The 115,343-nt window shown below is 33.8% G+C and carries 141 protein-coding genes and 1 pseudogene (1 of these 142 running past the window's edge); 130 read left to right on the forward strand and 12 right to left on the reverse strand.

All coding sequences use genetic code 11. The features are described 5' to 3' along the window. Positions 1 to 212 precede the first annotated feature (212 nt). Positions 213 to 479: a DUF1292 domain-containing protein gene (locus CHB72_RS00005; RefSeq protein ID WP_089280809.1), complete on the forward strand. Its 267-nt coding sequence runs from the start codon at positions 213 to 215 to the stop codon at positions 477 to 479. A gap of 17 nt (positions 480 to 496) precedes the next feature. On the opposite strand, the gene CHB72_RS00010 is transcribed toward CHB72_RS00005, so the two are convergent. Then, complete coding sequence (locus CHB72_RS00010) at positions 497 to 949, reverse strand: hypothetical protein (RefSeq protein WP_089280810.1); 453 nt, start codon at positions 947 to 949, stop codon at positions 497 to 499. Between the two features lie 117 nt (positions 950 to 1,066). Here CHB72_RS00010 and sfsA point away from each other — a divergent pair, with 117 nt between their 5' ends. From sfsA to CHB72_RS00045, 7 genes are all read left to right on the forward strand, one after another. Then, positions 1,067 to 1,765 carry a DNA/RNA nuclease SfsA gene (gene sfsA, locus CHB72_RS00015; protein ID WP_176431103.1) on the forward strand — a complete coding sequence of 233 codons (699 nt, stop codon included), beginning with the start codon at positions 1,067 to 1,069 and terminating at the stop codon, positions 1,763 to 1,765. Between the two features lie 99 nt (positions 1,766 to 1,864). Next, positions 1,865 to 2,299, forward strand: coding sequence for a Fur family transcriptional regulator (locus CHB72_RS00020; RefSeq protein WP_089280811.1), 435 nt, complete (start codon positions 1,865 to 1,867; stop codon positions 2,297 to 2,299). A gap of 236 nt (positions 2,300 to 2,535) precedes the next feature. Then, entirely contained in the window at positions 2,536 to 4,200 is a 1,665-nt protein-coding gene (locus CHB72_RS00025) for a ribonuclease J (protein ID WP_089280812.1), read from the forward strand. Between the two features lie 346 nt (positions 4,201 to 4,546). After that, a complete protein-coding gene (locus CHB72_RS00030) occupies positions 4,547 to 5,200 on the forward strand; it encodes an O-methyltransferase (protein WP_089280813.1) in 654 nt (217 codons plus the stop codon). Between the two features lie 2 nt (positions 5,201 to 5,202). Beyond that, positions 5,203 to 6,444 carry a peptidase U32 family protein gene (locus tag CHB72_RS00035; RefSeq protein WP_089280814.1) on the forward strand — a complete coding sequence of 414 codons (1,242 nt, stop codon included), beginning with the start codon at positions 5,203 to 5,205 and terminating at the stop codon, positions 6,442 to 6,444. After that, complete coding sequence (gene udk / locus CHB72_RS00040; protein WP_089280815.1) at positions 6,437 to 7,072, forward strand: uridine kinase; 636 nt, start codon at positions 6,437 to 6,439, stop codon at positions 7,070 to 7,072. The genes CHB72_RS00035 and udk overlap by 8 nt, the downstream gene beginning before the upstream one ends. Before the next feature lie 211 nt (positions 7,073 to 7,283). Further along, complete coding sequence (locus CHB72_RS00045) at positions 7,284 to 8,957, forward strand: peptidoglycan D,D-transpeptidase FtsI family protein (protein WP_089280816.1); 1,674 nt, start codon at positions 7,284 to 7,286, stop codon at positions 8,955 to 8,957. A gap of 237 nt (positions 8,958 to 9,194) precedes the next feature. Here CHB72_RS00045 and CHB72_RS00050 read toward each other — a convergent pair whose 3' ends face one another. The 3 genes from CHB72_RS00050 to CHB72_RS00060 all read right to left on the reverse strand — a co-directional run bounded on the left by CHB72_RS00050 (position 9,195) and on the right by CHB72_RS00060 (position 16,073). Continuing rightward, positions 9,195 to 10,283, reverse strand: coding sequence for a glycosyltransferase (locus tag CHB72_RS00050; RefSeq protein ID WP_089280817.1), 1,089 nt, complete (start codon positions 10,281 to 10,283; stop codon positions 9,195 to 9,197). A gap of 103 nt (positions 10,284 to 10,386) precedes the next feature. Further along, the gene (locus CHB72_RS00055; protein WP_207652464.1) at positions 10,387 to 12,657 is read right to left on the reverse strand and encodes an NTTRR-F1 domain; all 2,271 of its coding nucleotides are present in this window, start codon (positions 12,655 to 12,657) and stop codon (positions 10,387 to 10,389) included. 437 nt (positions 12,658 to 13,094) lie between these two features. Then, the gene (locus CHB72_RS00060) at positions 13,095 to 16,073 is read right to left on the reverse strand and encodes a methyltransferase domain-containing protein (protein ID WP_089280818.1); all 2,979 of its coding nucleotides are present in this window, start codon (positions 16,071 to 16,073) and stop codon (positions 13,095 to 13,097) included. Positions 16,074 to 16,335: 262 nt separating this feature from the next. Between CHB72_RS00060 and CHB72_RS00065 the strand changes: the two genes are divergently transcribed. The 5 genes from CHB72_RS00065 (at position 16,336) to CHB72_RS00085 (ending at position 20,976) form a co-directional block, all read left to right on the forward strand. Continuing rightward, on the forward strand, positions 16,336 to 16,917 hold the full coding sequence (locus CHB72_RS00065; protein ID WP_089280819.1) for an acyltransferase: 582 nt from the start codon (positions 16,336 to 16,338) through the stop codon (positions 16,915 to 16,917). Beyond that, a complete protein-coding gene (locus tag CHB72_RS00070; RefSeq protein ID WP_176431104.1) occupies positions 16,917 to 17,933 on the forward strand; it encodes a Gfo/Idh/MocA family protein in 1,017 nt (338 codons plus the stop codon). Before CHB72_RS00065 ends, CHB72_RS00070 begins: the two co-directional genes overlap by 1 nt. A 90-nt stretch (positions 17,934 to 18,023) precedes the next feature. After that, the gene (locus tag CHB72_RS00075; protein ID WP_089280821.1) at positions 18,024 to 19,046 is read left to right on the forward strand and encodes a CgeB family protein; all 1,023 of its coding nucleotides are present in this window, start codon (positions 18,024 to 18,026) and stop codon (positions 19,044 to 19,046) included. Beyond that, a complete protein-coding gene (locus CHB72_RS00080) occupies positions 19,043 to 19,993 on the forward strand; it encodes an NAD-dependent epimerase/dehydratase family protein (protein ID WP_242974988.1) in 951 nt (316 codons plus the stop codon). Before CHB72_RS00075 ends, CHB72_RS00080 begins: the two co-directional genes overlap by 4 nt. Further along, the gene (locus CHB72_RS00085; RefSeq protein ID WP_089280822.1) at positions 19,990 to 20,976 is read left to right on the forward strand and encodes a glycosyltransferase family protein; all 987 of its coding nucleotides are present in this window, start codon (positions 19,990 to 19,992) and stop codon (positions 20,974 to 20,976) included. The genes CHB72_RS00080 and CHB72_RS00085 overlap by 4 nt, the downstream gene beginning before the upstream one ends. Before the next feature lie 62 nt (positions 20,977 to 21,038). Here CHB72_RS00085 and CHB72_RS00090 read toward each other — a convergent pair whose 3' ends face one another. Beyond that, positions 21,039 to 22,034: a DUF4855 domain-containing protein gene (locus CHB72_RS00090; RefSeq protein ID WP_089280823.1), complete on the reverse strand. Its 996-nt coding sequence runs from the start codon at positions 22,032 to 22,034 to the stop codon at positions 21,039 to 21,041. Between the two features lie 98 nt (positions 22,035 to 22,132). On the opposite strand from CHB72_RS00090, the gene CHB72_RS00095 reads away from it, so the two are divergent. From CHB72_RS00095 to CHB72_RS27165, 7 genes and pseudogenes are all read left to right on the forward strand, one after another. Beyond that, positions 22,133 to 23,116: a glycosyltransferase gene (locus CHB72_RS00095; protein WP_089280824.1), complete on the forward strand. Its 984-nt coding sequence runs from the start codon at positions 22,133 to 22,135 to the stop codon at positions 23,114 to 23,116. Positions 23,117 to 23,135: 19 nt separating this feature from the next. After that, complete coding sequence (locus CHB72_RS00100; RefSeq protein WP_089280825.1) at positions 23,136 to 24,164, forward strand: glycosyltransferase; 1,029 nt, start codon at positions 23,136 to 23,138, stop codon at positions 24,162 to 24,164. 72 nt (positions 24,165 to 24,236) lie between these two features. Next, positions 24,237 to 24,653, forward strand: coding sequence for a hypothetical protein (locus CHB72_RS25785; RefSeq protein ID WP_089280826.1), 417 nt, complete (start codon positions 24,237 to 24,239; stop codon positions 24,651 to 24,653). Between the two features lie 361 nt (positions 24,654 to 25,014). After that, positions 25,015 to 26,082 carry a glycosyltransferase family 4 protein gene (locus CHB72_RS00110; protein ID WP_089280827.1) on the forward strand — a complete coding sequence of 356 codons (1,068 nt, stop codon included), beginning with the start codon at positions 25,015 to 25,017 and terminating at the stop codon, positions 26,080 to 26,082. A gap of 121 nt (positions 26,083 to 26,203) precedes the next feature. Next, positions 26,204 to 26,947, forward strand: a complete 744-nt coding sequence (locus CHB72_RS00115) for a YheC/YheD family protein (protein ID WP_089280828.1) — start codon at positions 26,204 to 26,206, stop codon at positions 26,945 to 26,947. Positions 26,948 to 26,998: 51 nt separating this feature from the next. Then, a complete protein-coding gene (locus CHB72_RS00120) occupies positions 26,999 to 28,150 on the forward strand; it encodes a DegT/DnrJ/EryC1/StrS family aminotransferase (protein ID WP_089280829.1) in 1,152 nt (383 codons plus the stop codon). Between the two features lie 238 nt (positions 28,151 to 28,388). Continuing rightward, a pseudogene (locus CHB72_RS27165) lies at positions 28,389 to 28,730 on the forward strand (sigma factor); the annotation flags it as partial. Positions 28,731 to 28,753: 23 nt separating this feature from the next. Here CHB72_RS27165 and CHB72_RS27170 read toward each other — a convergent pair. The 3 genes from CHB72_RS27170 to CHB72_RS00140 all read right to left on the reverse strand — a co-directional run bounded on the left by CHB72_RS27170 (position 28,754) and on the right by CHB72_RS00140 (position 31,265). Then, positions 28,754 to 30,415, reverse strand: a complete 1,662-nt coding sequence (locus CHB72_RS27170; protein ID WP_089280831.1) for a recombinase family protein — start codon at positions 30,413 to 30,415, stop codon at positions 28,754 to 28,756. A gap of 4 nt (positions 30,416 to 30,419) precedes the next feature. Next, entirely contained in the window at positions 30,420 to 30,701 is a 282-nt protein-coding gene (locus CHB72_RS00135; protein ID WP_089280832.1) for a helix-turn-helix domain-containing protein, read from the reverse strand. A gap of 219 nt (positions 30,702 to 30,920) precedes the next feature. Then, complete coding sequence (locus CHB72_RS00140) at positions 30,921 to 31,265, reverse strand: helix-turn-helix domain-containing protein (RefSeq protein ID WP_089280833.1); 345 nt, start codon at positions 31,263 to 31,265, stop codon at positions 30,921 to 30,923. Positions 31,266 to 31,521: 256 nt separating this feature from the next. On the opposite strand from CHB72_RS00140, the gene CHB72_RS00145 reads away from it, so the two are divergent. From CHB72_RS00145 to CHB72_RS00240, 25 genes are all read left to right on the forward strand, one after another. Next, a complete protein-coding gene (locus tag CHB72_RS00145) occupies positions 31,522 to 31,716 on the forward strand; it encodes a helix-turn-helix transcriptional regulator (protein ID WP_089280834.1) in 195 nt (64 codons plus the stop codon). A 48-nt stretch (positions 31,717 to 31,764) separates the two neighbouring features. After that, positions 31,765 to 31,920: a hypothetical protein gene (locus CHB72_RS26125; protein WP_176431106.1), complete on the forward strand. Its 156-nt coding sequence runs from the start codon at positions 31,765 to 31,767 to the stop codon at positions 31,918 to 31,920. A 45-nt stretch (positions 31,921 to 31,965) separates the two neighbouring features. Continuing rightward, positions 31,966 to 32,196 (forward strand): hypothetical protein, encoded by a 231-nt coding sequence (locus CHB72_RS00150; RefSeq protein ID WP_089280835.1) that lies wholly within the window; start codon positions 31,966 to 31,968, stop codon positions 32,194 to 32,196. A gap of 28 nt (positions 32,197 to 32,224) precedes the next feature. Further along, positions 32,225 to 32,371 (forward strand): hypothetical protein, encoded by a 147-nt coding sequence (locus CHB72_RS26130; protein ID WP_176431107.1) that lies wholly within the window; start codon positions 32,225 to 32,227, stop codon positions 32,369 to 32,371. Positions 32,372 to 32,588: 217 nt separating this feature from the next. After that, entirely contained in the window at positions 32,589 to 33,281 is a 693-nt protein-coding gene (locus CHB72_RS00155; RefSeq protein WP_176431108.1) for a Rha family transcriptional regulator, read from the forward strand. A gap of 147 nt (positions 33,282 to 33,428) precedes the next feature. Further along, the gene (locus CHB72_RS00160) at positions 33,429 to 34,166 is read left to right on the forward strand and encodes a BRO family protein (protein WP_176431109.1); all 738 of its coding nucleotides are present in this window, start codon (positions 33,429 to 33,431) and stop codon (positions 34,164 to 34,166) included. Beyond that, complete coding sequence (locus CHB72_RS26135) at positions 34,147 to 34,311, forward strand: hypothetical protein (protein WP_176431110.1); 165 nt, start codon at positions 34,147 to 34,149, stop codon at positions 34,309 to 34,311. Before CHB72_RS00160 ends, CHB72_RS26135 begins: the two co-directional genes overlap by 20 nt. Before the next feature lie 186 nt (positions 34,312 to 34,497). Beyond that, positions 34,498 to 34,701, forward strand: coding sequence for an FHA domain-containing protein (locus CHB72_RS00165; protein ID WP_089280838.1), 204 nt, complete (start codon positions 34,498 to 34,500; stop codon positions 34,699 to 34,701). Between the two features lie 30 nt (positions 34,702 to 34,731). Further along, positions 34,732 to 35,283 (forward strand): 3D domain-containing protein, encoded by a 552-nt coding sequence (locus CHB72_RS00170; protein ID WP_089280839.1) that lies wholly within the window; start codon positions 34,732 to 34,734, stop codon positions 35,281 to 35,283. A 2-nt stretch (positions 35,284 to 35,285) separates the two neighbouring features. Further along, a complete protein-coding gene (locus CHB72_RS00175; RefSeq protein ID WP_089280840.1) occupies positions 35,286 to 35,663 on the forward strand; it encodes a hypothetical protein in 378 nt (125 codons plus the stop codon). An 11-nt stretch (positions 35,664 to 35,674) separates the two neighbouring features. Continuing rightward, positions 35,675 to 37,261 (forward strand): PcfJ domain-containing protein, encoded by a 1,587-nt coding sequence (locus CHB72_RS00180; protein ID WP_089280841.1) that lies wholly within the window; start codon positions 35,675 to 35,677, stop codon positions 37,259 to 37,261. A gap of 16 nt (positions 37,262 to 37,277) precedes the next feature. Beyond that, complete coding sequence (locus CHB72_RS00185) at positions 37,278 to 38,270, forward strand: DUF3102 domain-containing protein (RefSeq protein ID WP_089280842.1); 993 nt, start codon at positions 37,278 to 37,280, stop codon at positions 38,268 to 38,270. Positions 38,271 to 38,315: 45 nt separating this feature from the next. Next, positions 38,316 to 38,504, forward strand: a complete 189-nt coding sequence (locus CHB72_RS00190) for a hypothetical protein (protein ID WP_089280843.1) — start codon at positions 38,316 to 38,318, stop codon at positions 38,502 to 38,504. A gap of 357 nt (positions 38,505 to 38,861) precedes the next feature. Further along, positions 38,862 to 39,617 (forward strand): rolling circle replication-associated protein, encoded by a 756-nt coding sequence (locus tag CHB72_RS00195; protein WP_089280844.1) that lies wholly within the window; start codon positions 38,862 to 38,864, stop codon positions 39,615 to 39,617. A gap of 20 nt (positions 39,618 to 39,637) precedes the next feature. Further along, the gene (locus CHB72_RS26140; RefSeq protein ID WP_176431111.1) at positions 39,638 to 39,799 is read left to right on the forward strand and encodes a hypothetical protein; all 162 of its coding nucleotides are present in this window, start codon (positions 39,638 to 39,640) and stop codon (positions 39,797 to 39,799) included. An 18-nt stretch (positions 39,800 to 39,817) separates the two neighbouring features. After that, positions 39,818 to 40,333, forward strand: a complete 516-nt coding sequence (locus CHB72_RS00200; RefSeq protein WP_242974989.1) for a Holliday junction resolvase RecU — start codon at positions 39,818 to 39,820, stop codon at positions 40,331 to 40,333. A gap of 37 nt (positions 40,334 to 40,370) precedes the next feature. Continuing rightward, the gene (locus CHB72_RS00205) at positions 40,371 to 40,589 is read left to right on the forward strand and encodes a hypothetical protein (RefSeq protein WP_089280846.1); all 219 of its coding nucleotides are present in this window, start codon (positions 40,371 to 40,373) and stop codon (positions 40,587 to 40,589) included. 132 nt (positions 40,590 to 40,721) lie between these two features. Continuing rightward, entirely contained in the window at positions 40,722 to 41,066 is a 345-nt protein-coding gene (locus CHB72_RS00210) for a hypothetical protein (protein ID WP_089280847.1), read from the forward strand. Between the two features lie 72 nt (positions 41,067 to 41,138). Next, positions 41,139 to 41,333, forward strand: a complete 195-nt coding sequence (locus tag CHB72_RS00215) for a hypothetical protein (protein ID WP_089280848.1) — start codon at positions 41,139 to 41,141, stop codon at positions 41,331 to 41,333. 69 nt (positions 41,334 to 41,402) lie between these two features. Continuing rightward, entirely contained in the window at positions 41,403 to 41,789 is a 387-nt protein-coding gene (locus tag CHB72_RS00220) for a hypothetical protein (protein ID WP_089280849.1), read from the forward strand. An 81-nt stretch (positions 41,790 to 41,870) separates the two neighbouring features. After that, positions 41,871 to 42,122, forward strand: a complete 252-nt coding sequence (locus CHB72_RS00225; protein WP_089280850.1) for a DUF551 domain-containing protein — start codon at positions 41,871 to 41,873, stop codon at positions 42,120 to 42,122. Between the two features lie 42 nt (positions 42,123 to 42,164). Then, complete coding sequence (locus tag CHB72_RS00230; protein ID WP_089280851.1) at positions 42,165 to 42,560, forward strand: hypothetical protein; 396 nt, start codon at positions 42,165 to 42,167, stop codon at positions 42,558 to 42,560. Between the two features lie 27 nt (positions 42,561 to 42,587). After that, on the forward strand, positions 42,588 to 42,818 hold the full coding sequence (locus CHB72_RS25790; RefSeq protein ID WP_141131271.1) for a hypothetical protein: 231 nt from the start codon (positions 42,588 to 42,590) through the stop codon (positions 42,816 to 42,818). A gap of 23 nt (positions 42,819 to 42,841) precedes the next feature. Further along, the gene (locus CHB72_RS00235; protein ID WP_176431112.1) at positions 42,842 to 43,279 is read left to right on the forward strand and encodes a hypothetical protein; all 438 of its coding nucleotides are present in this window, start codon (positions 42,842 to 42,844) and stop codon (positions 43,277 to 43,279) included. A 160-nt stretch (positions 43,280 to 43,439) separates the two neighbouring features. Next, positions 43,440 to 43,781 (forward strand): hypothetical protein, encoded by a 342-nt coding sequence (locus CHB72_RS00240; RefSeq protein ID WP_089280853.1) that lies wholly within the window; start codon positions 43,440 to 43,442, stop codon positions 43,779 to 43,781. On the opposite strand, the gene CHB72_RS28175 is transcribed toward CHB72_RS00240, so the two are convergent. Then, on the reverse strand, positions 43,747 to 43,941 hold the full coding sequence (locus CHB72_RS28175; protein ID WP_089280854.1) for a zinc ribbon-containing protein: 195 nt from the start codon (positions 43,939 to 43,941) through the stop codon (positions 43,747 to 43,749). The genes CHB72_RS00240 and CHB72_RS28175 overlap by 35 nt on opposite strands. Next, the gene (locus CHB72_RS00250; RefSeq protein ID WP_089280855.1) at positions 43,913 to 44,101 is read right to left on the reverse strand and encodes a helix-turn-helix transcriptional regulator; all 189 of its coding nucleotides are present in this window, start codon (positions 44,099 to 44,101) and stop codon (positions 43,913 to 43,915) included. The genes CHB72_RS28175 and CHB72_RS00250 overlap by 29 nt, the downstream gene beginning before the upstream one ends. A 442-nt stretch (positions 44,102 to 44,543) precedes the next feature. Between CHB72_RS00250 and CHB72_RS00255 the strand changes: the two genes are divergently transcribed. From CHB72_RS00255 to CHB72_RS26145, 28 genes are all read left to right on the forward strand, one after another. Beyond that, the gene (locus CHB72_RS00255; protein ID WP_089280856.1) at positions 44,544 to 44,924 is read left to right on the forward strand and encodes an HNH endonuclease; all 381 of its coding nucleotides are present in this window, start codon (positions 44,544 to 44,546) and stop codon (positions 44,922 to 44,924) included. Between the two features lie 119 nt (positions 44,925 to 45,043). Next, positions 45,044 to 45,613 (forward strand): hypothetical protein, encoded by a 570-nt coding sequence (locus CHB72_RS00260; protein ID WP_089280857.1) that lies wholly within the window; start codon positions 45,044 to 45,046, stop codon positions 45,611 to 45,613. A gap of 49 nt (positions 45,614 to 45,662) precedes the next feature. Then, a complete protein-coding gene (locus CHB72_RS00265; RefSeq protein ID WP_330396941.1) occupies positions 45,663 to 47,327 on the forward strand; it encodes a terminase TerL endonuclease subunit in 1,665 nt (554 codons plus the stop codon). A gap of 15 nt (positions 47,328 to 47,342) precedes the next feature. Further along, positions 47,343 to 48,572: a phage portal protein gene (locus CHB72_RS00270; RefSeq protein ID WP_089280859.1), complete on the forward strand. Its 1,230-nt coding sequence runs from the start codon at positions 47,343 to 47,345 to the stop codon at positions 48,570 to 48,572. Next, the gene (locus tag CHB72_RS00275; RefSeq protein ID WP_089280860.1) at positions 48,550 to 49,137 is read left to right on the forward strand and encodes an HK97 family phage prohead protease; all 588 of its coding nucleotides are present in this window, start codon (positions 48,550 to 48,552) and stop codon (positions 49,135 to 49,137) included. The genes CHB72_RS00270 and CHB72_RS00275 overlap by 23 nt, the downstream gene beginning before the upstream one ends. Positions 49,138 to 49,140: 3 nt before the next feature. After that, a complete protein-coding gene (locus tag CHB72_RS00280; RefSeq protein WP_089280861.1) occupies positions 49,141 to 50,280 on the forward strand; it encodes a phage major capsid protein in 1,140 nt (379 codons plus the stop codon). A 13-nt stretch (positions 50,281 to 50,293) separates the two neighbouring features. Next, positions 50,294 to 50,476, forward strand: coding sequence for a hypothetical protein (locus CHB72_RS00285; protein ID WP_089280862.1), 183 nt, complete (start codon positions 50,294 to 50,296; stop codon positions 50,474 to 50,476). Next, entirely contained in the window at positions 50,451 to 50,747 is a 297-nt protein-coding gene (locus CHB72_RS00290) for a head-tail connector protein (protein WP_089280863.1), read from the forward strand. The genes CHB72_RS00285 and CHB72_RS00290 overlap by 26 nt, the downstream gene beginning before the upstream one ends. An 8-nt stretch (positions 50,748 to 50,755) precedes the next feature. Beyond that, positions 50,756 to 51,079, forward strand: a complete 324-nt coding sequence (locus CHB72_RS00295; protein WP_089280864.1) for a phage head closure protein — start codon at positions 50,756 to 50,758, stop codon at positions 51,077 to 51,079. Between the two features lie 4 nt (positions 51,080 to 51,083). After that, the gene (locus CHB72_RS00300) at positions 51,084 to 51,518 is read left to right on the forward strand and encodes a phage tail terminator family protein (protein ID WP_089280865.1); all 435 of its coding nucleotides are present in this window, start codon (positions 51,084 to 51,086) and stop codon (positions 51,516 to 51,518) included. A gap of 4 nt (positions 51,519 to 51,522) precedes the next feature. Continuing rightward, complete coding sequence (locus CHB72_RS00305) at positions 51,523 to 51,942, forward strand: HK97 gp10 family phage protein (RefSeq protein WP_089280866.1); 420 nt, start codon at positions 51,523 to 51,525, stop codon at positions 51,940 to 51,942. 15 nt (positions 51,943 to 51,957) lie between these two features. Then, positions 51,958 to 53,016: a phage tail sheath C-terminal domain-containing protein gene (locus CHB72_RS00310; RefSeq protein ID WP_089280867.1), complete on the forward strand. Its 1,059-nt coding sequence runs from the start codon at positions 51,958 to 51,960 to the stop codon at positions 53,014 to 53,016. 17 nt (positions 53,017 to 53,033) lie between these two features. Then, on the forward strand, positions 53,034 to 53,453 hold the full coding sequence (locus CHB72_RS00315; protein ID WP_089280868.1) for a phage tail tube protein: 420 nt from the start codon (positions 53,034 to 53,036) through the stop codon (positions 53,451 to 53,453). A gap of 15 nt (positions 53,454 to 53,468) precedes the next feature. Beyond that, on the forward strand, positions 53,469 to 53,852 hold the full coding sequence (locus CHB72_RS00320; RefSeq protein WP_089280869.1) for a phage tail assembly chaperone: 384 nt from the start codon (positions 53,469 to 53,471) through the stop codon (positions 53,850 to 53,852). 157 nt (positions 53,853 to 54,009) lie between these two features. Beyond that, on the forward strand, positions 54,010 to 55,653 hold the full coding sequence (locus CHB72_RS00325; RefSeq protein ID WP_089280870.1) for a phage tail tape measure protein: 1,644 nt from the start codon (positions 54,010 to 54,012) through the stop codon (positions 55,651 to 55,653). Further along, positions 55,646 to 56,059 carry a hypothetical protein gene (locus CHB72_RS00330; protein ID WP_089280871.1) on the forward strand — a complete coding sequence of 138 codons (414 nt, stop codon included), beginning with the start codon at positions 55,646 to 55,648 and terminating at the stop codon, positions 56,057 to 56,059. Before CHB72_RS00325 ends, CHB72_RS00330 begins: the two co-directional genes overlap by 8 nt. A gap of 2 nt (positions 56,060 to 56,061) precedes the next feature. After that, positions 56,062 to 57,057, forward strand: coding sequence for an XkdQ/YqbQ family protein (locus tag CHB72_RS00335; protein ID WP_089280872.1), 996 nt, complete (start codon positions 56,062 to 56,064; stop codon positions 57,055 to 57,057). Next, positions 57,057 to 57,464, forward strand: a complete 408-nt coding sequence (locus CHB72_RS00340) for a DUF2577 domain-containing protein (RefSeq protein ID WP_089280873.1) — start codon at positions 57,057 to 57,059, stop codon at positions 57,462 to 57,464. The genes CHB72_RS00335 and CHB72_RS00340 overlap by 1 nt, the downstream gene beginning before the upstream one ends. Beyond that, complete coding sequence (locus tag CHB72_RS00345) at positions 57,445 to 57,867, forward strand: DUF2634 domain-containing protein (RefSeq protein WP_207652465.1); 423 nt, start codon at positions 57,445 to 57,447, stop codon at positions 57,865 to 57,867. Before CHB72_RS00340 ends, CHB72_RS00345 begins: the two co-directional genes overlap by 20 nt. Further along, positions 57,857 to 58,159 (forward strand): hypothetical protein, encoded by a 303-nt coding sequence (locus CHB72_RS00350; protein ID WP_089280875.1) that lies wholly within the window; start codon positions 57,857 to 57,859, stop codon positions 58,157 to 58,159. The genes CHB72_RS00345 and CHB72_RS00350 overlap by 11 nt, the downstream gene beginning before the upstream one ends. 1 nt (position 58,160) lies before the next feature. Beyond that, on the forward strand, positions 58,161 to 59,207 hold the full coding sequence (locus CHB72_RS00355; RefSeq protein ID WP_207652466.1) for a baseplate J/gp47 family protein: 1,047 nt from the start codon (positions 58,161 to 58,163) through the stop codon (positions 59,205 to 59,207). Then, positions 59,200 to 59,742 (forward strand): putative phage tail protein, encoded by a 543-nt coding sequence (locus tag CHB72_RS00360; protein ID WP_089280877.1) that lies wholly within the window; start codon positions 59,200 to 59,202, stop codon positions 59,740 to 59,742. Before CHB72_RS00355 ends, CHB72_RS00360 begins: the two co-directional genes overlap by 8 nt. A 14-nt stretch (positions 59,743 to 59,756) precedes the next feature. After that, entirely contained in the window at positions 59,757 to 60,002 is a 246-nt protein-coding gene (locus tag CHB72_RS00365) for a hypothetical protein (protein ID WP_089280878.1), read from the forward strand. An 11-nt stretch (positions 60,003 to 60,013) separates the two neighbouring features. After that, the gene (locus CHB72_RS00370; RefSeq protein ID WP_089280879.1) at positions 60,014 to 60,772 is read left to right on the forward strand and encodes a hypothetical protein; all 759 of its coding nucleotides are present in this window, start codon (positions 60,014 to 60,016) and stop codon (positions 60,770 to 60,772) included. Between the two features lie 112 nt (positions 60,773 to 60,884). After that, positions 60,885 to 61,292 (forward strand): phage holin family protein, encoded by a 408-nt coding sequence (locus CHB72_RS00375; RefSeq protein ID WP_089280880.1) that lies wholly within the window; start codon positions 60,885 to 60,887, stop codon positions 61,290 to 61,292. Then, complete coding sequence (locus CHB72_RS00380; protein WP_089280881.1) at positions 61,289 to 61,990, forward strand: NlpC/P60 family protein; 702 nt, start codon at positions 61,289 to 61,291, stop codon at positions 61,988 to 61,990. Before CHB72_RS00375 ends, CHB72_RS00380 begins: the two co-directional genes overlap by 4 nt. A gap of 56 nt (positions 61,991 to 62,046) precedes the next feature. Further along, positions 62,047 to 62,685 (forward strand): hypothetical protein, encoded by a 639-nt coding sequence (locus CHB72_RS00385; protein WP_089280882.1) that lies wholly within the window; start codon positions 62,047 to 62,049, stop codon positions 62,683 to 62,685. Positions 62,686 to 62,764: 79 nt separating this feature from the next. Next, complete coding sequence (locus CHB72_RS26145) at positions 62,765 to 62,914, forward strand: hypothetical protein (protein ID WP_176431113.1); 150 nt, start codon at positions 62,765 to 62,767, stop codon at positions 62,912 to 62,914. Between the two features lie 10 nt (positions 62,915 to 62,924). On the opposite strand, the gene CHB72_RS00390 is transcribed toward CHB72_RS26145, so the two are convergent. Then, positions 62,925 to 63,332, reverse strand: a complete 408-nt coding sequence (locus CHB72_RS00390; protein WP_141131273.1) for a helix-turn-helix domain-containing protein — start codon at positions 63,330 to 63,332, stop codon at positions 62,925 to 62,927. A 12-nt stretch (positions 63,333 to 63,344) separates the two neighbouring features. Here CHB72_RS00390 and CHB72_RS00395 point away from each other — a divergent pair, with 12 nt between their 5' ends. From CHB72_RS00395 to spo0A, 45 genes are all read left to right on the forward strand, one after another. Further along, positions 63,345 to 63,749 (forward strand): sigma-70 family RNA polymerase sigma factor, encoded by a 405-nt coding sequence (locus CHB72_RS00395; protein ID WP_278277793.1) that lies wholly within the window; start codon positions 63,345 to 63,347, stop codon positions 63,747 to 63,749. A gap of 313 nt (positions 63,750 to 64,062) precedes the next feature. Continuing rightward, on the forward strand, positions 64,063 to 64,497 hold the full coding sequence (locus CHB72_RS00400) for a hypothetical protein (RefSeq protein ID WP_089280885.1): 435 nt from the start codon (positions 64,063 to 64,065) through the stop codon (positions 64,495 to 64,497). A 106-nt stretch (positions 64,498 to 64,603) separates the two neighbouring features. Further along, positions 64,604 to 65,110 carry a YqeG family HAD IIIA-type phosphatase gene (locus tag CHB72_RS00405; RefSeq protein ID WP_089280886.1) on the forward strand — a complete coding sequence of 169 codons (507 nt, stop codon included), beginning with the start codon at positions 64,604 to 64,606 and terminating at the stop codon, positions 65,108 to 65,110. Between the two features lie 495 nt (positions 65,111 to 65,605). Continuing rightward, positions 65,606 to 67,309: a GspE/PulE family protein gene (locus CHB72_RS00410; protein WP_089280887.1), complete on the forward strand. Its 1,704-nt coding sequence runs from the start codon at positions 65,606 to 65,608 to the stop codon at positions 67,307 to 67,309. Between the two features lie 15 nt (positions 67,310 to 67,324). After that, the gene (locus CHB72_RS00415; RefSeq protein WP_089280888.1) at positions 67,325 to 68,380 is read left to right on the forward strand and encodes a type IV pilus twitching motility protein PilT; all 1,056 of its coding nucleotides are present in this window, start codon (positions 67,325 to 67,327) and stop codon (positions 68,378 to 68,380) included. Positions 68,381 to 68,416: 36 nt separating this feature from the next. Further along, a complete protein-coding gene (locus CHB72_RS00420; protein ID WP_089280889.1) occupies positions 68,417 to 69,631 on the forward strand; it encodes a type II secretion system F family protein in 1,215 nt (404 codons plus the stop codon). Positions 69,632 to 69,657: 26 nt separating this feature from the next. After that, the gene (locus tag CHB72_RS27660) at positions 69,658 to 70,023 is read left to right on the forward strand and encodes a type IV pilin protein (protein WP_089280890.1); all 366 of its coding nucleotides are present in this window, start codon (positions 69,658 to 69,660) and stop codon (positions 70,021 to 70,023) included. Between the two features lie 436 nt (positions 70,024 to 70,459). Next, complete coding sequence (locus tag CHB72_RS00430) at positions 70,460 to 70,912, forward strand: hypothetical protein (RefSeq protein ID WP_089280891.1); 453 nt, start codon at positions 70,460 to 70,462, stop codon at positions 70,910 to 70,912. Between the two features lie 13 nt (positions 70,913 to 70,925). Further along, a complete protein-coding gene (locus CHB72_RS00435) occupies positions 70,926 to 71,342 on the forward strand; it encodes a PilW family protein (protein ID WP_089280892.1) in 417 nt (138 codons plus the stop codon). Between the two features lie 9 nt (positions 71,343 to 71,351). After that, positions 71,352 to 72,839: a DUF7305 domain-containing protein gene (locus CHB72_RS00440; RefSeq protein WP_089280893.1), complete on the forward strand. Its 1,488-nt coding sequence runs from the start codon at positions 71,352 to 71,354 to the stop codon at positions 72,837 to 72,839. 59 nt (positions 72,840 to 72,898) lie between these two features. Further along, complete coding sequence (locus CHB72_RS00445; protein WP_089280894.1) at positions 72,899 to 73,663, forward strand: prepilin peptidase; 765 nt, start codon at positions 72,899 to 72,901, stop codon at positions 73,661 to 73,663. Between the two features lie 38 nt (positions 73,664 to 73,701). After that, positions 73,702 to 74,820, forward strand: coding sequence for a type IV pilus assembly protein PilM (gene pilM / locus CHB72_RS00450; protein ID WP_089280895.1), 1,119 nt, complete (start codon positions 73,702 to 73,704; stop codon positions 74,818 to 74,820). 18 nt (positions 74,821 to 74,838) lie between these two features. Further along, positions 74,839 to 75,402, forward strand: coding sequence for a PilN domain-containing protein (locus CHB72_RS00455; RefSeq protein WP_089280896.1), 564 nt, complete (start codon positions 74,839 to 74,841; stop codon positions 75,400 to 75,402). Continuing rightward, on the forward strand, positions 75,389 to 76,642 hold the full coding sequence (locus tag CHB72_RS00460) for a hypothetical protein (protein WP_089280897.1): 1,254 nt from the start codon (positions 75,389 to 75,391) through the stop codon (positions 76,640 to 76,642). Before CHB72_RS00455 ends, CHB72_RS00460 begins: the two co-directional genes overlap by 14 nt. A gap of 89 nt (positions 76,643 to 76,731) precedes the next feature. Beyond that, positions 76,732 to 78,537, forward strand: coding sequence for an S-layer homology domain-containing protein (locus CHB72_RS00465; RefSeq protein ID WP_089280898.1), 1,806 nt, complete (start codon positions 76,732 to 76,734; stop codon positions 78,535 to 78,537). Between the two features lie 115 nt (positions 78,538 to 78,652). After that, entirely contained in the window at positions 78,653 to 79,090 is a 438-nt protein-coding gene (locus CHB72_RS00470; protein WP_089280899.1) for a prepilin-type N-terminal cleavage/methylation domain-containing protein, read from the forward strand. Between the two features lie 43 nt (positions 79,091 to 79,133). Then, complete coding sequence (locus CHB72_RS00475; protein WP_089280900.1) at positions 79,134 to 79,559, forward strand: type IV pilus modification PilV family protein; 426 nt, start codon at positions 79,134 to 79,136, stop codon at positions 79,557 to 79,559. Between the two features lie 36 nt (positions 79,560 to 79,595). After that, positions 79,596 to 80,102, forward strand: a complete 507-nt coding sequence (locus tag CHB72_RS00480) for a prepilin-type N-terminal cleavage/methylation domain-containing protein (protein ID WP_176431115.1) — start codon at positions 79,596 to 79,598, stop codon at positions 80,100 to 80,102. A gap of 7 nt (positions 80,103 to 80,109) precedes the next feature. Then, positions 80,110 to 80,727: a hypothetical protein gene (locus CHB72_RS00485; RefSeq protein WP_089280902.1), complete on the forward strand. Its 618-nt coding sequence runs from the start codon at positions 80,110 to 80,112 to the stop codon at positions 80,725 to 80,727. A gap of 174 nt (positions 80,728 to 80,901) precedes the next feature. Further along, positions 80,902 to 81,165 (forward strand): late competence development ComFB family protein, encoded by a 264-nt coding sequence (locus CHB72_RS00490; RefSeq protein ID WP_089280903.1) that lies wholly within the window; start codon positions 80,902 to 80,904, stop codon positions 81,163 to 81,165. 226 nt (positions 81,166 to 81,391) lie between these two features. Continuing rightward, entirely contained in the window at positions 81,392 to 82,453 is a 1,062-nt protein-coding gene (locus tag CHB72_RS00495; RefSeq protein ID WP_089280904.1) for a M24 family metallopeptidase, read from the forward strand. A gap of 32 nt (positions 82,454 to 82,485) precedes the next feature. Next, positions 82,486 to 83,043: an elongation factor P gene (gene efp / locus CHB72_RS00500; protein WP_089280905.1), complete on the forward strand. Its 558-nt coding sequence runs from the start codon at positions 82,486 to 82,488 to the stop codon at positions 83,041 to 83,043. Between the two features lie 59 nt (positions 83,044 to 83,102). Beyond that, complete coding sequence (locus CHB72_RS00505; protein ID WP_089280906.1) at positions 83,103 to 83,534, forward strand: CD1247 N-terminal domain-containing protein; 432 nt, start codon at positions 83,103 to 83,105, stop codon at positions 83,532 to 83,534. Positions 83,535 to 83,651: 117 nt separating this feature from the next. After that, entirely contained in the window at positions 83,652 to 84,677 is a 1,026-nt protein-coding gene (spoIIIAA, locus tag CHB72_RS00510; protein WP_242974991.1) for a stage III sporulation protein AA, read from the forward strand. A gap of 1 nt (position 84,678) precedes the next feature. Continuing rightward, a complete protein-coding gene (spoIIIAB, locus tag CHB72_RS00515) occupies positions 84,679 to 85,200 on the forward strand; it encodes a stage III sporulation protein SpoIIIAB (protein ID WP_089280907.1) in 522 nt (173 codons plus the stop codon). 22 nt (positions 85,201 to 85,222) lie between these two features. Beyond that, on the forward strand, positions 85,223 to 85,426 hold the full coding sequence (gene spoIIIAC / locus CHB72_RS00520; RefSeq protein WP_330396942.1) for a stage III sporulation protein AC: 204 nt from the start codon (positions 85,223 to 85,225) through the stop codon (positions 85,424 to 85,426). A gap of 14 nt (positions 85,427 to 85,440) precedes the next feature. Further along, positions 85,441 to 85,827 (forward strand): stage III sporulation protein AD, encoded by a 387-nt coding sequence (spoIIIAD, locus tag CHB72_RS00525; RefSeq protein ID WP_089280908.1) that lies wholly within the window; start codon positions 85,441 to 85,443, stop codon positions 85,825 to 85,827. Positions 85,828 to 85,839: 12 nt separating this feature from the next. Next, positions 85,840 to 87,012, forward strand: coding sequence for a stage III sporulation protein AE (gene spoIIIAE, locus CHB72_RS00530; RefSeq protein ID WP_089280909.1), 1,173 nt, complete (start codon positions 85,840 to 85,842; stop codon positions 87,010 to 87,012). 8 nt (positions 87,013 to 87,020) lie between these two features. After that, on the forward strand, positions 87,021 to 87,641 hold the full coding sequence (spoIIIAF, locus tag CHB72_RS00535; RefSeq protein WP_089280910.1) for a stage III sporulation protein AF: 621 nt from the start codon (positions 87,021 to 87,023) through the stop codon (positions 87,639 to 87,641). A gap of 12 nt (positions 87,642 to 87,653) precedes the next feature. Then, positions 87,654 to 88,244, forward strand: coding sequence for a stage III sporulation protein AG (gene spoIIIAG / locus CHB72_RS00540; protein WP_089280911.1), 591 nt, complete (start codon positions 87,654 to 87,656; stop codon positions 88,242 to 88,244). A gap of 15 nt (positions 88,245 to 88,259) precedes the next feature. After that, complete coding sequence (locus CHB72_RS00545) at positions 88,260 to 89,015, forward strand: SpoIIIAH-like family protein (protein WP_089280912.1); 756 nt, start codon at positions 88,260 to 88,262, stop codon at positions 89,013 to 89,015. Between the two features lie 128 nt (positions 89,016 to 89,143). Then, positions 89,144 to 89,545, forward strand: a complete 402-nt coding sequence (locus CHB72_RS00550; protein ID WP_089280913.1) for an Asp23/Gls24 family envelope stress response protein — start codon at positions 89,144 to 89,146, stop codon at positions 89,543 to 89,545. Positions 89,546 to 89,727: 182 nt separating this feature from the next. Continuing rightward, positions 89,728 to 90,144, forward strand: a complete 417-nt coding sequence (gene nusB, locus CHB72_RS00555) for a transcription antitermination factor NusB (RefSeq protein WP_089281189.1) — start codon at positions 89,728 to 89,730, stop codon at positions 90,142 to 90,144. Then, the gene (locus CHB72_RS00560) at positions 90,137 to 91,114 is read left to right on the forward strand and encodes a Kae1-like domain-containing protein (RefSeq protein ID WP_089280914.1); all 978 of its coding nucleotides are present in this window, start codon (positions 90,137 to 90,139) and stop codon (positions 91,112 to 91,114) included. The genes nusB and CHB72_RS00560 overlap by 8 nt, the downstream gene beginning before the upstream one ends. Before the next feature lie 6 nt (positions 91,115 to 91,120). Continuing rightward, a complete protein-coding gene (gene xseA, locus CHB72_RS00565) occupies positions 91,121 to 92,353 on the forward strand; it encodes an exodeoxyribonuclease VII large subunit (RefSeq protein WP_089280915.1) in 1,233 nt (410 codons plus the stop codon). Beyond that, entirely contained in the window at positions 92,343 to 92,561 is a 219-nt protein-coding gene (locus tag CHB72_RS00570) for an exodeoxyribonuclease VII small subunit (protein ID WP_242975002.1), read from the forward strand. The genes xseA and CHB72_RS00570 overlap by 11 nt, the downstream gene beginning before the upstream one ends. 2 nt (positions 92,562 to 92,563) lie before the next feature. Next, the gene (locus tag CHB72_RS00575) at positions 92,564 to 93,448 is read left to right on the forward strand and encodes a polyprenyl synthetase family protein (protein WP_089280917.1); all 885 of its coding nucleotides are present in this window, start codon (positions 92,564 to 92,566) and stop codon (positions 93,446 to 93,448) included. A gap of 16 nt (positions 93,449 to 93,464) precedes the next feature. Beyond that, complete coding sequence (locus tag CHB72_RS00580) at positions 93,465 to 93,914, forward strand: divergent PAP2 family protein (protein WP_089280918.1); 450 nt, start codon at positions 93,465 to 93,467, stop codon at positions 93,912 to 93,914. Positions 93,915 to 94,689: 775 nt separating this feature from the next. After that, positions 94,690 to 95,319, forward strand: a complete 630-nt coding sequence (locus tag CHB72_RS00590) for a hypothetical protein (RefSeq protein WP_242974992.1) — start codon at positions 94,690 to 94,692, stop codon at positions 95,317 to 95,319. Between the two features lie 5 nt (positions 95,320 to 95,324). Continuing rightward, positions 95,325 to 97,229, forward strand: a complete 1,905-nt coding sequence (dxs, locus tag CHB72_RS00595) for a 1-deoxy-D-xylulose-5-phosphate synthase (RefSeq protein WP_089281191.1) — start codon at positions 95,325 to 95,327, stop codon at positions 97,227 to 97,229. 17 nt (positions 97,230 to 97,246) lie between these two features. Further along, positions 97,247 to 98,053, forward strand: a complete 807-nt coding sequence (locus tag CHB72_RS00600) for a TlyA family RNA methyltransferase (RefSeq protein ID WP_089280920.1) — start codon at positions 97,247 to 97,249, stop codon at positions 98,051 to 98,053. A 250-nt stretch (positions 98,054 to 98,303) separates the two neighbouring features. Next, positions 98,304 to 98,753, forward strand: a complete 450-nt coding sequence (locus CHB72_RS00605) for an arginine repressor (RefSeq protein ID WP_089280921.1) — start codon at positions 98,304 to 98,306, stop codon at positions 98,751 to 98,753. A 14-nt stretch (positions 98,754 to 98,767) separates the two neighbouring features. Next, positions 98,768 to 100,483: a DNA repair protein RecN gene (recN, locus tag CHB72_RS00610; RefSeq protein ID WP_089280922.1), complete on the forward strand. Its 1,716-nt coding sequence runs from the start codon at positions 98,768 to 98,770 to the stop codon at positions 100,481 to 100,483. Positions 100,484 to 100,641: 158 nt separating this feature from the next. Then, a complete protein-coding gene (gene spoIVB / locus CHB72_RS00615) occupies positions 100,642 to 101,961 on the forward strand; it encodes a SpoIVB peptidase (protein ID WP_242974993.1) in 1,320 nt (439 codons plus the stop codon). 125 nt (positions 101,962 to 102,086) lie between these two features. Further along, on the forward strand, positions 102,087 to 102,911 hold the full coding sequence (gene spo0A, locus CHB72_RS00620) for a sporulation transcription factor Spo0A (protein ID WP_089280924.1): 825 nt from the start codon (positions 102,087 to 102,089) through the stop codon (positions 102,909 to 102,911). A gap of 314 nt (positions 102,912 to 103,225) precedes the next feature. On the opposite strand, the gene CHB72_RS00625 is transcribed toward spo0A, so the two are convergent. Next, a complete protein-coding gene (locus CHB72_RS00625) occupies positions 103,226 to 103,894 on the reverse strand; it encodes a regulatory protein RecX (protein WP_089280925.1) in 669 nt (222 codons plus the stop codon). 203 nt (positions 103,895 to 104,097) lie between these two features. Between CHB72_RS00625 and steA the strand changes: the two genes are divergently transcribed. The 12 genes from steA to CHB72_RS00685 all read left to right on the forward strand — a co-directional run. Next, positions 104,098 to 105,219: a putative cytokinetic ring protein SteA gene (gene steA / locus CHB72_RS00630; RefSeq protein WP_089280926.1), complete on the forward strand. Its 1,122-nt coding sequence runs from the start codon at positions 104,098 to 104,100 to the stop codon at positions 105,217 to 105,219. 12 nt (positions 105,220 to 105,231) lie between these two features. Further along, complete coding sequence (locus CHB72_RS00635; protein WP_089280927.1) at positions 105,232 to 106,110, forward strand: copper transporter; 879 nt, start codon at positions 105,232 to 105,234, stop codon at positions 106,108 to 106,110. Positions 106,111 to 106,126: 16 nt separating this feature from the next. After that, positions 106,127 to 106,807 carry a glycosyltransferase family 2 protein gene (locus CHB72_RS00640; RefSeq protein ID WP_089280928.1) on the forward strand — a complete coding sequence of 227 codons (681 nt, stop codon included), beginning with the start codon at positions 106,127 to 106,129 and terminating at the stop codon, positions 106,805 to 106,807. Continuing rightward, positions 106,716 to 107,648 carry an MraY family glycosyltransferase gene (locus tag CHB72_RS00645; RefSeq protein WP_089280929.1) on the forward strand — a complete coding sequence of 311 codons (933 nt, stop codon included), beginning with the start codon at positions 106,716 to 106,718 and terminating at the stop codon, positions 107,646 to 107,648. The genes CHB72_RS00640 and CHB72_RS00645 overlap by 92 nt, the downstream gene beginning before the upstream one ends. Before the next feature lie 21 nt (positions 107,649 to 107,669). Continuing rightward, positions 107,670 to 108,761: a DUF3866 family protein gene (locus CHB72_RS00650; RefSeq protein WP_330396944.1), complete on the forward strand. Its 1,092-nt coding sequence runs from the start codon at positions 107,670 to 107,672 to the stop codon at positions 108,759 to 108,761. Positions 108,762 to 108,809: 48 nt separating this feature from the next. Beyond that, positions 108,810 to 109,343, forward strand: coding sequence for an NUDIX hydrolase (locus CHB72_RS00655; RefSeq protein ID WP_089280930.1), 534 nt, complete (start codon positions 108,810 to 108,812; stop codon positions 109,341 to 109,343). A 78-nt stretch (positions 109,344 to 109,421) separates the two neighbouring features. Next, on the forward strand, positions 109,422 to 110,057 hold the full coding sequence (gene spoIIM, locus CHB72_RS00660; RefSeq protein WP_089280931.1) for a stage II sporulation protein M: 636 nt from the start codon (positions 109,422 to 109,424) through the stop codon (positions 110,055 to 110,057). A gap of 406 nt (positions 110,058 to 110,463) precedes the next feature. Continuing rightward, positions 110,464 to 111,348, forward strand: a complete 885-nt coding sequence (gene xerD, locus CHB72_RS00665; protein ID WP_089280932.1) for a site-specific tyrosine recombinase XerD — start codon at positions 110,464 to 110,466, stop codon at positions 111,346 to 111,348. A gap of 91 nt (positions 111,349 to 111,439) precedes the next feature. Beyond that, the gene (locus CHB72_RS00670; RefSeq protein ID WP_089280933.1) at positions 111,440 to 112,609 is read left to right on the forward strand and encodes a phosphopentomutase; all 1,170 of its coding nucleotides are present in this window, start codon (positions 111,440 to 111,442) and stop codon (positions 112,607 to 112,609) included. 24 nt (positions 112,610 to 112,633) lie between these two features. After that, positions 112,634 to 113,443, forward strand: a complete 810-nt coding sequence (locus tag CHB72_RS00675) for a purine-nucleoside phosphorylase (RefSeq protein ID WP_089280934.1) — start codon at positions 112,634 to 112,636, stop codon at positions 113,441 to 113,443. A gap of 15 nt (positions 113,444 to 113,458) precedes the next feature. Then, a complete protein-coding gene (locus CHB72_RS00680; RefSeq protein ID WP_089280935.1) occupies positions 113,459 to 114,286 on the forward strand; it encodes a purine-nucleoside phosphorylase in 828 nt (275 codons plus the stop codon). After that, positions 114,286 to 115,343, forward strand: the 5' portion of a protein-coding gene (locus CHB72_RS00685) for a pyrimidine-nucleoside phosphorylase (protein WP_089280936.1). The gene runs 268 nt beyond the window's last position; the window shows 1,058 of its 1,326 coding nt (coding positions 1–1,058); its start codon is at positions 114,286 to 114,288; its stop codon lies off the right edge, out of view. Before CHB72_RS00680 ends, CHB72_RS00685 begins: the two co-directional genes overlap by 1 nt.

The raw sequence follows: 115,343 nt of genomic DNA on the forward strand, positions 1-115,343 counted from the left end.
ACAAAGTGCGCTATATAAAAATGAAAAAACATAAAAAAAATAAGCCTTTTCAAGCTTTTGAATGGGTTTTGAAATTTACAACTGTCAAACTCCCGCGATACATATTTTACAGGGCTATCTTGATCGCACAAATAAATAAAAGGTGTTTTTTTCCAAACTTTAGTATATAATACAAATGTGCAATTTAAATTTTTAAAAGGAGGTATGTTACTATGCAAGAAAATGAAAATATTGTAACATTAGTAGATGAAGAGGGACAAGAACAAGATTTTGAAATTATAATGACTCTAGATGTAGAAGGTAAAGAATATGCTATCCTATTACCGGTTGATGCTGGTGAAGAAGAGGATGCATATATTTTCAAAGTAATTCATGATGAAAATGATGAATATACCTTAGTAGCAATTGAAGATGATGAAGAGTATGAAAATGTAGTAGCAGCATACGAAGCAATTTTAGATGAAGAAGGAATGGAATAGAAAAATAGATGGGCTTCTTAAAAAGTCCATCTATTATTTTTATTAATAGTAAAACTAGAAATTAAAGCACCAACAAAACTCATTGAAGCAAGAGAGGTAAGTAAATAACTACTTAGACGGGTATCTATTCCTCTTAGGCCGATACCTGTTTTAAAAACTATAGGTGGTAATGCCAACAATCGATCAAAGCCTAATAAGAAATATAGTAATGTAATGGCTACTATAGGAAGCAAAAGGGTTCCCAAGGTTGAGAAAATGAAAAACAATAACCTGCTATAATTATTAATGCCTTTGATATAACCAATAGTAGCACCTATAACTGAAAGAATAGGATAAATATAGGATGGATGAATATAATTTTGAATTTCTGGCAAGAATTCAAGGGTTAGTAAAGAAATTGTGACACCAAGAACTAAGCCTAAAAATAATCCATGTACTAAGTTTAAAAAAAGATTGTAATTTGTTTTCATAATCATTACCCCTCAAATATAGTATTCACATAAAGTGAGTATAGAGTTACATAATATAAAATTAAATTAAATCAATAATATTACATAGATTTAGTATAACTAAAGAAGGTGAAAATTATGAAAATATATATTGAAGGAGATAAAATCATAGGTATTTTCCAGCGTCGCATCAATCGATTTATTGCAGAAGTATTAGTAAATGATAGAATAAAAATTGTACATGTGGCCAATACTGGAAGAATGAAGGAACTATTAATCGCAGGAGCAAAAGTGGTTGTTAGAAAAGTAAATAAAGCTCATAGAAAAACTGAATATGATCTATTGATGGTGTACAAAGATGATATATTAATTTCAATTGATTCTAAGCTTCCTAATTATTTGCTGCAAGAAGCTTTCAATAATCAAGCTATACCTTATTTTAAAAAATACAATAAGATAAGACGAGAAGTAACTTTTGGAAAAAGTAAATTTGATTTTTATGTTGGAAACGAAAGAAACTCTGGATTAATAGAAGCTAAGTGTGTTACTTTAGTAAAAGAAAATAATCTTGCTTCCTTTCCTGATGCTCCTACTGAAAGAGGCAGAAAGCATGTCCTTGAACTAATAGAAGCAAAAAAACAGGGGTTTAGAGCAGCAGTTTTTTTTATTATTCAAAGAATTGATGCAACAAAATTCACACCCAATAGAGAAATGGACGAAGCCTTTGCAGATGCAGTAGTATTAGCGAAAAAGTCTGGAGTAGAATTTTATGCTTATAACTGCAATGTTACTACAGATTACATAGAAATAAATGAGGAAATTAAAGTGAGTATTTGATATTTCTCTTAATATAGTTAGAAAAGATTGACAAAAAAAGTTAGATATACTATACTATTATTTGAAAAGCGTTATTATTTGAGAAGTGAAGGTGACGATATGGAAAACTTGATGGAGACATTAAAAGATAGACTTAAGGAAAAGGGATATAAACTAACCCCTCAAAGAAGAGCTACACTTGATACTATAATGGACAATCAAGGAAAACACTTAAATACAGAAGAAATATACGGACTAGTAAAAGAAAAATGCCCAGAGATTGGCTTAGCCACTGTTTATAGGACATTACAATTACTAGAGGAAATGCAAGTAATTTCTAGAATCAACTTAGATGACGGTTGCAGTAGATATGAATTTAACACCCATGAGGATGACCATCAACATCATCATTTAATTTGCCAAAGCTGTGGCAGTATTACTGAGGTAGAAATTGACTTACTAGAACATTTAGAGGAAGAAATCGAAAAAAACCATGATTTTCATATAAATGATCACAAAGTGAAATTTTTCGGCATATGTTCTAAATGTAGGTAGTCTTGCAGATTAATGCAAGACTTTATCTATGTGTAATATTTTAAATAAAACTTTTAAAAGTGATTGCTTTAGGACAAAATACATATATCTATTATTTATTGTTCCATATCAATAGTATAGAATGTGTATTCACATATATAATTGTTGTGCTACTATATATGAGTGTGTTGCGTGTACGGGTAATGATTACAAAAAAAACACAGAAAATTATTGGAACAGAAAGAAGGAGTGATATTTTGGGAAGAAAACCAAGTAAAATTAGAATAGTTCCCTTAGGCGGACTAAAAGAAATTGGAAAAAACATGACAGTCATTGAATATAAAGATGAAATGCTCATCATTGATTGTGGTTTGAGTTTTCCAGAGGATGAAATGTTAGGAATAGATATTGTTATTCCTGATATCACCTATCTTATAAAAAACAAAGATAAAATTAAGGGTATTGTATTGACCCATGGACATGAAGATCACATTGGCGCATTACCCTATGTATTGAAAAAAATTGACGTACCTGTATATGGAACACGACTAACCTTAGGATTAGTAGAAACAAAATTAAAGGAGCATAAACTTACAGAGGTCCACCTACAAAGAGTAGATGCCGGCACAACAATTCAAATTGGATCCTATGAAGTAGAGTTTATTAAAAGTAGTCACAGTATACCAGATGCATGTGCTTTAGCAATCAGTACATCATTGGGAGTCATCCTTCACACAGGAGATTTTAAAATAGATTATACTCCGATTGATGGACAGATGATAGATTTGCAAAGAATAGCAGAGCTAGGCAAAAAAGGAATTTTATTGATGATGGCAGATAGTACAAACGTTGAACGACCTGGGAGTACTATGTCGGAAAGTAAGGTAGGCGCTACATTTGAAAGCATTTTCAATAACACCAAAAGTAGGATTATCGTAGCTACATTTGCATCAAATGTGCATCGTGTACAACAAGTAATGAACGCTGCCGCTAAATATAATAGAAAAGTAGTTGTATCCGGAAGAAGTATGGTAAATGTTGTATCAGTAGCACAGGAACTAGGGACACTAGTTATGCCTGAAGGTTTGCTTATAGATGTAAATAACATTGATCAGTATGATGACCATGAAATTGTAATTATAACTACTGGAAGCCAAGGGGAAGCGATGGCAGGGTTATCAAGAATGGCGACATCAGAGCATCGCAAGCTGGATATTCGTGCTGGTGATACAGTTATTATCTCAGCAACACCTATTCCAGGAAATGAAAAACTAGTAAGCCGTGTAATCAATCAACTATTTGAAAAGGGTGCAGATGTAATCTATGAAAGCTTAGCGGACATCCACGTATCAGGTCATGCTTGTCAAGAAGAATTGAAGCTAATGCACCGTTTAGCAAATCCAAAGTACTTTATACCAGTTCACGGTGAATTTAGACATTTAAAACAACATGCTAAATTAGCAGAAAGCTTAGGCATGGATAGCCAAAATATTTTCACAATACAAAACGGCAATGTAGTAGAGATTACTAAGGATTATGCAAAGCTTGCCGGAAACGTACCATCAGGACCTGTATTAGTAGATGGGTTAGGTGTTGGAGATGTTGGTAATATTGTATTAAGAGATCGTAAGCATTTAGCTGAAGATGGACTGATGGTAGTTGTTGTCACCATTTCAAAAGAAAGTAGCAAAATTATTGCTGGACCAGATATTATTTCAAGAGGATTTGTTTATGTAAGAGAATCAGAAGATTTGATAGATGAAGCAAAACAAATCGTTAAAAATGCATTGGAAATATGTGAACAACAAAACACAAAAGAATGGTCTGTACTTAAAAGCACTATAAGAGATGTTTTGAAGGATTACTTATACCAAAAAACAAAACGTAGACCTATGATTTTACCAGTAATTATGGAAGTTTAGTAGGATTTCTCCCCATTTTCTTATAGGATATGGGGAGATTCTTTTTGAAAAAATTTTATAAAGAAGGAAATTATATTTATATGGAATATAGGATATATTTTATAAGTAGATATGAATGATTTTGAAAGCCAAGATAACACTTTTCATAAGGCAACTATTAGAGTTATCTTGTAAATTTTTATTCTTCATAATATAATTATTTAAAAGAAATGGTAAATAACTGCAAAAAATTTATTATAGTAGCTTTAGACATATAAATAGATTAATTCGTTTAAAATAATATTACACCTATTTATTAATACGTGGAAGCACCACGTATTAATTTGTGAAGAAGGAGTTGTAATCAGTGAGTAATATTACAGAAGTATATGTAGAAGAATATATAAGAGATTTATTACCAGAAGAACAGGGTATACTGAAGGAGATAGAAGAGGATGCAATTAAAAATCATATCCCTATAGTACATAAAGAAGTTGCTGCATTACTAAAAGTCATTGCGAAGGCTAGTAATGCAAAAAAAATATTAGAAGTTGGGACAGCTATAGGCTACTCTACTATTCTCCTCTGCCAAGCAGCAGGAAAAGGTGGACATGTTACCACAATTGAGCGAGACAATGAGAGAGTACAGGAGGCAATTAAAAATATTGATAGAGTCAATCTAAGTAAAAACATTCAAATTATTGAAGGTGATGCTCAAGAAGTACTAAGGTTTTTAGATCAACAATATGATTTAATATTTTTGGATGGAGCAAAGGGGCATTATAAGGATATGCTAATGAATTGTATTAACCTATTAAAAAACGGAGGAGTATTGATATCAGATAATATTCTTTTTAAAGGTATGGTTGCCAATGATGAACTAGTGATTAGAAGGAAAAAAACTATTGTCAATAGAATGCGAGATTACTTATCCTATATCTGTAATCATTCACAACTAGATACTTCTATCATTCCAATAGGTGATGGTGTGGCAATTAGCTTTAGAAGGTTGGAGGAATAAAAATGAAAAAAGTAGAACTACTAGCTCCTGCAGGAGACTTAGAACGTCTTAAGATTGCTGTAATTTACGGTGCCGATGCTGTTTACGTAGGAGGCCAAATCTTTGGGTTAAGGGCAGCGGCTAAAAACTTCTCATTAGAGGATCTGAAAGAGGGGATTGACTTTGCCCATAAGCATGGTGTGAAGATTTTTGTAACCGCCAATATTATACCTCATAATGATGACTTAGAGGACTTGCCTCAATATCTAAGGGAAATAGAAAAAATTGGTGTTGATGCAGTGATTGTATCAGACCCAGGAACTTTTTCCATTGTACAGGAAACCATACCGAATATGGAAATTCATATAAGCACCCAAGCTAACAATACAAATTATAGTACTGTAAACTTTTGGCACAAGCTAGGTGCTAAGCGGGTTGTTCTAGCTAGAGAACTATCCTTTGGTGAAATAAAAGAAATTAAAAGAAACATTCCTGATACAGTAGAATTAGAGGCATTTGTTCATGGCGCTATGTGTATTTCTTATTCTGGTAGATGTTTGCTAAGTAACTACATGGCAGGAAGAGATGCTAACCGAGGAGAATGTGCCCATCCCTGCAGATGGAACTATTATTTAGTAGAAGAAAAAAGGCCGGGAGAATATATGCCTATCTTCGAAGATGAAAAGGGCACCTACATTATGAACTCAAAGGATCTATGCATGATAGAATACATACCTGAGCTTATAGGGTCAGGTATCAACAGTTTAAAAATCGAAGGCAGAATGAAAACAACTTATTATGTAGCAACCATTATAAGAGCCTATCGTATTGCCCTAGACCACTATTACAACAATCCAACCAATTGGAGCTTTCAGCCGGAGTGGTTAGAAGAGATAAAAAAGGCCAGTCATCGAGACTTTACTACAGGCTTTTATCTTGATAAACCAGATCATAAGGAGCATATCTATGGAGATCAATCCTATGTAAGAGGCTATAGCTTTATTGGTATTGTAAAGGAATATGATGAAGAAACAAAGATAGCAACCATAGAACAAAGAAATCGCTTTTTCTCAGGAGAGGATATTGAAATTATCGGTCCTAACGAAAAAGTAATTAGAATGTTTATTGAAAAAATGTGGGACGAAGAGGATAATGAAATAAGTGTAGCACCCCATCCAAAACAAACTGTAAAATTTGTTATTGACGAAAAGATAGAGCCTTATTATATTCTTAGAAAAGAAAGGAAGGATGAGGAAATTGGATAGACCGATTCTTATAGGTATTAGTGGGGGGACGGGATCGGGTAAGAGTACTGTTGCCAGCGCTATTTTTAAAAGCCAGTCAGAAAAAAATATTGCAATTATACAGCAAGATTCCTATTATAAAGATCAAACTCATCTGTCCTTTGAAGAAAGAATTAAAACAAATTATGATCATCCTTTGGCATTTGATACAGATCTGTTAATAGAACATCTAAATATGCTACTACAAAACAGACGTATTTTCAAACCAATTTATGATTTTGAAAGACATACAAGAAAAAAAGAAACAGAACCTGTTGAGCCAAAGGATATCATCATCCTAGAAGGCATTATGCTTTTTGATGATTTTGCATTGAGAAACATGTTAGACATTAAGATATTCGTAGACACAGATGCCGATGTTAGAATCATACGAAGAATTGTTAGGGATATCAATGAAAGAGGTAGAACCTTAGATTCAGTAATCGAACAATATCTAACAACTGTTAGACCTGCTCATTTGCAATTTGTTGAACCCAATAAAAAATATGCTGATATTATTATTCCTGAAGGTGGATTTAATCAAGTTGCAATAGATATTATGGTAGCAAAAATCCAATCAATTATAGATGGAAAAAGCAAAAGTAAATAGTCAGTTTAATCTTCTGTATATTTGGTGATAATAAGAAAGTATTCCTTATAAAAGATTTAAAAGGTAACTTTCTTGAAACCAATAACGACAATTATAACTTAATTAGTAATTACATAAAGTTTATAATTTCCTATTGGTTATAAGAAAGTATTCCTTATAAAAGATTCAAAAGGTAACTTTCTAAACCAATCATGTACAGGAGAGTTTTTTCATGAGAAAAAATATTAAGGACAAGAAAACGAATGTTAACATAAAAAGATTATTGTTTATCGGTGTATCCTCCACAGTCATTATTTTTCTATTAATTTTTAGATTGTTCTATATACAAGTTATTCAACATGATCTCTATACAAGGGAAGTAAATAAACAAAGACAAATAAATATACCTATCAATAGCGGCAGGGGCATAGTTCTAGATCGAAACAACATACCTTTGACGGATCGAAAAGAAGTAAACATAGCCATCATTTTTCCGCAATTATTTATTATAGATGAAGAAAATCTAAACTATTTAATGGAGATTACCCATAAAGATCAAGAAGAGCTGATCCAGAGGATTAGTAGCTCAAATTATCCTATTGAAATACCTATAGGAGAAGAAATGAATTGGGAGGATAGAAGAGTCTTAACAACTAGAGGGTTATTTATTATCGGTAAAAGACAACGATACGAAGATTATCCTCTTTTAAGCCATGTAGTAGGTTATATTAATCAAGTCGATAAAAAAGGGATGGCAGGGATTGAAAAAGCATTAGATCACATTCTAATGGGAAATCCTACAGAAATTCTAGCAGCAACATTAGATGGTAGAAAACGACTTTTACCAGGGGAAGGATATTCTGTAGTGAACTCCCCAATAAATCAAAAAGACGTAAGATTAACGATAGATTATTACTTACAGAAAACTGCAGAAGAAGTGATGGATAGACAAAAGAGAGATGGAGCTATAGTAATATCGGATGTGGAAACAGGAGATATTTTAGCCCTAGTAAGCAGACCCAATTATAATCCCAATACAATTGCTCAGCATATCAAAAGCAGTGGAGATGAGTTATATAATAAAGCAATACAAATGACTTTCCCACCAGGTTCAATTTTTAAAATCATAGTAGCTGCTGAAGCTATTGAAAGAGGAATTGTTGATTTTGATGACACTTTCTATTGCAATGGTTCAGAAATTATCGGTAATGTTGAGATAGGATGCAACTCCCATAAAAATGGAGGTAATGGAGACATCACTTTTAAAGAGGCTTTTGCAGAGTCCTGTAATTCTACATTTATTCAAATAGGCCAAAAACTTGGAGCTAACAGCATTATAGAAATGGCAGAAAAACTTGGATTAAATGACAAAGTAGGAATAGGTCTGCAGGAGGAAGAGACGGGAAACCTCCCAAGCGGAGAAGATTTATTGGGACCAGCCATTGGAAATATATCTATAGGTCAAGGAAATATAGAAGTGACACCTCTGCAAATCAATCAATTAACGCAAATTATTGCGAATAAAGGCATAAAGAATCAATTGCATTTGCTTAAGGATGTTCTAGATAATTATAATATAGTTGAAACCTTTGATGTAGAAGAACAATCAAGAGTTTTATCACAAAAGACGGCTATAAAGCTACAACAATTGATGGAATCAGTTATGACGGAAGGTACCGGAAGAAATACAGGAGACCTTACTGCTGTTACTGCGGGTAAGACCGGCTCCGCCCAATCCTCTAAAAGAGGAGAAACTGTGGTACATGCATGGTTTACAGGATATTATCCTAACAAAGAGCCTAAGTATTCAATAACTATATTCATACAAGAAGGTGGTTCTGGTGGAGGGGTGGCAGTGCCTATCTTCAAAGAAATATTAGAAAACATCATAGATTTAGGATACTAAAGGAGTCTTTTAAAGACTCTTTTTGTGTGACAGGTAGTTCGTAGTTAAAGCAGTTGGCGAACTATTTCAACGAGCCTTAAGACTCTAGCGAGTAACATGCCCTTCTATGCCAATAATATAAAGATAATCGATATTGCCATCCAATACTCACCAGTTTTTTGTATTGTTTTTAGAGCAGAATAAATAGACCATTGCAACGATTTAAGGTTGCAATGGTCTATTTATTCTGCAATAGTTTTATTGTACTTTTTTTGTAAAATTTAATTTCTCTTCCAGTAAATTTTTATTGCTTAGTATACGATTGTCTTCTGGTCGGTATTTTCTGGCTTGTTCATTATGTTCATAAGATTTCTGATAATCACCTAAATTATAGTAACAAACACACAATTGTAAATGGGGGTACCAGGTATAATAAGCAGGATAAATAAAGCTCCATTGTTCTGGATTAGGAACCTGCTGTGTTGCTAATTCATACCAAAAGGCAGCGGTTTTGTAGTTCTTCTGGCGTTGGAAGTTATAGCCGATACGACTGCACGCTTCTGCTCTAGGAGGGAAAAATTGAAAGGATTGAAATAATGAAGATAATTCATTATCCAAGTCACCGAGATATCGATAGCAGTCAGCTTTAAAGATGCATGCATATATCTTATCTTCTATCCAACCTTCCTTAATAGAAATATTCTTATTATAGCTTTCGATGGCCTCTTCATAGCGACTATTTTCTCTTAGTTCATTACCATAATAAAAGTAATCTCTTGGAGTGAAGATATCTCCTCGTGCAATTTTTTTTTCATAAATTGATACTGTGCGGCCAACAGCATGACGAATTTTCCTGTGGGTAATAGCAATATCTGAATTAATGATTTTTCCTTGAACTTCTAGATATTGATGACAATCACCTTTCCATCTATAATTCTTTGCTCTTTTTACTAGCCGATTACGACGATATCTTAATGTAACATTATCATATGCATCAGTACCAGCATCATAATACATGGATACCGAATCTACTGTGGTGTCAAGGGTTGCTTTCAATTCTTTCAGTTTCACACGGCTTTCTTCTAATATAACATCGTCTGCATCTAAGTATAAAATGTAATCTTTCGTAGCATATTTAAAAGATTCATTTCTAGCAGCCGCAAAATTATCAATCCACTCAAAATAAAAGATACGATCTGTGTATTGTTCAGCAATTTCTACAGTCCGATCCGTTGAGCCTGTATCTACAATATTAATTTCATCAACGATATCTTTAACTGTGTCTAGACAACGGGCAAGTGTCTCTTCTTCGTTCTTTACAATCATGCACAAGCTAATAGTAGGCATCTCATCATTCCTTTCTATATTTTGGAAAAAACAGATGATAATATGTGGGATGCCTACCTTACGGAAGGCATCCCAAGTTAGTATAGATTTAATTTAAAACTACTTATGGTCCAGTAGGTCCTGTTGCTCCAGTAGCACCTGTTGCACCTGTTGCACCTGTTGCACCTGTTGCACCTGTTGCTCCAGTGGCTCCAGTTGCACCAGTCGCTCCAGTTGCTCCTGTGGCTCCAGTAGCTCCAGTAGCTCCTGTTGCACCAGTAGCACCAGTAGCACCTGTGGCTCCAGTGGCGCCTGTTGCTCCGGTGGCTCCAGTGGCTCCAGTAGCTCCAGTTGCTCCAGTAGCTCCAGTAGCGCCTGTTGCTCCAGTAGCACCTGTGGCTCCAGTAGCTCCAGTAGCGCCAGTAGCGCCAGTAGGTCCTGTTGCACCTGTGGCTCCAGTAGCTCCAGTAGCGCCAGTAGGTCCTGTTGCTCCAGTGGCTCCAGTAGCGCCTGTTGCGCCTGTTGCTCCAGTAGCACCTGTTGCACCTGTTGCACCTGTTGCACCTGTTGCACCTGTTGCTCCAGTGGCTCCAGTAGCTCCAGTAGCTCCAGTAGCTCCGGTTGCTCCAGTGGCTCCGGTTGCACCAGTAGCTCCTGTGGCTCCAGTAGCTCCAGTAGCGCCTGTTGCACCAGTGGCTCCAGTAGCTCCAGTAGCGCCTGTTGCACCAGTAGCTCCAGTGGCTCCAGTAGCACCTGTTGCGCCTGTTGCGCCAGTAGGTCCTGTTGCGCCAGTAGCTCCGGTTGCTCCAGTAGCGCCTGTGGCTCCAGTAGCACCTGTTGCTCCAGTAGCACCTGTTGCTCCAGTAGCACCTGTTGCACCTGTTGCTCCAGTAGCGCCTGTTGCACCAGTAGCGCCTGTTGCACCAGTGGCTCCAGTAGCTCCAGTAGCGCCTGTTGCACCTGTTGCTCCTGTTGCTCCAGTGGCTCCAGTTGCTCCAGTAGCTCCAGTAGCTCCAGTGGCTCCGGTTGCTCCAGTGGCTCCAGTAGCACCTGTGGCTCCAGTAGCACCTGTTGCACCAGTAGCGCCAGTAGCTCCAGTGGCTCCAGTAGCACCAGTAGCTCCAGTAGCGCCTGTTGCACCTGTTGCACCTGTGGCTCCTGTTGCTCCAGTAGCACCTGTTGCTCCGGTGGCTCCAGTGGCTCCAGTAGCTCCAGTGGCTCCAGTAGCGCCTGTTGCACCTGTTGCACCTGTTGCTCCAGTGGCTCCAGTAGCGCCTGTTGCTCCAGTTGCTCCAGTGGCTCCAGTAGCTCCAGTAGCACCTGTTGCACCTGTTGCACCTGTTGCTCCAGTAGCTCCAGTGGCTCCAGTAGCACCTGTTGCACCTGTGGCTCCAGTAGCTCCAGTAGCTCCAGTAGCGCCTGTTGCGCCTGTTGCTCCAGTAGCACCTGTTGCACCTGTTGCACCTGTTGCACCTGTTGCTCCAGTGGCTCCAGTTGCTCCAGTGGCTCCAGTAGCGCCTGTTGCTCCAGTAGCACCTGTTGCACCTGTTGCACCTGTTGCTCCAGTAGCACCTGTTGCTCCAGTAGCTCCAGTGGCTCCAGTAGCACCTGTTGCGCCTGTTGCGCCAGTAGGTCCTGTTGCGCCAGTAGCTCCGGTTGCTCCAGTAGCGCCTGTGGCTCCAGTAGCGCCTGTTGCTCCAGTGGCTCCAGTAGCTCCAGTGGCTCCAGTAGCTCCAGTAGCGCCTGTTGCGCCTGTGGCTCCAGTAGCGCCTGTTGCTCCAGTAGCGCCTGTTGCACCAGTAGCACCTGTGGCTCCAGTAGCTCCAGTAGCGCCTGTTGCACCTGTTGCTCCAGTAGCACCTGTTGCTCCGGTGGCTCCAGTTGCTCCAGTAGGTCCTGTGGCTCCAGTAGGTCCTATTCCATCAGCTTCTATTGTTAATAATGATACATCATCTACAACTATATCAGCACTGCCTGCTCCAGGTAGTTTATTAATTAATACAAGTGCTTGAGTTGCTCCAGGAGGTACTGGTTCAGTAGTTTGATATATTTCTATCCAGTTATTTTCATTAACATTTGGAAGACGGTCTGATGGAATGCTTACAATAAGTCCGTTTTCAAGAAAGTTAAAATCAGCGTCAAAATATCCGATAGAGATTGATACTAACGGACTGGGGGCTATTCCAATTTTAGCTAGAGACGCAAGAAACTCGAATCTTTCCCCAGGATTTACAGGAACGAATTGAAAAATAAATGCATTAACGGTTCCACCTGCAAATTGTGCAGCAAAAAAACCGGAATGGCTAAATTCTCCTGTTAACATTACATTGAATGCAGTCCATGGTTCAAGACCGAACTCAAAACCGCCATTAACGATTAGCTCGTTAAAAGACATTTTTTTCACCCCTTTATTCTCGTAGTCTTTTTCATTCTCGTGTAAGATAGGAAAGTTACTTTTTCCTACAAACACTATATGTCTGAATTGATGATTTGTTACCTCCTTGGTATGAGGCAGAGAAAGTATTATTTGCATCTCTATGAATAAATCTAAATTTAGTAAAAAGAAACTGATAAGATAAGAAAGAAAAGGAGAATTTTGATATTAAAATAAATGAGAGTTTATTTAACATATTAATAAGGGCAGATTGTAATTGTTTTGGATAACATTGGGAAATGGGAAAACTTAATTTAAATTTACTCCTGGTATTATTGTTTGACGGAGATGGAGTTATTGACCCAATAGGAGCTTCTAGAGCTACGGGGCTAACCTGAGAACAATTAGCAGTAATAAAATGTAAATTATGAGAGATGCTTCTCATGGAGAAGGCATCCCTATTTTTCACACACAGCAATCATAGTATACGCTGTTTCTTTCATTCCTTCTTCTACTTGAAAATTACTCACAGAGTAATATTTAACATTATTAAAATATTTTTTGATGATCTCATTAAATTCATTAAATTCATATTCTTTTACATGAAATGGATTATTAATATGTTTCCTTGTCTCTTTATTAGGTGTAGATATTATAAATTTACCAGACTTTTTAATAACTCTATATCCTTCCTCAATATGTTTTATTACTAGATCAATTGGTAGATGTTCAAAAACTTCATAAGAGACATATATATCAAATTCATTATCACTATAGGGTAGTGTTGTAACATTTCCATTTACCCAGTTGATATTTTCATGTCTGTAAGCTTCTTTAGCAAACGCAATATTGTCTTCTGCAATATCTAAAGCATCTACGTGTTTGCATATTTTCGAAAAGTAAGCTGCACCATAACCAAACCCGCAAGGTGCTTCAAGTACTTTGTGACTTTTATTCATAAAACCTGCCGCAAAAGTATATCTTTCAACTATTCTTAAATATCCTAATAATGGCATATACTGGGATGCAGGTATACCTCTCTCCCAAACATAAGCTAGAGAATTTTTTCTTACATCTTCAATAATATCTTGATCGAAAATAAATCCTGCTATATTATTTGTAAATTTTGGATCATAACTTAATATTTTTTTTGCAAAATCTATAATTTGTTCTGAATTTTTACTTCTTCGCATTTGATCAGGTAAAATAAATCTATTATTCAATAGATCGTACCAAATATTAGTGCATATCAACTTTGAGTTTTGATTTTTTAAAATGAATTCAATCACTTCATAATTGCTATCCACTATTTTTTCTCTTTTACCTATAATCACTTGAGCTGTATTAAAGTTATAATTATCAAAATCACAATGATTATATGGGATAAACTCATTCATTTTTTTTTGAATATAATCTAAAGATAAATTGCCATCTTTTTCTAAAAGATATAGATGTTCATTAATTTTATTAAACAGATTATGGCGTGCTATATTACTTTGATTTAGATTTTCATTAATTACTCTAATAGTATCTTTTATATTATCTATATCTAATATTTCTTTTAAGTTAAAACTGGTATTTTGTTCTTTTTCTTTTTTCTGTATGATCAATAATTTTTCAGATAAGCCAAAATTGCTTTGATATAGTAATTGTTTTTCTTTATATAATAGATACTCACCAATTAATTGTTTTTCATCATTGCTAAATATATTATTTGAAAACACATAGCGAATTAAATTAAATGCTTCAAGAGCATAGCTTCCCTTGCTACCAATAACTCCTCTATCAAATGGATAATTCATAAAATATGCAACTGGAAGCATCTCTATCAATTCTAAATTATTATCTTCTAGAACCTTTTTTACATATTCTTTATCTCGTATTATAACATGTGGCGCTTCACTTTTAGTATTAATGACACTTATGGGTTCAAGCAAGATACAAATTCCATTATCTTTTAAATGTTTTGATATATTTATTATTGTTTTTTTATAATTATCTTCGTTAGTAATATGAAGTAATACAGCTGCGGCAAAAATTAAATCATATTTTTCTTCATAATTATGACCGTCAGAAATATCACCTTGCTTAAAATGATAGTTTTTATATTTATTGCTTAATTCACATACAGCTTTTTCAACTATATCTATGGCATAATATTCCTTGACACTTTTATTATGAAAGTAGTCAGTAAAAATCCCTATTCCTGGACCTAACTCTAAAACCTTTTTATTGCTTATGTTATCAAATGCTTTGTTTATCACGCCATCTAACATATCTATTCTATTTTGGTAGAGAATTTTATTGTAGATTTCTCCTAATCCTAGATAGCCTACTCCTTCAATATTAAATCTTGAATGAAGCCTTTGATTCCAATATTCTTGATAATTAAATTCCTTAATCATTTTATCCTTAGTTATCAATTCATTTATCATAGTTTTTATTGCTTTTAGTTGCTTTATTAATGAATAATTATCTTCTATATATTTCCTATATTCCCTAGCATCGTAACTTTTTTCAGTTATCATTTTCACAGCCTCGTCTATTGTATTCCATAAATATTTTTTTGGATAAATTCCTTTTGCTCCAGCAAAATTATGAAGGATTGGTTTTATTCCTTTTGCTATGGCTTGCATTACGCTCATATTTTGTGATTCCAATACACTAGTACACACGATATAATTTTTGTCTTCAAGCCACTTATCTAGATCTTGTTGCCATCCTTCAAAGAAAAAATTATTCTCAAGTCCAAATTCTTTAGTCATCTGTTGAAAATACAAAGAATCTCTAAGATCTTGAAACTGACCTGCAATATAAAATTTATATCTATTATCTCTATCGTATATAGCTTTAAATGTGTGCAATAGAAGCATTGGTCCCTTTTTATAGTTGATATATCCAACGTAAGCTACTTTAAATCCATGATTTCTTTCTTTAAAGACCCATTTGTTAATATTTACTCCATTAGGTATGATAATTGTTTTTTCTTTATTAATTTTATATTTTTCTATAACAAATTTTTGGATGTGTTCTGCTACGAAGATTAGCTTATCTACGCTATTCCAATTAACTTGAGATGGATAGTTTGAAAAAGCTTCGTAACTATGCAATCTACATATGATTTTCCTTTCTTTTGCTAGTGCCAACTTACTTCCATAAATAATAAGCCCCTCACACCATTCAAACCAACAAATATCTGCCCAATCCATCCACTTATCGATAAGTCCCAAATCTTCATTTGTCTTAATTATTATTTTATTAGTTTCATATTCTTTTGCTAAGTCATTAATAATATCATCTAAAAAAGCTTCTCCACCTCGTCTAACGAAAAATGCTATTCTATTTCTTTTTTCTTCAGGCTTGGCATTTTCTATTAACTTGTCGCCTTTTATGTTAAGTGTGCTTTGAAGTGCTTTAGCTGTTTGATTTTCTTGCATATTATTCACATCCATTCTATAAAAAGTATGTTTTTTGCATATTTTCAACTCAATCTAATCTATCTACATACTATATATATGTTTGTAGAATTAATTTAGAGAAAGGACTATGAAAAATTCTATTTTTAATCTTAAAAAAGTTTCCTTAATAATTTAAGGTCAACCCTAAACTTTGTAAAGCAAAAATTCACCCTTAACATATACCTTTCATAATATATGGATAGAAAGAATGAAATTCAATAGAAAAGAAGGAGAGGACACAATGTTTAATTACTTTGTTCATGAATCATCATTTATAGATCAGCCTTGCAAAATTGGCGAAAACACAAAGATTTGGCATTTTTCTCATATAATGAGCAATGTAAAAATTGGTAAGAACTGTATTATTGCTCAGAATGTATTTATTGCTCCAGGTGTTATTCTAGGAGATTCTGTTAAAGTTCAAAATAATGTATCAATATATGCTGGTGTAATTTGTGAAGATGAGGTATTTCTTGGACCTTCAATGGTATTTACCAATGTAATTAATCCAAGGAGTTTTATCGAAAGAAAGGATGAATATAGAGAAACTTTAGTTAAAAGAGGTGCATCTATTGGAGCAAATGCCACCATCGTCTGTGGAAACACCATCGGTAGATATGCATTTATTGGGGCTGGCTCAGTAGTGACTAAGGATATACCAGATTTTAGTTTTGTATATGGAGTGCCAGCAAAACAAATGGGATGGGTTTGCAGATGTTCAGAAAAATTAGTATTTAAAAATAGATTTGCAAAATGTGCTTCTTGCGGATATGAATATGAAATGACGGAGGACAATATCGTTAAGGAAATAGGGAGGTGCTAATGGTGCGTATTGGTCTTGTTGGTTGTGGTAGAATTTCTAAAAATCATTTCACGGCTATCAGAAAGCTACAGGATGTTAAGATAGTTGGATGCTGTGATATCATTGGGGAACGAGCAAAAGAGGCTGCAAAAACCTACAACATCCCCTATTGGACCACCAATTATGAAGACTTATTAAAACGAGAAGACATTGATTTAATCAGTATTTGTACTCCTTCGGGATTACACCCAGAACATGGAATAATGGCAGCCAATCATGGAAAGCATGTTTTAACCGAAAAGCCTATGGCAGTCAGATTAGCCGATGCAGATAAACTAATAAAGGCATGTGATCAGAACAATGTTCTCCTCTTTGTTGTATTACAGAATCGTTTGAATCCTTCAATTCAGATGGTAAAGAAGGCTATTGACAGTGGACGTTTTGGGAAGCTTTTTATGATCGTAGCTAATGTTTTTTGGTCACGCCCTCAAGAATATTATGATTTAGCAGAATGGAGGGGAACTTGGGATTTGGATGGAGGTGCATTTTGTAATCAAGCTTCCCATTATGTAGATCTTGTTCAATGGTTTGGTGGACCAGTGGCATCTGTAATGGCACAGACAGACACATTAGCAAGAAAAATAGAAGCTGAGGATACCGGCTCGGCTATTATCAAATTTCATTCTGGTTGCATTGCTACAATTAATGTTTCAATGTTAACGTATCCTAGGAATCTTGAAGGTTCCATCACAATTATTGGAGAAAAAGGGACAGCTCGTGTTGGGGGAATTGCAGCTAATGAAATTTTACATTGGGAATTTAGTGATACTGTCGATGCTGATGCAATAGTCAATGAATTTTCTACTCATCCTGATTCTGTTTATGGTTTTGGACATGATGCGTATTATCAAAGCGTTATTCATTCTGTTATTAAAGAAGAAAAACCTTTAATTGATGGTGATGCTGGCAGAAAATCTCTAGAATTGATTGAGTCCATCTATGTATCCAGTAGAAAACAGAAAGTAGTTATCTTATAACACTTTATCATGGTAAAAATCATAAAATACAATATAGTATAGGTTTGTTTTTTTATCGGGAGCTACCTTTTTAAAGAGGAGAGAAAATATATGAAGGCTTACAAAATTCTATTCCTAGATCACCGTACCTATTGTATAAATAGTCTAGGAGATTCATTAGCCCAAATGGGTCATAAAATAATGTACCAGCCATCATGGGTACCTAAAGAAGTAGAGAGTGGGATTGCCTATTTTAAACCTGATATTCTAATTACTGTAGGCTATAACCGCAGGCTTTTTTCTCTGTTTGCTGATAGAATAGCTGGGTTATGTAAGAAATACGGACTTTTCCATCTATACTGGGCTACAGAAGATCTAATTAACCATAAAGATTGGTCACTTCCATATGTTCAACGTACTAGGCCAGATCTAGTGTGGAGCATTCACCCAGGTTGTATTAAGAAATACGAGAAACTAGGTATTCCCGCTAGTTATTTGAACTTTGGGTTTAATCCACGAATGTTTCCTAAAAAGAAAAGGGGCGCAAAAGAAATATATGATATTTCTTTTGTCGGCTCCGCACATCTTTTTAAAAAAACTTATCGTTATGATAGTCTTCAGCACCTACTATTTCCCTTGATAGAAATAGGGCAAAAGGTTCATATTTGGGGTTCGGATTGGCAAAAAAATGAAGCACTCATAGCAAAAGAGTTTGGAAAAACTGTCCCTCGTGATTGGTTGCAAGGATATCTTTTGTATGGAAAGTCTGGTTCTGTTTATTGCTCATCAAAAATTGTTTTAGGTGTGCAAAATGCTGTAGATCAGGTGTCACAGCGTACTTTTGAAATATTAGGATCAGGGGCATTTATGATTACCAGTAGAACCCAGGAAATTACAGAAATGTTTGAAGATAAAAAAGAGCTTGTTCTTACCAGTTCACCTGAAGAAACCATTGAACTGGTGCGATATTATCTCAATCGACCGGAATTAAGATATAAAATAGGGGCTAATGCTCATAGGAAAGTAATAGAAAATTACACTTATCGTCAACATATTACTAAAATTTGGCCAAAGGCAGAGTTCTTAATAAAATTAAAATGGAGAAAGGGTTTACAAAGGAGGGGAGTATTATGATTTTGGGAAGGGTATTGGTTACTGGTGGTGCAGGTTTTATAGGCTCCCAACTTATCAGGAAAATTTTGCCCATAAGTCAACATATTTATGTGATTGATAATTTATCAACTGGACGGAGAGAGGCGATACCCAACTCTCCAAAAATCACCTTTATTGAAGAAGATATAACCAATAAAAAAGTATTACAAAGTATTATGCCAAAGGTGGAATATGTTTTTCATTTAGCCTGTTCTAATATTATAAAGTCTGTTAATGACCTAGATTTAGATTTTCATACAAATTTATTTGGTGGATTTTTGATGCTCCAAAGTGCATATAGCCATTGCTCCAATTTAAAACGGTTTGTGTATACTTCTACGGCTTCTGTCTATGGTGATGCAGCTATTCTTCCCACATCAGAAAGCTATTATAATATTGAATTGCCTTATGCAGCAAGTAAGTTTTCTACTGAGCATTATTGTAGTGTCTATTATCATATGTATCAACTACCTGTTTCAGTGCTACGTTTATCAAATGTTTTTGGGTCAGGTCAAACTACCTCGAATCCATACTGTGGAGTAGTTGCTAAGTTTTTTGAAGCTGTTAGGAAAAATCAGCCTCTTATCATTTATGGGGATGGAGAGCAAACACGGGACTTCACTTTTATAGAAGATGTATTAGAAGCATTTTTGCTTGTAGCTATGGAGGAAAGAGCCATCGGTCAGGTATATAATATAGGAACAAGAGTAGAAACATCCATTTTAAAGTTGGCAAAGGAAGTTAAGAAAATCACTGAATCTCCAAAAAGCTTAATAGAATTTAAACAGAAACGACCAGTTGATATAGTAAGAAGACGAAATATAGATTCTTCAAAACTTCAAAGAGAACTACAGTGGAAGATTAAATATTCCCTTTCTGAAGGACTAGAAAAGACTTTTCAATGGTTGAAGGAGGAAGAAGGACTATGAAAATTTTTCACGGCATTGTTGAGATAGCTGGACAAATGGGGATTCTATGTGGTGGTTTAAAGAGAAAAGGAAACATAGCTGGTGCATATAATACCTTTCATTCCTATTTAGGATATCAGGATCACCTTATTAACACAAATGTCAATGAGTTACGAAAGACATTTAAGCATATTCTCAATTTTTATGATTTATTCCATTATCATTATAACACCAGTATAGAAGACCAATTTAGAGATTTACAAAAAATTAAAAAGAAAGGTAAAAAAGCAATCATGCATCACTGGGGAAATGATGTTCGCTTTCATGATATGGCCAGGGTAAATAATCCCTATGTGTATACAGGAGATTCACCACCTAATAAAGTGATTCATCGGAAGCTTTCAATCATCTCCAAATATGTCTCTGAAGCCATTGTCCAAGATTATGAGGTACTGCCCTATGTAGAGAAATATTATCAAAAGGTGCATATTTTACCATTAGCAATTGACCTGCGTAAATTTTCACCGTCGTACCCGGATATAACAAAAAAACGGCCTCTTATTTTACACGCACCTACGAATCCAGATTTTAAGGGGACTGTTTTTATAGAAAAGGCAATCGAAGAATTAAGAGCTACACACAGCTTTGACTATAGACGGATAGAAAAAATGAGCAATGCGGAAGTAGTTAAGCTCTATAAAGAAGCAGATATCATTGTGGATCAAGTCCGATGCGGCTCCTATGGTCTTTTAAGTGTAGAGTGTATGGCTCTGGGAAAACCAGTAATCACTTTTATACGTCCCGACGTGGCAAAGAGGTTTTCTCCTGAATTACCTATCGTGAATGGAAACCCGGACAATGTGAAGGAAAAAATAAAAATGTTATTAGAAAATCCTGGTGCAAGAGAGAATTTAGGGATTAGAGGGAGAAAGTATGTCGAGAAGGTTCACGAAAGAAGTGTCGTGGTAGATAAATTATTATCCATCTATTCTAAGCTAGACTAAAAAGGAGGTACTCAAAACAACTCCAGTACTAAGATAGGAGTTGTTTTGAGTAAGAGACTGATTTAATAAGGCATTTGTGGATAAGAAACCTTTGCATATATTCCTTTGATGAAGCTGTAGAGTCTAATATAATCCACCACTTTTTTTTCGCATACTTCTTTCAAATTCTGATTAGGGAAGTGATATACCAATAAACAGTCTCTCATGTAGTTATTGTACTGAGGTAGCCCTAAATTCAAATAGTCAATTAGATGTTTGTCATTAAAAATATTTCCTTTTCCATAGTAGATTTGCATGCCAGTATGATAAAATTTGGCAAAAGATGCAGTATGATTAATCCATTGGTAATCATAACTTGTGTTTCCATAGTAATTAGAGTTGAGACATGTTGCATTGAAGCCTAAATTTTTCCACTCTGTAACGTTATTGGTTCCATGATTAGGCAGCCACATGGTCAATAGGTTCTGCTGGTGGATATATTTATTAATATTTTTTACTAAGGAAGTATCTTGGTGGTTGATGGCATCCCTTTGCCACATAAAACCTCTAAAGATAAGTGTAGCGTGTAAATGAATTTCTTTTTTCCAACGCTCAAGAAAACTTTCAATCCACCATTTTAATGACCGGAATCTATCATTTTCTTGTTCAAAATTTAAACTATGGTTATTGATTATGCCAAAGTTATTCTGCAAGGGAAGGGGGTAGGGTAATGCTACCCAAATATCAAGCTGCCACTTACTTAGTGCAGCTGCATGAAAGTTAACATTTTTTTCGAAAAGATTATCAATAGCTAATTGCCAATCTACTTTATCAGCTAAGTCTCCAAAAGTGGCATATAGTGGATAGATATAGCGGTTTTCTCTTGTACTAATAGGGTTAAAAATGAACCCTCCAAACATGGTGTCAATGCTTTTTCCTTGTAAAATATAAGAAATATATGGTTCCAATTCTAGGGCAGTCCAATTCATGATTTTTTTGTCTGTCAAATCTCCACAAGGAAGCACAGCTAGATGATTTTTAATATTAAGTTGTTTAGCAGATAAATAATTAAGGTTCATAAAAATTCCTCCTCACAAGTTTTCTCTATACAGAATATGTAATAATAGAAAAAATGTTATGAGTAAGTATTCGAAGGAAGTTTAAGGAGGCGATAATCATGCAGATTGTTCATGCACCAACAGAAATTGCAGGTCAGATGGGCATTCTCTGTGAAGGGTTGCGGGCAAAGGGGCATTATTCAAGCGGCTATAATTGGTTTCATAGTTATCTAAAATACAGAGGCAGAATTATGAATACAGATGCTTATGAACTATCTAAACTTATTAATACTTTAGATAAATATAGTGATATAATACATTTTCACAATGGGAATACATTTTTCCGTCAATATCTAGATCTTTCTTATCTTCATGAGGCAGGAAAAAAAATAGTGATGCATCATTGGGGGAACGATGTTCGAAGCATGGCTAAGGTAAGGCAGCTTAACCCTTATGCTTTACCCAGTAGTTACTTGAGTGATGAAGAAATACACAATAACCTATCCATGTTATCAAAATATATCGATACGGCTATTGTTCAGGACTATGAAGTATATCCTTATGTAAAAGACTATTATAAAACTGTTCATGTGCTGCCTTTAGCATGTAAGATAAACGATTTACCAGTAAGCTATCCTGATATTAGCAAGAAAATATATAAAGTAATTCATGCTCCCACAAACCGAAGTTTTAAAGGTTCAGTTTATGTGGAGGCAGCGATCCACAAATTAAAACAAAACACTGAATTCATCTATCAAGCTATAGAAAATATGAGTCATGAAGAAGCCCTCCAGGCGTACAGGGAAGCAGATATTGTCATAGATCAGCTGATGTGTGGAAGCTATGGCATGCTTAGTGTAGAAGCCATGGCAATGGGTAAGGTGGTTATTGCTTTTATAAGAGAAGATGTAAGAAAAAATTTTCCTGTAGATTTACCTATAGTCAATTCAAAACCTGAAACAGTTTACGAAGTATTATCTGGACTTATCAATAATCCCAGTAGTTTAGCCCAAATAGGTCGTGCAAGTCGTGAGTATGTATTGAAGTATCATGAAATGGGTGTTGTGACAGATCAATTATGCAAGATATATCAACAACTTTAAAAGTTAGGAGGGATAGCCAATGTCATTTACTAACCCTAAAGTAGTGCATGTACCTTTGGAAATTGCTGGTCAAGTGGGGCTAATCTGTGAGTTTTTGAGAGAAGCAGGTTATAAGGCCTTTGGATTTAATTATTTCGATAACTATTTGAAATATGAAAGCATTTTTCAAACAGAAGCATATGAATTAATTAAAGTTCTCGAAAAATTTATTGACCATTATGATATATTTCACTTTCATAACGGTTATTCAGTAATGGAAGATTATAGAGATATTTGTATGATTAAAAAAGCTGGTAAAAAAATGATTATGCATCATCGTGGTAATGATGTTCGTTTTGAAACCCTTGCAAGGAAAGGTAAAAATTATATAAATCCCTATGTAAATACTGCAAACTATTTAAGCGATGAAGTAATTTCTCGGAATTTAAAATTTTTTGCTGAAACCATGGATGCTGCTATTGTTCAAGATTACGAATTGTATCAATATGTAATTGATTATTATCAAGAAAGGGGAAAACCAGTTTACGTATTACCTCGTCTGATTAACAATAAAATAATTCAACCATTTTATCCGAAAACAGATGCTAAATCCCCCATTATTGTTCATGCTCCAACACACAGAGGATTTAAAGGGTCAGATATTATTGAAGCAACAATCAATCGATTAAAACAAGAAAAATCATTGGTATATATTAATATAGAAGGGAAAAGTCATAAAGAAGCGCTAAAATGTTATCAGCAAGCAGATATAGTTATTGATCAAATATTATGTGGTGCCTATGGGAATGTAAGTGTAGAAGCTATGGCTCTGGGTAAAGCTGTTATTTGTTATATACGCCCAGACCTGATGAAAATGTATCCTGATGATTTGCCAATTGTTTCTGCAAACCCAGATAATTTATACGATCAACTAAAAAAGCTGGTTGAAGATTCTGAGAAACGTCATGAAATTGGGAAAGAAGGAAGAAGGTATGTAGAAAAGTACCATGAGGGCTCTAAGGTAATTAAACAATTAATTTCAATTTATGAAAACTTATTAAGAGGTTAAGTCATTGTATTCACTAATTTATTGGTAAGTAGATTATTATTTATTTTTCTATAATGAGGATGGTGATTTGATTTGGTTTCTCTTGAGAAAAAAATGTTCCTCCTACCCAAAAGACTTTTTGTTGTAAAGAATAAATTATTTGTTTCTTTTAACATGGGCAACATTCCTCGTGACATGAGGGTAACTTCTACGATTCTTCATCTGCCACTTCTCAAATCTGTGACACCCATCAATGCGTATATGAAGGAGATTATAACAGCATGGAATGAGAAAGGGATAAAAGTAGGAAATTTTCCCACCTGTTCTACTGTAAAACAGATATTGAAATGCGCTCCAATGCAGAGAGAATTGGTAGTTGATATCACTCCTTTTGGGAAAAAGTGGATTTTAAGCCGTAAATATAATCATGGTATCTATATTGAATTAGAAAAAAAGAATATTAAGTACCTTGAAAATAATCCTCCTTTTCTAATCGTAGACACTGTTTAATTAAATCTTTATTTGGTCACATGTGTCTAAGTATAAATCTTAGTGGTAGCTTTAAATATATTTTTACTGAAACCAGCAGGAAAATAATATTCCTGCTCTCTTTTATTTTTGTTGCCAGTTTTAGTTTTGAGCTTTTATAACCCTAGACAGCAGAGCATAATATATTCTTCTAAATCCTATTTACATAGGAGAAATTTAGCTTAACATCTATAAAGCAATATGCACTACCGACGCACTTATGCATATACTAATGATAGGCAGATGCTCATATTAAAGTATTTGCACATTTGTGACCACTGACAATCAAAAGTAAAGTAGTATAAAATCCCATTTAAAATGAGTTAGAAAGTAGGTGCTAATATTGCGGATATTATTTCTTTCTATTATCGCAAAGTGCGGTGTGTTTACCCATGTACAAGAGCTAGCCTTATATATGCAAAAACGCGGCATACAACCTGTTATAGGCCTAATTCATAACACAAATACCATACGCATGTTTAGATTAACTAGAAAAGATATGGAGACTATGGAAGAATCCTTAAATGGTATAAATCATTTTTTTTATGAATCTGGTGAAGACTTATTGCAAAAAATTAAAAATATGGAAGTAGATTTGATACATGCTCATTCACCTATCGTCTTATCAGCTGCTATAAAAGCTTCTAAGAAACTAGATATTCCCTATGTGATGACCCTCCATGGCATATCAAACTGGAGTAAGCTTCATGGCCCTGCAATGGAGCAGGCAAAAGGTATTATTGCTATTGGACCAGAGGTGGCAAAGTCAGCAGGTATTGATTATCAGAAGAAAATTCGGATTATATTTAATGGAATTGATACAGAACGCTATAGACCCGGAAAAACTAAAACAACGAATCAACCTTTACGAATTATTTGGATGGGTAGAACCAATGGCCCAACTGCAAGTGGGGTTACCTACCTGGCGAGAGCAATCCGTATTCTCAAGAAAAAAGGTATTCCTGTTGAAGGAAAAGTTGTTGGGTATGCTTTAGGCGCCAATATCGGTGATATGGAAAGGTGTGGCTGGGTACATGACCCTTTGCCATATTTACAATGGAGTCATATCGTATTTGCTCGAGGCCGTGCATTGAGAGAGGCAATGGCCTGTGGGAATGTGGGATTTCTGATAGGTCAAGGCTATGGGGGTATGGTTAGAAGAAAATGGTTTGAAAACGGGAAAAACCCTGTGCTTAGCGGCTCTCTCAAACATGGATATGCTAAATTAGATGCTTTGGAGATTGTAAAGGATGTACTTAATTTTCATCATCGTCGCGTTCAACTGGAAGGAGCAAGAAAAATGGCAAGAAAAATTGCAGAGGATAACTTTGATATAAAAAGAATGGTGGAGGAGACCTGTTTAGTTTATGAAGAAGCTCTTCAGCTCTATACTTCCCCAAAAAATGTGTAAAAAATAAAATAGTAGAAAGTCTATCACCTGCTTACAGCTTCAATATTATCTATAAAGTAAAGATAATTATTGAAATTAAGAAAATTGATTAAGAATTTTAAAGCATGGGAGGTAAAGTAGATTGAGAAATAAAATAAGGCAATATGATATTTTAACCAAGGACCCCATAGTAGCACAACATTTACCTGAAACCAATTGGTACCATTACAAGACTCTTAGGAGTATGTTAAATAAATATTCAATGATATACTTAAAGCCAAACGATAGGAGTGGGGGAAATGGTGTTATACGTGTAAAACTTATAAATAATAACAGATATGCAATTTCCTTTGAAAAAACTACAAAAAAGGTAGATAAAATAAACCTAGTACCGTCTTTAAAACAAATAATGATTAATCCCCCAAAATATATCATTCAACAAGGAATAGATTTAGCAACTTATCATAATAATCCATTTGACATGAGGATTGTATTGCAAAAAGTATGGGGAGCCTGGCGTGTTACTTTAACTTCGGCTAAGGTAGCTAGTTGTCAAGATGCTATAGTAACTAATGTAGCAAAAGGAGCTAAAGACTATTTGCTACACAAGGTTTTGCAAGAATATGATCAAAAACAAGATTTCATGGTCACTTTCCGAGAAATAATTGATTTATCGCATCAAATAGCTAGTGTTTTAGGAAATAAATTACCTATAACAATTGTTGGGCTAGATATGGCTATAGATAAATATGGAAAGATATGGTTTATAGAATCAAATGAAAAACCTGAATGTGGAAGATGTAAGCTTGTGAATGATATTTTATCTGTGGAAAAATACGAACAAGCCAGAAACATAATAAAACGTAGTCAAAAAATGGTGAAATAAGTAATCTATATATATTATTCATACATTAGTATAGAGGATAATTAGAAAGGAATGAGTAATTTGCTACTACAGAACAATCAAATAAATATCCCCAGCTTTACTCTTGTTCGCCAAAACAGCATGCTAGAGAAAGAGCTTCTTGAGTGTTTTTTACAAGTTGTTAATCAAGGGATATTCATACTCAATGAAAACGTAAAAGTCTTAGAAGACAAGGTATCGAATTTTTGTCAAGCTAATTATGGGATTGGTGTGGCCAGTGGGAGTGATGCTCTAGATTTATCTTTAATAGCCTGTGGAATAGGCCATGGAGACGAAGTTATTACAACTCCATTCACTTTTTTTGCTACCGCTGCCGCCATCAGCAGAGTGGGTGCTAAGCCAGTTTTTGTTGACATAGACCCTAAAACTTGGAATATTGATGTGAACTTGATAGAAGAAAAAATAACTTCAAAAACTAAGGCAATTATTCCTGTTCATTTGTTCGGTTGCCCAGTTGAAATGGATGCAATTATGCAAATTGCTAAGAAAAATAATCTTAGAGTTATAGAAGATGCAGCTCAAGCTATAGGAGCTCAGTATTGTGGAGAAAAAGTAGGTTCTTTCGGAGATACTGGTTGCTTTAGTTTTTTCCCAACTAAAAATCTAGGTGCTTTTGGTGATGGAGGAATGATTGTTACAAAAGATTCTAAAATTGCTGAAAAAATAAAGCTATTGAGGATTCATGGAGCGAAAAACAAATACTGTCACGATGTGTTAGGATTTAATAGTAGACTAGATGAATTACAAGCATCTATCCTAAATCTTAAGTTTAAATATATTGAACTTTGGACTCAGAGGCGTCGGGAACTTGCTATACTATATAATAATCTATTTCAAGAACATATAAGGACTGACAGATTCTCCATAAAACTTCCTCAAGAACCAGACTACGCTTACCATGTATATCATCAATACACAATCCAAACCAAGCAACGTGACGAACTACAAAATCATTTGAAAAGCTACGGGATTGCCTCTACAGTCTACTATCCAATTCCGTTACATTTGCAAAAAGTATATTCTTCTCTAGGCCACCACCAGGGTGATTTTCCAGTGAGTGAAGATGCTTGTAATGAGGTATTATCTTTGCCGATGTTTCCGGAGTTGACTAATGAAGAAGTAGAAATTATTGTAGATGCTATCACAAGCTTTTTTACAAGATAATTAGATTTTCTTTTTAATCAGGATAATTTAATTCCAACTAATCTAGTATATAGTTATACCCTGCTAACAGTTTAGTTAACGGGGTATTCTATTGTTCTAAAGCTTTTGAATAAGCGACAAATATATAAAGGACATAGATTGACATCCCTAAATTACTTCAGTACATGCACATATATATATCATGAAACATATTATTTAAAGTGACCTATTATATAGGTTTTTAAGGGGGATGATATATATGTGGGTTTTCTTAGCAGAATTACTCTCTGGGATAGTAAAACCTTTTATATTTGGTGTATCCTATGTATCTAGTAATATTTCTTTTCCCCAACCTCTAACACCAGAAGAAGAGGAGCTGTATCTGGAACGTTTTGAAGAGGGGGATGAAGAAGCAAGAAATATCTTGGTGGAAAGAAACCTAAGATTAGTAGCACATATTGTCAAGAAGTACGGCAATATTGGTTCTGACGTAGATGACTTAATTTCTATTGGAACCATTGGATTAATTAAGGGAATTACTACCTTTGATAGGAGCAAAGGAACAAGGCTGGCTACCTACGCCGCAAGATGTATAGAAAATGCTATCCCTCGCCAACGGAAACATTATTCCATTTCCGTTGGCGGCATTTGCTTTTTTTCTGAATTTGCACCAAACATAACCATTTCTGCATTCTTCCCATCCCACACTATTTTCTCAACAATGCTCTTGATAAATGTTCTCTTGGCTTCAACGTCTATCATATCTATAGTATCATCAAAAGATGAAAGCATATCCTTCATCACATCAAGGCTACTATTTTGAGATTGGTTCTTTTCGAGAGATTCTCTTGATTTCAATAAACCTTCTTTCATTTTTGAGGTTTGCTGATCCAATTCTTCAATCTGCTTAATAATATATTTAGCTGCAGAGGATGTTTGTCCCTGTGATAATGAGGAGACTAGGTTATTTATAGCCTGTTCATTATCTTTGATGTTCGCTTCTAGCATAGATATTTCATTTAAGATGGCATTCTCAGAAGTAATAAGTTTTAATTTATCAGCTTGAATATTTCCGTTTATGTCAGAATCGGACATGGTCATTTTTTTAATTTCATCAATTACCATTACATCGAGATCGTTCCCCTTGACATTACTAATATCACACCTAGTTCTTTTGCTCTTTTCCTTCATTTCACACATATAATAAAAAAGCTGCACTCCTTCTTTATTTTCTTTTCCCATTTTAGGTCGCATATAACTTCCACAATTACCACAGCGAATGACCCCGGATAATAGGCATGTATTGTTTTTGACTTTCCTAAAAGTCTTAGATTTATTTCTAACCAATAACCTTTGAGCCTTAATCCACTTTTCGCTAGGAATAATACCTTGGTGAGCTCCAATGGCCACAATCCACTCCGAAACATCTCTAAATCTACTAGATGAACCCTTTTTATCCTGATGTGTTTTATTGTAAGCCATTATTCCAAATTCTCCGGTGAATTCACTTTGATTTGCATAAACCTCATATCCGTTCTCTTTCATGAATTCATAAAGGGTTTTATCTGCAACTGCATAAACAGGATTAGAAAGTATGCTACGGATAGAATATCTAGCTAAATCAACGTTATTCTTACTTCTGATATTATTCATTATGCAAAATTGCTCTACTTTAGTAAGAGACTTTAATTCTATATATTTTTCAAAAATCAATTGAACTATCTCTAATTCCTCTAGAACGGGAGTAAGTTTAAACATTTTTCGCTCTTTTCCAGATGTATCTGAATACACTATCTGGTCACTGCAGTAACCAGTAGGGGTTACACCACCAAGCCAGCGACCTGTTTTAGCAAGTTGCAGCATATTGTCTCGAATTCTTTCTGCAGCAGTCTCTCTTTCAAGTTGAGCAAATACACTCGCTATATACATCATGGCTCGCCCCATAGGAGTAGAAGTATCGAACTGCTCTCTAATCGATACAAAGCTTATATTATTCTTTTGAAGATCTTCCATGGTAGAAGAAAAATCTCCAACACTTCTACTTAAACGGTCTAACCTATAACAAATTAAAACATCGAATTTTTTCTGTTTGGCATCTTTTAATAATAACTGAAATTGAGGTCGTTCTATATTTCCACCAGAGAAACCTTCATCCTCATAAATTAGAAAATTTTCTATAGCATTTAAATGTTTCTCAGCATATTCTTTACATAAAGCTATTTGATTTTCTGTAGATTCACCTTTGCCAGTGAATCTAGATTTACGAGAATATATAGCTATTTTCATCTCTTCACCTTCTTTTATATTTTTTGTATTGCTCTAATAATAGTTCTAATAACTGAAAGGGGCTTACTTTTAAGATTTTAGCTAATTTAAGGAAGTTTCTCATAGTTAAACCTTCAATATCTCCGTTCTCAATTCTGCTTATATATACTTGTGTAACTCCCATCATTTTTGCTAGATGCTTCTGTGTTACGCCCATTTCTATTCTTATTTTTTTCAAATTGGCATCACTTCCGATTGTATAATTAATAATTCTAATTATCACGAAAATTGTCGGAAATTGCCACATGTAAAAGCTTCCAAATGTCAGAAAGTGTCAGAAAGTGTCTAAAATATAACTGCTAGTTATATTTTAGATGATATAATTAACTTAAAGAAACATAAGGGAGGGAGATAGATGAATATAGAGTTATTAAAACGAGAAATAGGGGAAATTAAAGAAGAAAACAAAAAGTTAAAGGAATTAATAACTAAAATAATTAAATTTCTTGAGGGGTAGGGGTAATCCCTATTCCTCTAAATAGGCATTTATCATCTTAAACAATTTGTCTTTTTCTTCTTGCGGCAATTGTCTTATTTTGGGCTTAAGTCTTTCTATTTCTATTTCTAACTCATCCACAGTGTAATTAGAAGGATTTTCTTTTATTATAAAAGATTCGGATTCCCCCAGTAATTCACTTACTTCTACATTCAAAGCACTTGCTATTTTCCTTAAATTATCTAATCTAGGGTTCCTTCTTTCGTTTTCGATATCTGAAATAAAAGAAATAGATAAATCAGTTTTCTTTGATAGTTCCTTTAATGTTAATTTGTTTTCTTTTCTTAATTCTCTGATTTTATGTCCAATATTCATTATACGAACTCCTTTCTGGTTATTAGCTACATTATAATATTTTACGCTACAAGTGTAAAGATGTATTTTTTGCGTAAAACGCTGAAAAGTCTTGAAATTATTAGAAAAAGTAAGTAACACTTATTTATTCGCTCTATTTCGATATATATTGAATAATAAAGGGATATCCTAGATTTGTAATTACTCTTCTCGCGTAATATAATTATACGCAAGAAGAGTAATTTTTATACATGATTTTCAGAAAAGAGGTGTGGGTATGAACGAAAATTTCAGAGAAATAATGCGAGAAAAAAGAGAGAAAAGAAACATGACACAAACCAAATTAGCTAAATCAATTGGCAAAAGCCCTCAATTAATTTGTGATATAGAAGCAGGAAGAAAAAGTCCAGGACGTGATACATTAATTGCTATTTTTAAAGTGTTGAACATGTCTTTGGACGATATTTTTTAAACTCAAATTACGCTTGTGGAGTATAAATTAGAAAGGAGACTTGTTTTTATGGATAAATACTTTAACGACTTTAAAAAAATTAGTAGGTTAGAAAAAGAAATTACAATTTTAAAAGAAGAAAATTTAGAACTTAAAAAAATACTCAAAGAAGTTATGGTAACGGTATATAAAGTTACACCCGAACATTTTGGAAATAGCGAATAATACAACCTATCAATTTAATATGTTTTATTAGCGGGGGTGGATGATATGGGAAAAGCGATAGGTATCAAAGTCAAGAATTTTGATACAAAAGCTGATAGAAAGTATTTTACTCAAAAATGCAGTCAGTTTTGGCTAGAAGTTATTTCAGAGCAAATTAATGCATTGCCAGTAAATCATGATAAAAAAATAGAATTTGCTAAAGAAGTAGTAGAAGAAGTACATAGGAAGATGGAAAAGAAAAAGAATGCAGCAACTGTTACAATTTCATGCAACTAAACAATCCAAAAACAAAGGAGGACAAAGGATGAAAGATATATCATTAGTAGAAGAAAAAAAGGATGAGGCTCTGTGTGAGCTACTTAAAAGATTAAAAAAAGAGGCAACCAGAGAGCCAATTAATACGTTAGCAGTTGAGAGTTTATCGGTTGCCATTAAAAATTTAAGGTCTTAATTTTTACAAGCATTTTCTAAAAACAATACTAAAAGGCATTTTCCGTTTTGAAGCAACTTGCAATCAGGATGACATTGCTTATAGCTATCAGAACATGCAGATAAAGGACAAACAATCTGTCATGACAAAACAATCACCCCCTTTCAAGCAAATTTTACCATTAAGGGATAAGGTGGGACAAGCAGTAACCAAATAAACGATGATAGGAGGAAAAAAGATGAAAGATTTGATTGTAAGCAAAGTCAGTTTAGATAGTAGAGAAGTAGCTGATATGGTAGGAAAGGAGCATAGTGAATTACTTAAAGATATAAGGAGATATATCGATTATCTAGCCGCAGGGAATTTTCCCTTGGGCGAATTTTTCACAGAGAGCACATACAAAGATAGGAATAACCAAGAAAGGCCTAACTATCAAATCACTAAAAAAGGCTGTGAATTCATTGCCCATAAGCTTACTGGACAGAAGGGTGCTGTTTTTACTGCTAAATACATTAATAAATTTCATGATATGGAGCAACTATTACAACAACCTAAAAAGTTGTCAGCATTAGAACAATTAAGATTGCAATATGAAGTAGTGGAAGAACATGAGCAAAGGCTATCTAAGCTTGAGGGAAACATGACTATTGATTATGGACAGCAAAGAGAATTACAGGTACTAGCACAATCAGTAGCTTTAAAAATTATCGGAGGGAAAGGTAGTCCAGCTTATATAGATAAAGGAATAAGAACTACTGCTTTTTCGCAGATATGGAAGGATTTTAAAGATTATTTTCAAGTAAGTAGTTACAGAAACACACCTAGAATTGAGAATGAAAAAGCTAAGGAATATCTTAAAACGTGGAATCCGAGCGGTAAGCTCTTAAGAGAGATAGAAATAGCAAATCGTCAGGATAGAATAGATATTTAGACTATTTTAAGGAGGTTGGATAGAAGTTATCAAATCTCATCCAATAGAACTTACAGAAGAACAATTCTTAGACTGGGTAGAACCAGCAATACCTTATTTAGCAAATATCTTAATTGAGGCAATGAAAAAGAAAAGGAGTGAAAAATCTTGAAACACGGAAGAAGATTGACTAAAAAGCAAATAGGTAGAGCTTTAGACTATTCAGACGCTCAAAAAGCTATAGACAACTTACATAAACGACACAAAGAAAGGCTGGATAAATTTTCAGTTACCCTCAAATTGAGGGGTACTGATGGGAAAGAATACAACACAACAGTTTATTCACCCAAAGGGTTATATGAAATATGTCGTTGGAGTAGACAACCTAAAGCAGATGCATTTATGGATTGGGTATGGGATATAATTGAATCTCTCCGTAAACCTATCAAATTAGCACCTCCTAATCCTGCTTGGTATATAAAGTGGTACAAAGGACTCCCAATAGTAACGTTACATGATTTCAAAGTATTGACTGGACTTGATTTACATGGCATGGAACCATTTTTTAGATTAAAACACTTTACTCCTGCTGTAGATTATAATGGATTAGGTCAAGGACCATTAAGACAGGAGTTTGAACGAGTAAACAATGTGCATTACGAAGAAGAAACATTTATCTACATGTACGCTTCTGGTGTAAAAAAGGCACTAAGAATCCTTGCAAACGACAGAAAGTTGAATATGAGCCTAGCAGCAGTATCAAAATCCATTACTGATAGTTTGTGCCAAGCAGAAAGAACCGTAAAAGGCAAGGAGACAGGTGGGACAAGAGGAGGAATCAACAAAATAACAGTATTAAGAGAGAAGGTAGAGGGGAGGTGTAGCAGTGAAAGCATTGACAACTAAAATCAAGAAGTTAATCGAGGCTATAGGAGTTGATGAAGCAATGGAAAACATTGAGCAGATGGTACATCATCAGCAGATTGAAACCTTTGGAGAATTAGAGGATGCCATAGAGGAAGAATTGATTTTGCTGGAGGTGGAAATTTGAGAATAACAGCTTTTAGTGGAAGTATGAAAGACTTTAAACTTTATCTACTAGCTAGAAGGACATATCTAAAAATAGAAAAAGCTCTTGCCGCCACCAAGCAAACAAGAGCTTAAAACATATCACTACTTAGAGTATATCACAAAGTTTGAAATAAATTCAATATGGAAATTAAAGGGGGAAACCTTCATGGAAAATCCTTGGACAACAGTTTGTGTACACATATCAGAGTGTGAAAAAATTGCAATCAAGGTAGAGGAAATAACAGAAGAAGATGGCAACATTTATTACATTATAAATTTTGGTTCTACTGCAACCTTATTCCTGAATCATGAACAGCTTAAAACTATAAACCTGCAAAGTGGCCAACTACTGAATAAGGATAAGCAGTAGTTGAAGTGAAAGAGTTAAGGGGGAGATACTTTGAAAATCAAATCAAATGGGGCTATCAACCTAATATATATACTTGTTTTGCTTATGGTGGTAGTTGGATTTCGAACTATCATCAGTGAAAGACAAAAGCAGATTTCCATGATGTATGAAAGAAATAACCAGCTACTTGAGGAACTTAAAGCATTGCAGCATAAAAAGGAGATACTAGAGGGGATTTTGCTTAAAGATAAAAAGCGAATCAATGGATTAGAGGAAGAGGTAGAAAGACTACGAGTTATAAGAGCTAGAGTAACAGCATACTCTCCAATGGACAACGTATCAGGAATATGTGCTGATGAGGACCCAAGCATCACTGCGACAGGGACTACACCTACAATAGGGGTGGCTGCAGCAGATCCGGACAAGCTTGAATACGGAACCAAACTATATATACCTGGCTATGGCAATGCAGTTATAGAGGACACCGGAGCAGCCCTAAGGAGAGGAAAAGATTTAAGGTTAGACATAGTAATGAATTCCCATAAAGAGGCTGTTGAGTGGGGAGTAAAAGAATTAGATGTAATTTTACAAAGGAGGAATTAGCGATGCTTGAAAAAGCAATTGAAAAGATAAGAAGTGAAGTGAATCAGAACAGCAATAACTCATATAACCAGGTGATCGGAGAGCTTCTTTTAAAGCATCTAAACAAAAACCCAGAGGCAGCAGAGAAAATTCTAGCAGAGGGCAAAACCATAGCCAAAAGCTTAGATGCAATGAAAAAGGTTGCAGGAAAAAAGAAAACAGGAAACTTTGCAATGCTAACCCTAGAGGAAGGATTTAAAGCAGTTCTGGACTATTACGGTATAAAAGCGGAAGTAAAAATAGAGGTTCCAGAACCACCAGAGTTAGTTAGTGTTGATAGTAAGCCAGCTGTAGAAAAGAAGAAGATAGACTTTGATATTAAGCTTGAAGAGTTATTGTAGGAGGTGTGGATATGCCAGAATTAGCAAAACAGGAAGCAAAGAATTATTTAGCTCACTTTCCTAAAAAGATTAGTAAAGAGCTAGTTGATTATGTTACCAACGAAGTACTTTTAAGCAGTCGGTACATATTTACCCATAGGGTAAAGAAACAGCAATATGGCTATTGTACACACTGTAGAAAAGAATTTAAGACTAAGAGTTTAAAGCACAATGAGAAGACTACATGTCCAGAATGTAACAGCTGGTGCATTATAAAGGCCAGTGGACGTGGCAGAAAGCAAATGGTAGATGAAGGATACTTTACATGGTATGAAAAATCCGTAAAAAATCCCAAGGCAATAGTAGCTAGAGGAATAAATGTGATCAGAGATTATAGAGGGGATTACAAAAATGTTGAAACTAAATTTCACAACGAAGTATGGTACATTTTTGACTTTGATATGGAAGACGGACCGATTATGTTCAGGGAATGCACATGGTGGGGGAAATGGGTTCACGGAAAAAGAGGATATGAACGGATTCAAAATGTACATTGCTATTTTTATCAATTCAATCGATCCTATATAGATTATGTAGGATATTCCGTAGAAAGTATCAAAGCAGCTGTAAAAGATACACCTTACAGCTGGAGTGGATGGGAGCAATATGATCATAAGGACATGGTGGAGTTTTTTGCTCTATACACAAAATATCCTTGCATAGAGTATCTAACAAAGCTAGGATTCAGCAATCTAGTTAGAGGCAAATTGCAGGGAGACAGGACATACAGTGCTATAAATTGGAGAGGGAAAAACTTATTTAGTGTTCTAAAAATTGATAAAAAAGATTTAACTGAGATTAATGAACTCAAAAGAAAAGGAATCAAAATCAATATAACATTTGTTTTTCTCAGAATACTTCAAATGGCGAAAAAGAACAAGTGGAATCTGTCTGTAGAAGAAGCACTTGAGCTAAAAGAAGACTATGAATACTGTTTCGATGAATTAAAAGTGGTGGCTCAATACACAACTGGCAGGAAAATTATGAACTATATCGATAAGCAGAGGAAAAAAGATATAAAACACTTAAATTCAAAGCCTCAAATACTCACTACATGGAGAGACTACATCGAAGATTGCATTAAACTTCAAAAAGACCTCACAAAAGAAAATGTGTTATTTCCTAAAAATATTTATACAGCTCATCAAAATACTATCAAACAAGTAAAAATCAAAGAAAATGAAGAATTCAACAAAAAAATCCAAGAGAGATCTAGGAAACTAAAAAATCTAAAATTTGAATACAAAAACCTGATGGTTAGGCCAGCAGAAAGCTCACTGGAATTAATAGAAGAAGGAAAAGCCCTTAACCATTGTGTCGGAAATTATGCTGAAAGGTATGCAAAGGGAGAAACAGCGATATTATTTATCAGAAAAATTAATGAACCTAATAAATCATATTTCACTGTAGAGGTGCGAGAAAACAGGGTGGCTCAAGTGAGAGGCAAGAACAATTGCAACCCCAATGATGAAGCAAAAGAATTTATAGAAGTCTTTACGGAAGAGAAATTAAACAAGAAAAGCAAGAAAAATAAAGAAAAGATAGCTATTCCAGCATAGACAAGGAGGAGAGAGGATGAACCAAGTTACCATAAACAGGACCCCCGACCTTATAGCAGCTGAAATAAACAATATAAAAAACCAAACTAGAAAAATAGTACTATATAACAGTATTGAGATAGGCCGGAGGCTTACAGAGGCTAAAACCTTGATTTCACATGGGGAATGGGGCAAGTGGTTAGAGGAATCAGTTGATTATTCTCAAAGTACGGCAAATAATTTAATGCGGATTTTTCAGGAATATGGAGCAGATCAAATAAGCCTTTTAGGAGAGGCAAAATCCCAAGCGTTTGGGAATTTAAGCTATTCACAGGCAGTTGCACTCTTAGGTGTACCCAAAGAAGAAAGGGAACAATTCATAGAAGAGAATGAAGTAGAGAATATGTCTACTAGAGAACTTCAAAGAGCTATCAAGGAAAAAGAGCAGGCTATTAAGGAAAAGCAAGAATTAGAACTAAAGTTAGAAACTACCAAAAAAGAAGTGGAAACAAAGCATCAATTATATGAAACAGTCTCAAAAAGCTATAACAGACTAGAGGAAACAAATAAAGAACATTATCAAAGAGCAGAAAACCTTCATATAGAACTTGAATTAACAAAGAAGAAACTTCAAGAAGCTGAAGCATCCGGTGATAGTGAAGAGGTTGAAGAGTTAGAGGCATCATTGAAAAAAACTCAGGAAGAATTGAATGATTATAAAAGGAAAATAGAGGAGTTGGAAAAGCAGCTGCAGGAAAAACCTGTAGAAGTGAATGCAGAAACCATTGTTGAAAAAATTCCTGAGGAAATAGAAAAAGAGTTAAATGAGCTGAGAAAAAAAGCAAGCCAAAGCAATGAAAGCAGTAAAACTAAAGTAGAATTTTCGGTGCATTTTAAAGTGTTAGTCAAAGACTTTAATGACCTGTTAGATTCCTTAGAGGAAATAAGAGCATCAGAAGGTCAAGAGGATTTTGAAAAACATAAGAATGCTGTCATTAAGTTAATGGATAAGATGAAAGAAAACTTATGAATACCAGGACTAAAGGTGGCACAGATCATCGGAGGTGAAGATGACATGGAGAAGCCATTGCCTAAAAAAATAAAAATTGTTAGGGTCATAAGAGCAACATTCTGGTACTCAAAATCAATAGGAATCGTCCTTGGGGTAGTAGGTACCTGGAGAGAAAACTATTTAACGGATTATATGAATAAGAGAGGACTATACATGGTTGATTTTGAGGATTGTGAAATAGTTGAAGAATAAGATTTTCAAAAATAAGGCACAGAAAAAACACATTACGCTACCGGCAAAGTAAGAGTAATGTGTTTTCTATCAGAGGTTAAGAAAAACCTTTAATTCAATTGTAAAATAATTACACTGAAAAGTCAATATTTTACAGCAATATCAAGCTTTTTTCGGGCTTGTAATAGGTATTAACGAATCGACGAAACAGTGTAAATAGAAAAAATATCAACTGACAAGAAAAATCAAATAGAAAATTAATAGATAATAGATATTTGTTTCTATTTCTCCCAAATTTCAAAAAAAGAAATTAGGGGGACAAGAGGGGGAAGAGAAACAGATCTTCTCCCTTTATTTTTAAAACCGGGGGAAAAAGAAATGCCATATAGAGAGAAAAGAATATTCAGTGGACCAATATTAGAGGTGGAGATATTTCCTATATCATTAAGACAAAAAAAGCAACCTAGGGCAAAAAAGAAAAAGTTAACAGTTCCAAAACAGAAAAGGTTGAATGATAAAAATTCAAAAAAGCATTTAATAAGATTAATCAATACAAATTTTACGGATGAAGATCTTGCTATCCATCTTTCATACAGAGATGAGGATTTGCCAGAAAATGAAGAAGAAGCTAGAAAAGATATAAAAAATTTTTTCAGGAGAGCAAAATATCACATAAAGAGAAATGGATTACCTGCATTAAAATACATAGCAGTAATTGAGTATAGAGAAGAAAAAGAGGGAGGGGAGACAGCAAGACTCCATCATCATATTGTCATGAGTGGAGGAATAGATAGGGACAAAGTAGAGGAGCTATGGGGAAAGGGCTGGGCAAATACAAAAAGGCTACAAGCAGATGAATATGGTTATGAGGCTCTAGCAAGATATATATCCAAGGACCCTAGAGGGAGCAAAAGATGGACTCAATCAAAAAACCTAAAACAACCTAAAGTAGAGGTGAGTGACAGCAGGTATAAAAGCAAGAAAAAAATTGAAGAGATAGCAAAGGCACCAGAGGATAGAGAATTTTTCTCTAAGAAATATCCAGGATACATATTAAATTCATGCAAGGTAGAGGTAAATGAGATTACAGCTGGTACTCATATCTATATAAAAATGAGGAAGCTGCAGATATAAAAAAAGGAAGGAGAGAAGTCATGAGTGATAGTAATTGTTGTGGAAAGTGCAACTTTTTTAAAGAGGGTGAGTTAGTATCAACTATAGGGAAATGTTTTATTACCAGTGAAATCAAGAAAGCAGATGAATATTGTACAAAAACAAACTATTTTAGAAAAAAAGACCAAAAGGAAAATCATTAGCTAAGGGGGCACAAAATTTTGAAAAATAATTACATGGCCAACAAGGGAATGTTTTTTGAGAAAGAAGTCATGATGGCCAACAATCAATATAAAGAAAGAGGAATTGCTCTAATTCAAAAAATCAGTACTCCATGGAAAGTGATTAGAGAAGGAAAAAGAATTACATCAGCATTTCCAGAAGGGAAAAGCACACTAGATTTTAGAGGTACTGTATCAGAAGGAATTTCAATTTCATTTGATTGCAAGGAGACCATTGAAGAAAAAGGCCTTCCTTTACAAAACATAGAGGCTCATCAAATCGAGTATATGAAAAATGCCACGGAGGTGGGCGAGATAACATTCCTATTATGTTTCATCTTACCACTGAATAAGCGATTTTATATACCTGGTGAAGTTGCTATCTACTACTGGGACAGATGGCAGAAAAATAAAAGGAAACATGGGTACAATTATATACCAGTAAAAAGCATGATAGAGGTTAAATCTAGGCATGGAATTGTACTAGATTACTTAGCTGCTTTAGAGGTGATATAGTTTTTAGAATATGTGAAACAAAAAGGAGGTTGTAGTTTTGGAAAGACAAGAAGAATATAACAAGATACTAGACGAAGATAACACAATGCTAGTAGAAGATAATGAGATATTAAGAAATAAAATTACTGCTATCGAAAATTTTATAGATAGAACAAGCATCGAAGTGACTGAGGCATTAAAAAGTCATACCCAAATAGATACTGATTATTTTATAGGGCAAAGAAGTATTTTAACCAGTATTAAGAAATTAATATAAGTTATATTTTAGGATCTATCCGAAAGGGGGGAATGAACTTGCACCGCAATAATAAATGGTTACGCTATCTGCTGTACATATTGCTGATAGTCTTACTCTTTATATCATACGAAGTTAAGGAGGTTTGATTTCATGAGAAATTTAAGCGATATTATTGAAGATTGTAAGTTAAATGGTAGACCAACTTATGAAGAATTAAGGTATTCAGTTTTAGTAATGACAGGAATTTTAAATATGGTAAATCATGAGTTAATCAAATTGTATGTTGAAGGTAAGATGCCTAATGAATTCATTAGGAAAATGAAGCTTGAAGGTGGCACATGCACCATGTATAGCAATGCATTAAATAAACCTCCCAAAGAATATCTTGGTTGGAACAATGACCCCGAGAATCCTGAATATCAGAGGTTTCATGCAATAGGAAGTAAACTCATTGATAAAGCTTTAAAAGGCGAATTACCAAACCAAAAGAAATAAAGTTAATGTCACACTACAATATAAAGAACTGCCAGATCTTTAAAAAATGCGACATTGAAAGGAGGAAATAAATTGACTTGGTACGAAAAATTTATTGGGAGCAAAGAGAAATTAGCAACAATACTAGCAAAAGGACATAATATTTGTTCGGACTGTCAATCTGACAGAAAAATTTGTAATGCTGAAAAAAATCAAAATTGCGCAATGCAATGGCTCGAAAGCGACCCAAAACAAGATTTATATGTGAGCTATCAAAAGCCAAAATAAGTCACATTTCAATTACAGTATGCAGTTGCATCTATTTTAGAAAATACGAAACATGAAAGGGTGAAAATAATGAAAGAAAATTTAATGACACCAGAAGAAGTTAATATGTTTAATGAATTATGTGAAAAAGTCACCAAAAGAGTAGGAGATATTGTTCAAGTTATACATCCTAGTTGGAATTATGATGGATGTTTAATGGAGGATTATGGAGGTTTGGTAGCTGTTTTAAGAAAGCCATCTGGTTGTAGTTGTTGTAGCGATGAAGAAATATCATTTGATATAACTGATACTATGCTATATGACGAAGATTTTATTGCTAATTATAAACAAGTAGAAAAAGAAAAAGCTGATAAATTAAAAAAGAAAAAAGAAGAAGCAGCAGAGCAAAAAAGATTAGAACAAGAAGAAACCAACAAAAAACTTTATGAGAAATTAAAAGAAAGGTATGAAAAATAACTGTCTCAATACGCACTTCAATCACCGGATGCAGCTGCCGAAGCTATCTATACTTAGGAGTTAATGAGGGGAGGCATTTAAATGAGTGAAAATAACTGGATTTCAGTAAGTGATAAACTTCCAGAAGTAAATCAACATGTTCTTTTGTTTTTAGAGAACAATGAAGGCGAAAAAGCACAAGTGGTAGGATATATATTTTTCTCAAAAGACAAGAAATTTGAAAAGTGTAATAATGAATTTTCTGTTTATAATGGCGAATCATTACCTGATTTTTTAAGAAAAGAATGTGTTTTAGCATGGCAACTACTACCCAAGCCGTACAAACTAAAGTGACACATTTCAATTATTTGATGTAATGAAGAGGAGGTTTTGATAATGTGTGATATAGGTTATTGCAAGCATTGTAATGAAATGATTATGATAGAGTGTCCAGATGAGGCTACAAAAGAAGAAAAAAATCAAATAGCAACAAAGTATTGTAAATGTGAGAAAGCAGAATATGAGGCGAAGAAAGAACTTGAGATAGAAAAGGCAAAGCAAAGGATTCAACAACTTTTTGGTGAAGAGGCGGAAAAAATGGGATTTGATTTAATTGCTGAAGAGGATATACATAATCTTATGAACTTCGTCGTTTTCTTAATAGCAAATAAAAAAATCAAGGGAACAACTATCGAAATCAATGGAATGACCAAGGCTAAAATATCTATTTCATCAAAAGGTAAAATCAACATTGAAAGAGCACAAGCTATAAAATATAAACTCGAAGCCTAAATACTTTGATATAAGAGGGTGAGCTGGATGAGTATATTAAAGTGTTACTGCTGCGGAAAATCATCTAGAAATGCTATAAATTTAATCGTCATTGGGAACAAATCCTACTGCAGTAAGTGCATAAAGAAAATGAAAGTGAGAAAAACAGGAGCAAAAGTTAATTACTACACAAATCTAGGAACTAGATGTTTTGTAGAAGTAAGGGAAAGAGGATACGTTATAAGAGAGTATCATATAAAAGACCTGCAAATCGGATAGAACGTCATAAAGGGGGAATGATCTTGAGAAAAGAAATAAAAACTTATATAGAAGCAGAGCTAAGATTTTATCATCAAACAAAAAAAGATCTAGAAGAGGCCAAAGATGATATCAGAGATGCTGGAGTATCGGAAGATAACATGGGCATTAGAGGAAGTAGCATTAGCAACGTAGTAGAATCAAAATCGCTTAGATTAATAACCAATAAAAGAATTAAAAAGCTTGAAGAAACTATAAGATCTATAGATATAGTTATAGGTGAACTTGATGAGCATAAATATAAGCTAGTAGAACTTAAATACTGGACAAGACCTAAGCTCCTAAGTGATATGGGAATAGCAAAGGAATTAAATATAGATCGGGCAACTCTGTATAGATGGATAGATGGAATACTGATAGCTATAGCCATTGAATTAGGATTAGTAGAGGAGCCAAGTCTGCGACAATCATGCGACATTTAAGGGGGCAAAATGTGTTATTATGGCATTGAGTAGAATTATCAAAACCCCCACTTATTACTAAGAAACCCTGTTCAGTTGAATGGGGTTTTCTCTTTTGGAGTGATGTAATGTATGAAGTTAACTATATAAATGCAAAATAGCAAATAAAAGGAATGATAACATGAACGATTATTTAAAAGGGCAAGTAGATAATTATTGTTATATGATTAAAACTGGAAAACCAACAGCTGTAGTAGCAATACAAGAGAGATACTTAAAAGAGGCTAGGGAAATAGTAAAAGAGTATCAATTAAAAGCATATGTGGAAGATCTATCGGATGATTGGAAAACATTGTGGATATATAAGGATGATTATTTGATAGAAATTATAAAAAAAATGCCTGAACAACCAAAAGACGTCTATGATCACTGGGTATTAGGTAAAATCTTTGGCTATTCAGACGATGCAATAAAAAATTTTATCGATACTAAGCTTTACGATACTCTGTGTGATAACATTTAGGACATGGTGGCAAAGTATCGGTGTGGTCATCTAACACAACTCTTTGGCCACACTTTTTACAAATGTAGGTTCCTTTTGAGTAGAAGGAGCCAATAGGCTCTTTTCTTTCTATACAAGAAAAAAGCAGGAGATTAATCCTGCTTTTCTGAGCATAGTTCATCAAGCGTTACACCTAGAGCTTTGGCAAGCTTCAGGGCAGTTGATACAAGGCAGTCACCACGCTTTTCAATGTCTTGAATTGTGCGGCGTGGTACGCCAGATAATTCAACGAGTTTTGGAACGCTTAAATTTTGAGATTCTCTAATTTCACGTAATCGCATAAAATCACTTCCTTGAGGTTATAATTGTTAGTATAGAGTTTGTCACAAATAAGATCATTATTACAATGTCTATCCATGTTGGGTTAGATAGGTCAACAATTTTCAAAATGACAAATAAGATTAGAAAGATTGAAAAGATATTGTTAGTTGTTTTCATAATTTCCAGTGTATGATATAATTATTTTAGAAGGTGAGGGGCTTTCGCCCCTCTGGCTCTTACTCTTTTTTGGTTAGTTCTTTGAGCTTGGACGCTATCTGGAGAACCAACCATACTGCTGTAAGAGCTTTTATTATGTCATCCACTGTCTCACCTCCTTTCTATAATATAATTATAGCACGTCGTATCGTGCTAGTCAATACTTTTTTTATAAATTTTGGTAATTATTTTTGAAAAATTATTAGAGTCGAATAGACTCTTTTTCTTTTGGAGTTGATTGATAGTATGCTTAAGAGCTGCAAATATTGTATGAGAATACACGACAGTAAATACGACTGTGGTAAAAAGCCACAGAGAAAGAAAAAAGGAAATGAGAAAGATAGGTTCAGATGGACACAAGCATGGCAAAAGAAAAGAGAAGAGATCAAGCAAAGAGATAAGTATCTCTGTCAGATATGCATCAGAAATTTATATGATACATTCAAGCAATACAACTACATTGATCTAGAGGTACATCATGCAGAATCATTAGAAGATGCTTTCGATAAAAGACTAGATAATGACAATCTCATTACTATATGCGAAAGGCATCATGAATTGGCAGAGAAGGGGGATATACCTTTAAAAGTAATATTAGACATAATAAAAGAGCAAGAGGCTCAATAGGGTACCCCCCGAGGTGTAGCAGGTAAATTTATCAAGACCGCCAACACCACATACCCCCATCAGAAGATAAAATATTCCCACATCAGGTTTTAAAATTATTTTGAAAGGAGTTGATCTTAATGCCGACACCCCCAAAGCCTTTTTCCGTATTGACCAATGAAAAAAAATCCCACAGGACTAAAGCAGAATTGGAGCAACGCCGTAAGGGTGAAGAAGCTCTTTCAACGGGCACGGCATTGAAAGAACGTCCTGAGGTGAAAGACAACCCAACAGCACACAAGGAATTCTTAAGGATCAATAAGTTACTGAAACAGATTAAAAAAAATGATGCAATATATGAGCCGGTGATAAACCGATACTGTATGCTACAAGCTGAGTGTAAAGATTTCGAAGAAAAGAGAGAATCGTTTTACAGAGATTTGCAAGAGCTCACAAAGGATAAGGAAAGCCGAATTGAATCTGAGGAGATGTCACTGAGTGCGTACTACAGAATGAAAAACAATCTCCAGAATACAATAATCGCCCTAGATCGTCAAGTGCAGAGCAAACGGAAGATGTTACTTGATATTGAAAAGGAGAACATAATGACTATTGCGGCGGCACTGAGGAGCATACCGAAGAAGGTCGATGAATCAAAGAATCCACTTTTGGAAGCTCTGAAAGGTAAACGGGGAAATGGTACAGGATAGCAGGGCATATAAATACGCTCAATGGTGTGTAATCCCCGAAAACAGAAAAGTGCCGAAATACGTCAAGAAACAAGCACAAGCATGGTTGGATATAGCAGACGGTAAAGATGATGAAGCGTACGTTGATGAAGAGGCATTAGAACAGGTTTGTACGTTGTTAAGTTTAATGGTGCATCCGGATTTACAGTGTCCGCTTGATGAGGGGCTAGAGGATTATGCCTGGCTATTGATCGTAGCTGTACTTTGCACAAAGCTTCGAAATGATCAGGGTAAAGATATTAGATATTATATAACTGCTGTTTTGGAGATATCTCGAAAAAATTTCAAGACCTTCAATGCTGCGGTTATTTTTATTCTGCTAATGTTAACAGATCCGCAGTTCAGCAGGTTCTTCTCCGTGGCACCCGATTTAAAACTCTCTAAAGAGTTACAGCTGGCACTTAGAAAGATTATTAAAGTCAGTCCAATGCTAGTAGAAAACAATGCATTTAAAATTCTCAGAAGTGAAATTCGATGTCTTCTGACTGAGAGCGAATACACTCCACTAGCCTATAGCGAAGATCGAATGGACGGGAAATTAGCCAATGCATTCCTTGCCGATGAGGCAGGGGCCATGGACAGCTATCCGATTGAAGCTATGAGATCATCACAAATCACACTCTTTAATAAATTAGGTATCATAATCAGTACTCAGTATCCCAATGATAACAACGGGATGATCGATGAAATCGACATCTCAAAGAAAACCTTAGATGGGTTGCGCAGGAGTAAACGACGGTTTTCACTGCTCTATGAGCCAGATGACCAATTTTTATCAGATGACCAATGGAAAACTGAAGATTTGATTATCTATCAAGCAAACCCCGTAGCCGTTACTAATGAACATGTTTTTGAGGCTATCAAGGAGATGCGGGAAGATGCTGCTGATTATGAAAACAAGCGAGAAAATTACCTGTGTAAGCACAATAACATCAAATATAAGAGTCTGGGAGTCGAAGGGTTTGTTGAAATTACCAAGGTTAGAGAGTGTAAGATTAAATATGACCCTGAGTTTTGGAAAGGTAAACGAGTATTTATAGGGATTGACCTTTCTCAATCCGATGACAATACAGCAGTGGTGATGGTGACATGGCACGACGGGAAACTATATTGTATGGCATGGGGATACATACCAGCAGGAAGAAAGGCTATAAAAACAAAAAAAGAAGACGTGGATTACAATAGATTAATTAAAGATGGGGTTTGTTTTGAGTGTGGAGATGAGATTATTGATTATGGATTTATAGAGGCATTCATAATGGGTAGTGACAAGAGATCCGAAGAATTTCTACGTTTAAGTATCGAAGAAAAATTTGGAGTTGAAGTGGTTCAGATAGGATATGACAGATACAACGCAATTAGTTCTATTCAGAAATTTGAAGAGGCCGAATATGAATGCGTAGAAGTAAAACAACATTCAAGCGTACTTCACATGCCGACAAAGCTGCTGTATGAATGTATTCTAAATAAGGTTTTTCAGTACTGCGAAAACCTGCTGCTGGAAATAAACTTTCAAAATGCACGTTGCACAAAAGATACAAATCTAAATAAATACGTCAATAAGAAAAAATCTTCCGGCAAAGTAGATATGGTTGTTGGGTTGATTATTGCTACTTATTTGTTGCAACAAGATATGTTATTTGGGGGAGATGATTTTGCAGTACAAGTTGTATAGAAAGGCGGTGAGAAATTGAGATGGCCATGGCAGAAAGAACAAAGAACCGAGGAAATAACTCCTGAGGTTGATACTGCACTCCTCCAGGCTTTACTAGGTAGCACTACAATTAATAAAACAGAAGCATTGAATATACCTTCTGTAAAGAGCTGCATAAAGTTTATCGCAGATACAGTTTCCATGTTACCTATAAAGCTATATAAAGACGTTGGAGGGAAAGCTGAGGAGGTGAAAAATGATGCAAGAACAGATTTGCTAAATGATGATACTAGAGATACTCTTGATGCAGTACAGTTCTGGAAAGCACTTATAACAGATTACTTTCTTGGAAAAGGTGGTTATGCCTATATAAATAGACATTTAAACAATGTTGTAAGCTTGCATTATGTTGATGAAACCCATATATCAACGATTAAAAATACTGATCCAATTTTTAAGTCTTATAGAATTCTTGTAAATGGAAGAGATTACTGGCCCCATGAGTTTATAAAAGTTTTGAGAAATACAAAAGATGGAACTCAAGGTCAAAGTATTATTGAAGAGCATAACTTAATCTTAAGCGTAGCATATAATTCCTTATTATTTGAAGAAACGCTTGTAAAAAAAGGCGGTAATAAAAAAGGGTTTGTAAAATCACCTAAAAAATTAACGCAGGAATCAATGGACAAACTTAAAGAAGCCTGGAAAAGGTTATACAGCAATAACAGTGAAAATGTTGTAATACTCAATGAAGGATTAGAATTTCAAGAGGCTTCAAATACATCTGTAGAAATGCAATTAAATGAAAACAAAGAGACTAACTCAGCTGAAATCTGTAAATTATTTAATATACCTGAAAACATTATTAGAGGCACTGCAACATCCAAGGAATATACAAATGCTTTTAAAATGGGTGTTATGCCTGTACTAAAAACAATAGAATGCGCTTTAAATAGAGAACTTCTACTCGAAAATGAGAAGAGTTCTTTTTATTTTGCCTTTGACACCAAAGAAATGCTTAAAGGCGATATAAAAGAAAGGTTTGATGCTTATAAGACAGCAATAGATGCAAATTTTATGCAAATTGATGAAGTTAGATATATGGAAGACTTACCTGCATTAGACCTAAATTGGATTAAACTAGGGCTTGATTCAGTCTTGTATGATCCAAAAACTAAAACAATCTATACTCCAAATACGGATCAAACGAAGCAAATTGATAACTTGAAAGGTGGTGAGGACGATGAAAGCGGAAATCAGAGCTGATGGATTACATATAGTTGGTTATGTGAATGTACCTGGTAGAGAAAGCAGGCCAGTAATTACTCCACGTGGCAAAGTTATTGAGGTAATTGAACAAAGAGCCTTTCAGAGAGCTATTGGGAAAGTAGATAATATTGATTTAAAAGTAGACCATGAAAGAAAGATAGCATCCACAAAAGAAGGTAGTTTAAAAGTATATGAGGATGAAGTTGGATTAAGAGCAGAGGCGGCTATTTTAGATGAAGAAGTAATCCAGGGAGCAAAGGAAGGAAAGCTAAAAGGTTGGAGCTTTAATATGATGAAGGTTGTAGATGAGATAGAAGAGAGAACTGGTAAACTGCCTTTAAGAAGAGTTAAGGACTTTGTTATGACTGAAATAACCTTAGCATTAAGAAAAATGCCAGTGTATTCATCCACATCTATTGAGTTAAGAGCAGAAGAAGAGGAAGAAGTTGAAATAAGAACTTCTGAATGCGATACTGCAGTAATTGATTTAACAGAAGCAAAGAAGGACACAATTAATTATTCAGAATGTGAAAATAGAATATTACAATTAAAGGAGAGATAATCTATGAAATTAAAAGCACTGTTAGAAAAAAGAAACAATAAGGTAGTTGAAATGAAAGCATTACTTGATAGGGCAAAGACAGAGGAAAGAGCAATGACAGAGGAAGAAATGACACAATTCAACAATCTAGAGAAAGAAATTAAAGATCTAGACACAACAATCGAAGCAGAAAAGAGAGCAAGCAGCCTAGAAGTCATTGATGATACAAAGAAAAATGTAGGGGTAGAAGAAAGAGCAGAAGCAGAAGAGAGAGCTTTTGCAAGCTATATTCGTGGAGTAATTGAAGAAAGAGCAGACATTAATTTAACTGTTGGCGATAACGGAGCAGTTGTACCTTCATCTATTGCAAACAAAATTATAAAGAAGGTATACGACATTTGTCCTATCTATCAATTAGCTACCAGATACAATATAGGTGGAACTTTAAATATTCCATATTATGATGAGGCTACACAGAAAATAGAGATGGCTTACGCTACAGAGTTCCAAGAGCTAGAATCTACATCAGGAAAATTCTTAAGCATTGAACTTAAAGGTTTCTTAGCTGGAGTATTAAGTAAAGTATCAAAGTCCTTAATAAACAACTCTCAATTTGATATAGTTAGCTTTGTAGTTAGTGCTATGGCCGATGCTATCTCTAAATGGATTGAAAATGAATTATTAAATGGTACCGACAATAAGATAGAAGGATTATCTACAGTAACTCAAAAAGTAGATGCTGCTAGCTCAACAGCAATTACTGCTGACGAGTTAATAGATCTGCAAGAGGCAGTGCCAGACATATATCAAGGTAGTGCCATTTGGATCATGAATAGAGCAACTAGAAAAGCTATAAGAAAGCTAAAAGATGGCGACGGAACTTACCTATTACAAAAAGATTTCAATGCCAAGTGGGGTTATACTTTATTAGGTAAAGATGTATACACATCAGATAACATGCCTACGATGGCAGCTGGAAAGACCGCTATCTTTTATGGGGATATGAATGGACTAGCTGTTAAGCTATCAGAAAATATGAATATAGAAGTACTTAGAGAAAAATTTGCTACACAACATGCTATAGGAGTAGTTGGTTGGATTGAGATTGATTCTAAGGTAGAAAATTCACAAAAAATTGCTAAGTTAGTAATGAAAACAACATAATTGGAGGTAGATTATGAAAGTTAAGGCACTAGTGAGTTTTTCGGGTACTTTTTCAATGTATAAGGGAGAGATCAAGGAGTGTAGCGATAAGGCTATACTCCTTGATCTTCTACAGGCTGGATACATTGAAGAAATCAAATCAGAGAGACCTAAAAAGGATGTGAAATCCAGTGAAAGTAAGCGAAATAACAAATAAAGAGGTAGCTGAGTATTTACGGCTCGAACATGAAGAATTAACTGAGGATGAATTGAATCAATTAAATAGCTTATTAAACATAGCTAAAAAATTTATTAAATCATATACAGGATTAACCACAGAGAAAATAGATACACATGAAGATTTTCATATTGTAGTAATGATTTTGTGTCAGGATATGTATGACAATAGACAAATATATATTGAGAAAGGTAATTTAAATAAAGTAGTTGAAACGATTCTTGGTATGCATTCAGTCAATCTACTGTAGGTGATAATATGAATCCAGGCAGGTTAAATAAAAGAATTGAAGTATGGTATAAAGTAAAAGAATTAAACGATCTAAAACAGACCGTACAAAAGGATAAATTTAAGACAAAACTATGGGCTGCTATAATTCCGCAGACAGGAAAATCTTTTTCGGCTCCCGCTGATACTAAGCAGGCTGAAATAACCCACAAAATTGAAGTTAGATATAGGAATGATTTAAAAAGTAACATGCATATAAAGTACCGAGGTCGAAGATTTGACATTAAGTATATTTTAGATCCCTATGAGAAACATGAAAAACTTGAAATATATGTATCGGAGGTGGTTGAGTAGGAACATGTTAACTCTAGAACAAATTTTAACAACTATTGATGAAAAATTAATAGAAAAGTATACGGATATAGAAATAAATAGTAATGACGTAGAGGAAGGTTTTGATAGACCTTCTTTTTATGTGAAGTTTGATAATGTTTCTAGAACAGATTATCTTTATAATTGCAAAAGAAGTTTAACTGTTAGAATATACTATTTCCCCTCCGATAGATACGTATACCAACTCGAAGTATTAGAGAAACAACAAGAGATAGAGGATTTATTCAGAGAAGGGTTTGAGATAAATAACAGATATTTAAAAATAGTTGAGGGGATAGAGAGTTATATCACTGATGGGGTACTTCAAATGTCCTTCGATGTAGAGTATTATGATAAACACAAAGAAGACGATGGAGAAGGAAAAGAAAAGATGCAAGAATTGTATCTGAAAGGCAGTTGATAACATGTTTAAAATTGAGGATAAAGGCATGGATGAGTTTAGAGACACACTTAGCTACTTTGAAAAAAACTTTCCAAAAGAAGCTAAAATAGTACTCAGAAAAGCTAAAAATAGGGCAAAAACAATAGTACTTAGAAGGGCTAAACAAGATGTAGGAAAGAAATCTGGTAATTATTACAAAGCTATAAAAGGTGGTAAAGTATTTAAACAAGATGGGGATTTGACAGCGAGGGTATATATATCAAGTAAAATTGCACCACATGGACACTTGATTGAGCGTGGACATAGGCAAGTAACTAAAGATGGCAGAGAGGTTGGTTTCGTAGAAGGGAAATTTGTATTTGATAGAACCAAAAATGAAGTAGGATCACAGTACGATAAGATAATAGAGCAAGAGTTTGATAAGATTTTGGATAAATTATAAAAGGGAGTTGGTAGAATGGGTTTACCTGAGATAGATATTAGGTTTTCCACATTGGCAGTATCGGCTATACAGAGAAGCCAGCGGGGGATTGTGGCATTGATCCTAAGAGACGATACACAAGCAAAGACAGTGTATGAGTACAAGACTATAGCAGACGTGGAAAATGAGGATTGGACGGCAACTAATCTTCAGTATATCAAGGATACTTTTATGGGGATACCTTCAAAAGTAATTGTTGTCAGAGGCAGCACAGAAGATACAAATTACAATGAGCAATTGAATACATTGCAAAATAGGAAATGGAATTGGTTAGCGGTGCCGGGCATAGAGACAGGGGATACAACAGATATATCTAGCTGGATACAAAGCCAAAGAGAAAATAACAAAAAGACATTTAAAGCTGTACTTCCTAATCGTGCCGCTGACCATGAGGCAATTGTAAATTTTACAACTACAGGAATCAAGGTAGGAGAAAATATTTACGAAGCTACGCATTACACTGCTAGAATTGCGGGTGTTTTAGCGGGTTTAAGTCTTGATAGATCATCAACGTATTTTGAATTAACTGAGATAGATGATATCACAGAACATGAAAATCCAGATGATGATATAGACAATGGTCAATTAATCCTTATCAAACAAAATGACAAAATCAAGATTGGACGTGGGGTAAACAGCTTAACTACAAGTACTGTAACGAAGGCAGCTCAATTTAAGAAGATTAAGTTAGTAGAGGGTATGGACCTTATCCAAGAAGATATTTCCACAACCTTCAACGATGAGTATGTAGGAAAGGTAATTAATAGTTATGATAACCAGGTACTTTTTATAACCGCTGTAAATGCTTACCTTAAGGGTTTAACGGGAAATGTTCTTGAAGGTGCATTTGATAACAGAGTAGATGTAGATATAGAAAAACAAAGGCTTGCATGGGAAGGTATAGGGACAAATACAGAGGATTGGGATGACCAAAAAGTCAAAGAAATGACGTTCCAGTCAAATGTATATCTTAGCGGGACATTTAAGTTTCTAGATGCCATGGAAGACCTTGTAATGAACATTACTTTAATTTAAGGAGGAGACTAGCATAAATGGATGTTAAAAATGTAATCAATGGTTCTTATGGTTCTGTGTGGGTGGATAATGAACTATGGGGAGAAGTAGACAGTTTTTCTGCTACAGTGAATATTGACTATGAAGATGTGAATATCGCTGGTTCCCTTGCTACCCACAAAAAACAGACAGGATGGAACGGAACTGGAAGTATGACTGTAAAGAAAGTTAACAGTAGAGTAGCTAAGAAAGCAGCAAATGCTGTAAAAAATGGCATAGTACCCCGCATGAAAGTTGTTGGAAAATTAGCAGATCCAGATGCTTTGGGAGTTGAAAGAGTAGCTTTGTATGATGTAACTTTCGATTCTTTCATTTTAATGAATTTTGAGCAGAAAACAACAATAACAAATGAAATACCTTTTGCTTTTAGTGATTACGATTTGGTAGATACGATATAGGAGGAATAAAATAAAATGGCTAAAAAACTTACTATTAAAGAACTTATTAAACAAAAAAATGACTTAAAAAATAAGAAAGAGAAACCAGCAACACTATATGTAGAATCTTTAGATAGTGAAATTGTTGTGAAGGCTCCTTCTACAGATATAATATTAGAAGCACAATCTCAAGGGGAAAATGATGCTACTAGAGCAGATAAATATATTATTCTAGAATGCACAAAAGAGCCTAATTTAAAGGATAAAGAACTACAAGAAGCTTATGGATGCGTAGAACCCCTGGATATTGTAGAGCATATCTTTGCCCCTGGAGAAATTAGTGGTATTGCAGTAGAAATTATGTCCCTAGCAGGATATGGCAATTCTGTTAAAAGGGTTGTAAATGATATAAAAAACTAATTAGTAGTGATGTAGAATTCTATTTTCTGCATCACTACATTCAAAAGGGTCATAAGCTAAAAGACTTACTGGAGCTTGATTTTAGTGAAAAATTACTTTATATGTCTAGCATGGAGAAATATTACGAAGAAGAAGTAAAGAGGTGGGGTGATAAGTAATGTCTAAAGCAATAGAAAGACGGATGACCCTAAAAGACCAGGTAACCCCTACCATGTCAAAAATAAACAAGTCCACTCTAAAATATGCTAAAAACAAAAGGGATTTACACAAGCAAGCGCAAAAGACCTGGTTCGGTATAAAAAGAGGTATGCTAGGAGTAGTAGCCACGAGTGCCGCTCTCTTAGGGTCCATTATGGCCATGAAAAAACTCGAAGAAGCATATAAAGCGCAATCCTTAGCAGAGACTAAACTACAGGCGGTATTTGCGGCTACAGGTAGGGCTACAGATGAACAGATACAAGGGCTTATAGAGTATGCTAACACTATACAGGATGTCGGGGTTGTAGGTAACGAGACTGCTATCGCGGGTATGCAACAATTAGCTACCTTTAATGTAACTTCCGATACAATAGAAACTCTTACTGAAGGAATGTTGGACCTTGTAGCGCAGACCAAAGGTCTGGAAGCCACTCAACAGGACATGGTCGATGTAGGTAATAAGGTGGGTAAAGTAATGAGCGGTCAGGTTGGGGCACTTTCTAAAGCGGGTATCTCTTTTACGAAAGCGCAAGAGAAAGTGTTAAAATTCGGCACAGAAGAAGAAAGGGCCGCAACGTTGGCGAAAGTACTGGCTCAGAACGTAGGTGGGGTAAACAAAGCATTAGCCGCCACACCCGAGGGTAGATGGAAGCAGATGAACAACTCAATAGGAGACATGCAAAAAAAGGTTGGTAAGGTAATAGTACAGATTAAAGGGCAGTTGGCCGCCGCGTTTATGGAACATTTACCCCAAATAGAAGCAGGGATTGACAAAATAACAGTCAGTATAATGCAGTGGGTGGATAGCGGTGGTGTCGAAAGGTTTATAGATACCCTTGAGATTACAATAGATACTACTAAACAACTAGCCCCTGTAATAGTAGGTTTAACCGGTGCATTTGTAACTTATAAGTTAGCTACTATAGCTGCTACAATAAGTACTAAAGCTTTTACTGCCGCCATAATGGCCAACCCTATTGGATTTGCAATAGGTCTTATGGTTAGTTTGATTACAGTTATAGTATTGGTGAGAAAAAACAAAGACTTATTAAGACTTAAATTCATGGAAACTTGGAATGCAATAGCGGCATACACAGAAAGCGGGATAAACACTATGATAGGTGGGGCTAATTCCTTACTAAGCACATTCGAGTATACAGTAATAAGCATAAAATTTTTTTTCCATGACATGTGGAATGATGTAATAACAATGGCAGAAAATGGTGTAAATAAGATGGCCGCTCCTTTAAATGCTGTACTTGGCGCATTAGGCAAGGAAGAAATTGGTGTTAGTTTTTCTGGCAAAAAATCTTCTATGGAAAAGCCAGCGTGGGAGAAGAAAGAATTTTTCGGTGAAGTAGAGTTCAAAAGGTTTTCGGATGATAGCATAGCATCCATTAAAGATTCTAGAGCCAAGAAACAAGAAAAAGAAATAGAGCAACAGACAAAGGCTCTGGGAGCATTAGCTGAAGCAGTAGAAGAAAACACTAGTGCTACAAATAAAAACACCAGTGCAATGAGTAAAGGTTCTAGCTCAGATATGACTGCAGAAACAATAGCAGATACTTTATTACCTAGATTGGAGAGGGTAGTATATGGTTAAAGTGTACCTATCAATCAATAATAACGAAGAAATTTTGCTTCTACCTGTTACCCCTCCAGAGTTGGAGATAAAAGAGAGTTGGACTAATACAGAAGTTGAGGGTATGTACCAAAATCTCAATCTAATTCTGAATAAAAACCTATCTTCTATAGAGTTAAATTCTTTCTTTCCTGTCAGAGACTACCCTTTCCTCCATAATAGGGATTTATGGGGGATGGAGTATGTTGAAAAAATTAAAACTTGGCAGGAAAGAAGATTCTCTATTAGACTTGTAGTAACACAGGAGGGTAAAACGATAATCAATATGCCCGCCACAATAGATTCTTTTTCATACAGCATTGGCAAAGATAAAGATGTATACTACAGTTTATCACTGAAACAATTTACATTTATAAAGGTGGAATAAATATGTTTGAAATAAGATTAATTAAAAATGATGCATCAAAAGCATATAATATTACACCTTTGATTTCTAGTGTATCATGGGATTCTAATTTATCCTTACGATCTGTCATTGAATTCTCAATCATATGGAATGATACAGTACATTTCCCAGCTAACCCAATAGAATTGGGGGACCTTGTAGTCATTCTAAAAGAGGGAGTAGAAGTCAACAGAGGAATTGTGGTGAATGAAAACCTAAGCGGACGGGGGAATATAAGCTATACAGCATACGATTATGCCTGGTACCTTGGAAAATCGAAGAGTGTATATCAATTCAATTTAAGTGCTAAACAGGCAGTAGAAAGGGTGCTGAATGATTTCGGAATGCCCATAGGCAATATATTAACTATGTCAACCAAAATTAATAAAGTTTATATCCAGCAATCACCTGCTGAAATAATTAAAGATATTATAAAGCAATTCGAAAGGGAGACGGGCAATAAAGTATTGACAGAGTTACGAGAAGGAAAAATATATATAGAAAATATGATGGATATGATTGTTATAGGTACATTCAAAATTTCCGAGAATGTGCAACAATATAATATACTTTCCAATCCATTGGGAGCAGAGAGAACAAGAAATATAGAGGATATGAGAAATAGAATTAAGATAATTTTGACCGAACAGGATAACTTTGAGACTATAGCATTAGAACAGGATACAGTGAATGCTTCAAGGTATGGTCTTTTAGAAGAAACATTTAAAATCGATGCGGAGGACTCAGCAAAAGCTAGGCAAGTAGCAAAAATACTACTTAAGAGGCTAAATAAGATACATGAAACTAATTCAATAACATTGATGGGTGATGTAAAATTCAAGGCAGGTAGACTATTTGATGTAGTAGAACCGCTTACAGGAATGCAAGGTCGATATATGATTACAGAGTGTAAACATGAAGTGAACCAAGGACAACACATTATGAATTTAACATTAACATTACCAGAGGATGTGATATAATGACAAATTTAGAGAAGATGGCTAAGCTATTTACAGATAGAAACAATCCAACGCACATTAATATTACTATTGGAAAAGTGATTGGAGTTAATCCATTTAGGATACAATGGGGCGAAAAAATTATTGTTGAAGAAGAGAATCTTATAATAGCTAGAGGTGTATTGAGTCATGCTAGAGAGTTTTCTAGTAGTAGTGCAGGTACTATTACTACTCATACAGATGATCCACCTCAGGAGGAAGAATATAGTCAATATACTATTTTAAAAAATTTAAATCATTCTGGTAATTTTACCTTTACAGACACGTTAAACGTGGGGGATGAGGTTATCATGGTACCAGACGATAATTTCAAGAATTGGTACATCATAGACAAGGCGGTGAGGTTTGATGTTACCTCAGATAAGTAAATTAGAGTTTCGAGTTACAGAACTAAAAGAATCTCCTGTCGTGCATAAGTCTTTTTTGTGGGACTTCAAAATGGGGGATTTTGTTTTAAGGGATGGAAAATTAGTAGAAGTAGAAGGGTTAGATTACATTAAAATATGGATAGAAAAAGCCATTAGAACCGAAGCAAATACATCCTTTTATACAAACTATGGTTCTGAACATCATTCAATGATAGGTACTGTATTTGACAGGGATTATGTACAATCAGAATTAGAGAGAATGGTAAAAGAAACACTGCTAAAAAATGAAGCAATAACAGGTGTTAGTAATTTTGACTTTGAATTAGACGGTGAATTATTAACAATGAATTTTGACGTTTCAACAATCTATGGAAATGCAGGGGTGACGATAAATGCAACATAAAGAAGCGTTTAAAGAAATTTTACAATCAAAGTTAACACAAGAGGACGTAATGAGGATATTTACAGCAGTTATTGATCCGTTGGCAGAAGAAACAGCCAATCAAGTGGTTTCAAATATATTTGCAACAGCAGCAAGAGGACAAAATGTATATGCACAACACTATGGGGATTTATTCCCGGAACCTATACACAACGGAGAGATAAAGAAATTAGTAATGGAGAAGATTGCAGAGTATTTCAACCAGATGGAGCAAAGACCATATAACCTAGTCCTAGAGGAAAGGGTTGATTAGCATGGAAGAGATTTTGAAAGCGATGCTTGAAGCTGTTTCGAATAAATATGACACTAGAGAAGGGAGTTTTATATGGGACTCTTTAGCAGCAGTTGCAGAACAGCTGTCAAAATTAGATGATAGCATCACGATAGCAAAAGAAATGTTTATCACATCTAACTTAACAGGGGATGAGCTAACCACAAGAGTACGAGATATCACAGGATTAGATAGAAGGACAGCAATCAAGGCTACTGGTTCTGTTACCGTTACAGGAACAGGTACAATCAACATAGGAGACTTATTCGAGACACCAGGAGGGATACAATTCAGAGCTACAGAAACAAAAAGTATCGTAACAAGCGGCACTGTAAAAATAGAAGCTCTAATTGCTGGTTCCGCTGGAAATGTACCTGCTGAAACAATTACTTTGTTTCCTATTACCATAGCTGGATTTACAACAGTAATAAATCCTGATGTTGGATCAGGAGGTTTTGATGAAGAATCAGATACAGATTTAGTCCAAAGATATTATGAAAAACTTAGAGAACCCGCAACTAGCGGAAATATAGCGCATTACAAACAATGGGCTAAAGAGGTTGAAGGTGTGGGGGGTGTCAAAGTGTTCCCCCTGTGGAACGGTGTAAATACTGTAAAAGTTGTGATAATAGATAGCGACAGACAACCAGCTACTCAAACAGTAGTAGATGCTGTACAAAACTATATTGATCCTGATTCTGCTGGTTTAGGGGAAGGTGAAGCTCCTATAGGAGCCTACTGCACTGCAATTAGTGCTAGTGCACTCAATATCGACATTTCTGTAGGAATCACCTTGAAAACAGGTTATGTACTGAGTACAGTGACAGAAAATATAGAAAATAACATAGTAGAGTTTCTAAAGAGCATAGCTTTCAAAGAGGATTTTGTGAGTTATGCTCTTATTGGTAATGCTATCCTTAACAGTGAAGGAGTAGCAGATTATGCAAATTTAACACTTAACGGAGGAACCTCAAACGTAACAATAGATGATGAAGAAGTTGCTATATTGGGGGTGCTAGACGTTGTCTAATGAACTAGAAATGATAAAGACCTTACAACCCTTCATGAAAAAAAGCAAAATCTATGAAGAAATATTCAAAGCACAGTCAGAGCAGATACACAATAGAGAAGAGGCTATAGCTGACCTCAAAAAACAGTTAGCTATCGATACAGCAACATGGGGACTTGAGGTATATGAAAGAGCCCTTGGTATCCCTGTTGATAAGCAAAAACCTTCAACTGAAAGAGCAGAGAGGATTAAAGCTAAACTAAGAGGTCAGGGCAGAGTAGGTATTGATCTGATAAAATCCACTGTTGGTAGTTGGGCGGGAGGAACTGTAGATGTAATATTCGAAAACAGCACCATCACAATTACTTTCGTGGATTTGGTCGGTACCCCTAAAAATATAGAAGATGTCAAGATAGCTGTAGAAGAAATCAAACCCGCCCACCTGGCAGTACTATATGTATTCTTATATAATATCTGGGCTACTGTCAATACAGTAACTTGGGGTTATTTAACCGATTATACATGGAGAGAAGTATTAGAAGAAAATATTTTTTAAGGAAGTGATACAGGATGGCGACTTATACAACTAACTACAATTTGCAGAAACCAGACCTAACGGATAATGCAAATATAAATGTAATAAACAGTAATATGGATATCATAGATTCAGCAATGAAAAACTTAGATTTTGCCGAAAATTTTCAAAACCATATTATTGATCCTATGCCGCATAGAATGACCGATGGAGTTACAACGTACAAATATGGTTTCAAGGTAGTGGACGGTGGATTAGTTTTTGAATATGAACCAATTTAGGAGGTATAAGAATGGCAGAAATAAGTATCGCAAAAGAAACAACTTCACAGGCAATAAAAACTAAAGTAGATACTAATCTTGATACAACAGTTTCAAGTAGGCAAGCAAATGTATTGTCGCAGACACAAGCAAACAGACTAGACGACACAATTTCGAGCAGAATGCCAGGTACAACTACCCACAGAGATAGAATCGACACAACTATATCGTCAAGACAAGCGGCTTGGGGAGCAACAACTACTCATAGAGATAGAATCGATACAACAATATCCAGCAGAGCGGCACAAACGACAGCGAATACAATCAATACAAATGTAGGTTCAAACTCAGATGCAAGTAGCGCAACTGGGAGTACACACGCGAAGCTAAAGGATATAAGAGCGGCTTTAAACACATTAACAGCAAATTTGATACAACCAACTAAGCCAAGAAGTGTAGATTTTAAGCAGTCAGACGCTGTTAGCGGCACATGGTATACCGTGTTAAACATAACTGGAAAAGGGATATTAAACAGACTGTCTGCTTTTATCACGATTTATAACGAATATCTACAGTACGAGATCACGGTAGACGGTGTCGCAGTGACTGAAACAACGCGGGATACATCACGTACAAGGGGGTTAGCACCCTTTGGAGGTAGCTATGATCGTGACAGGATAGCGGACTACTTATTTAACACTTACTTTAAAAGCTCGTTAAAGATAAGAGTTCGACACACTCACGGTTCTACGTACGATTTACACGCGTCAGTAGATTACGCGCTAGTATAGAGGAGGGAGGGATTAACATGAAACCAGTTTTAACCATAGACCCAGTTAGTGGGGGTATAGCGATGAGTCTGTCTAAGGCTCTTTTTTATTTTAAGAAAGTAGGTGTAAAAATATGAACAATGTCGGAAACATTATTAAAACCGCCTTAGCAGCCACAGGGGGAGCAATATCATATATTTTAGGAGGGTGGTCTCATTTGCTATTTGTACTTTTAGTTTTCGTGATAATAGACTATTTTTCAGGGATTATTGCAGCGGCGATTGAGGGAAGGTTATCAAGTTCCATAGGAATGAAAGGGATAGCAAAGAAAGTATTTATTTTTGCCCTGGTAGCTGTTGCAAACTTGGTTGACATGAGTTTAGGAGACACTCATGTTATTAGAGATGCAACTATGTTTTTCTACTTAGCGAATGAACTACTTTCTATTATAGAGAATGCAGGAAGAGTAGGACTAGACATACCTGGTCCGCTCGAAAAGGCAGTAGGAATCTTGAGAGATAAGGGGGAAGGCAATAGATGAACAACTATGAATTGATTCAAAAGCTTCATGATGTGGTCAAGAACCATAAAACAGTCTACATGTGGGGTGTATTCGGTTCACCAGTTACAGAATCGATCATTGCTACTAAAACAAAACAATATCCTTCATGGTATACTACACAAAGACAAGCTAATTTTAGGAAGCTGATCGGCAAGGGATATTTTGGATTTGATTGTGTGAACCTGATCAAAGGTATTCTTTGGGGTTGGAATGGAGATCATTCAAAATTAAATGGTGGTGCAGCTTACAACATCAATGGGGTTCCTGATGTTTCAGCAAATGGAATGTTAACTAGGTTAGTTGATGTCAGTTCTGATTTCTTTAAAATAGAAGTTGGTTCAGCAGTTTGGATGGATGGCCATATTGGTGTCTACATAGGAGATGGAAAAGTCATTGAAGCAACACCAAGCTGGGGAAATAATGTTCAGGTTACCGCTTGTCTTAATTTTGGAAGCATCAGTGGACTGAATGGAAGAAGATGGACAAAACATGGGAAGCTTCCTTATATCACCTATGTTCTAAAAGAAGAAGGGGAAAAACAAGAATCTCCACAATGGGCTATTGATGCTAGAAATTGGGCTATGGACAATGGTATCAGTGATGGATCAAGACCAAAAGATACCGCTACTAGGGAGGAAATCTGGAGGATGTTGCAGAAGATGGATAGGGTAGATTAATTTCTACCCTTTTTTTATTTTGTGTGGTAAAATAATACAAAAAGGAGGGATAAACTGTGTTAAAGAAAATCGGAAAAGTAATAGGTATTATTGTAGGGGTGTTATTAATTCTAGCGGGACTTATGCTTATAAGTGATTCGTTTGGATCAGCTATCCTATTAGCAGGAATAGGAGGAGCAGTAATATTTGTGGCATTAAAAATCGGCGAACCGTTAAAGCATAGTGAGTCTAAGAAGCCTAGTGTGTTAGAAACCAGGTTAAAGGAAAAAGGTTTTGAGATAAATAAAAGTTTAAATCTACCTAAATATACTTTTTTTGTTGACAATACGAATAAAAAATTTGCCTATGGCAACAAGAAAGAACTAAAAATTTACAATTATGCTGATTTGTTAAATTTTGAACTAAAAGAAGACGGCAACACGGTCACAGGGGGTAAAGGAGTAGCAACTGCGGTAGGAGCCGCTACTTTTGGTGTAGTAGGAGCCGCTGTAGGAATGTCTGGAAAGCGAAAAAACAAATCAACGTGCACATCATTAGCAGTGCATATATCAGTTAATGATTTAGATAATCCTCATATACCTTTCAATTTCATAGACGGTACAGAACATAAAAAAGATGGTTTTCTTTATAAAGATTTTTTCGGAAAAGCTCAAGAATTAGTTTCTATACTAGCCTATATCGAAAATAATAAATAACAAAGGTAGCTTTTTCTTTTGTGATACACCTTATTATCAGCTTACGCAGTATAAAGACAAATTTTACAGAGAAGATCATTTGAAGCTATTAGATATGTCACAAGCACAGTTTTTTGAAAAATTTTTGCCTACATTATTTATAGCTATCGATAAAAAGAAATACTTTGAATTAGTTGAAAAAGTATATGGTATTGAAGAATTGAATAGATTAACAAAGATTATGTATTAAAGGCTCTTGTCTATTTATTAGAGCCTTTAATATATTCCTTAAAAATTAAATAGTTTTCTCTAGTAGGGTAAATTTTTTCCTTTTCCCATCGCGAAATTGTTTTTTTATGCACCCCTAAAGCTTGTCCTAGATCTATTTGAGTAAGATTATTTTTATTACGAAATCTCCTTATCTTTAAACCATAATCAGAAGCTATAAAAGCCAAATATTCATCATATAAAAGAAATGGATCTATTTCTAAAGCTTCAGCAATTTTATTGCAAATCTCTAAAGAATGTATAACTTGATCGTTTTCATATCTTATTATAGTGGTACGATTAAGTCCAGATTTAAAACATAAATCTTCCTGTAATAAGCCGTTTAATAATCTGTAATATTTAATTTTACCACCAACAGTTGAAGAGTCTAAATTATTCAATAGATTCACAGTTTGACTATAATAAAATGTTTCCGTAATGAGTGTATAGAAAATGAGATATTAATGACGATACGGGCAGGCAAAAAAATCAAAACAGAGGTATCCCTACAGGATCCCATCGGAGTGGATAGAGAAGGAAACGAAATCTCATTAATTGACATTCTAGGCACAGAACCTGATGAGGTACTGAACGAAGTAGAATTGAAAATGCAAATTAAGAAGTTATATCAAAAAATGTCTAGTGTATTAAAAAAGAGAGAGCTTATGGTTTTAGAACTAAGATATGGTATATGTAACGGTGGTAGTAAAACCCAAAGAGAAATAGCAAAGATGTTAGGAATATCTAGATCTTATGTTTCAAGAATAGAAAAAAGAGCTATTAAAAAACTTTATAAAGCCTTCGACTATAAAGAATAGATCAAGCTATGAATATCTAGACTCCTCAGCTGTCTAGATATTTTTTTGCTTTTTTACGCTATAGCACTGTCGAATCTAGAGAAAACTATAATAAAATAATAATAATTTCATAAAAGGTTGTAGAAAAAGGTAGTCAAATGTTGAAATTTACTTATTTCCATGGAAATGATATCGCTAAAAAATTTACTAGATATATGGTAGGATATTTAATAAACAGTAATGTTTAACAATTATTTTATGATATAATAATCCTAAGTTTCAAAATCAAACAGTTATATTTTACTCAAAATCATTTTAAAAGGCAGGGAATCCAATGATGAAAAGTCAAACACCGAAAGCTATTAGAACCTGTAGAAGATGCAAAGCATTCATTCATGAGAATTCTCTCCATGAATATTGTTTAGATTGTATAAAGAAAATAGATGAAGTATTTGATAAAATAAGAGAATATTTGAGAGAATATCCTGGCGCAACTGCTTATGAAATGGAGCAAAGATTAGGAATATCGGCACATGTTATCAATAACTTCGTCAGAGATGGTAGACTTATAGAAATACCCAACGAATATTTAAATATCGAATGTTTAAGATGCGGCTGCCTGCTGTTGTCCGCTCATCACAAATACTGTCCAATTTGTGAAATTGCAATACAAAAAGAAATAGAACTAGCAAAACAATCCTTAGCGATATTCGAAAAAAATGATGATGTAATAGGAAAAATGCGTTTTAAGGACTATAAAAAGAAATAATAGCTTTTATAGTGGGCAGAGAAGTTTAAGGTTTAAATGGAGCTGCTTTTTCAAATAATACTAGTATAACTTTTTATAAAATAGCTGAGGAAAAAGAGGTGAGGATATGAAACTGTTAACGCCTGACTTGTATGTGGAGTCAGTATTACATTTAGATTTACAGAAGTTAAAGACTAAGCAGATTAAAGGATTAATTATTGACATTGATAATACTCTAGTAGCATGGGATATTAAATATGCAAGTGACAAAACCCAAAATTGGTTGCTAAACTTAAAAAAAGAAGGGTTTGAAGTCTGCCTTGTATCTAATAATACAGAGAATAGGGTGGTAACCTTTAATGAAGAATTAAAACTACCGGCTATTCATCGCGCTACAAAGCCTAGAAGAGGTTCTTTTAAAAGGGCTATGGAGCTTATGAAGACAAATGTTAAAAATACAGCTGTAATAGGTGACCAAATATTTACTGATGTATTAGGTGGTAATAGAATGGGGTTAGTTACTGTTTTAGTTGTCCCTATAGAAAGTAAAGAGTTTTGGTGGACAACTTTTGTAAGAAAGATTGAAAGGCATGTGCTAAGAGTAGTATTAAAAGATCATAGGGGAGATAGGTAATATCAACTAATCATATGCATTTTTTATGCCTCTTTTGAGAGGTGTTTTTTATGTCATAAATTAGAACAGAAGGAAAAAGTTAGTACAAAAAATAAAAATATAAACAATACTTGGAGGAATTTACAATTGTTTGTAGAATACTAATTTATTGCTAAAAAAATAATGTCAATGATCATTTAGTCCTAAAAATTAATGACGTTATTTTAGATGTATGGTGCCGATATCATTATTTAGAAGCTTTTTGGTGTAATTTACATTTTAGAAAATTGTAAGAGGATTTTAGATTAAGCTATGGAGGATTTATTTTAAAATACTTTAAAAGATTATTAATTGAATAATTTAGAACAGATGAACTTCAGCTATATTTGGACGCTTTATGCTGTAGGGATGTAGTGGCGTAACCGGCTAACAGTAATACAATATTGTTAGCCGTTATTTTTTTGTTAAAAGCAAAGTGATTCTATAGTAACGAATTAATAGCAGAGGGGACTAATCATGGTTAGTAAAAATATGCGTCTAGGAGATATTCTTGTTCGTTCTGGACTAATCACCGAAGAACAATTAAAAATTGCCCTCAATCTTCAGAAGAAAAAAGGGGGAAAATTAGGAGAACTCTTGATTGAACAAGGGTTTATTACTGAAAGTCAGATAATTGAAGTTCTTGAATTTCAATTAGGTGTACCTCATATGAATCTAAATCGGTATTATATTAACCCAAGTGTACCCAAAAAAATCAGTGAAAACCTGGCAAGAAAGCATCTATTAATACCCATCAATATCATCGGAGACAAACTTATTGTTGCAATGGCTGACCCATTAAATTTGTTGGCTATAGATGATGTTCAGTTAGCAACTGGATTAGATGTTGATGTAGTCATAGCAACTAAAAATGATATCATTACAGCCATGAACAAATATTTCGATAATAAAGAAGTAGCTGAACGGGCCATTGAAGAATTTACTATACAACAACACCCTGACGAAATAGATGAAAAAGACAATCAGCTTCAAGATGATATTAATAATGCGCCAGTTGTAAAATTAGTAAATAGCATTATCAATCAAGCGGTAAAGATGAAGGCTAGTGACATTCATATAGAGCCTTTTGAAAAAAATGTGAGGATACGTTTTCGTGTAGATGGGGATTTAAAAGAAATAATGACACCAGCAAAGACGACGCATTCAGCTATTGTGACACGAATCAAAATCATTAGCAAGCTTGATATTTCTGAAAAAAGAATTCCTCAAGATGGTAGAGTTGAAATCATGATAGAAAATAGAACCGTTGATATGCGAATATCTGTTTTGCCTACAGTTTATGGAGAAAAGATAGTCATCCGTTTATTAGATAGGAGCAATATTGTTCTAAAAAAAGAACAGCTTGGATTTACAAAGCAGAATTTAAAGCTTTTTAACAACATTATTAAAAATCCTGAAGGGGTTATTCTCGTTACCGGACCAACTGGAAGTGGAAAAACTACGACTTTATATACTTTATTAAAAGAGTTGAATCAAATTGATAAAAATATTATTACAGTGGAAGATCCTGTTGAATATAGATTACATGGAATAAATCAGGTGCAGGTTAACAATAAGGCAGGTTTAACCTTTGCAGGAGGACTTCGATCCATCCTCCGACAGGATCCAGATATCGTCATGGTTGGTGAGATACGGGATGCTGAAACAGCTCAAATAGCAGTTCGGGCTGCGATTACAGGACATCTAGTTTTGAGTACATTACATACCAATGATACAACCAGTTCTATTGCAAGATTGATTGACATGGGAATAGTCTCTTATTTGCTATCTTCTGCAGTGGTGGGAATCATAGCTCAACGACTTGTAAAAAAAATTTGTGTGCATTGTAAAACGGAATACAAGGCCACTGAGAATGAGATGCTGTTGTTGAAGTTAAAAGATGAAGAGATGCTGCATAGAAGGGTATTGCATAAAGGAAAGGGATGTAATGCATGCAATAATACTGGCTATTTAGGAAGAACTGCCATTCATGAAATTATGGCAGTGAATAGAGAAATCCGAAATTTAATAAATAAGCATGCTGAGAATGATTTAATTAAAGATAAAGCAATCGAAAATGGAATGTTAACTCTTTTTGAATCTTGTAGGTTATTAGTGTTAAATGGCACCACTACAATTGATGAACTATTAAGGGTAACCTATAGTGTTGATATCTATTAAGTGAGGTGAAGTGGATTGGATATAATTGAACTATTAACAAAAGCAGTTGAAGAAAAGGCATCAGATCTGCATCTGACAGTTGCATCACCTCCTATCATCAGAGTAAATGGAAAACTAATTAAGATGAACGAAATAAAACTTATGCCCGAAGATACGAAAAATATGGTCCAACAAATGATGACTTCAGATCAAATGTTGCAGCTTAAAGAAAAGGGTGAGTTGGACTTTTCCTACTCAAATCCTGGCTTAGGCAGATTTAGGGTAAATGCATACAAACAAAGAGGAAGCTATAGTATGGCTCTTCGGGTGGTAACTTTTAGAGTTCCCACGATTGAAGAATTGCATTTGCCACAAATTATTACGGAGTTGTCAAAAAAGCAACGGGGATTAATTTTAGTGACAGGCCCTACTGGTAGTGGTAAATCAACGACACTGGCAGCTATGATAAACTATATGAACGAAAACAGAACAGAGCATGTTTTAACCCTTGAAGATCCTATTGAATATTTGCATAAACATAACAAAAGCGTTGTAAACCAAAGAGAAATAGGGAACGATTCCTATAGCTTCGCCAATGGATTACGAGCTGCATTGAGACAGGATCCTGATGTCATCCTTGTAGGAGAGATGCGGGATTTAGAAACCATAAGCATTGCCATTACAGCTGCTGAAACAGGTCACCTGGTATTATCTACTCTACATACAATCGGCGCTGCTAAAACAATAGATAGGATTATCGATGTATTTCCATCTCATCAACAGCAGCAAATAAAGATACAGCTTTCATCTGTACTGGAGGGTGTCATCTCCCAACAGCTTTTACCTAAAGCCGATGGCTCTGGCAGAGTTGCTGCCTTTGAAATCATGGTTACCAATCCTGCTATTAGGAACCTGATTCGTGAAGGTAAAACCCATCAGATGCAAACAGTAATTCAAACAGGAGGAAAATTAGGTATGCAGACAATGGATGCTTCACTGATGAGTTTGTGCCAAAACAGAATAATTAGTAGAGAAACACTTGAAAAATATGCTGTGGATGTGGACATGGTCAATCGTCAAATGAATATATAACATCTACTATCCAACCATAAGAAAGGTGGTGATTGGTTGGCAAGTACTTATAAATACAAAGCAGTTACTAGTATAGGACAAACTGTCGAAGGAACTTACAGTGCAGATTCAAAGGATGAAGTTCTTCGTATACTCCGTGAAAAGCAGCAGCTTCCTATAAAAATAGAAGAAGAAAGAAGTAGATCAAAAAAGATGACAGAGTTAACTTACTTTAAACCTAGGGTTAAAGTAAAGGATCTTACTGTTTTTTGTAAGCAATTCTATACTATGCTCCATGCAGGAATGTCCCTAAGCAATTGCTTAGAAGTTCTAATGGATCAGACGGAGAACAAAACTCTTAAAAATGTAATAGGAGATGTTTTTACTCAGGTACAAAAAGGTACTGTACTATCGGAAGCCATGAAAAAACACGGAAAGATATTTCCACCTATACTGATTAGCATGGTGGAGGCAGGGGAACTGACAGGAACATTAGATAATGTTTTAGCTAAAATGGCAGAGCACTTTGAGAAGGAGAATAAAATCAACTCGAAAATTAAAGGTGCAATGATGTATCCCATTATTTTAAGTATTGTGGCAATTACTGTTGTGATCTTTCTTTTGATTTTTATTATGCCAACCTTTATTGGAATGTTTACGTCCTCTGGTGTAGCATTACCATTACCTACAAGAATGCTTCTTTCTTTCAGCAATGTACTAACTAGTTTTTGGTATATATTCCTATTGTTAATTATCGGTATGATTTTTCTTTTCAACAGAATGATCAATACTGATGATGGGAAAAGAGCCTATGACAGATTGAAGTTCAAAATTCCTATTATAAAAGGCTCCATAACCAAAATAGTTACTTCAAGGTTTACAAGGACTTTATCATCTTTATTGTCCAGTGGTATACCTATCATCCCCGCACTAGAGGCATCTGCCAATGTAACCAACAACAAAGTAGTGACAGATGGTATAGAGATGGTGGTAGAGGACATAAGAAAGGGGATTAGCTTAGCGACGCTGTTTAAAAAAATGAAGGTTTTTCCACCCATGATGATCTCTATGGTCAGCATTGGTGAGGAGTCTGGTTCCTTAGACAGCATGCTTTCAAAAACTGCTGACTTTTACGATCAGGAACTGGAGGCTGCCATACAGCAAATGGTTTCCCTTCTGGAACCAGTAATGATTGTTGTTATGGCGTTGATCATTGGATTTATTGTAATTGCTATGATGCTACCGATGTTTGATATGATGCAGACGATTTAAAAAACAAAAATAAAGGAGGAAATGAAATGATTCAATTTTTATGTAAGAAAGTGAGAAATAAGAAGGGTTTTACTTTGATTGAATTGATTGTTGTTATTGCGATTTTGGGGATTTTAGCGGGGATTGCGGTGCCTAGATTTCAGAATGTAACAGCAAATGCTAATTCAAAGGCAAATTTAGCTGAACACAAAATCGCTGTATCAGCAGTTCAACTCTTCAGAGCTGAAAGTACTACAAATGCATTACCTACAAAATCAGATGATTTAGACCCTTATATAGAAGGTGGTTGGGCTGGCTTAACAAGTGGTACTCATACTTTTGCTTATGATGCAACTACAGGGGTTACAATAACCTCATCTCCATCAGGAGAAGAGACTAACATTAAACCTTAACCATAGAACCAAAGGGACGGTTCCCGTGGTTTGCAAATGTCCTCAGGGGCATAGAATTGATTCTTTAGTTATTAACTTATTTTGTGAATTAACAAACTTAAAAACTTATGAACAACAAATAGAACATGGAGGAAGTATATTTTCCTCCATGTTTTTAAAATCAGATTGAGAGGTTTGGATTTGTTTTGTATATACAACAATGTTCTACTAACTGGCATACTCATTGGTTCATTTTTGAAGGTATGTACTTATAAAATGGCTGCAAACAAATCAATACTATTCCAAGTTTTCAATTTGTTATCCTGTGATGGAGCTTTTAATAGGAATTATTTATTACTATTATTTTTAAAATAGATGTATTAAAAGGTATATGTATCTAAGTATTAATAGCAGATAATAATCATAGAAATTTGAATTTAAAGGGGCCTATATTATAATGTTAAACAAAAAAATATATGAATTATTATCCTCTAAAAAAGGTGTAACATTAATTGAAATCCTTATTTCACTAATTATATTTATAATAATTATAGTGCCATTTTTAGGAATGTTTGTACAATCAACTAAATCAAATAGTTTATCACAAAATATAATTGATGCCACTTACATAGCTCAAAGCTGTATGGAAGACGTTTATTCTATTAGTATAACAAATAACTTTATGGATGGTCTTACTGAATTAAAAGATAATGGCTTTACTGAAACTGTTGTTGTCGCAGATGAAGATTATGACTATACTAAAAATATAGATGGATACTATGCACTAATTGAAATTAGGAAGTCTGCTTATTCTGGAAATCTGGTTAAAGTGGTTGCTAAAATTTATAATAATAGTGCCCTTGAAAAATTAGAAGCACAAATGGAAACCATTTTATTATGGAATAGTTAGAAGGTGTAAATTTATGATACAAAATAGAAAAGGTATAACGCTAATTGAATTACTTATGGTTTTATCTGTCATGTCAATAATCGTTGTTTTAAGTTTTTCTGTTTATATTTTTGGAATGAAAAGTTTTACATTACAATCTACTAATGTCGAAAATCAATCTAATGTAAGGTATGCTACAAGTTATATCACGAAAGAAATTAGAAAAGCAGAGTCAGTAGAGGTATTAGGTAATATTTTAACTATTAATGGTACCGATGAATATAAACTTGTTGATAATATTATCTGGAGGAATAGTAATGAACTGGTGACTGGTATAGAGCATTTTAATATGAGTAAATCAGGAAATAAGATTAGTCTTGAGATAATCAGCTTATCTAATTCAGATGGATGTTTTTCTTCATTATCTTCGAAAATTTATATAAGAGAGTAGGGGGGTAGCATGAAATTTACGTATTCTCTAAAAAAATATTTGTACAATGATAGTGGACTAACACTAATCTTTGTTATTATGATTTTAGTAATATTATCTTTGATCGGCTTGACTCTTTTAAGTGTTACTACTAGTAATGTAAAAATGAGTTCCATAGAAAGAGATTATCAAGGGGTTTTTTATATAGCGGAAGCAGGAATAAATTATAAACTTAATGAAATAAATTCAGAGATTATAGCATCCTATATAAGTACATCCACAGTGGATGACTTCTTTAATACTATTGAGTCTTATTTTAGTGTACCGTCAACATTGGATACTTTCGAAAGTACTTTTGGAAATAATCCTGTAGTAAATATTACAATTATAGGATCAAGAGTTACACCTTCTAATACTGCTACTTATACAATTATATCACAAGGAATTATAGGTAGTCATACAAGAACTGTTGAAACAGAAATCGAAGTTACATGGATTCCAAAAACTGGTATGAGTATATCCAATGATATGGCTGTTTTTTCAAATTCTACTATTAATTTAACGGGAAGTGCTACTATTAATGGTCCTGCAGGTATTAATGCTACTACTAATAACTCTATTACTTTAGATGGGGGATCAGCAATTAATGGTGATATCTATGTGGGACCTGGAGCTGGTAGTGAGGTTTTGAATGTACCTCATTGGATCTCTGTAAGCGATCCAATTCAGCTAGCTGAAGTAAGAAGTTTTGAAATGCCTGACTTTCCTACAATTCCTACGTACTTACAACATCCAAATACTCAGGCTGGATCATACAATGTTATCTTAAATGGTAGTGTACGTATTGATAATTCGCAGGCAAATAACTATGTTTTGCAATTAAATAATAATATATATGCACCAGAAATAAAAATTGCTTCTAATTATACTTTAGATATTAACGTTGGCGATACAGATAAAAGCATTGTTGTGGATCATCTGAATATTATAAATGGACATATAAATATCCAAGGTACAGGAAAGCTTACTATTTACGTTACTGATAAAATAACAATGGGTAGTGGAAGTACAATCAATAATGTAACAAATCCAGCTGAAGCTAGTGTTACTGTAGAAAAGCTGAATATTTATTTAAAAGCTTCTGCACCTGCTAAAACAGTAACTCTTGCAGGTAGTCAAAAAATTTATGGTTCCTTATATGCGGAAAATGCTAATATTCTTTTTACGGCAGGAGGAGGTTTTCAAGGTCATATCGTTACAGGTGGAACAGATGTTACTATAAATGGCGGGGCGGCTGCTCTTGTTAAGATGATTTATGCACCAAATGCACATGTTAAATTGGAGAATGGAGGGAATGTAATAGGGTCAATAATTGCCAATTCCTTTACTGCCAGTGGAGGTACTAATGTTAGCTACGTATCTACTGAAGATGAAAATTTACCATTCTTTCCAATTGGTGGTGGAAGCACACCTGCCCTTGAAGATTTAATTCAAATAAATACTATTAAAGAAAAATAGTTTAATAAATACATAGTTTTTATTTATTAATTTTAAAACTTGAAAGGTTTTGATTTATTTTGTATATATATAGCCTTGCTGTAATAAGTGGTATACTAATTGGATCTTTTTTAAATGTGTGTATCTATAGGATGCCTAAAAATGAATCTATCATTTATCCTGCTTCTCATTGCTCAAAATGCAATGAATCACTTAAACCCTTTGATTTAATTCCTATCTTTAGTTACGTATCTTTGAGAGGTAAATGCAGGTATTGTAGTGCTGAATTTTCTATTAGGTATCCTATGATAGAGTTTTTAACAGGAATTATTTTTTTATTAGTATTTTATAAATATGATTTAAGTATTGCGTATTTTTTTCATATTGCTTTAGTATGTATTTTAATCTGTATTACTTTCATTGACTATGATCATCAAATCATACCTGATGGACTTGTTATATTAGGGTTTGGATTAGGATTAACATATAAATTTCTTTTATACTTCTTTATAAATCAGCCTATAGAAGTTTTAAATAGTTTACTAGGATTTTTATTAGGCGGTGGGTTCTTTCTGCTAATTGCTGTTATTTCCAATGGTGGTATGGGTGGAGGAGATATTAAACTGATAGCTATGCTGGGTTTTTGGTTCGGTTGGAGAGATATTATTCTTATTTCTTTTTTATCCTTTATAATAGGCAGTGTTATTTCAATAGCATTACTAGCTACTAAAGTAAAATCTCGAAAAGACGTCATTCCATTTGGACCCTTTATTGGAGTATCTACCCTACTTGTTATTCTTTATAAGAACTATATTTTAATGAGTTATATGAATCTATTTATGTAATTGTTTTATTCAATTAGTTATTAAAGGGGTGAGGGCTATTGAAAAGTTTCAAGTCGTTTTGCAAGAATAAAGAAATATTAGTACTTGACATAGGCAGTCATAGTGTAAAAGCTGTTGTAGGTAAATATGACAAGAACAAAGTATCCGTCCATAATGCTTTCTGTGTATCGATTCCACAAGACTGCTATGCAGATGGTAAAATTATTAATCTGTTGGAAGTAAAAGAAGCCTTGAAAAAGGCTCTGGAAATTAACAAAGTGAAAGCTAAATCCACTATTAGTTCTATTGAAAGCACCTGTATCATTACTAGAGAAATACTTCTTCCAGCAGTTAAAGAAGAGGATTTAAAAGGAATGATCTATTACGAAGTTGGCCAATATCTACCCATTGAGCTCGATAAATATGTAATTCAGCATAAAATTATTGAAGAATTCATGGAGGAAAATGTAAAAAAATATAGCATACTAGTTGCTGCTTTACCTAGGGAAATTGCATTCAGTCATTTTGAATTGCTTGAATTTCTAGATTTATCTCCAGTCGCTTTAGAGCTTCATTCAAATGCAATCACTAAGCTTTTAGATGTTAATGCTGTTATCAATGATATTGAAGCTATTCGTGATAAAAGCATTGCTGTGATTGATCTAGGACATAAGCACATTAATGTGATCATTATAGAAAATGGTGTTTATCGGTTTAGTAGAATAATTAATTTAGGTGCAGGCGATATGGATATGATTATTGCAAATTATTTAAATATTGATTTAAAAGAGGTTGAAATACAAAAATATGCCATGAAAAATTTGACTTCCTCATTAGAAGAAGTTGTTGTTTCAAATGAAGGCATATCGCTAAATAAGTCTGAATTATCATTTGATATCTTTCATGATGTCATTAAATCCAACCTAGATAATTGGATCGATGAAATCAATCGAATTTTTAAATACTATACAAGCAGAAGTTCACGCAATAAAATAGATAGTATCTTTATATATGGTGGCAGTACTGCTTTAAATGCTATAGATCAATATATGACCGATGCTTTTAACATCCCTACTTTTAGAATTGATCGAATAAATCATGTGGAATTTTTAGAGAATTCTACAATGGATGATTTATCAATTTATCTTAATGCAATTAGTTCGTTAATTAGGAAATAAAAGGGGGAAAGCAAAGGCATGAGAGACTTTAACTTTTTTGAACCATATTTAAAAAAAACAGAAAAGACAAGTTTTTATCGTTTAATCATTTTATCTCTTATTACTGTCGTAAGTTTTATCTTTGTTTTCTATCCTGTACTTAAATATTTTGAAGTAAGAACGTTGAAAAAAGAAATTCTTGTCCTTGATGAAATATTAGAATCATCTGAAAATATAAAAAGACTTCAAGTAATTGAAAGTAATAATATTCAATTAATAGAATTAAAATCTGAACAAGTATTCTTTAGTAATTTACATGATGAGATGAAAGAACAGAAAGTTATTAGTGACTTGTTAATTCAGTCTATCTTAAAAAATGTTCCTAATGGAATTTTCTTTGATTCATTAAGCATAGCCAATAATGAAATAGAGATACATAGTAAGGCTACTCATAAATTTGCAGTTGCTCAGATGGAACACAATTTACGTTATTCTCCATATTTTGATGAGGTATTTATTCCTTCTATTTCAGAAAATGATGGTTATTATTTATTTACAATTACATTTACAGCAAAGGAAGTGACTACTAATGCTGTTGAGTAAACGAGAAAAGATTTTAGTAGTTTTGCTAGCAGGGATGATTCTTTTAGCAGGTTACTACAAGTTTATAATGATACCACTTAACAAAAATTTGAGTCAATTAGAGCTAGATTATAAAGAAAAGCAATTGAAATATATACAAATGAAGCAAGAACTTCAATCAGAAGTACAGTTGAATAACCAGATTGATGCATTAAATAATGAAATTCTTGGTCTTGCAAAAGATTTTTTTGGAAAGATTCATCAAGAGGATATTATTTTATTATTAAATGATTTGATACTCAATAGTAATATTAGGATTTCTTCACTGGACTTTACCCCGCCTAGAATGGAATCATTGGTAAATGGTGAAGAAAATTTACAAGAGAATGACTCTGAGGAATTTATTGCTGAAATCCTTTCAACTCAATTTCATTTCGAAGGCGATTATGGAGCATTGATTGATTTCTTGAGAAATATAAGAGAATATGAGAAAGAAATAGTGATAAACAATATAAGTATTAGCAATAGTAAAGATGGATTATTATCTGGAAATCTCCTGCTTGATTTTTACAGTATTCCAGAAGTAAATAAATATTTTCCTGAAGAAACCAGTATTTTACATTATGGAGAGTCTATTGAATCTGACGAAGATGGAATAATAAATCCATTTATACTTTATGGTGATTTTATTGAAATTGAGGAAAATAATTGGTCAATGGATTATGATTTTAATGATAACTTTAGAAAAATGACCACACTTTATGGCTTTGAAGATGAAAAGGTATTTTTTGTTGGAAATCCAAGAGATGTATATGGCACTTTAAGTAGAGACGCAAACGCTGTAGAAGGAAGATATGCGATTAGAATGGAGTATGATTTTATAAGGGGTGGAGATAGAAGTGTTGCTAACTTGGTTTTCGAAGGGGATAGGATATTAATTCCTCGACAGCCCGAAGTTTTTGGTTTGTGGATATATGGCTTTGAAAGAAGCGATCATAAAATTGGTGCAATAGTGGTAGATGCAAGAGGGAGAGAATATAAATTGTCTCTTGCTGATAGGATTGATTGGTTAGGTTGGTCTTTATTGGAAACTTCTCTTCCTGTCAATATAACCTATCCTGCCATGGTACAGAGAATTTATGTTGAAAGTGAATCTTACTCAGATAAAACGAAAGGACATTTTCTATTTGATAAAATGGAAGTTGCATATCCTACAATTTTACCATACTCTAATGAAATAAATTCAATAATGGAAGAGTAACTGACACTTTAGAATGGCAAATATTACAGCATATCGTCAATTTCTAATTAATAGTATCAATAGATGAATTGGAGGAGAGGTGTATTCCTGTGAAAAAAATTTCAGTTATATTGATAGCAATATGCATTTTTAACTTCATGTTAGGATCTGTAAATTCTGCTTATGCGAACACAAAGGATGAAGAAGATAGAATAGAGGGTTATGAGGATGGTATGAAATGGGGGGAGCTTGCAGGTTATATTGCTGGAGAAAAGGATCGCGTCAATTCTCGGAGAAGTAACTGGGAACAAGCATACAAAGAAGAGGCAAAAGATATCGTAAAAGAGTACAATTTAGATAAGCAATCCTATGCTTATAGAAGTAAATTCAGAGAAAGATTTGAGGAAGGTTTTAAAATTGGTTATTTAGATGCTTATAGAGGTTATGCTTCAGATAATAAAGCAAGTGCAACTATAATAGGTGAAGAAATGGGTAGGTATTTTGGTGAATTATTAGGGGCTAATCATGGAAGAAATGATTATTATAATAATTTAAAGAGCGATTGGAAAAGAAATTTACCTACTGAAACCAATATTATTGATGAGTATAAATTAAGAAATGATACGAAGGAATATTCAGATGCTTTTTTAAAGGCATTCAAAATAGGCTATGAAGAAGAATATCTTTATTCTTATAGAATTACTAATTATGAAATACAAAGTGCTCCTAATCAGGCTGCATTAAACCTTGGCAAAGAAGAAGGACAAGTTGCTGGAGAAGCCTATGCAATGATGGATTATATACAAGGAAAATCTAATAATTGGCTGCGATCATTTAATGAATTAGAGTTGCAAAACAGCTTACTAAATAGGTATGAACTATTTAGAGAAGAACTACAATATAAAGTAGGATTTATCAATGGATTTAAAGATGGTTTTCAATCAGCTTATACTGCATATTATCAAGGCTTTAATGCAGAAGTAGGCGAAAGAAATATTAATTATAAAATAATGTCTATGCATGAGGACATGATAGAATTTGAAGATAGAATGGTACATTTTATACATGGCGAAGAAAATGTAGAAAAAAATATAACTGCACAGCTATATGTACCTGCTGGTACTTTTTATACGGAAACCTATGTAGCTTTACAAAAAGAAGAAATGTCTTCAGCCATAAATAATGAAACACTTATTCCAGTTACAAAAATATATGATATGAAAGTTATTAACAACGTTAACTCTCTCCAGCTAAGAAAACCATTAACCTTAACTTTCAAATACTATGGTTCTTATAGAGGTGGTATTTATCAATTAATAGACAGCAAATGGCGTTATGTATATAGTGAAATTGAAGATGGTGTAATAAAAACAGAAATACCAAGTGGCTTTTACAATGGTGGGCGATATGCTGTATTTATTGATGAAGATTATGTAGAATTAATGGACATCCATACTCATTGGGCAAATAGGGAATTGTATACTTTCCTAAGGAGGGGATATATACAAGGGGATAAGGATAAAAAATATAATCCTGACCAATCTATGACACGAGGTGAATTATTATTATTATTATCTAAAATCCAAGGATGGAATACATCAAATGACACAAGAAATGCGGACAAATTTGAAGATTTTAATAACTTTGGTATCTATACAAAAACTATAGATTATGCAGTTTCAAAAGGATATATAGACGGCTATGATGACAAATCATTTAAGCCCAACAATCCTATTACCTACATAGAACTAGAGGAGATTATGAAAAAGATTTTAGATAATGACAATTTTGCTTGGGAGACAATTGCTGAAAAAATGCTGTATGAAAGATATGCACGATCAAACAGTAGATTAGGAAAAGATAAATTTGCGACTAAAGGTGAAGTTGTTTATATGCTTCATGAATTAATAAAATAACATATTTTTACATATTTTTTACAAAATTAGAAGGAAATTCCATAATAATGGCGAATATTTACAAGATTAGAAGAAATAGTTGTTTATTTTCATATTCACACAGAGAGGATATAGAATGTTGTCAAATAATAAAGGATTTACTTTAATAGAAATTTTGCTAGTAGTAACTATAATAACCCTTTTTGGTTTCATGATATTTCCAATGAATAGAGGATTATACGACAGGTTTTTATTGGAGGCCACTGCTAAAGAAATAAAAAGCGCTCTCCATATAGCACAGCAACTAAGTATAGATGAATCAAGAAATTATTGTGTAGAAGTTTTCGAAAAATCTTTTCGTGTAAGGGAGCATAAAATTGGGGGAAAAGTTGCTTATTCGCAAAAGATAGACGATAGGATAAAAGTAATGCCAGGGTACGATCATAGGATAAACTATAATAGAGAAGGTACTACCTCTTACGGTATATTTGTTTTATCTAATAAGCAAGAAGATAAGATTAAACTAGAAGTATTGCTAGGAACAGGTAGGGTTAGAATATCTTCATTATACTAAAGGGAGATAGAGAGATGGGATAAATACTAAAAATGGATTTTTGATGATAGAGGTATTGATCGCTTTTTCAATCGTTTGTATCTTTATAACAGCTTCATATGCTCTTATTGGACAAGCTAGTACATTAAGTCATAGAAGCAGAGATTATTATCAGATTAGCAAAACTGCCCAAAGTATTATTGAAGAGTTAAAATGCTATCGTGTTATATCACATGAAGGAAAATTAGAAGTTCTAGATGAGGATCTGGAGGAGGGATTTCATTTTAGTAGAAATAAGTATTCTATTGAAGTGATAGGAGAAAGGCTATTAGATGATACATCATTATACTTAATAAAGATAAGTATAACAGAGGAAGAATCTGAAACTAGCTATTTATTATATAGTCTTATAAATAGTAAAAAACAAGATAGCTATTATCCAGATATTTATTATGAATTAGAAATACAGGATTGGGAGATATGTGAGTAAAATATATCCTTTTTATTTTGATAGGGGGGTATTAATTTGAAAGGGAGCCATCTTAATAGTAAAGGATTTACACTAATAGAGGTTATATTAGCCATGCTATTGTTTTCTATCATTGCAATAACCTTTATTCCCATTAGTGTCTCTCATTTATCTTTTTATAATAAACTAGATGATACATTATTTATTCAACAAAATACAAAATTTGTTCTAAACTATATTGAAAAACGTATTAGAGAGTGCGATCGACAATCAACATTATATATTTCTCAGGATAAAACGATAGAAAGTAAAGATTTTTCAGGAGAAGAGGTTTGGGTTGATTTAAGTGGAAAGAAAAGAAATAATAAAAATACTCTATTGTATTTTTATAGAAGTACTGGAGAGTTAAGAGTAAATAAAAATGGTGAACACAATGTATTATATACCCAAATTAAAGATATCGAAGTTACAGAAGTGGTTGAAGGAGAACTTTTGCAGATTAAGGTTATTGCTGATAAAATTGATTATTCTGTTACTACAACAATAAAGTTAAATTATAGGTAGATAATATATGAAAAACCATATTGAAAATTCAAAAGGTTCTATAATAATCAGCTGTTTTGTTATTGGGATGCTTGTTATCATGCTTGGTATGTCTAGCATTACTTTATCTATGAATGATTTTCGTAAAACCTTATCAAATAGTGATGCTGTCAAAGCAAATTATCTAGCAGAAATGGGTATGGAGATAGCAGTTAATAATGTAATAAAAACAATAGATGCTGTTATATTAACATATCTTAATGATTTGAAAGATAGTAAAATAGAATATATAAAATCAATAAATGAGGAGAATTTAATAGAAGCCCAATATAATCCTATATCATTTGATAGCTATATAAAGCAATTTTTAATTGATGAGCTGCAAGTCCTCAATGTTATCCAAAACAACCCCCTCGAAGGTTATATGCATGACCATTCTTATATGGTTGCAGTTGAGTATGATGATGTAGAAGAAATAATTATAATAAAATCTATAGGGACTTATGATCATGCTAGAAAACAAGTAATAATAGAAGGGAAAAATCCTTACGCAGTCTATGATGGGCATGATATGTATGGACTACCTAAAATAAAAATTTATCCGTTAGAAATACGTTCTTATTACCAAGCCATTATTACAAATTAGCATACCGAATGAAGATCACTTTTGAAACTTAGAAAGAGAAATTTTGCTCTTTTAGGAGATTTTTTCACATGTTTATTGAATTTTTCCCTGTTTCAGCAGGAGAAGGGAGATTAGAAAAGAATAATATATTTATTTGAAAAATATAACATCATAAATAAGAGGGGGAGTAGGGGTATGGAGGTTAAAAACTATATGGAAATTGTAGTAAGTCATTTGTTACCAAGCATTTTGAAGATGAACCCTGATGTCTGTAATTGTAAAAAGTGTGAGGCGGATATTAAGGCAATTGCTTTAAACCATTTACCACCAAAATACATTGCTACAGAGTCAGGAGAAGTGTACTCAAAAATCAACGCTTTGTCTATACAATTTGAAGCGGATGTAGTAAATGCTTTAACTAAGGCTATCGAAAAGGTAAAAAGCTTTCCTAGGCATTAAAGAGGAACTTTTAACTGATCTATAGATAATTGACGAAAATACAGGAAAAATCTATTCAAATATTTTAAAATATGGTATGATAGTATAGGATTTTATGAAAAGGAATGATTTTACAATGATTTCGTAAGATTTGTTTAAGGAAGCTGCAATAAACAATATAAATTTGGATATAATTGAAAGTAATAACACAGATAATGTTAGAATCCTATAAAATAGGAGGTTAAAAATGGGTAATCGGATAGAGAAGGCAAGAGACGTATTACATGAAAAGGGATTAGATGCCATTCTTATTTACAAACCAGAAAACAGAAGATATTTTTCTGGTTTCACTGGCACCACTGGTTATGTAATCATCACCAAAACAGAAGCCAAGTTTATTACTGATTTTCGATATATACAGCAGGCTCAAAACCAATGTCCAGATTTTCAGATAGTTGAGATCAGTAAATCTGAACTTCTTACCAATATTATTGAAAAAATACATATTAACACATTAGGTGTAGAAGAGGAATTTTTTACCTATGGTAACGCTATAGATTTACAATCAAAGTTAAACAATGTATCTCTTATGGGATTAGGAGGTGCTTTAACAAAGATTCGATCTATTAAAGAAGAAAAGGAATTAAAGTTTATTGAAAAAGCTGCCGATCTTGGAGATAAAGGCTTTGCACATGTGTTAGATTTAATCAAGCCAGGGGTGAAGGAACTCGATATAGCTCTTGAGCTAGAGTTTTTTATGCGCAAGCATGGGGCCAGTAGCTCAAGCTTTAACTTCATCGTAGCTTCTGGTACAAGATCTTCGTTACCCCATGGAGTAGCCTCCGATAAGCTGATAGAAGAGGGCGATTTTGTAACATTAGATTTTGGATGTATCTATGAGGGTTATTGTTCAGATATGACTAGAACCCTTGTAGTTGGAGAAGCTAATGATAAGCAGAAAAAGATTTATTCGATTGTACTAAAAGCTCAAAAAACAGCATTAGAATCTGTTAAAACTGGTATCACTGGTAAGGAATTAGATACTATAGCAAGAGAAATCATTGAAAAAGAAGGCTATGGACAGTATTTTGGGCATGGATTAGGTCATGGAGTAGGCATGGAAATCCATGAACTTCCTCATGTCAACACGATGGGGGATGTAGCCATGGAGCCCGGTATGGTGATTACTATTGAACCAGGTGTTTATCTACCTGATTTTGGTGGAGTAAGAATAGAGGATCTAGTGGTTGTAACAGAAAGTGGTTATAAGGTGTTATCAAAAACTCCTAAGGAGTTAATTGAAATATAAATTTTATTTTTAAATAAAGATGGAGGGATTTTATGATTTCAGCAAGTGAGTTTAGAAAAGGAGTAACTTTCGAATTAAATGGAGAACCTTATGTAGTAATAGATTTTCAACATGTTAAGCCAGGTAAAGGGGCTGCTTTTGTAAGAACAAAATACAAAAACTTAAAAACTGGCTCTATAAGAGAAGAAGCTTTCAATCCTTCTGATAAGTTTCCAAAGGCTCATATTGAAACAAAGGACATGCAATACCTTTACAATGATGGAGAGCTTTACTTTTTTATGGACAATGAAAGCTATGAGCAAATACCATTAACATTAGATGAAGTAGAAGATGCAATTAAATATTTAAAAGAAAATGAAAATGCTACGATTAAATTCTATCATGGAAAAGCCTTTCAGGTGGATCCACCAAACTTCGTTGAGTTATTAGTAGTGGAGGCAGATCCTGGTGTTAAAGGAGATACAGCTTCTAATGTTACAAAGTCAGCAACCTTAGAAACAGGAGCGGTAGTTCAAGTTCCATTATTTGTGAATGAAGGAGATAAAGTTAGGGTAGATACTAGAATAGGAGAATATATGTCAAGAGTATAAACAAGCATAATATGGTAAATACTATCTAGTGGCACACTAAAATCAAAGGAGGAATTGTTGTGAACCATTTATTTGAAAAAGTAGCCTATTTAAAGGGATTAGCTGATGGTCTAGATATCGAACAGTCTTCAAAAGAAGGCAAATTATTATTACATATCATTGACGCTTTAGATGACTTTGCTGAAGCAATTGTTATTATGAATGAAGATCAAGAGGATTTAACAGAATATGTGGAAGCTTTAGATGAAGATTTATCTGATGTAGAAGATGAACTATTTGAAGATGATGATTATGATGAGGATGAAGATGAGGACGACGATATAGACTTTATGGAAATAGAATGTCCTAATTGTGACGAAGAAATATTTGTAGATGAAGATTTGTTCTACGATGAGGGTGCTGAAGTAACCTGTCCTCGTTGTAACAAAAGTATAAAGTTGGATGAAGAGTTTGATTGTAGTTGTGGTCATGATCACAGCCATCATGAATAAGAAATAGAAATAATATTGAGAAACCAACGGTTTTGCCGTTGGTTTTTCTTTTTTTTTTGAAATAAGAATAATTAATAGATCTGGTAAATATCTATTATATATAAGGAGGGACATGTTGTGATCATAAATGTTCAAAATAATAATTCATTCAGTAAAAATATAGTTTCAAATTTAGAAATAATGTTGTGTCCTGAGATAAGAGAAAAAATCAGAATGGTGCCAAAGGACATAAAGGATTCTATGGAGGAAATTCGTCTTAGGATCAATCAACCCCTTATGCTCTTCGTAAACAATCAGGATTATTTTATCAGCAAAACTGGCGGATTATCCTATGATACTAAGGATAGCTATATTGTAGGGAAAAAAAACATAGAAAATACCCTGCAGTTCATTACTAATTATTCTATTTATTCGGTGGAAGAAGAGTTAAGGCATGGCTATATCACAGTACAAGGGGGACACAGGGTTGGAATTGTAGGCAAGGTATTGTATGACAGCACTGGTATCAAGACGATGAAGGAGTTTACGGGGCTGAATATTAGAATAGCTAGAGAAAAAAAAGGTGTAGCAACTAATATCTTGAGATATCTCATTAATAATCAAGGGGAGTTTATGAACACATTGATTATATCACCTCCTCAATGTGGGAAAACAACACTTTTAAGGGATATTATAAGGAATATTAGTCATGGTATTCCCTATTTAAATCTAAAGGGTTTAAAAGTTAGCGTTGTAGATGAACGCTCAGAAATAGCCGCCTGTTATCAAGGAGTACCTCAAAATGATCTAGGACTAAGAACAGATATACTAGATGCATGCCCTAAGGCACAAGGAATGATGATGCTTATCAGAGCAATGTCACCTGAGGTGATAGCTACTGACGAAATAGGCAGAGAGGATGATAGCCGAGCAATTCATGAAGCACTGTTGGCCGGAATCAAACTCATTACTACAGTTCACGGCAAGTCATTAGAGGATGCTTTGTCCAAACAAGTAATAGGTGATCTTTTAAAGGAAGGAACATTTCAAAGAATCATTATTTTATCCAATAAAAAGGGTGTCGGGACTGTAGAGAAAATAATAGATGGCATTAGCTTTAAAAATTTGCTTCAATCCCCAATAAAGAACAAGGTGGCGGGTTAATATGCTATTTAAATTGATTATATCGTTAATCATCATAGGATGCAGCTGGATGATAGGTATGATTTATGCGAATACCTATATTGAAAGAAGTAAGCTTCTAGCAAGCATGTTGTCTACAATGCAGATGCTTGAAACAGAAATTGTATACAGTGGAACCCCTTTACCGGAGTTGCTACAAAAGATTGCTAAAAAAAGCAGGCGGGAAATTGCCAAGATTTTTTTGTTGACAGCTGAGATCTTAAATAGAAAAGAAGGATATTTATTTAATGAAGCTTGGGAGCAGGCAGTAAAAACGGAAACAAAAAACACTTCTTTTACTAAAGAGGATATCGATCTGCTGATATCCCTAGGTAAAAATTTAGGTATATCCGATAGTAAAGATCAGATCAAACATATCCATTTAACAATGGAGGAAATAAAGAGAAGTTACGAATTATCTATAATTGAGCAAAATAAAAATGTTAGGCTATGTAGGAACTTTGGTTTTTTAATAGGTATTACAATAGTAATCATATTTTTTTAATAATCACAAGGGGGAGAATTAAATGGTTATGAATGTAGATCTAATTTTTAAAATTGCGGCAATAGGAATACTCGTTTCTGTATTAAATCAAGTTTTGATAAGGGCCGGAAGAGAAGAACAGGCGATGATGACTACTTTAGTCGGAATCGTTGTTGTATTGATGATGGTAATTAATTTGGTAAGTAACTTGTTTGATACAGTTAAAACGATGTTTCAGTTGTATTAAGGGTGTGATAGAGAATGGAGATATTTCAAATTGTAGCTATAGGTTTAATTGCAGCAGTTTTATCAGTATTAATTAAAAATCAAAAACCAGAGATAGGAATATATATCGGCCTAGTAACAGGGGTAATTATTTTTATATTTGTGGCAACGAAGCTTCAATCAGTAATAGAGATCCTTAACCAGTTAGCAAATAAAATCAATATTGATGATATCTATTTAACTACGATTTTAAAAATTGTTGGTATTGCTTATATAGCTGAATTTGGTGCCCAGGTCTGTAAGGACGCAGGAGAGGGAGTGATTGCATCCAAGATTGAATTTGCTGGCAAGATATTAATTATGGTGATGTCAGTACCAATTTTAGTTTCTTTAATGGACTTAATCATCAACATAGTACCTTAGGATGTGATAAAAATGAAAAAAACTATTTTTTTATCGATTATGATTCTGCTTTTATTAACATCATTTGTATGGGCAGAAGAGGAAGGATTGACACCTGAAATAATTATTCAAAATCAAATAGAGAAGCTTGAAACAAAAGAATTGCAAAGTATTATGGATGTTATGAATAAAGATTTAGAGGAGTATATTCCTAAAATAAATATAAAAGAGTTCATGTTTCGTACGATTCGAGGTGAAAGTACCATTACTTTTAATGACATCATTCGAGGCAGCACAAGGTTTTTGTTTAGAGAGGTTATAGCGAATTGGAAATTATTAGGACAGATTATTGTGTTAGCTTCTATATGTGCAGTACTCAGAAATCTCCAAAGTGCTTTTGAAAATGAAGTGGTGGGTAAACTGGCCTATAATGTTTGCTATTTAGTAATCATTAGCATTACTATAAAAAGCTTTATGATAGCAATTAATATTGGTAAAGAAACGATTGATTTGATGGTAAGCTTTATGCAAGCTTTGATGCCAGTACTTTTAGCAATGCTGATGGCTATGGGAGGCCTCACAGCATCGGCATTTTTTAGTCCGATTTTGTTGGGTGCTATTGGATTTGTTGGTACACTGATTAAAAACCTAATATTGCCTTTGATTCTATTTTCTGCAGTACTTGCTATAGTGAACAATTTGTCATCAAAAATACAGGTGACAAAACTGGCCGGACTACTGAAGCAAGCAGCTGCTGTCATATTAGGTTTTATACTAACAGCCTTTGTCGGCGTTATATCTATACAAGGTATAACAGCAGCGACGGTAGATGGTGTTACCATTAGGACCGCTAAGTTTGCAGTTGATAAATTTGTTCCCATTGTAGGAAGTTTTTTATCGGATGCTATGGATACTGTTATAGGTTGTTCATTATTGGTTAAAAATGCAATCGGGGCTATTGGATTAATATCTATATTTCTACTGTGCTTGATGCCTATGATTAAGATTCTTGCCCTAATAATCGTTTATAAGTTATGTGCAGCGATAATTGAACCTATATCAGAAAATGGTTTAGTAGATTGTTTGAATGGTATGAGTAATTCATTGGTTCTATTATTTGCAACTGTTAGTTCAGTAGCAATTATGTTCTTTATAACCATAACGATAATCGTGAGTACTGGTAATATTACCGTAATGATGAGGTAGGTGATCAAATGGAAATGATACGGGAATGGATTATTACTATAGTATCGGTAATAATCTTTGTCACCTTTGTAGAAATACTAATACCCAACTCTAATAACAAGAGATATATCAATGTGGTTGTTGGATTGTTGATTATGATTGTGATTCTAAATCCTTTATTTTATCTTTTTAGAGGTACTATCAATTTCGAAGATAATATTTTACAAGTATCTAATCAAATGGAGTATCAAACGATGCAAAACAGAATAGATCATAATCAATATCTACAGAATGAAGCTGTTATTGAACTGTATAAAACCCAGCTGGCTCAGCAGATGCAAAATAGAGTAGAAAGCCTATCAGATTATAGGGTGGAAAAAATTGATTTAACGGTAGAAGAGAAGGATTTGGAAAATTTGGGATTGATCCATCAAATAGATATGACGTTAAAGAGTAGTAAAACAAGTAAAACAGAAAAAAAAGAAATTGAACCAATAAAAATCAATGTTGCTATCAATAAAAATAATAATACTGTAGAGGCTGACAGCATAAGGATAGATAATGAGGAAGAAATAATTAAAACTGACTTTAGTATTTATTATAGCTTACCAAAAGATAACATAAATATCTATATACTGAAGGATAAATAAAGGGGGATAAAGATGGAGAATAATAAACTATTCAACTTATTAAAGGAGTTCTTATCGAAAAAATACATAGCAAACATTTTGGTTTTATTGGCAGTAGCCATCATGGCTTTAATTGTCAGCAGTGATTTTTTTGCAAAAGATTCTAAGGCAAAAAATATATCGAATGATCCACTAGGAGATGTACTTGTACAACAAACTCAACAGCAAATAACGGAGGAAGAATTGGTGGAATACAGATTAAAGAATATACTGAAGAATATGCAAGGGGTTGGAGAAGTAGAGGTAATGGTAACTTTTGAAATGGGGACGGAAATCATCCCTGCTTCTAATACAACGAAGTCGCTGGATACAACTGAAGAAAAAGATTCTGGTGGTGGTACAAGGGTTATTGCCTCAGAAAATCTTACGGAAACTGTTGTTGTTGCCAATGAAGCTAATGGACATAAGCCATTGGTTTTAAAGGAAATAAAACCACAAGTAAATGGAGTCATTGTGGTAGCTGAGGGAGCGGAAGATATTGAAGTTAAAGCAAGACTATATGATGCTGTAAAAACAGTACTACAAATACCAGGACATAAGGTTCAGGTGTATTCAAAAAAATAGTAAGGGGGATATGAGATGAAATTTTCAAAAGTGGGCAGGAAAAATTTTGTAATCTTTTCTTTAGTTATGATGTTAGGACTTATTGGATATATAAACTACAACCTAAATAAACAATCACTTCTACAGACCTCTAGTGAGCTGGAGCAATATAGAATGACAATGCTAGAGGAAAGTGGTGTATTAACTGATTTGTTAGATGATGAAGATGCTGTTATGACAGAAGAGCTTAATCCTGAAGAGATGGATACTGAAAAAAAAGATGCTGAGGAAGGTACTGAAGACTTAAGTGAAGATTTAGCAGAAGAACAGTTTGATAACAGCCTTATTGTTGATAGTAGAGACTATAACGAGGTTGTAGGCTTGGTTCAAGAAACAAATGCTCAAATAACAGAAAATATTACCAATAAGGAAGCTATGAAAAGTAGTATATACTTTATTGAAAGTAAATTAGAGAGAGATAAAAAGCGTAGTGAAATGGTGAGTCAATTAAACGATATCATTAATAATCAACTGACAAATGAAGAAATAAGAAACCAAGCATTAACAGTTAAAATGGATATGATTTCAAGTACTGAAAAGGAAGTATTGATTGAAAATATGATTACAGCAAAAGGATTCAATGATACGATTGTATATTTATCGGATAATACAATCAATGTAGTTGTTAATAGTGACGAGCTAACAGAGGAGGATGTAGCCAAAATAGTTGATGTGATTAGACGCGAAACTGATATCTCTATGGATGGAATTACAATTATGAATAAGAAATAGAAGTGTTTGTCAATGGAGAGTGAATTTGCTATAATAAAAGTAGATAATCCAAATCTTTGATTTGGTGTCAGTCACTTTTACAGAGTGCAAAAAGAAATCCAACGATGTTATATCTAGGGGGTATATGAATGGAGGCAATTAAAAAACTAGAATATGGTGAAATAAAAATAGCAGATGAAGTTATTATAACGATCGCAGGGTTGGCAGCCACAGAAGTAGAAGGTGTATGTGGTATGAGTGGAGGCTTGGTTGACGGTATAGTTGAAATATTAGGGAAAAAAAGTTTATCAAAAGGAGTCAAGTTAGAAGTTTTAGAAGAGGCTGTAGCAATAGATTTATACCTGATTGTTGATTATGGTGTTAAAATCCCTGATATCGCGTGGAAAATACAAGATAATGTTAAAGCCGCCATTGAAAGTATGCTAGGTATGAAAGTTGTCGATGTAAACATTCATATTCAAGGTGTTAATTTCCCTAAGGAAGCATCAAGAGATAATCCCGCTCCAAAAAGTCAAAAAAGTCAAAGTTAAAATATTTCATTCTTGACTAACCCTCTGACATCAGAGGGTTAGTTTGAATTTTCACACAGAGGTTGTTATTGGGTAATAAAAACATAGGGATTTGGGCAATATCATTTATATAATACTTTCTAGAGTAAGACATGCCCTATGTATCAAATAAAAGACAGAAAGAGCAGGAGGATCCAATGTTTATGAACAGAAAATCAGCTAGAGAATTATGTATGAAGATTATATTTGATATGCTAGTAAACAAGGAATATGATATAAAAAAGCTAGACTATTATTTGGCAGAAGGTGAAGAAAATCATTCCCAAAAAACCTATATAGATACTGTTGTACATAGTACGATTCAGCATTTAGAGGAAATCAACCAAATCATAAAAAAATATGCCATTGGATGGACTGTTGATCGCATAGCGAAGGTAGATTTAGCTATTCTTCAACTAGCATTAGTAGAAATCCAATATATTGAGGACATTCCCTATAATGTATCAATCAATGAAGCTGTTGAATTGGCAAAGAAGTATAGTGGTGATGAATCTACATCCTTTATTAACGGGATTTTAGGTAGGTTTGTCGAAGAAGAAGGTATTAAGAAAAATGGATAAAGAATCTGTTGTTTTAGGAATAGATACCAGTAATTATACTACTTCCTTAGCTATGATGGATCTCCATGGAAAGCTTGTAACAGACGAAAGAAGAGTGCTTTCTGTAAAAGAGGGTATGGTAGGCTTACGCCAATCAGAGGCCCTATTCCAACATATAAAAGGTCTCCCTGTGATTTGCAAAACAATGGCAGAAGGATGCACACCATTTAAAATCGTAGCAATAAGTAGTGCTGTAAAGCCTAGACCTTTGGAGAATTCCTATATGCCAGTTTTTGTAGCTGCAGAATCATTTGGCAGTACCATGAGTACCTTATGGAATCTACCCTTTTATGAATTTAGTCATCAGGAAGGACATATCATGGCAGGTCTTTGGTCCTTAGGCCTCCAACTGAACAAACCATTCATGGCGTTACATATCTCTGGAGGAACGACAGAGGTTCTTAGCATCATTCCTAAAAAAATAGGCTTTGAAATAGAAATAATAGGTGGAACCAGTGATCTTAGCGCTGGTCAGTTTATTGATCGAATCGGTGTAAAGCTGAATTTACCTTTTCCTGCTGGAGCACATATGGAAAAAATAATAGATATCAACAATGTAAAGGATATAAACATACCGGTTTCTGTTAAAGATACTTTTATTAGTTTTTCTGGACCAGAAACCTTTGTTCAAAGACGATTAAAAGATGATTTTAAAGCTTCAGATATCATCTATTCTACCTTTCAGTCTGTGGCAAAATCCTTATATCTATTAATAAAGAATAGTTTAAAAAAATATGATTACAAGGATATATTGGTAGCTGGAGGCGTAGCATCAAATAAGATTATTAAGAACTTTTTAGAAGAAAAACTACAATCCGAGGGTCTTAATCTATACTTTGGAACTTCTAAATACTGCTCAGACAATGCAGTAGGCATAGCTGCTCTTGGGGTAGATGGTTATCTGCAGCAAAACAAGATGAAATTAGGGTGATTTGAAATGGAAATAAAAACCTTATCAGTTTCACAAATAAATTATTATATCAAGCGACTCTTAATCAGTGATCCTATCTTATCTAATATTCATGTTAAGGGGGAAATATCAAACTTTAAATTCCATAGTAGTGGCCATATGTACTTTACTTTAAAGGATGAATACGGGAAAATAGCTTGTATCATGTTTAAAGGAAATGTAGAAAAGTTAAAAATAACACCTCAGGATGGAATGAATGTAATTGTTAAAGGATACATATCCTTATATGAACGAGATGGACAATATCAATTATACGTGAATGAAATTGAATCTGCTGGTTTAGGTGATTTATATATAGCTTTTCAGAAACTAAAGGAATCTCTTCAAAGAGAAGGTCTCTTTCATCCCAATAATAAAAAATCCTTACCTTTTATTCCACAAAAAATTGGTATTATTACTTCGCCTACTGGTTCCGCAATTAAAGATATCATCTCTGTTATAAAACGACGTTTTCCTAAAGTGGATTTATATGTCTTTCCTGTACTTGTTCAAGGACAGCAGGCAGCTTCATCTATAGTAAAAGCCATAGAGCTTTGTAACACCTTTAATCATATCGAGGTTATTATTCTTGGTAGAGGTGGAGGCTCTATTGAAGAGTTATGGGCTTTTAATGAAGAGGTTGTGGCTAGAGCTATTTATCATAGTAGGATCCCAATTATATCTGCAGTAGGTCATGAAACGGATTTTACAATAACTGATTTTACAGCAGATGTGAGGGCGCATACTCCTTCTGCAGCTGGTGAATTGGTTCTACCTAAGCTTACTGATCTAATGGAAACCTTAAATACCTTTCATAGAAGATTGATTTATGCAGTAAATACGAAGGTTTCAGAAGAAAAGCAGCGGATAGCAACCATAAAAAATAATTATTATTTTAAGTATCCATTAAACTATGTTTATGATGAAAAGCAACATCTTGATGATTTATATAAAGGCCTTTTGAAAAATATGAATGATAAAATGGATCAGCAACAGGAACGGTTGAAATCTACCGGTGAGCTATTAAATAGTTTGAGCCCTCTCTCTATTTTTTCTAGGGGTTATGCTATTGCTTTGGATGAGAAAAATCATGTTATTAAAAGTGTTAATAATATTAAAATAGATGATACTATAGATATTGGTGTATTGGATGGTAGGATCAAAACTCGTGTCATGAATATAATAAAGGAGGACAAGATTCTTGAAAAAAATGAATTATGAAAAGGCGATGAAAAGGCTTGAGGACGTTATTGAGCAATTGGAAAATAAAGAATTGTCATTAGATGACTCCTTGAAATTATTCCAAGAAGGTATAGACTTATATAGACTTTGCAATGCTAAGTTAAATGAAGCTGAAGAAAAAATTCAAATGATTGTTGAAGAGGATGGGGTTATAAAATCTATTCCTTTTATAGATGGGGAGGAGTAATGATGGATTTAAAGCAAGACTTGAGCCATTATATTGAGCTGATAAATAAGGAATTGCAAAAATATATGGATATTTATCCTAGAAAAAATAAAACGTTAATCGATGCTATGAATTATAGTTTAATGGCGGGTGGAAAACGACTTAGGCCTGTTCTAGCATTAGCCTCCTATAACATCTTTAATCATGAAATAGAAGAGGTTTTACCTTATGCTTGTGGGATTGAAATGATTCATACCTATTCTCTAATTCATGATGATTTGCCTGCCATGGATAATGATGATTATCGAAGGGGAAAACTCACAAATCATAAGGTGTTTGGAGAAGGAACTGCTATTTTAGCGGGGGATGGTTTGCTAAACTATGCTTTTGAAATAATGCTTCAAGATGCAGTGAAGAGAAAAAATGTATCGCCTTATGTAGAAAGTATGAGGGTTATTGCTGAAGCTGCTGGGATCAATGGGATGATAGGTGGACAGATTGTAGATCTTGAAAGCGAAAATAAAACAATTGACGGAGATACTCTAGAATATATTCATTTAAAGAAAACTGCTGCTTTGATTACGGCGCCTTTAAAAATTGGGGCTATTATTGGACAAGCAAGTGAAGTCGACATTGAGAACATGGAGTTCATAGGAAGAAATTTAGGTCTAGCTTTCCAAATCAGAGATGATATTTTAGATATCATTGGTGAAAATGATAAGTTGGGTAAAAATGTAGGTAGCGATGAAAATAAACAAAAATCTACTTATCCGTCAATTCATGGTCTTGAGTACTCTATTAATAAGGTAAAGGAACTAACTTTGAGTGCTAATGAAAAACTAATGAAATATAACAATGCAAGCTTTCTCTACGAATTAAGTAATTATTTGATTAATAGAGAGTTTTAAATAAGGAGGAAATATAGTGGATTTTTTCGATTCTTTGTTTAACAACAAAATATTATGGACCTCAGCCTTATCATGGTTTATAGCACAGTCTTTAAAGGTGGTACATACTCTAGTTGTTGACAAACGTTTTAATGTATCACGATTTGTTGGTTCAGGGGGAATGCCTAGTTCACATTCTTCCTTTGTTATGGCACTAACTACTGCTACAGGACTAGTACACGGGTGGGATTCTGGGATATTTGCAGTTGCTCTTGTATTTTCCCTTGTAGTGATGTATGATGCTGCTGGCGTAAGAAATGCAGTAGGGAAGCAGGCAAGTATTCTTAATAAAATTATTGCAGACATTCATCATAAAAAGGAAAAAAAGCTTACAGAACAAAGATTAAAAGAGCTAATAGGACATACACCTATTGAAGTGTTTGTAGGAGCCATTTTAGGGATAATAGTAGCAAATATCGTCATTTGATAAAAGATAAAGTATATGTTATAATGTTTTTTATATTATTCTGTAGTGGTACAGTATTCTAGTCAGTTAAGTTAGCTTGGAAGACGGGGCTAAAAATCCGTTGAAGGGCGTATCGATGAAGTTCTTGGTTTCGGCTTTTGACGCCCAGTTGGGGGTCGTTTCTGGGAGTAAGGAGATGGGGGCGATCTGCAAAGGCATGCAGGCGATGACCCTCGCTCCGTGGAGGCCATTTTCAATTTTTGTTGAAGTGGAGGAAACCTATAGATTTGTGCTAGCTGTGCGAATCATAGTGTAGCCTGCCTTGCGTGGAATAGGCAGATGAGTAGATCAGTTTTCGGATATCAGGGCCCGATGGAAGAAATCATTGCTATTTGAAATCTATTCTGCAAAAGAGGCTAAGAGCTAATTTAAACTGTTGAGGAAAACTCCTAGACTGTTCTATGAGAAGTATATTAAGGATTACAGTGCGGACTAAGTGGTATTCCAGTCCTGTTTTTGGCGACAAGGCAGAGGTTAATTTAAAGGGAAACCGCTACTATGGCGACAGGTAGCATTGACCTGGGAAATCCTACTGGACCTAAGCCGTAAAATTTACTTAATATACTGCCACTACCTTAAAGCTGATAGCTATTGCTATCAGCTTTAAGTATGTTATTATAAGAAAGAGATTAAACTAGGGTAGTATATAGCTGGATTGAATATATGAGATATACATATTTCTTTATAAAAGTAGATTATCCTTGATAGTAATAGTATAATAATTGGAGGGATATTTTTGCCAAGAAATAGTGAAAATGGTAAAAAAGGCAATCATGATAATAGTGATTTTTGGAAAAAATATAATTTGAAATGGGTTATTATTGTTTCAATATGGACTTTTTTGTTAACAATCATTATAAGCATTGCAGCAGAAATGGTTTTTTTAAATACTGAAGTAATTTTTGCATTTATTATTTTAGTTACAATTATATTAACAGGAGTTATTAGTGACATGGTTGGGGTAGCCGTTACCGTTGCTTCGGATAAGCCTTTTCATGCAATGGCAGCAGATAAAGTAGAAGGGGCTAAATATGCAATTAAGCTGTTGAAGAATGCTGGCCCTGTTTCTAATTTTTGCAATGACGTTATCGGAGACATATGTGGAATCGTCAGTGGGGTTGCAGGAATTAGCATTATTTTACAAATAAACGAACTGGTTTTCCCCTTAAATCGTGCACTCCTTACAATTAGTATGAGTGGTTTTATTGCCTCTATGACGGTGGGAGGAAAGGCTATAGGAAAAAATATAGGGATTTTGCATTCACATATTATTGTTTTCAATACGGCGAAGGTTTTAAATTTCGTGGACCAAAAATTAAATATCAATCTGTTTTCGAATTCTAACAAAACTAAGAAAGAGAGATGATGGTTATGTATAAATACTTAGAACAAATCAACTCTCCAAATGATTTAAAAAAGCTAAAGGGTTATGAAGTTAAGTTATTAGCTGAAGAAATTAGAAGCTTTCTTATCGATTCAGTTGCTAAAACAGGAGGACACTTAGCCTCAAATCTTGGTGTTGTAGAGTTAACCTTAGCATTACACACAGTTTTTGATACCTTACAGGATAAAATTATTTGGGATGTAGGACATCAAAGCTATATTCATAAGATATTGACTGATCGCAGAAAACAATTTCATACTTTAAGACAATATAAAGGTATTAGCGGATTTCCTAAAAGATATGAAAGTCCACATGACCATTTTGATACTGGTCATAGTAGTACCTCTATTTCTGCTGCCTTGGGAATGGCATGTGCTAGGGACTTAAATCATGAAAAACATGCAGTTGTTGCATTAATAGGAGATGGAGCTTTAACAGGTGGCTTGGCATTTGAAGCATTAAATCATGCAGGACAAAGCAAAAAAAACATGTTAGTCATCTTGAATGATAATGAAATGTCAATTTCAGAAAATGTTGGAGGTTTGTCCAACTATTTGAATAAAATTAGAACGAATTCCGTTTATTCAAAGGTTAAGGGTGATATGGAAAGCCTTATCAGCTATATACCAGGAATCGGAAAAACCGTTGTAAAAACCGCAGAAAAGGCAAAGGATTGTATTAAGTATTTTTTTGTTCCAGGGATCCTATTTGAGGAATTAGGATTTAAATACATTGGGCCTATTGATGGTCATAATTATAATGAGCTTTGTAAAGTATTAAATAGCTGTAAAAATCTAAAAGGCCCTGTGCTGTTGCATGTTATGACGAAAAAAGGAAAAGGCTATCCCTTTGCTGAAAAATATCCTGATAAGTTTCATGGTGTAAGTCCTTTCACTATAGATAGTGGGAAACCACTATCATCTTCTCGTGGTATCTCTTACTCTGAAGTTGCTGGAAATACTTTAGTAGAATGCGCTGAAACAGATGATAGAATTGTTGCGATTACAGCTGCTATGCCAGCTGGAACTGGACTCACTAAATTTGCTCATCGTTTTCCTAAAAGATTTTTCGATGTTGGTATTGCAGAGCAACATGCAATAACATTTGCTGCTGGTATGGCGGCAGAGGGTTATAAGCCATGTTTTGCTGTGTATTCCACCTTTTTACAAAGAGGATATGATCAGATCATTCATGATGTTTGTCTTCAAAATTTACCGGTAACCTTCTTAATAGATCGGGCTGGGTTAGTAGGTAATGATGGAGAGACTCACCACGGTGCCTTTGATATTTCCTTTTTATTACCAATTCCTAATTTGACTATTATGGCTCCTAAGGATGGGGTAGAATTAAGAAAAATGATTCAATATGCCATGAAGACAAAAGGCCCTATTGCCATTCGGTATCCTAGAGGAACGGCTGTTACTATCAATGAATCTTCAAATAATGATATTGTAACAGGGAAAGGCGAAATTATCTATGAAAAAGGGAATGATGCTTTAATTGTAGCAGTTGGACACATGAATCCATTAGCAATGGCAATTTCTGAAAAGCTTTTTAAAGAAAAGAAGATAAAGACAACTGTAATGAATCCACGTTTTATCAAGCCAATAGATGAAGATCTATTGATAAAATATGCTCAGAAGCATAAAAGAGTTTATGTAATGGAGGATAATGCTAAGATAGGCGGTTTTGGTCTTTATATTCAAGGGCTTCTTAATAATTATAAAATCTTTAAGGAAGTAAATATTATAGGATTGCCCGATGAATTTGTTGAACATGGGGACGTTGATACACTATATAATCTATACGGATTAGGTTTAAATGAAATATATAATAGAATCTGTGATGATTTTCAAGAAAAATCCTTTCAAAATATACTCATCACTCGATAAACAGGAGAAATGAAAGAATGGAAAAATTAAGATTAGATATGCTTTTAGTAGAAAAAGGATATTTTGAGACAAGGGAAAAAGCAAGGCGGACGATTATGGCTGGCTTAGTATTTATAGATAACCAAAAGCTGGACAAACCTGGAACAAAGGTTAATATTGATTGTGAGATATTAATAAAAGGAAATCCTAATCCTTATGTAAGTAGAGGTGGACTAAAGCTAGAAAAGGCAATAAAAGCCTTTACTATTGATTTAGAGGACAAGGTTTGCTTAGACATTGGGGCTTCCACTGGTGGATTTACTGACTGTATGCTGCAAAATAAAGCAAAAAAAGTATACGCTATCGATGTAGGCTATGGACAGTTAGACTGGAAACTAAGACAGGATACTAGGGTAATTGTTATGGAAAGAACGAATATAAGATATGTAGAAGAAAAAAACTTGGAAGAACTTGGAGATTTTGCATCAATTGATGTTTCTTTTATATCCCTGAAATTGGTTTTACCAGTTGTTAAAAAACTTTTAAAGAATTCTGCAGAAATCATGGCATTAGTAAAACCACAATTCGAAGCGGGAAAAGAAAAAGTAGGCAAGAAAGGTGTGGTTAGGGATTTAGAGGTTCATAAGGATGTTGTTCACAGTATTGTAGATTTTGCTGTATCTTTAAATTTAAATATAAAAGACTTTTCTTATTCTCCTATTAAAGGACCAGAGGGAAATATTGAATACCTGTTATACATGACGAAAGCTTCGATTGAAAAAGCAATGGTTACTAAAAATATGATAGATGATAGGATTATGAGCTCTCACAAAGATCTTGACTAGTATATTTTACAACTTTTTATATAAATTATGATTTTTGAAGGAAAATATCTTTTTTTGAAGAATAATGAATATATCTAATTGTCATTAAAGGAAAAGTAGATGACCATAAGTAGACATCCAAAATCTTTGATTTTGTGATGGTCACTTATACAGAGTGCAAGTTTGATTTATAACTTTTGAGTCAGTCACTTTCACAGAGTACAATAAATATTACCAAATACTTATTAAGTATTTAATGAGGAGGATTTCAATGAAGTATACTAGGCATGCTAAAATTTTGGAGATCATAGAAAACAAGGAAATTGAAACTCAGGAGGAATTATCCGAAGAATTAAAAAAGATTGGTTTAAATGTAACACAAGCAACCGTATCAAGGGATATTAAAGAGTTGAGGCTTATAAAGGTATTATCAAAGACTGGTAAATATAAATATGCAACCTTAAAAAGCCAAGATACGATTTTATCCGATAGATTGGTTAGGCTCTTTAAAGATTCAATCGTTTCCTATGATCATGCTGGTAACATGCTAGTATTAAAAACAATACCTGCAGCAGCGCAGGCGGCGGCTTCAGCTATTGATGCTGCAAATCTCGATGGAATTGTAGGAACGGTAGCAGGTGACGATACAATATTTGTATTAATAAGGGATGCGAATAAGATGGATGAAATGATAGATAAGTTTAGAAAACTAACGAAATAGAATGGGGGGCCTTTATGCTTTTAGAGCTAGAGGTGAGAGATTTCGCTTTGATTGATGAATTGAATATACAGTTTCACAAAGGATTAAACGTACTCACTGGTGAAACAGGTGCAGGTAAATCTATTATTATTGATGCAGTAAATATGGCTATTGGTGAGAGAGCAGATAGGGAATATGTTAGACATGGCGCTAAGAAAGCGGTTATACAAGCAATTTTTGGGATAGAAAATGTAAAGGATTTGGACGTTGTTTTAGATCAATATCAAATAGATTCCGATGATGAAAAAACATTGATTGTAACCCGAGAAATTTATTCTAATGGACGAAGTATTAGTAGAGTAAACGGTGTAATTGTAAATCAGACGATTTTAAAATCGATAACAGAAAAACTCATTGATATTCATGGGCAACATCAGCATCAGTCTTTATTTAATACTGACTTTCATATAGATCTATTAGATGTTTATGGTGGAAAGAAAATTCAACAATTATTACAATTATATTATGAGGAATATAAAAAATATCTATTTTTACAAAAGGAATTAAGTAGCTTTAATTATGATGACATGGAAAGAGAAAGAAAAATTGATTTACTGAAATTCCAATTGGAAGAAATAGATTCTGCTAATCTACAGGTTGGAGAAGAGGAAGCGTTAAACCAACAAAGAGCATTATTGAGTAATGGCGAAAAAATATATACTACCCTTGCTACTATTTATGAGGACTTTTATAATAGCAATCATCAATCTTCTGTTTTAGAAAAAATAGCAAGGGGTGTTAAGTCTCTTCAAGGAATATCTTCATTTGATGCTGATTTAAAACATTTTTTTTCTACTCTAGAGGATATTCAGTATCGCATAGAAGATGTAGTTACGGAAATAAGAAATTATAAAGAGCATATAGATTTTCAACCTGAAACCCTACAGGAGATAGAAAAAAGATTAGATATTATTAATACTTTAAAGAGAAAGTATGGTGTATCTATAACAGAAATTTTAGAATATAAAAAAATAATTGAATTAGAATTAGACGATTATATAAATAGTGAAGAAAAAATATTGAAGATAAGGAAACAATTAGAAAATATAAAAAGCAAGCTAAAGGAAACTGCAACTGTGATTTATCAATTAAGAGTAGAAATAGCCAAATCATTTGAGATGGAGCTTGTTAATATATTAGGTGATTTAAATATGAAAAAGGTGTCCTTTTCTATTGAAGTTACACAATTGAAGGATGCTAATGGTGAAATAAGACTTACATCCAAGGGCAGTGATAAGGTAGAGTTTATGATTTCTACCAATAGAGGAGAACCGTTAAAACCATTGTCTAAGATTGCATCTGGCGGCGAGGTCTCAAGAATTATGTTGGCTTTAAAAACTATTTTAGCGGATGTAGATCATATACCTGTGTTGATTTTTGATGAAATAGATACTGGTATAAGCGGCATCACTGCTCAAATTGTTGGTGAAAAGCTACATCATATTTCTCTAAACCATCAGGTGATTTGTATCACTCATTTACCACAAATAGCAGCAATGGCAGATGTCCATTTTATGATAGATAAAAATTCTATGGACAATGCAACAAAAACTGTTGTAAATGAACTGAATAAGAACAAAAGGCTGTATGAATTAGGAAGATTATTAGGAGGAGATGTAACAGAAATAACCTTAAAACATGCTGAAGAAATGCTCAATAAAGCTAATAAGAAAATCAAAGCTATTCATTAGCTTTATTTTTTTGGTAACCAAAAAAGGATGATAGTTACAACTTTATAAGATTTTATATATTATAATCACTCGCGAAAAAAGCCAAATTAATCATATGATCATAATCATAAGAAAAGAAATTTCTACAAAAGATTATGTTTGGCAGGAGAGTGATTTTATTGGACCATCAAAATAAATATAAAAAATATTTAAGAGTTATTCTATGTATAGCTTTACTATTCAATTTATACATTTTTGTTATAGAGATCACTGGTGGTCTTTATAAGGAGTATAATATTTCTATCGGAGATGACTATACATTAAATCAGAAGTTTCCATTGCTAGTATCTACTTCAGAGATCAACGGAAGCTCTATTATAGAGATCATCCAGTTGAATCAATCTAGATTAAAATTAGATAGAAGCATAACACTTAAGACGATAGAAAAAGGCAGCACAAGCCTTCAATTAAAAGTATTTGGATTGGTGCCTTATAGAAATATAAAAGTAAATGTAGTTCCAGAATTGAAGGTAATTCCAGGTGGACATTCTATTGGTGTAAGATTAAATACTGATGGAGTATTAGTTGTAGGGATTGCACATATAACAGATACAGACGGACAGGTTCATAACTTAGCTGAAGCAGGTGGAGTGAAAATTGGTGATTCTTTAATAGCTATTAATCATGAGGAAATTAAAAGTGCAAATCATGTGGGAGAGATTATAAAAGAAAGTGATGGTCAAGAATTGATTTTAACTTTTAAAAGGGATTCAAATAACTTTACCACCACACTAACGCCAGTTAAATCCGCAGAAGATGACCAATATAGATTAGGACTGTGGGTAAGAGATAAAACTGCAGGTGTCGGTACTATGTCTTTTTACGAACCCAAGACTAGAAAATTTGGTGCTTTGGGTCATGCTATTACAGATATAGATACTGGAAAAATATTATCTATTCGAGATGGTGAAGTGATCAAATCTAGAGTTGTGTCGATAGAGCAAGGAAAGCGTGGTAAGCCTGGAGAAATAAGAGGAGTTTTTTATGATACGAATGAACCTTTAGGCAAACTGGAGAAAAATACGGATTTTGGTGTATACGGTGAGTTAATCAATGAATTGACTAATGACTTATATAAGCAACCGATCTCTGTTGGGTACCAGCATGAGATAAAAGAAGGTCCTGCACATATTTTAACAACAACAGATTCAAATAAATTAGAAAAGTATGAGATTGAAATATTAAAGATAAATCCTCAAACAAAAATTGATGGAAAGAGTATGATTATACGTGTAACAGATAAAAACTTACTTGAGAAAACTGGTGGAATTGTACAAGGTATGAGTGGAAGTCCAATTATTCAAAATGGAAAAATAATAGGCACTGTAACGCATGTTTTGATAAATGATCCTACAAAAGGTTACGGCATTTTTATAGAATGGATGTTAGAAGAATCGGGAATATTTGATAAAAGCTTTGAAAATGCTGTAGAAAATTAGGTAAAATGGAAGAACGAAATATTGTAAAATTTTGAAGTTTTTTTTAATGTGGGGAGGAATAAAAATTCAATTGTCGAATAATTAATCTATAGAAATAATAAAGTCTATATTATATAAGGAAAAAAATGAGTATTTCAGGGGGGTTTATAGTGAAAAGTGAAAAAATTACTGTATTAATCGTGGATGATAATGAGGATTTTTGTGATATCTTAAGTGAATACTTAGAAAGACAACAAGATATCGAAGTTATCGGGGTGGCTCAAGATGGGTTGAAGGCGATAGAATTAATAACAGAAACAGCGCCTGATGTTGTGGTATTAGATATTATTATGCCGCATTTAGATGGACTAGGGGTTTTAGAAAAATTGAACAAAATGAATTTACAGAAGTTTCCTAAGGTGATTATATTATCTGCTGTAGGACAAGATAAAATAACACAACGAGCTATTGGTCTTGGAGCAGATTATTATGTGATTAAGCCATTTGATTTTGAGGTTTTCATAGATAGAATAAGACAAATGACTGGAGGAGGTTCTAATTCTAATTTAAAGAAAAGGTTAGGTGGAGGATCATCCACTTCACTTATTACCAATAATACAAGCTTAGAGGCAGAGATTACTAATATCATTCATGAAATAGGCGTTCCTGCCCATATTAAAGGATATTTGTATTTGCGAGAAGCTATTACTATGGTAGTTGAAAATGTAGAACTTTTAAGTGCAGTTACAAAGGAATTATATCCGTCTATAGCTAAAAGATTTAATACAACTCCAAGTAGGGTAGAGAGAGCCATAAGACACGCTATCGAAGTAGCGTGGAGTAGAGGAAAGGTAGATACCATTAACAATTTATTTGGCTATACGGTTCATAACGATAAGGGTAAGCCAACGAATAGTGAATTCATTGCGATGGTTGCAGATAAGTTGAGACTTGAGAAAAGAGTTAGTTAGGGTTTGAAATTTCAAGGTTAAGAGAGTGTGGTAATAATTTGCAATTACTTTCTAAAAACCTATAAACTCATTATTGAAACAGAGTGTATTAATGTAGGGGCGATCTGTGGTCGCCTAAATGCAGATAAGACCTGGCGACCACAGATCGCCCCTACAACAAGCAAACAATGATTTCTATTTCGCATTATCTTTTAATGGAAACGTAGAGATACTAGCAGGGTATATGCAAGGAGCATTTAACTCTGCTTTTTTTTACAAGACAAACTATCATAAAAGATGTTATCATAAATGATACTCATCTTAATATATTTTCTTCATCCTCCCGAGATAATCTCAACAATCCTCTTGCTTAAATCATAATCATATCCTTTTCTTATAAGTTGCCCGTATATTTTTTCCTTTATTTTGTATTCATTATTTTCTTTTTTTGAATACTTTTCGTAATATTTTTTAGCTAGAGCAGTAGCATCCATTTGATATCTCTCTTGTTGCTCTTCAATAATTGTATTAATTTCTCTATCTTGATCTAAATTTTGCAATGCAGCTTTAATAGATTCCTTGGAGAATCCTCTTACCAATAATTTTGTATATATTTTACTTTTTAATTGATTTAAAGGACATTCCTTTCTTGCGAAAAAATAGTTAATTGCAATATTTTTTGCAAATTCTAGCTCCTTTTTTATAGGGTAGAGATATAAGTGAGTTGAAATTATTTTTTCTTTTATTCCCTTTTCTAGAAGCTCTTTTTTTATTAAATCAATCCCTTTATTTTGTTTTATCATAGCAGTATTTATATAGTTTACAGCGTATTTATTATCATCTATATAATTTACTTCTCTTAATCTATCTATAACCTTAAACATAACCTCTTGAGTATAATCTCTTTTTTTCAAATAGTTTAATACTTCTTCCTCAGTTCTTTGTCTATAGGATAAATATTTTACTGAAATATTGAATGCTTCTCTAAAAAGATCTTGAGCCATTGTATAATCACTCCTATCGATACAAAAAAATTTAATAGCAATCCATACAATCTATGTTAAATGAATTCATATTAAAAATCAATCATTATCAATTGTTTATTGATTTACTTACTTTATATGCCATGCCATATAGAATAATATATTAAGCATTTTTCTATCATTTATACAAATACTAATAAAAAGAGAAATATGGGGGTATTATTATGGAAATAAGAGCTCCAGTAAAACTAGATAAAAAAACAAAAAATTTAGTGAATAGAATTCATGAAGGGGAAATTGCGATTATTAATCACCAGGATATTGATGAGATCGCAGCAAATTCTTTAGTTAACAAGAAGGTTTTAGCTATTATAAATTGTCAACAATCAATTAGTGGAAGATATCCAAACCTTGGACCTAGCATATTAGAAAAGGCAAAAATACATATATACGATGTCCAGCAGGGTGATTTATTTACTAAATTAAATGATGGCGATATGATTACGCTTCAAGATGAAAAAGTTATTTTAAATGGTGATGTAATTGCAACGTTAGAAAAATTAACCCTTGATAAAATAAATAATTTATTGGAAACTGCTGAAAAAAATATTGAGTCAGAGCTGGAAAAATTTATTGATAACACTTTAACCTATGCCCATAAAGAAAAATATTTTATTTTAGGTAATTTAGAGATTCCCACAATTAAAACCCTTTTATATAACAAACAGGTTTTAGTTGTCGTAAGGGGACAAAATTATAGAGAGGATTTAAGTGCTATTATGCCTTATATAAAAGAACTAAAACCTATATTAATCGGTGTTGACGGTGGAGGAGATGCCTTGCTTGAATTTGGGCTTATTCCAGACATTATTATTGGAGATATGGATAGTGTAAGTGATGAATGCCTAACCTCCTGTAGAGAAATAATCGTACATGCTTATCCAAATGGTGATGCACCAGGGTTAGATAGGATACAAGGATTGAATTTAACTGCTACTGTATTTCCTGCTCCAGGAACAAGTGAAGATATTGCCATGTTATTGGCCTATGATCAGGGAGCAGATTTGATCGTAGCAGTTGGTACCCATTCTAATATGATAGATTTTCTTGAAAAGGGTAGGAAGGGTATGGCAAGCACCTTTTTAGTAAGGTTAAAGGTAGGCTCAAAGCTTATAGACGCAAGAGGAGTAAGCAAACTATATAAAAGTACTCTCAAAATGAAATATATAATGTGGCTTTTTGTAGCAGCGCTTATTCCTATTATCATAACTATATTCATTTCTCAGCCATTAGTAAATATATTAAGGTTGTTGTTTATCAGGTTTAGAATACTTTTAGGCATATAGGGAGGTGAAAGTATGGTTTTTGATATCAAGTATTATATTATTACAATAACAGCAATATTCATTTCTTTAGGAATTGGGATTTTTATTGGTTTCAATATGAATGGACAAGAAATTTTCTTAGAACAGCAACAACAATTAGTAAATAGTCTTGAAAATAGATTTAATGATCTCCGACTAGAGAAAGAAAAGTTGCAAAAAACTATAGAAGAACTAAGTGCTGAAAATGAGTTGAAAGAAGATTTCATAGAAAAGGCATATTTTGAAATCATAGATCAAAAACTTTCAGGATTCCATATAGCAATACTACAAACAACAGAGCATTACTATTACCATACGATTAGAGAAAGCCTTGAAGAAGCTGGAGCCACAGTACCATTACATTTAATATTTACCGATAAGATCCTCTACCTACCTGTTGCTGAATTAAACAACATCAATAATTTTTTAGGAGTAGAATTAACAAAAGAGGAAGTAATGGAAAAAGTTTATGCTGATATTATGAATTTATTAGTGAATGATGACTTTACGAGTTTAATGAGTTTTCTAATAGATAACCAGTTTATTGAACTCATACAATATATTCAATACGAGTATCCAGTAGATCAGGTAGTGATTGCAGGTGGAGGCAATGTTGAAAACAATCAATCTATTACGGTTGATTTGAACTTAATCGAAGATTTACATCAAAATAATATTAGGGTCATAGGGGTGGAAAGATTAGATATACCGCATTCATCAATTCCTGTATATAGAGAAAGTGGTATTTCAACAGTTGATAATATAGATACATTATTGGGACGTATTTCCTTAGTATTTGTAGCTAAAGGAAGAGCTGGTTCATTTGGTGAAAAACCTTATTCCGAGGAACTAGTTCCCCTTGGAACACCTTAGTCAAGGAGGGTACAAGTTGTACAAAAATGTTTCAGTCATTATTCCAGCATTCAATGAAGAGAAGAGAATTGTAAATACCTTACTTGCAGTAAAAGAAGTTGATTTTATATCAAAGATTTTTGTTGTTGATGATGGTTCAATAGATCAAACTGTAGAACAAGCTTTAACTGTTGAAAATATTATAGTAATAAAAAATAAGGAAAACAAAGGAAAAGGACATGCTCTAAAGGTTGGTGTAGAAGCTGCTATTGAAGATTCAGATATTCTTGTTTTTTTAGATGCTGATCTTCAGGAGAGTGCAAAAGAAGCTACTAAGCTTATAGAACCTCTTATTAATGATGTAGCAGATGTCACAATCGCTAAGTTTCCTCCTTCAAAGAAAAAAGGAGGATTTGGCTTAGTAAAAAACTTAGCTAAATATGGAGTATTTCTCAACACGGGTGTTAAATTACATACTGTTCTTTCTGGTCAAAGAGCCTTCAAAAAAAAAGTATTACAAAATATACACCTAGACTACGAAGGATATGCTATTGAGCTGGGAATGACAATAGATATTATAAAAAAAGGTTTTGTTATTAAGGAAATCGAGGTAGAAATGTTTCATAATGAAACCGAAAGAAATCTATCGGGTTTTTATCACAGAGGTAAACAATTTTATCATATCTTTAAATCATTGCTGGGCAGAAGAATTAGATAATTTTGATACAGAAATCATCGGAGGCATACATATGGTAATATTATTCTTGTTTATTAGCATCATCATTACCTATTTAATCATACCCTATATGATGCATATGCTAATAGAGGCAAAGGTATTGGCTAAAAACTATAGAGGAGAAAATATCCCTATTGCCATGGGTATCACCTTTGTTCCTGTGATGTTATTGAATTGTTTTATATTATTATTGTTTTACAGGGAAATGTATCCTATTTTACTGATATTTCTTACGGCTACGAGTATTATGGCCTTTGTAGGATTAGCAGACGATTTAATGGGTGATAGAAAGGCATCAGGCTTTAAAGGACATTTTTATAGTATCTTTAGAGGACGGTTAACTACAGGATTTTTAAAAGCATGGATTGGGGGCATGATTTCTCTAATCATTTCCCTAATTCATTCAAATTCTATAAGCCAATTGATTATCAATGCATCTATTATTGCATTGTTTACTAATTTATTAAACCTTTTGGATTTAAGACCTGGTAGAGCAATAAAGTCCTATTTATTTTTAGCATTTCTTTTTATTGTAATAGGTATTTCAGGTATCAATCAAATAGTACTCTTTTGCATTATTGGTTATTGTATCGGGTATTTGCCCCAAGATATAAAAGCAAAGAGTATGATGGGGGATGCTGGATCAAATCCTTTGGGAATAAGCTTAGGAATTATTTCTATTATTAGTTTTTCTATGAACATCAAATATTTTATATTATTACTTTTATTCTTAATTCATGTAGTATCAGAAAAATATTCATTATCTCAAATTATTAAAAATAACTCTTTTTTAAATTACATAGATCAATTAGGCAGGAACTAGAATGAATGAGGTGATAAAAACATGATGATTAGTATGAAGCTTGGAAAGGTAGTCAAGATACTCAGTAAAGTAGCGGAGCGAACAAAAATCATTGTTTCTATAGATGAAAAGGATGAATTAGCAATTAATTACAACTTTATGACAGGAGATATACAAGTAAATGACGAAGTAATATTAAATACCACTGCAGTTGAATTGAATCTTGGTACAGGAGGTTATCATTTTGTCGTCTATAACCTAAATTATACCTATCAGCAGTTAAATGGAAAGGGTCATATTATGAAATGTCGTTATAGTCCTCTCCAGCTCAAGGTTTTCACAGCAGAAGAACAGGAGAGCCCAAATCATGAGGTTTTTCATAATTTTGTCACCTTAGATAGGCTCCCAGTTTTGGTAGGTACATTACATAGTATGGTAGCACCCATTGCAGCAACCATAAAACACATGAATCTAAATGTAAAAATTGCTTATATCATGACTGACGCCGCCGCATTACCTATTTATTTTAGTGATACTGTATATAATCTGAAGAATAAAGGATTGATTGATACGACCATTACAGTGGGGCATGCATTTGGTGGGGATATAGAAACTGTTAATATATATAATGGCTTAATTTCAGCTAAAGAAATAGCTAAGTGTGACATAGCTATTGTTGCCATGGGCCCTGGTATTGTAGGTACGGGTACTCCTTATGGCTTTTCAGGTATCGAGCAGGGGCAGATCATAGATATCGTGAATGATTTAGATGGATTACCTATAGGGATACCAAGAATAAGCTTTGGAGATCAACGTCAGAGACATTATGGTGTCAGTCATCATAGTTTAACTATTTTTAGTAAAATTACAAAAACAAGGTGTCAGCTTGTACTCCCAGTATTATCTATAAAAGAGCAGAATTATATCTATAATCAAATAGAAAGCTTGAAAATTAATGAAAAACATAATATTATTGAAGTAGACGGCAGTATATTATCTAATGCATTAGATCGCTTTAACTTAACTGTTAAAACGATGGGGCGTGGATATGCAGAGGATTCTGCTTTCTTTTTAGCTTGCTCTGCTGCGGCGGTATATAGTTATAATCAGCTGTTTAATGATGACAAAAAGTAGTTTGAAATTGTTATATTATTATCCTTATAAAGGAGGCTACATTTTCTGATGCCATTTGAAGAAAAAACCTTAAAATCAGAACGTATTTATGAAGGGAAAATAATCAATTTACGGGTGGATACGGTAGAACTGCCCCACCAAAAATACTCAAAAAGAGAAATAGTAGAGCATAGTGGGGGTGTTGGGGTACTAGGGGTAACTAAAGATGACAAGATTATCTTTGTTAGGCAATTTCGAAAGCCTGTTGAGGAAATTTTGTTGGAAATCCCTGCTGGTAAAATTGAAGCAAATGAAAATCCAGAGAGTTGCGCGTTGAGAGAGCTGAAAGAGGAAACAGGTTATTCTACTACAAACATTAAGAAAATGCTGGAATTTTACACTACTCCTGGTTTTTCTAATGAAATCTTACATATCTACTTAGCTAAAGATTTACAAGAAGGTATCGCTACTCCAGATGAAGATGAATATATCGAAGCTGTATACCTTACACTTGATGAAGCTATTAAAAAAATTACTGATGGAGAAATAAAGGATAGTAAAACAATTATAGCTGTTCTGGCCTATAAAAATATAGTTAACTAACGATAGGGACATGTCATAAAACCTCCTTCAGTAGCATATTGATTTTATATCAATATTCTACTGAATGGGGGTTGTTGTGTGTCTAATAAAACTATCGAATCATTGAAAAGACATATAAAGGATAATTTGTTGATATATTCTATCATTATTTTGTGCTTCTTAGTTGGTATATCTGTAGGCGCTTTTACTGTAAAAATAGTAGACAAACATCAGAAGGAGGAATTGTTCTATTATCTTAGAGATTTTTTTCAGCTTTTTCATAATAGTGAATTGGATAGTTATAATATATTTAAACAATCCTTTATCAATAATTTTCAATTATTAACATTAAATTGGATTCTAGGTGCTCTTCTTCTAACGGCTCCTCTAGTATTATTTATTATAGGTTTTAAAGGGTTTGTAATAGGTTTCACTGCAGGCTTATTAATTGAAGAGTTTAGATTGTGGGGAGTCTTAATATTTATATTTGGCATTTTCCCTCAAAATATTATTATTGTACCAGCCTTTATCATTGGATCTGTTGCCTCTTTATCCTTTGCTCTTTCCTTCTTGAAGGGAAAAATACATAAAACAAAAGGAATCAGTTTTTCAAAGAGATTTTTAGTATATAGTGGTTTGTTTGGATTCATATTACTATTTATTTTATTTGCTTCTTTAATTGAATCTTATATTGCTCCATTTTTTATAAGAGTTCTAGTTAGTAATATTTTATAGTTATAAAGATAAAATGAGACTTAATTCATAAGTAGACAACCGAAAGTTTGTTTTTAACTTTCGTGTTAGTCGCTTAGTTTGTTTATCTAGAGGGAGTTTTTACTCCCTCTGAATTGTAGCCGAATTTACTTCGAGGATGTAGTGCTTGATCTCCCGCTTTAAGTAGACAACCGAAAGTTTGGTTTCTAACTTTCGTGTTGGTCACTTAGTTTGTTTATCTATAAGCAGATAACCAAAATCTTTGATTTTGTGTTAGTCGCTTAGTTTGTTTATCTAGAAGAAGCGGGAGTTTTAGCAATACACCGAAGGATAAATAAAGATTTTTAAGTAATTTTTATTTTCTTGCAGGAATTAATAATCATTTGTTGAATAGTTTGTATAGCGTTAATAAAGGGAGAATTAGACTATGAATCAACTCTTTTCAAATTATATTGATTATTTAACAAGTGAAAAGCAATTATCCAATAATACTTTAGAATCCTACATAAGAGATACTAAGCAGTATTTGGCCTATTTAGGAAACAATGAAGTTGATGATCTTACCTATACAAATAAAACTACAATCCTTACTTATTTAGTGCATTTACAAAATAAAGGGAGAGCAGTATCAACCATATCTAGAAGCATTGCTTCTATTCGGTGTTTTTATCAATATTTATTGCAAAATAATGTTGTTGTTAAAGATCCTACATTAAACTTGGAATCTCCAAAGGCTAAAAAGAAACTCCCTAGTATACTGACTTTAAATGAAGTTGATATGTTGCTCAATCAACCTCAAAAGTCTACCTACAAAGGCATGAGAGACAAAGCTATGCTGGAATTGTTATATGCAACTGGTATTCGTGTCTCAGAGCTGATTTCTTTAAAGCTAAATGATCTAAACTTAGACTTGGGCTTCGTAAAATGTGCCAGTGCTTCTAAAGAAAGAGTTATACCTATTGGTTCTGTAGCACTTGAGGCATTAGTTGATTATTTAAATAATGCAAGGACCCACTTTCTTAAGAGTGAAGAGAAAGAATTGCTTTTTTTAAATATGCAAGGAGGACATTTAACACGGCAAGGGTTTTGGAAAATAATAAAAGCATATACAAAACAATCTAATATAGAAAAAACCATCACACCTCATACTTTAAGACATTCTTTTGCAACGCATTTGGTGCAGAATGGAGCAGACCTAAAGTCGGTTCAAGAAATGCTGGGACATTCAGATATATCAACAACACAAATATATGCAAACTTAACGAAAAATAAGATTAAGGATGTATATAACAAAACTCATCCTAGGGCCTAATATAGGTCCTATTTTAATCTGGTCTAATTTCTTTTCTTTAATTTACCGTTAGAGGGTATAATATTATTATCAAATATAAGGGAGGTACTTTATGATTAAAAGAGTCGTTCTATTTGTAATAGATAGTGTTGGGATAGGAGAATTGCCTGATGCCATAGATTTCGGAGATCTAGGAGCAAACACATTAGGAAATATAGCTAAGGACCAAGAGGGTATTCATTTGCCTAACCTTAAGAAACTAGGATTAGGCAATATTGATGGTATTAAAGGAGTGGATCCTGTTAGTGCTCCCTTAGGAGCTTTCGGTAAATCCTTAGAAGTATCTCAAGGCAAAGATACAACCACGGGCCATTGGGAAATAGCAGGATTGCATTTATCAAAGCCATTTAAAACCTATCCTGATGGATTCCCTAAAGAGGTTATGGATCTATTTGAAAGTAAAATTGGTAGAAAATCATTAGCCAACAAACCAGCTTCTGGTACCGTTATTATTGATGAGCTAGGGGAGGAACATTTTAAAACTGGCTATCCTATTGTTTACACTTCTGCTGATAGTGTGTTTCAAATCGCTGCTCATGAAGATGTTATTCCTTTAGAAGAATTATATACTATGTGTAAAATTGCTAGAGAAATTATGATGGGAGACCATGCAGTTGCTAGAATCATAGCTCGCCCATTTATAGGAACTCCTGGAAACTTTACTAGAACCTCAAATAGAAGAGACTTCTCATTAAACCCACCTCAAGAGACTGTTCTAGATATTGCAAAGAAACATGAATTAGATGTTATTGGTGTTGGCAAAATTGAGGATATATTTAATGGACAAGGTATAACAGAAGCAATACATACTAAAGATAACATGGAAGGCATAGAAGAAACTATCAATTATTTACATAAGAATAATAAGGGAATTATATTTACCAATCTAGTTGATTTCGATTCTAAGTATGGCCATAGGAGAGATGCAAAGGGTTATAAACAAGCTTTAGAAGAAATGGATAGTAGATTACCTGATATTATGAATGCTATGAAGAAAGAGGATATACTCATTATCACGGCTGACCACGGTAATGATCCAACTTATAAAGGTACCGACCATACACGAGAGTATATACCTATTGTAATCTACGGTCCATCTATAAAAAATAACGTTAATATTGGTACCCGGAAAACCTTTGCAGATATTGCTGCAACAATTTCTGATGTTTTAAATATTCCTAATACTGGTAAAGGTACTAGCTTTAAAAATATGATTATTTAACAAAGGAGTTGAAAAATAAATATTATGAATAAAATTCAAGAAGCTACTCAATATATTAAATCCTTCATTGACACCACACCACAAATTGGACTAATTCTAGGATCTGGATTAGGTGTATTGGCAGATGAAATTGAAAAACCACAGGTAATTCCCTTTGAAAAAATACCTCATTTTCCTGTATCTACGGTTGAAGGTCATGCAGGAGAACTGGTCATTGGTGAACTAGAAGGGAAGCTAGTAGCTGCCATGAAGGGAAGATTTCATTATTATGAGGGATATTCTATGGAGAAAGTTACCTTCCCTGTAAGAGTTATGATAGCCTTAGGTATTGAAAATATGGTTGTTACTAACGCAGCAGGCGGTACCAATAAATCCTTTACTCCAGGAGATTTGATGATTATTGAAGATCATATCAATTTCGCCTTTAATAATCCTTTAATTGGACCAAACGATAATCAATTAGGTGTTAGGTTTCCTGATATGTCCACCGCCTATTGTAAAGAACTCATAGGCCTAGCACAGTCTATTGCTAATGATCTTAAGCTAGATGTAAAAAAAGGAGTATATGCCTACTTAACTGGACCTACCTATGAAACGCCAGCGGAAGTTAGAATGATGACAATCCTTGGAGGAGATGCCGTAGGTATGTCCACTGTACCGGAAGTTATCGTAGCAGTACATGGTGGTATTAAGGTTCTAGGGATCTCTTGTATTACAAATATGGCTTCTGGCATATTGAATCAACCTTTAAGTCATGAAGAAGTTATAGAAACCACTCAAAAGGTAAAAAATCAATTTATACGTTATGTAAAAGAAATTGTTAATAAGATATAAAGGGGTGTAAAAGATATGGAAAATCTTTTAAAAAAAGTTCAGGAGGCAAAAGATTATATCTTAAGTCAAACTACAGTTGTACCAAAAATAGGATTGATACTAGGCTCAGGATTAGGGACATTAGCTGAAGAAGTGCAGAATCCAACGATTATTGATTATAAGGATATACCTCATTTCCCAGTTTCTACAGTTGAAGGCCATGCAGGACAATTAGTCATAGGAGAACTTGAAAATAAGGCTGTTGTTGTTATGAAGGGAAGATTCCATTATTATGAAGGCTATAGTATGCAGGAAGTTACCTTCCCTGTCCGTGTAATGCAGGCTATAGGCGTTCAGTTATTATTGGTTACCAATGCATGTGGTGGCTTAAATCCTAAATTACATCCTGGAGCCCTCATGCTCATCAACGATCATATTAATTTTACAGGTAGCAATCCACTTATAGGACCTAATTATAGTGAGTTTGGTCCAAGGTTTCCGGATATGTCTTCAGCCTATGATAAAGACTTAATTCAATTAGCTCAAAGAGTTGGAGAAAAGCTAGCAATAGAAACCTATGAAGGGATTTATATTGCTATAAGTGGACCTTATTATCTTTCTAAAGCAGAGCTTCGAATGATTATTGGATTAGGGGCTGATACAGTAGGTATGTCCACTGTACCAGAAGTTATTGTGGCACGCCATGGGGGATTGAAGGTTTTAGGAATCTCCTGTGTTACTGATATGGCAATTCCGGATCAATTAGTTTCCATCAGTCATGAAGAGGTGATGGAGGTTGCCAACAGAACCAAGCCAAAGTTTATAAACTTAGTTAAAGGAATTCTTAATGAGGTGAAGCTCTAATGAGAATGTATGACTTGATTTTAAAGAAAAGAAATGGCGAGGCTTTAAATAAAGAAGAAATAGATTTTTTTGTTCAGGAATATACAAAAGGAATCATTCCAGATTATCAAGCCTCGGCATTATTAATGGCAATTTATTTTCAAAAAATGAATAAGGAAGAAACGGTTTGTTTAACTGAATCAATGATGAATTCTGGAGAAGTGATTGATTTGTCCAGTATCGAGGGTATTAAGGTTGATAAACATAGTACAGGTGGTGTAGGAGACAAAACCACCATAGCTTTAGGTCCAATAGTAGCAGCTTGTGGTGTTCCCGTTGCAAAACTATCTGGAAGAGGTCTGGGCCATACAGGAGGAACAATTGATAAATTAGAATCAATACCAGGTTTTTCCGTAGAAATGACAAAAGAAACTTTTATTAATAATGTTAATCGTATTAAATTAGCAGTGGCTGGTCAGACGGCTAATTTAACCCCGGCTGACAAAAAGCTTTATTCCCTTAGAGATGTAACAGCCACAGTAGATAATATATCTTTAATTGCTAGTAGTATCATGTCTAAGAAGCTGGCTTCAGGAGCAGATGCAATTGTATTAGATGTTAAATCTGGAAGTGGAGCTTTTATGAAGGATATAGATGAAGCCTTTTTATTGGCAAAGGAAATGGTTGATATTGGTAATAATGTGAATAGAAGTACTGTCGCTGTTGTTTCCGATATGAACCAACCTCTAGGCTATGCTATTGGTAATAGTTTAGAGGTTAAAGAAGCTATTCAGCTGTTAAAAGGAGAAGGACCTGAAGACTTAAAATCGATTTGTATATCCTTAGGTTCGTATATGTTATTATTAGCTAATAAAGTAGCTACAGAATATGAAGGTAAAAGAATGATAGAACAGGCTATAGAATCTGGCAAAGCCCTTCAGACATTTAAGAATTTTGTTGAAAATCAAGGCGGCGATATAGCTTATATTGAAGATCTTAATCTATTGCCCCAAGCCACAGAAATCCTTACCTATAAAGCTAAAAAAAGTGGTTATGTCCATAAAATTGAAGCTGATAT

The sequence above is a fragment of the Anaerovirgula multivorans genome (assembly GCF_900188145.1).
Classification (GTDB): domain Bacteria; phylum Bacillota; class Clostridia; order Peptostreptococcales; family Natronincolaceae; genus Anaerovirgula; species Anaerovirgula multivorans.

Bases quoted from the DNA above. Each gene is read 5' to 3' on its own strand.
- CHB72_RS00005 (WP_089280809.1), top strand. From the start codon at position 213: ATGCAAGAAAATGAAAATATTGTAACATTAGTAGATGAAGAGGGACAA.
- CHB72_RS00010 (WP_089280810.1), bottom strand. From the start codon at position 949: ATGAAAACAAATTACAATCTTTTTTTAAACTTAGTACATGGATTATTT.
- sfsA (WP_176431103.1), top strand. From the start codon at position 1,067: ATGAAAATATATATTGAAGGAGATAAAATCATAGGTATTTTCCAGCGT.
- CHB72_RS00020 (WP_089280811.1), top strand. From the start codon at position 1,865: ATGGAAAACTTGATGGAGACATTAAAAGATAGACTTAAGGAAAAGGGA.
- CHB72_RS00035 (WP_089280814.1), top strand. From the start codon at position 5,203: ATGAAAAAAGTAGAACTACTAGCTCCTGCAGGAGACTTAGAACGTCTT.
- CHB72_RS00045 (WP_089280816.1), top strand. From the start codon at position 7,284: ATGAGAAAAAATATTAAGGACAAGAAAACGAATGTTAACATAAAAAGA.
- CHB72_RS00050 (WP_089280817.1), bottom strand. From the start codon at position 10,283: ATGCCTACTATTAGCTTGTGCATGATTGTAAAGAACGAAGAAGAGACA.
- CHB72_RS00055 (WP_207652464.1), bottom strand. From the start codon at position 12,657: ATGTCTTTTAACGAGCTAATCGTTAATGGCGGTTTTGAGTTCGGTCTT.
- CHB72_RS00060 (WP_089280818.1), bottom strand. From the start codon at position 16,073: ATGCAAGAAAATCAAACAGCTAAAGCACTTCAAAGCACACTTAACATA.
- CHB72_RS00065 (WP_089280819.1), top strand. From the start codon at position 16,336: ATGTTTAATTACTTTGTTCATGAATCATCATTTATAGATCAGCCTTGC.
- CHB72_RS00070 (WP_176431104.1), top strand. From the start codon at position 16,917: ATGGTGCGTATTGGTCTTGTTGGTTGTGGTAGAATTTCTAAAAATCAT.
- CHB72_RS00075 (WP_089280821.1), top strand. From the start codon at position 18,024: ATGAAGGCTTACAAAATTCTATTCCTAGATCACCGTACCTATTGTATA.
- CHB72_RS00080 (WP_242974988.1), top strand. From the start codon at position 19,043: ATGATTTTGGGAAGGGTATTGGTTACTGGTGGTGCAGGTTTTATAGGC.
- CHB72_RS00085 (WP_089280822.1), top strand. From the start codon at position 19,990: ATGAAAATTTTTCACGGCATTGTTGAGATAGCTGGACAAATGGGGATT.
- CHB72_RS00090 (WP_089280823.1), bottom strand. From the start codon at position 22,034: ATGAACCTTAATTATTTATCTGCTAAACAACTTAATATTAAAAATCAT.
- CHB72_RS00095 (WP_089280824.1), top strand. From the start codon at position 22,133: ATGCAGATTGTTCATGCACCAACAGAAATTGCAGGTCAGATGGGCATT.
- CHB72_RS00100 (WP_089280825.1), top strand. From the start codon at position 23,136: ATGTCATTTACTAACCCTAAAGTAGTGCATGTACCTTTGGAAATTGCT.
- CHB72_RS00120 (WP_089280829.1), top strand. From the start codon at position 26,999: ATGAGTAATTTGCTACTACAGAACAATCAAATAAATATCCCCAGCTTT.
- CHB72_RS27170 (WP_089280831.1), bottom strand. From the start codon at position 30,415: ATGAAAATAGCTATATATTCTCGTAAATCTAGATTCACTGGCAAAGGT.
- CHB72_RS00135 (WP_089280832.1), bottom strand. From the start codon at position 30,701: ATGTGGCAATTTCCGACAATTTTCGTGATAATTAGAATTATTAATTAT.
- CHB72_RS00140 (WP_089280833.1), bottom strand. From the start codon at position 31,265: ATGAATATTGGACATAAAATCAGAGAATTAAGAAAAGAAAACAAATTA.
- CHB72_RS00145 (WP_089280834.1), top strand. From the start codon at position 31,522: ATGAACGAAAATTTCAGAGAAATAATGCGAGAAAAAAGAGAGAAAAGA.
- CHB72_RS26125 (WP_176431106.1), top strand. From the start codon at position 31,765: ATGGATAAATACTTTAACGACTTTAAAAAAATTAGTAGGTTAGAAAAA.
- CHB72_RS00150 (WP_089280835.1), top strand. From the start codon at position 31,966: ATGGGAAAAGCGATAGGTATCAAAGTCAAGAATTTTGATACAAAAGCT.
- CHB72_RS26130 (WP_176431107.1), top strand. From the start codon at position 32,225: ATGAAAGATATATCATTAGTAGAAGAAAAAAAGGATGAGGCTCTGTGT.
- CHB72_RS00155 (WP_176431108.1), top strand. From the start codon at position 32,589: ATGAAAGATTTGATTGTAAGCAAAGTCAGTTTAGATAGTAGAGAAGTA.
- CHB72_RS00165 (WP_089280838.1), top strand. From the start codon at position 34,498: ATGGAAAATCCTTGGACAACAGTTTGTGTACACATATCAGAGTGTGAA.
- CHB72_RS00175 (WP_089280840.1), top strand. From the start codon at position 35,286: ATGCTTGAAAAAGCAATTGAAAAGATAAGAAGTGAAGTGAATCAGAAC.
- CHB72_RS00180 (WP_089280841.1), top strand. From the start codon at position 35,675: ATGCCAGAATTAGCAAAACAGGAAGCAAAGAATTATTTAGCTCACTTT.
- CHB72_RS00185 (WP_089280842.1), top strand. From the start codon at position 37,278: ATGAACCAAGTTACCATAAACAGGACCCCCGACCTTATAGCAGCTGAA.
- CHB72_RS00190 (WP_089280843.1), top strand. From the start codon at position 38,316: ATGGAGAAGCCATTGCCTAAAAAAATAAAAATTGTTAGGGTCATAAGA.
- CHB72_RS00195 (WP_089280844.1), top strand. From the start codon at position 38,862: ATGCCATATAGAGAGAAAAGAATATTCAGTGGACCAATATTAGAGGTG.
- CHB72_RS26140 (WP_176431111.1), top strand. From the start codon at position 39,638: ATGAGTGATAGTAATTGTTGTGGAAAGTGCAACTTTTTTAAAGAGGGT.
- CHB72_RS00210 (WP_089280847.1), top strand. From the start codon at position 40,722: ATGAGAAATTTAAGCGATATTATTGAAGATTGTAAGTTAAATGGTAGA.
- CHB72_RS00220 (WP_089280849.1), top strand. From the start codon at position 41,403: ATGAAAGAAAATTTAATGACACCAGAAGAAGTTAATATGTTTAATGAA.
- CHB72_RS00225 (WP_089280850.1), top strand. From the start codon at position 41,871: ATGAGTGAAAATAACTGGATTTCAGTAAGTGATAAACTTCCAGAAGTA.
- CHB72_RS00230 (WP_089280851.1), top strand. From the start codon at position 42,165: ATGTGTGATATAGGTTATTGCAAGCATTGTAATGAAATGATTATGATA.
- CHB72_RS25790 (WP_141131271.1), top strand. From the start codon at position 42,588: ATGAGTATATTAAAGTGTTACTGCTGCGGAAAATCATCTAGAAATGCT.
- CHB72_RS00240 (WP_089280853.1), top strand. From the start codon at position 43,440: ATGAACGATTATTTAAAAGGGCAAGTAGATAATTATTGTTATATGATT.
- CHB72_RS28175 (WP_089280854.1), bottom strand. From the start codon at position 43,941: ATGAACTATGCTCAGAAAAGCAGGATTAATCTCCTGCTTTTTTCTTGT.
- CHB72_RS00250 (WP_089280855.1), bottom strand. From the start codon at position 44,101: ATGCGATTACGTGAAATTAGAGAATCTCAAAATTTAAGCGTTCCAAAA.
- CHB72_RS00255 (WP_089280856.1), top strand. From the start codon at position 44,544: ATGCTTAAGAGCTGCAAATATTGTATGAGAATACACGACAGTAAATAC.
- CHB72_RS00260 (WP_089280857.1), top strand. From the start codon at position 45,044: ATGCCGACACCCCCAAAGCCTTTTTCCGTATTGACCAATGAAAAAAAA.
- CHB72_RS00275 (WP_089280860.1), top strand. From the start codon at position 48,550: ATGAAAGCGGAAATCAGAGCTGATGGATTACATATAGTTGGTTATGTG.
- CHB72_RS00280 (WP_089280861.1), top strand. From the start codon at position 49,141: ATGAAATTAAAAGCACTGTTAGAAAAAAGAAACAATAAGGTAGTTGAA.
- CHB72_RS00285 (WP_089280862.1), top strand. From the start codon at position 50,294: ATGAAAGTTAAGGCACTAGTGAGTTTTTCGGGTACTTTTTCAATGTAT.
- CHB72_RS00295 (WP_089280864.1), top strand. From the start codon at position 50,756: ATGAATCCAGGCAGGTTAAATAAAAGAATTGAAGTATGGTATAAAGTA.
- CHB72_RS00300 (WP_089280865.1), top strand. From the start codon at position 51,084: ATGTTAACTCTAGAACAAATTTTAACAACTATTGATGAAAAATTAATA.
- CHB72_RS00305 (WP_089280866.1), top strand. From the start codon at position 51,523: ATGTTTAAAATTGAGGATAAAGGCATGGATGAGTTTAGAGACACACTT.
- CHB72_RS00310 (WP_089280867.1), top strand. From the start codon at position 51,958: ATGGGTTTACCTGAGATAGATATTAGGTTTTCCACATTGGCAGTATCG.
- CHB72_RS00315 (WP_089280868.1), top strand. From the start codon at position 53,034: ATGGATGTTAAAAATGTAATCAATGGTTCTTATGGTTCTGTGTGGGTG.
- CHB72_RS00320 (WP_089280869.1), top strand. From the start codon at position 53,469: ATGGCTAAAAAACTTACTATTAAAGAACTTATTAAACAAAAAAATGAC.
- CHB72_RS00325 (WP_089280870.1), top strand. From the start codon at position 54,010: ATGTCTAAAGCAATAGAAAGACGGATGACCCTAAAAGACCAGGTAACC.
- CHB72_RS00330 (WP_089280871.1), top strand. From the start codon at position 55,646: ATGGTTAAAGTGTACCTATCAATCAATAATAACGAAGAAATTTTGCTT.
- CHB72_RS00335 (WP_089280872.1), top strand. From the start codon at position 56,062: ATGTTTGAAATAAGATTAATTAAAAATGATGCATCAAAAGCATATAAT.
- CHB72_RS00340 (WP_089280873.1), top strand. From the start codon at position 57,057: ATGACAAATTTAGAGAAGATGGCTAAGCTATTTACAGATAGAAACAAT.
- CHB72_RS00345 (WP_207652465.1), top strand. From the start codon at position 57,445: ATGTTACCTCAGATAAGTAAATTAGAGTTTCGAGTTACAGAACTAAAA.
- CHB72_RS00350 (WP_089280875.1), top strand. From the start codon at position 57,857: ATGCAACATAAAGAAGCGTTTAAAGAAATTTTACAATCAAAGTTAACA.
- CHB72_RS00355 (WP_207652466.1), top strand. From the start codon at position 58,161: ATGGAAGAGATTTTGAAAGCGATGCTTGAAGCTGTTTCGAATAAATAT.
- CHB72_RS00365 (WP_089280878.1), top strand. From the start codon at position 59,757: ATGGCGACTTATACAACTAACTACAATTTGCAGAAACCAGACCTAACG.
- CHB72_RS00370 (WP_089280879.1), top strand. From the start codon at position 60,014: ATGGCAGAAATAAGTATCGCAAAAGAAACAACTTCACAGGCAATAAAA.
- CHB72_RS00375 (WP_089280880.1), top strand. From the start codon at position 60,885: ATGAACAATGTCGGAAACATTATTAAAACCGCCTTAGCAGCCACAGGG.
- CHB72_RS00380 (WP_089280881.1), top strand. From the start codon at position 61,289: ATGAACAACTATGAATTGATTCAAAAGCTTCATGATGTGGTCAAGAAC.
- CHB72_RS00400 (WP_089280885.1), top strand. From the start codon at position 64,063: ATGATGAAAAGTCAAACACCGAAAGCTATTAGAACCTGTAGAAGATGC.
- CHB72_RS00405 (WP_089280886.1), top strand. From the start codon at position 64,604: ATGAAACTGTTAACGCCTGACTTGTATGTGGAGTCAGTATTACATTTA.
- CHB72_RS00410 (WP_089280887.1), top strand. From the start codon at position 65,606: ATGGTTAGTAAAAATATGCGTCTAGGAGATATTCTTGTTCGTTCTGGA.
- CHB72_RS27660 (WP_089280890.1), top strand. From the start codon at position 69,658: ATGATTCAATTTTTATGTAAGAAAGTGAGAAATAAGAAGGGTTTTACT.
- CHB72_RS00430 (WP_089280891.1), top strand. From the start codon at position 70,460: ATGTTAAACAAAAAAATATATGAATTATTATCCTCTAAAAAAGGTGTA.
- CHB72_RS00435 (WP_089280892.1), top strand. From the start codon at position 70,926: ATGATACAAAATAGAAAAGGTATAACGCTAATTGAATTACTTATGGTT.
- CHB72_RS00440 (WP_089280893.1), top strand. From the start codon at position 71,352: ATGAAATTTACGTATTCTCTAAAAAAATATTTGTACAATGATAGTGGA.
- CHB72_RS00455 (WP_089280896.1), top strand. From the start codon at position 74,839: ATGAGAGACTTTAACTTTTTTGAACCATATTTAAAAAAAACAGAAAAG.
- CHB72_RS00460 (WP_089280897.1), top strand. From the start codon at position 75,389: ATGCTGTTGAGTAAACGAGAAAAGATTTTAGTAGTTTTGCTAGCAGGG.
- CHB72_RS00470 (WP_089280899.1), top strand. From the start codon at position 78,653: ATGTTGTCAAATAATAAAGGATTTACTTTAATAGAAATTTTGCTAGTA.
- CHB72_RS00475 (WP_089280900.1), top strand. From the start codon at position 79,134: ATGATAGAGGTATTGATCGCTTTTTCAATCGTTTGTATCTTTATAACA.
- CHB72_RS00485 (WP_089280902.1), top strand. From the start codon at position 80,110: ATGAAAAACCATATTGAAAATTCAAAAGGTTCTATAATAATCAGCTGT.
- CHB72_RS00490 (WP_089280903.1), top strand. From the start codon at position 80,902: ATGGAGGTTAAAAACTATATGGAAATTGTAGTAAGTCATTTGTTACCA.
- CHB72_RS00495 (WP_089280904.1), top strand. From the start codon at position 81,392: ATGGGTAATCGGATAGAGAAGGCAAGAGACGTATTACATGAAAAGGGA.
- efp (WP_089280905.1), top strand. From the start codon at position 82,486: ATGATTTCAGCAAGTGAGTTTAGAAAAGGAGTAACTTTCGAATTAAAT.
- spoIIIAB (WP_089280907.1), top strand. From the start codon at position 84,679: ATGCTATTTAAATTGATTATATCGTTAATCATCATAGGATGCAGCTGG.
- spoIIIAC (WP_330396942.1), top strand. From the start codon at position 85,223: ATGGTTATGAATGTAGATCTAATTTTTAAAATTGCGGCAATAGGAATA.
- spoIIIAD (WP_089280908.1), top strand. From the start codon at position 85,441: ATGGAGATATTTCAAATTGTAGCTATAGGTTTAATTGCAGCAGTTTTA.
- spoIIIAE (WP_089280909.1), top strand. From the start codon at position 85,840: ATGAAAAAAACTATTTTTTTATCGATTATGATTCTGCTTTTATTAACA.
- spoIIIAF (WP_089280910.1), top strand. From the start codon at position 87,021: ATGGAAATGATACGGGAATGGATTATTACTATAGTATCGGTAATAATC.
- spoIIIAG (WP_089280911.1), top strand. From the start codon at position 87,654: ATGGAGAATAATAAACTATTCAACTTATTAAAGGAGTTCTTATCGAAA.
- CHB72_RS00545 (WP_089280912.1), top strand. From the start codon at position 88,260: ATGAAATTTTCAAAAGTGGGCAGGAAAAATTTTGTAATCTTTTCTTTA.
- CHB72_RS00550 (WP_089280913.1), top strand. From the start codon at position 89,144: ATGGAGGCAATTAAAAAACTAGAATATGGTGAAATAAAAATAGCAGAT.
- nusB (WP_089281189.1), top strand. From the start codon at position 89,728: ATGAACAGAAAATCAGCTAGAGAATTATGTATGAAGATTATATTTGAT.
- CHB72_RS00560 (WP_089280914.1), top strand. From the start codon at position 90,137: ATGGATAAAGAATCTGTTGTTTTAGGAATAGATACCAGTAATTATACT.
- xseA (WP_089280915.1), top strand. From the start codon at position 91,121: ATGGAAATAAAAACCTTATCAGTTTCACAAATAAATTATTATATCAAG.
- CHB72_RS00570 (WP_242975002.1), top strand. From the start codon at position 92,343: ATGAATTATGAAAAGGCGATGAAAAGGCTTGAGGACGTTATTGAGCAA.
- CHB72_RS00575 (WP_089280917.1), top strand. From the start codon at position 92,564: ATGGATTTAAAGCAAGACTTGAGCCATTATATTGAGCTGATAAATAAG.
- dxs (WP_089281191.1), top strand. From the start codon at position 95,325: ATGTATAAATACTTAGAACAAATCAACTCTCCAAATGATTTAAAAAAG.
- CHB72_RS00600 (WP_089280920.1), top strand. From the start codon at position 97,247: ATGGAAAAATTAAGATTAGATATGCTTTTAGTAGAAAAAGGATATTTT.
- CHB72_RS00605 (WP_089280921.1), top strand. From the start codon at position 98,304: ATGAAGTATACTAGGCATGCTAAAATTTTGGAGATCATAGAAAACAAG.
- recN (WP_089280922.1), top strand. From the start codon at position 98,768: ATGCTTTTAGAGCTAGAGGTGAGAGATTTCGCTTTGATTGATGAATTG.
- spo0A (WP_089280924.1), top strand. From the start codon at position 102,087: ATGAGTATTTCAGGGGGGTTTATAGTGAAAAGTGAAAAAATTACTGTA.
- CHB72_RS00625 (WP_089280925.1), bottom strand. From the start codon at position 103,894: ATGGCTCAAGATCTTTTTAGAGAAGCATTCAATATTTCAGTAAAATAT.
- steA (WP_089280926.1), top strand. From the start codon at position 104,098: ATGGAAATAAGAGCTCCAGTAAAACTAGATAAAAAAACAAAAAATTTA.
- CHB72_RS00635 (WP_089280927.1), top strand. From the start codon at position 105,232: ATGGTTTTTGATATCAAGTATTATATTATTACAATAACAGCAATATTC.
- CHB72_RS00645 (WP_089280929.1), top strand. From the start codon at position 106,716: ATGAAACCGAAAGAAATCTATCGGGTTTTTATCACAGAGGTAAACAAT.
- CHB72_RS00650 (WP_330396944.1), top strand. From the start codon at position 107,670: ATGATGATTAGTATGAAGCTTGGAAAGGTAGTCAAGATACTCAGTAAA.
- CHB72_RS00655 (WP_089280930.1), top strand. From the start codon at position 108,810: ATGCCATTTGAAGAAAAAACCTTAAAATCAGAACGTATTTATGAAGGG.
- xerD (WP_089280932.1), top strand. From the start codon at position 110,464: ATGAATCAACTCTTTTCAAATTATATTGATTATTTAACAAGTGAAAAG.
- CHB72_RS00670 (WP_089280933.1), top strand. From the start codon at position 111,440: ATGATTAAAAGAGTCGTTCTATTTGTAATAGATAGTGTTGGGATAGGA.
- CHB72_RS00675 (WP_089280934.1), top strand. From the start codon at position 112,634: ATGAATAAAATTCAAGAAGCTACTCAATATATTAAATCCTTCATTGAC.
- CHB72_RS00680 (WP_089280935.1), top strand. From the start codon at position 113,459: ATGGAAAATCTTTTAAAAAAAGTTCAGGAGGCAAAAGATTATATCTTA.